General features: G+C 66.9%; 92 protein-coding genes and 1 pseudogene (2 of these 93 only partly in view). 44 read left to right on the top strand and 49 right to left on the bottom strand.

Features of this window, described 5'->3' with window-relative positions; genetic code table 11:
• The 9 genes from ACTOWJ_RS11265 to ACTOWJ_RS11225 form a co-directional block, all read right to left on the bottom strand.
• Position 1: a 1-nt sliver of an aspartate aminotransferase family protein gene (locus ACTOWJ_RS11265; RefSeq protein ID WP_441334699.1), read on the bottom strand. 1373 nt of this gene lie to the left of the window's left edge; only 1 of the gene's 1374 nt is visible here; only part of the start codon is in view: it crosses the left edge, with 1 base visible at position 1; its stop codon lies off the left edge, out of view.
• A gap of 81 nt (positions 2-82) precedes the next feature.
• The gene (lanM, locus tag ACTOWJ_RS11260) at positions 83-2860 is read right to left on the bottom strand and encodes a type 2 lanthipeptide synthetase LanM (RefSeq protein ID WP_441334698.1); all 2778 of its coding nucleotides are present in this window, start codon (positions 2858-2860) and stop codon (positions 83-85) included.
• Between the two features lies 1 nt (position 2861).
• Complete coding sequence (locus tag ACTOWJ_RS11255) at positions 2862-3491, bottom strand: DsbA family protein (RefSeq protein ID WP_441334697.1); 630 nt, start codon at positions 3489-3491, stop codon at positions 2862-2864.
• Positions 3492-3514: 23 nt separating this feature from the next.
• Positions 3515-4819 carry an ABC transporter permease gene (locus tag ACTOWJ_RS11250; RefSeq protein WP_441334696.1) on the bottom strand — a complete coding sequence of 435 codons (1305 nt, stop codon included), beginning with the start codon at positions 4817-4819 and terminating at the stop codon, positions 3515-3517.
• Complete coding sequence (locus ACTOWJ_RS11245; protein WP_441334695.1) at positions 4816-6018, bottom strand: ABC transporter permease; 1203 nt, start codon at positions 6016-6018, stop codon at positions 4816-4818. The genes ACTOWJ_RS11250 and ACTOWJ_RS11245 overlap by 4 nt, the downstream gene beginning before the upstream one ends.
• A 14-nt stretch (positions 6019-6032) precedes the next feature.
• On the bottom strand, positions 6033-6722 hold the full coding sequence (locus tag ACTOWJ_RS11240; RefSeq protein WP_441334694.1) for an ABC transporter ATP-binding protein: 690 nt from the start codon (positions 6720-6722) through the stop codon (positions 6033-6035).
• Positions 6709-7944: an efflux RND transporter periplasmic adaptor subunit gene (locus ACTOWJ_RS11235; protein WP_441334693.1), complete on the bottom strand. Its 1236-nt coding sequence runs from the start codon at positions 7942-7944 to the stop codon at positions 6709-6711. The genes ACTOWJ_RS11240 and ACTOWJ_RS11235 overlap by 14 nt, the downstream gene beginning before the upstream one ends.
• Complete coding sequence (locus ACTOWJ_RS11230; protein ID WP_441334692.1) at positions 7922-10045, bottom strand: peptidase domain-containing ABC transporter; 2124 nt, start codon at positions 10043-10045, stop codon at positions 7922-7924. Before ACTOWJ_RS11230 ends, ACTOWJ_RS11235 begins: the two co-directional genes overlap by 23 nt.
• Positions 10046-10252: 207 nt before the next feature.
• Positions 10253-10444, bottom strand: coding sequence for a hypothetical protein (locus ACTOWJ_RS11225; RefSeq protein WP_441334691.1), 192 nt, complete (start codon positions 10442-10444; stop codon positions 10253-10255).
• A 478-nt stretch (positions 10445-10922) separates the two neighbouring features.
• On the opposite strand from ACTOWJ_RS11225, the gene ACTOWJ_RS11220 reads away from it, so the two are divergent.
• Positions 10923-12221, top strand: a complete 1299-nt coding sequence (locus tag ACTOWJ_RS11220) for an acyltransferase family protein (RefSeq protein WP_441334690.1) — start codon at positions 10923-10925, stop codon at positions 12219-12221.
• A 60-nt stretch (positions 12222-12281) separates the two neighbouring features.
• Here the strand turns inward: ACTOWJ_RS11220 and pabB are convergent, their stop codons facing one another.
• The 4 genes from pabB to ACTOWJ_RS11200 form a co-directional block, all read right to left on the bottom strand.
• Positions 12282-14432 carry an aminodeoxychorismate synthase component I gene (gene pabB / locus ACTOWJ_RS11215; protein ID WP_441334689.1) on the bottom strand — a complete coding sequence of 717 codons (2151 nt, stop codon included), beginning with the start codon at positions 14430-14432 and terminating at the stop codon, positions 12282-12284.
• A gap of 36 nt (positions 14433-14468) precedes the next feature.
• Positions 14469-15203, bottom strand: coding sequence for a 4'-phosphopantetheinyl transferase family protein (locus ACTOWJ_RS11210; RefSeq protein WP_441334688.1), 735 nt, complete (start codon positions 15201-15203; stop codon positions 14469-14471).
• 119 nt (positions 15204-15322) lie between these two features.
• Positions 15323-16312 carry a tetratricopeptide repeat protein gene (locus ACTOWJ_RS11205; RefSeq protein ID WP_441334687.1) on the bottom strand — a complete coding sequence of 330 codons (990 nt, stop codon included), beginning with the start codon at positions 16310-16312 and terminating at the stop codon, positions 15323-15325.
• A gap of 413 nt (positions 16313-16725) precedes the next feature.
• Positions 16726-18369: a M4 family metallopeptidase gene (locus tag ACTOWJ_RS11200; RefSeq protein ID WP_441334686.1), complete on the bottom strand. Its 1644-nt coding sequence runs from the start codon at positions 18367-18369 to the stop codon at positions 16726-16728.
• 337 nt (positions 18370-18706) lie between these two features.
• Between ACTOWJ_RS11200 and ACTOWJ_RS11195 the strand changes: the two genes are divergently transcribed.
• A complete protein-coding gene (locus ACTOWJ_RS11195) occupies positions 18707-19975 on the top strand; it encodes a serine hydrolase domain-containing protein (protein ID WP_441334685.1) in 1269 nt (422 codons plus the stop codon).
• A 175-nt stretch (positions 19976-20150) separates the two neighbouring features.
• On the opposite strand, the gene ACTOWJ_RS11190 is transcribed toward ACTOWJ_RS11195, so the two are convergent.
• From ACTOWJ_RS11190 to ACTOWJ_RS11160, 7 genes are all read right to left on the bottom strand, one after another.
• Complete coding sequence (locus ACTOWJ_RS11190) at positions 20151-21347, bottom strand: glutathionylspermidine synthase family protein (protein WP_441334684.1); 1197 nt, start codon at positions 21345-21347, stop codon at positions 20151-20153.
• A 70-nt stretch (positions 21348-21417) separates the two neighbouring features.
• Positions 21418-22044 (bottom strand): DUF1190 domain-containing protein, encoded by a 627-nt coding sequence (locus ACTOWJ_RS11185; RefSeq protein WP_441334683.1) that lies wholly within the window; start codon positions 22042-22044, stop codon positions 21418-21420.
• An 8-nt stretch (positions 22045-22052) separates the two neighbouring features.
• Positions 22053-22460 (bottom strand): DUF350 domain-containing protein, encoded by a 408-nt coding sequence (locus ACTOWJ_RS11180; RefSeq protein WP_441334682.1) that lies wholly within the window; start codon positions 22458-22460, stop codon positions 22053-22055.
• 160 nt (positions 22461-22620) lie between these two features.
• Positions 22621-23289, bottom strand: a complete 669-nt coding sequence (locus ACTOWJ_RS11175) for a DUF2491 family protein (RefSeq protein ID WP_441334681.1) — start codon at positions 23287-23289, stop codon at positions 22621-22623.
• Positions 23290-23333: 44 nt separating this feature from the next.
• A complete protein-coding gene (locus ACTOWJ_RS11170; RefSeq protein ID WP_441334680.1) occupies positions 23334-24383 on the bottom strand; it encodes a potassium channel family protein in 1050 nt (349 codons plus the stop codon).
• Positions 24384-24813: 430 nt separating this feature from the next.
• The gene (locus ACTOWJ_RS11165) at positions 24814-25578 is read right to left on the bottom strand and encodes a PspA/IM30 family protein (protein ID WP_441334679.1); all 765 of its coding nucleotides are present in this window, start codon (positions 25576-25578) and stop codon (positions 24814-24816) included.
• Positions 25575-25991, bottom strand: a complete 417-nt coding sequence (locus tag ACTOWJ_RS11160) for a YjfI family protein (protein ID WP_441334678.1) — start codon at positions 25989-25991, stop codon at positions 25575-25577. Before ACTOWJ_RS11160 ends, ACTOWJ_RS11165 begins: the two co-directional genes overlap by 4 nt.
• A 468-nt stretch (positions 25992-26459) precedes the next feature.
• Here ACTOWJ_RS11160 and ACTOWJ_RS11155 point away from each other — a divergent pair, with 468 nt between their 5' ends.
• The 8 genes from ACTOWJ_RS11155 to ACTOWJ_RS11120 all read left to right on the top strand — a co-directional run bounded on the left by ACTOWJ_RS11155 (position 26460) and on the right by ACTOWJ_RS11120 (position 34926).
• The gene (locus ACTOWJ_RS11155; RefSeq protein ID WP_441334677.1) at positions 26460-26975 is read left to right on the top strand and encodes a c-type cytochrome; all 516 of its coding nucleotides are present in this window, start codon (positions 26460-26462) and stop codon (positions 26973-26975) included.
• A gap of 267 nt (positions 26976-27242) precedes the next feature.
• The gene (locus ACTOWJ_RS11150) at positions 27243-29051 is read left to right on the top strand and encodes an ExeM/NucH family extracellular endonuclease (RefSeq protein WP_441334676.1); all 1809 of its coding nucleotides are present in this window, start codon (positions 27243-27245) and stop codon (positions 29049-29051) included.
• Between the two features lie 496 nt (positions 29052-29547).
• Complete coding sequence (locus ACTOWJ_RS11145; protein WP_441334675.1) at positions 29548-30222, top strand: alpha/beta hydrolase; 675 nt, start codon at positions 29548-29550, stop codon at positions 30220-30222.
• A gap of 15 nt (positions 30223-30237) precedes the next feature.
• Complete coding sequence (locus ACTOWJ_RS11140) at positions 30238-31302, top strand: lysozyme inhibitor LprI family protein (protein WP_441334674.1); 1065 nt, start codon at positions 30238-30240, stop codon at positions 31300-31302.
• A complete protein-coding gene (zapE, locus tag ACTOWJ_RS11135; RefSeq protein WP_441334673.1) occupies positions 31299-32411 on the top strand; it encodes a cell division protein ZapE in 1113 nt (370 codons plus the stop codon). Before ACTOWJ_RS11140 ends, zapE begins: the two co-directional genes overlap by 4 nt.
• 579 nt (positions 32412-32990) lie before the next feature.
• The gene (locus ACTOWJ_RS11130; RefSeq protein WP_441334672.1) at positions 32991-33374 is read left to right on the top strand and encodes an HU family DNA-binding protein; all 384 of its coding nucleotides are present in this window, start codon (positions 32991-32993) and stop codon (positions 33372-33374) included.
• Positions 33375-33614: 240 nt separating this feature from the next.
• Positions 33615-33896 carry a hypothetical protein gene (locus ACTOWJ_RS11125; RefSeq protein WP_441334671.1) on the top strand — a complete coding sequence of 94 codons (282 nt, stop codon included), beginning with the start codon at positions 33615-33617 and terminating at the stop codon, positions 33894-33896.
• 220 nt (positions 33897-34116) lie between these two features.
• A complete protein-coding gene (locus tag ACTOWJ_RS11120; RefSeq protein ID WP_441334670.1) occupies positions 34117-34926 on the top strand; it encodes an aminoglycoside phosphotransferase family protein in 810 nt (269 codons plus the stop codon).
• Between the two features lie 157 nt (positions 34927-35083).
• Here ACTOWJ_RS11120 and ACTOWJ_RS11115 read toward each other — a convergent pair whose 3' ends face one another.
• The 5 genes from ACTOWJ_RS11115 to ACTOWJ_RS11095 form a co-directional block, all read right to left on the bottom strand.
• Entirely contained in the window at positions 35084-36478 is a 1395-nt protein-coding gene (locus ACTOWJ_RS11115; RefSeq protein ID WP_441334669.1) for an efflux transporter outer membrane subunit, read from the bottom strand.
• A complete protein-coding gene (locus ACTOWJ_RS11110) occupies positions 36475-37665 on the bottom strand; it encodes an HlyD family secretion protein (RefSeq protein WP_441334668.1) in 1191 nt (396 codons plus the stop codon). The genes ACTOWJ_RS11115 and ACTOWJ_RS11110 overlap by 4 nt, the downstream gene beginning before the upstream one ends.
• A gap of 46 nt (positions 37666-37711) precedes the next feature.
• Complete coding sequence (locus tag ACTOWJ_RS11105; RefSeq protein WP_441334667.1) at positions 37712-39529, bottom strand: MFS transporter; 1818 nt, start codon at positions 39527-39529, stop codon at positions 37712-37714.
• Positions 39530-40055: 526 nt separating this feature from the next.
• On the bottom strand, positions 40056-41387 hold the full coding sequence (locus ACTOWJ_RS11100) for an APC family permease (protein WP_441334666.1): 1332 nt from the start codon (positions 41385-41387) through the stop codon (positions 40056-40058).
• A 157-nt stretch (positions 41388-41544) separates the two neighbouring features.
• On the bottom strand, positions 41545-42444 hold the full coding sequence (locus tag ACTOWJ_RS11095; RefSeq protein ID WP_441334665.1) for a LysR family transcriptional regulator: 900 nt from the start codon (positions 42442-42444) through the stop codon (positions 41545-41547).
• 184 nt (positions 42445-42628) lie between these two features.
• On the opposite strand from ACTOWJ_RS11095, the gene ACTOWJ_RS11090 reads away from it, so the two are divergent.
• A complete protein-coding gene (locus tag ACTOWJ_RS11090) occupies positions 42629-43642 on the top strand; it encodes an aldo/keto reductase (protein ID WP_441334664.1) in 1014 nt (337 codons plus the stop codon).
• A 255-nt stretch (positions 43643-43897) separates the two neighbouring features.
• On the opposite strand, the gene ACTOWJ_RS11085 is transcribed toward ACTOWJ_RS11090, so the two are convergent.
• Positions 43898-46024 carry a TonB-dependent siderophore receptor gene (locus tag ACTOWJ_RS11085; RefSeq protein WP_441334663.1) on the bottom strand — a complete coding sequence of 709 codons (2127 nt, stop codon included), beginning with the start codon at positions 46022-46024 and terminating at the stop codon, positions 43898-43900.
• Positions 46025-46369: 345 nt separating this feature from the next.
• Between ACTOWJ_RS11085 and ACTOWJ_RS11080 the strand changes: the two genes are divergently transcribed.
• From ACTOWJ_RS11080 to ACTOWJ_RS11055, 6 genes are all read left to right on the top strand, one after another.
• Positions 46370-47692 (top strand): amidohydrolase, encoded by a 1323-nt coding sequence (locus tag ACTOWJ_RS11080; protein WP_441334662.1) that lies wholly within the window; start codon positions 46370-46372, stop codon positions 47690-47692.
• A gap of 3 nt (positions 47693-47695) precedes the next feature.
• The gene (locus tag ACTOWJ_RS11075) at positions 47696-48436 is read left to right on the top strand and encodes a hypothetical protein (RefSeq protein ID WP_441334661.1); all 741 of its coding nucleotides are present in this window, start codon (positions 47696-47698) and stop codon (positions 48434-48436) included.
• A gap of 153 nt (positions 48437-48589) precedes the next feature.
• Entirely contained in the window at positions 48590-49906 is a 1317-nt protein-coding gene (locus tag ACTOWJ_RS11070; RefSeq protein WP_441334660.1) for an amidohydrolase, read from the top strand.
• Between the two features lie 210 nt (positions 49907-50116).
• Positions 50117-50929, top strand: coding sequence for an NADPH-dependent 7-cyano-7-deazaguanine reductase QueF (gene queF, locus ACTOWJ_RS11065; protein WP_441334659.1), 813 nt, complete (start codon positions 50117-50119; stop codon positions 50927-50929).
• 156 nt (positions 50930-51085) lie between these two features.
• Positions 51086-51388, top strand: a complete 303-nt coding sequence (locus ACTOWJ_RS11060; RefSeq protein WP_441334658.1) for a LysM peptidoglycan-binding domain-containing protein — start codon at positions 51086-51088, stop codon at positions 51386-51388.
• Between the two features lie 53 nt (positions 51389-51441).
• A complete protein-coding gene (locus ACTOWJ_RS11055; protein ID WP_441334657.1) occupies positions 51442-51930 on the top strand; it encodes a hypothetical protein in 489 nt (162 codons plus the stop codon).
• Positions 51931-52367: 437 nt separating this feature from the next.
• Here the strand turns inward: ACTOWJ_RS11055 and ACTOWJ_RS11050 are convergent, their stop codons facing one another.
• Positions 52368-52766 carry a YchJ family protein gene (locus ACTOWJ_RS11050; protein WP_441334656.1) on the bottom strand — a complete coding sequence of 133 codons (399 nt, stop codon included), beginning with the start codon at positions 52764-52766 and terminating at the stop codon, positions 52368-52370.
• Between the two features lie 71 nt (positions 52767-52837).
• Here ACTOWJ_RS11050 and ACTOWJ_RS11045 point away from each other — a divergent pair, with 71 nt between their 5' ends.
• Both ACTOWJ_RS11045 and ACTOWJ_RS11040 read left to right on the top strand, forming a co-directional pair.
• Positions 52838-53545 carry a UPF0149 family protein gene (locus ACTOWJ_RS11045; protein ID WP_441334655.1) on the top strand — a complete coding sequence of 236 codons (708 nt, stop codon included), beginning with the start codon at positions 52838-52840 and terminating at the stop codon, positions 53543-53545.
• Between the two features lie 268 nt (positions 53546-53813).
• Complete coding sequence (locus ACTOWJ_RS11040; RefSeq protein ID WP_441334654.1) at positions 53814-54164, top strand: YkgJ family cysteine cluster protein; 351 nt, start codon at positions 53814-53816, stop codon at positions 54162-54164.
• Between the two features lie 51 nt (positions 54165-54215).
• On the opposite strand, the gene ACTOWJ_RS11035 is transcribed toward ACTOWJ_RS11040, so the two are convergent.
• From ACTOWJ_RS11035 to ACTOWJ_RS11025, 3 genes are all read right to left on the bottom strand, one after another.
• Positions 54216-54602 (bottom strand): hypothetical protein, encoded by a 387-nt coding sequence (locus ACTOWJ_RS11035; protein WP_441334653.1) that lies wholly within the window; start codon positions 54600-54602, stop codon positions 54216-54218.
• A gap of 191 nt (positions 54603-54793) precedes the next feature.
• Entirely contained in the window at positions 54794-55144 is a 351-nt protein-coding gene (locus ACTOWJ_RS11030; protein WP_441334652.1) for a hypothetical protein, read from the bottom strand.
• 79 nt (positions 55145-55223) lie between these two features.
• Positions 55224-55541: a hypothetical protein gene (locus ACTOWJ_RS11025; protein WP_441334651.1), complete on the bottom strand. Its 318-nt coding sequence runs from the start codon at positions 55539-55541 to the stop codon at positions 55224-55226.
• Positions 55542-55835: 294 nt separating this feature from the next.
• Here ACTOWJ_RS11025 and icd point away from each other — a divergent pair, with 294 nt between their 5' ends.
• On the top strand, positions 55836-57164 hold the full coding sequence (gene icd, locus ACTOWJ_RS11020) for an isocitrate dehydrogenase (NADP(+)) (RefSeq protein ID WP_441334650.1): 1329 nt from the start codon (positions 55836-55838) through the stop codon (positions 57162-57164).
• A 238-nt stretch (positions 57165-57402) separates the two neighbouring features.
• On the opposite strand, the gene ACTOWJ_RS11015 is transcribed toward icd, so the two are convergent.
• Positions 57403-58434, bottom strand: coding sequence for a DUF4344 domain-containing metallopeptidase (locus ACTOWJ_RS11015; RefSeq protein ID WP_441334649.1), 1032 nt, complete (start codon positions 58432-58434; stop codon positions 57403-57405).
• A gap of 189 nt (positions 58435-58623) precedes the next feature.
• On the opposite strand from ACTOWJ_RS11015, the gene ACTOWJ_RS11010 reads away from it, so the two are divergent.
• Complete coding sequence (locus ACTOWJ_RS11010) at positions 58624-58818, top strand: hypothetical protein (RefSeq protein ID WP_441334648.1); 195 nt, start codon at positions 58624-58626, stop codon at positions 58816-58818.
• 18 nt (positions 58819-58836) lie between these two features.
• Here ACTOWJ_RS11010 and ACTOWJ_RS11005 read toward each other — a convergent pair whose 3' ends face one another.
• Positions 58837-59340: a hypothetical protein gene (locus ACTOWJ_RS11005; RefSeq protein WP_441334647.1), complete on the bottom strand. Its 504-nt coding sequence runs from the start codon at positions 59338-59340 to the stop codon at positions 58837-58839.
• 82 nt (positions 59341-59422) lie between these two features.
• On the opposite strand from ACTOWJ_RS11005, the gene aceK reads away from it, so the two are divergent.
• A complete protein-coding gene (aceK, locus tag ACTOWJ_RS11000) occupies positions 59423-61162 on the top strand; it encodes a bifunctional isocitrate dehydrogenase kinase/phosphatase (protein WP_441334646.1) in 1740 nt (579 codons plus the stop codon).
• Between the two features lie 299 nt (positions 61163-61461).
• On the opposite strand, the gene ACTOWJ_RS10995 is transcribed toward aceK, so the two are convergent.
• The gene (locus tag ACTOWJ_RS10995) at positions 61462-61692 is read right to left on the bottom strand and encodes a hypothetical protein (protein ID WP_441334645.1); all 231 of its coding nucleotides are present in this window, start codon (positions 61690-61692) and stop codon (positions 61462-61464) included.
• Positions 61693-61880: 188 nt separating this feature from the next.
• Here ACTOWJ_RS10995 and ACTOWJ_RS10990 point away from each other — a divergent pair, with 188 nt between their 5' ends.
• From ACTOWJ_RS10990 to ACTOWJ_RS10980, 3 genes and pseudogenes are all read left to right on the top strand, one after another.
• Complete coding sequence (locus tag ACTOWJ_RS10990; protein WP_441334644.1) at positions 61881-62864, top strand: LysR substrate-binding domain-containing protein; 984 nt, start codon at positions 61881-61883, stop codon at positions 62862-62864.
• 483 nt (positions 62865-63347) lie between these two features.
• Positions 63348-64148: pseudogene (locus ACTOWJ_RS10985) on the top strand (class I SAM-dependent methyltransferase); the annotation flags it as partial.
• A 111-nt stretch (positions 64149-64259) separates the two neighbouring features.
• Positions 64260-64793, top strand: coding sequence for a pseudouridine synthase (locus tag ACTOWJ_RS10980; RefSeq protein ID WP_441334643.1), 534 nt, complete (start codon positions 64260-64262; stop codon positions 64791-64793).
• Between the two features lie 57 nt (positions 64794-64850).
• Here the strand turns inward: ACTOWJ_RS10980 and ACTOWJ_RS10975 are convergent, their stop codons facing one another.
• Positions 64851-65255, bottom strand: a complete 405-nt coding sequence (locus ACTOWJ_RS10975) for a hypothetical protein (protein WP_441334642.1) — start codon at positions 65253-65255, stop codon at positions 64851-64853.
• 355 nt (positions 65256-65610) lie between these two features.
• Here ACTOWJ_RS10975 and ACTOWJ_RS10970 point away from each other — a divergent pair, with 355 nt between their 5' ends.
• Complete coding sequence (locus ACTOWJ_RS10970) at positions 65611-67398, top strand: hypothetical protein (protein WP_441334641.1); 1788 nt, start codon at positions 65611-65613, stop codon at positions 67396-67398.
• A gap of 81 nt (positions 67399-67479) precedes the next feature.
• Here ACTOWJ_RS10970 and ACTOWJ_RS10965 read toward each other — a convergent pair whose 3' ends face one another.
• The 3 genes from ACTOWJ_RS10965 to ACTOWJ_RS10955 form a co-directional block, all read right to left on the bottom strand.
• Positions 67480-67872 carry a GFA family protein gene (locus ACTOWJ_RS10965; RefSeq protein ID WP_441334640.1) on the bottom strand — a complete coding sequence of 131 codons (393 nt, stop codon included), beginning with the start codon at positions 67870-67872 and terminating at the stop codon, positions 67480-67482.
• 127 nt (positions 67873-67999) lie between these two features.
• Complete coding sequence (locus ACTOWJ_RS10960; protein WP_441334639.1) at positions 68000-68974, bottom strand: DMT family transporter; 975 nt, start codon at positions 68972-68974, stop codon at positions 68000-68002.
• Between the two features lie 102 nt (positions 68975-69076).
• Positions 69077-70030 (bottom strand): aldo/keto reductase, encoded by a 954-nt coding sequence (locus ACTOWJ_RS10955; RefSeq protein WP_441334638.1) that lies wholly within the window; start codon positions 70028-70030, stop codon positions 69077-69079.
• A gap of 254 nt (positions 70031-70284) precedes the next feature.
• Here ACTOWJ_RS10955 and ACTOWJ_RS10950 point away from each other — a divergent pair, with 254 nt between their 5' ends.
• A complete protein-coding gene (locus ACTOWJ_RS10950) occupies positions 70285-71412 on the top strand; it encodes a hybrid sensor histidine kinase/response regulator (protein ID WP_441334637.1) in 1128 nt (375 codons plus the stop codon).
• Between the two features lie 307 nt (positions 71413-71719).
• Here ACTOWJ_RS10950 and ACTOWJ_RS10945 read toward each other — a convergent pair whose 3' ends face one another.
• Positions 71720-72085, bottom strand: a complete 366-nt coding sequence (locus ACTOWJ_RS10945) for a hypothetical protein (protein ID WP_441334636.1) — start codon at positions 72083-72085, stop codon at positions 71720-71722.
• A 369-nt stretch (positions 72086-72454) separates the two neighbouring features.
• Positions 72455-74581, bottom strand: a complete 2127-nt coding sequence (locus ACTOWJ_RS10940; RefSeq protein WP_441334635.1) for a hypothetical protein — start codon at positions 74579-74581, stop codon at positions 72455-72457.
• 360 nt (positions 74582-74941) lie between these two features.
• On the opposite strand from ACTOWJ_RS10940, the gene ACTOWJ_RS10935 reads away from it, so the two are divergent.
• The 6 genes from ACTOWJ_RS10935 (at position 74942) to ACTOWJ_RS10910 (ending at position 82798) form a co-directional block, all read left to right on the top strand.
• A complete protein-coding gene (locus tag ACTOWJ_RS10935) occupies positions 74942-76861 on the top strand; it encodes an N-acetylmuramoyl-L-alanine amidase (protein WP_441334634.1) in 1920 nt (639 codons plus the stop codon).
• A 386-nt stretch (positions 76862-77247) separates the two neighbouring features.
• Entirely contained in the window at positions 77248-79407 is a 2160-nt protein-coding gene (locus ACTOWJ_RS10930) for a SpoIID/LytB domain-containing protein (protein ID WP_441334633.1), read from the top strand.
• A 117-nt stretch (positions 79408-79524) separates the two neighbouring features.
• Positions 79525-80310, top strand: a complete 786-nt coding sequence (locus tag ACTOWJ_RS10925) for a peptidoglycan DD-metalloendopeptidase family protein (protein WP_441334632.1) — start codon at positions 79525-79527, stop codon at positions 80308-80310.
• Between the two features lie 129 nt (positions 80311-80439).
• Positions 80440-81366, top strand: coding sequence for a HEAT repeat domain-containing protein (locus ACTOWJ_RS10920; protein ID WP_441334631.1), 927 nt, complete (start codon positions 80440-80442; stop codon positions 81364-81366).
• A 478-nt stretch (positions 81367-81844) separates the two neighbouring features.
• The gene (locus ACTOWJ_RS10915; protein WP_336091230.1) at positions 81845-82054 is read left to right on the top strand and encodes a cold-shock protein; all 210 of its coding nucleotides are present in this window, start codon (positions 81845-81847) and stop codon (positions 82052-82054) included.
• A 192-nt stretch (positions 82055-82246) separates the two neighbouring features.
• Positions 82247-82798, top strand: a complete 552-nt coding sequence (locus tag ACTOWJ_RS10910; RefSeq protein ID WP_441334630.1) for a DUF6630 family protein — start codon at positions 82247-82249, stop codon at positions 82796-82798.
• Positions 82799-83180: 382 nt separating this feature from the next.
• Here the strand turns inward: ACTOWJ_RS10910 and ACTOWJ_RS10905 are convergent, their stop codons facing one another.
• The 5 genes from ACTOWJ_RS10905 to ACTOWJ_RS10885 all read right to left on the bottom strand — a co-directional run bounded on the left by ACTOWJ_RS10905 (position 83181) and on the right by ACTOWJ_RS10885 (position 93314).
• Entirely contained in the window at positions 83181-84212 is a 1032-nt protein-coding gene (locus tag ACTOWJ_RS10905) for a glycosyltransferase (protein ID WP_441334629.1), read from the bottom strand.
• Positions 84209-85540: a condensation domain-containing protein gene (locus tag ACTOWJ_RS10900; RefSeq protein ID WP_441334628.1), complete on the bottom strand. Its 1332-nt coding sequence runs from the start codon at positions 85538-85540 to the stop codon at positions 84209-84211. Before ACTOWJ_RS10900 ends, ACTOWJ_RS10905 begins: the two co-directional genes overlap by 4 nt.
• A gap of 188 nt (positions 85541-85728) precedes the next feature.
• Positions 85729-87342: an N-acetylmuramoyl-L-alanine amidase gene (locus ACTOWJ_RS10895; RefSeq protein ID WP_441334627.1), complete on the bottom strand. Its 1614-nt coding sequence runs from the start codon at positions 87340-87342 to the stop codon at positions 85729-85731.
• Positions 87343-87864: 522 nt separating this feature from the next.
• Entirely contained in the window at positions 87865-89145 is a 1281-nt protein-coding gene (locus ACTOWJ_RS10890) for an MFS transporter (protein ID WP_441334626.1), read from the bottom strand.
• Positions 89146-89408: 263 nt separating this feature from the next.
• Positions 89409-93314, bottom strand: a complete 3906-nt coding sequence (locus ACTOWJ_RS10885) for a M48 family metallopeptidase (protein ID WP_441334625.1) — start codon at positions 93312-93314, stop codon at positions 89409-89411.
• Between the two features lie 338 nt (positions 93315-93652).
• Here ACTOWJ_RS10885 and ACTOWJ_RS10880 point away from each other — a divergent pair, with 338 nt between their 5' ends.
• The 4 genes from ACTOWJ_RS10880 to ACTOWJ_RS10865 all read left to right on the top strand — a co-directional run bounded on the left by ACTOWJ_RS10880 (position 93653) and on the right by ACTOWJ_RS10865 (position 101741).
• Positions 93653-94321 (top strand): DsbA family oxidoreductase, encoded by a 669-nt coding sequence (locus tag ACTOWJ_RS10880; RefSeq protein ID WP_441334624.1) that lies wholly within the window; start codon positions 93653-93655, stop codon positions 94319-94321.
• Positions 94322-94996: 675 nt separating this feature from the next.
• Positions 94997-96007, top strand: coding sequence for a hypothetical protein (locus ACTOWJ_RS10875; protein WP_441334623.1), 1011 nt, complete (start codon positions 94997-94999; stop codon positions 96005-96007).
• 300 nt (positions 96008-96307) lie between these two features.
• Positions 96308-101194 carry an RHS repeat-associated core domain-containing protein gene (locus tag ACTOWJ_RS10870; protein ID WP_441334622.1) on the top strand — a complete coding sequence of 1629 codons (4887 nt, stop codon included), beginning with the start codon at positions 96308-96310 and terminating at the stop codon, positions 101192-101194.
• A 91-nt stretch (positions 101195-101285) separates the two neighbouring features.
• Positions 101286-101741: a hypothetical protein gene (locus tag ACTOWJ_RS10865; RefSeq protein ID WP_441334621.1), complete on the top strand. Its 456-nt coding sequence runs from the start codon at positions 101286-101288 to the stop codon at positions 101739-101741.
• Positions 101742-101974: 233 nt separating this feature from the next.
• Here the strand turns inward: ACTOWJ_RS10865 and ACTOWJ_RS10860 are convergent, their stop codons facing one another.
• A complete protein-coding gene (locus ACTOWJ_RS10860) occupies positions 101975-102217 on the bottom strand; it encodes an XAC0095 family protein (protein WP_441334620.1) in 243 nt (80 codons plus the stop codon).
• 415 nt (positions 102218-102632) lie between these two features.
• Between ACTOWJ_RS10860 and ACTOWJ_RS10855 the strand changes: the two genes are divergently transcribed.
• The 5 genes from ACTOWJ_RS10855 (at position 102633) to ACTOWJ_RS10835 (ending at position 109743) form a co-directional block, all read left to right on the top strand.
• On the top strand, positions 102633-103004 hold the full coding sequence (locus ACTOWJ_RS10855) for a tetratricopeptide repeat protein (protein WP_441334619.1): 372 nt from the start codon (positions 102633-102635) through the stop codon (positions 103002-103004).
• Between the two features lie 274 nt (positions 103005-103278).
• Positions 103279-104475, top strand: coding sequence for an efflux RND transporter periplasmic adaptor subunit (locus tag ACTOWJ_RS10850; protein ID WP_441334618.1), 1197 nt, complete (start codon positions 103279-103281; stop codon positions 104473-104475).
• Between the two features lie 12 nt (positions 104476-104487).
• Positions 104488-107682, top strand: a complete 3195-nt coding sequence (locus ACTOWJ_RS10845) for an efflux RND transporter permease subunit (protein ID WP_441334617.1) — start codon at positions 104488-104490, stop codon at positions 107680-107682.
• A complete protein-coding gene (locus ACTOWJ_RS10840; RefSeq protein WP_441334616.1) occupies positions 107675-109132 on the top strand; it encodes an efflux transporter outer membrane subunit in 1458 nt (485 codons plus the stop codon). The genes ACTOWJ_RS10845 and ACTOWJ_RS10840 overlap by 8 nt, the downstream gene beginning before the upstream one ends.
• The gene (locus ACTOWJ_RS10835) at positions 109129-109743 is read left to right on the top strand and encodes a TetR/AcrR family transcriptional regulator (RefSeq protein ID WP_441334615.1); all 615 of its coding nucleotides are present in this window, start codon (positions 109129-109131) and stop codon (positions 109741-109743) included. Before ACTOWJ_RS10840 ends, ACTOWJ_RS10835 begins: the two co-directional genes overlap by 4 nt.
• 144 nt (positions 109744-109887) lie before the next feature.
• Here ACTOWJ_RS10835 and ACTOWJ_RS10830 read toward each other — a convergent pair whose 3' ends face one another.
• Positions 109888-111309: an aminotransferase-like domain-containing protein gene (locus tag ACTOWJ_RS10830; RefSeq protein ID WP_441334614.1), complete on the bottom strand. Its 1422-nt coding sequence runs from the start codon at positions 111307-111309 to the stop codon at positions 109888-109890.
• 23 nt (positions 111310-111332) lie between these two features.
• Between ACTOWJ_RS10830 and ACTOWJ_RS10825 the strand changes: the two genes are divergently transcribed.
• Together ACTOWJ_RS10825 and ACTOWJ_RS10820 are read left to right on the top strand one after the other, a co-directional pair.
• Complete coding sequence (locus ACTOWJ_RS10825; protein ID WP_441334613.1) at positions 111333-111491, top strand: DUF6053 domain-containing protein; 159 nt, start codon at positions 111333-111335, stop codon at positions 111489-111491.
• Between the two features lie 83 nt (positions 111492-111574).
• A complete protein-coding gene (locus ACTOWJ_RS10820) occupies positions 111575-112483 on the top strand; it encodes a DMT family transporter (RefSeq protein WP_441334612.1) in 909 nt (302 codons plus the stop codon).
• 153 nt (positions 112484-112636) lie between these two features.
• Here the strand turns inward: ACTOWJ_RS10820 and ACTOWJ_RS10815 are convergent, their stop codons facing one another.
• The 3 genes from ACTOWJ_RS10815 to ACTOWJ_RS10805 form a co-directional block, all read right to left on the bottom strand.
• Positions 112637-112906 carry a hypothetical protein gene (locus ACTOWJ_RS10815; RefSeq protein WP_441334611.1) on the bottom strand — a complete coding sequence of 90 codons (270 nt, stop codon included), beginning with the start codon at positions 112904-112906 and terminating at the stop codon, positions 112637-112639.
• A gap of 421 nt (positions 112907-113327) precedes the next feature.
• A complete protein-coding gene (locus tag ACTOWJ_RS10810) occupies positions 113328-114548 on the bottom strand; it encodes an RtcB family protein (protein ID WP_441334610.1) in 1221 nt (406 codons plus the stop codon).
• A 1-nt stretch (position 114549) separates the two neighbouring features.
• A protein-coding gene (locus tag ACTOWJ_RS10805; RefSeq protein ID WP_441334609.1) for a hypothetical protein crosses the window boundary here: on the bottom strand, positions 114550-115343 show its 3' portion. The gene runs 85 nt beyond the window's last position; 794 of the gene's 879 nt are visible here — the last part of the coding sequence; the start codon falls outside the window, past its right edge; the stop codon is at positions 114550-114552.

Genomic DNA, 115343 nt, shown 5'->3' with positions numbered 1-115343 from the left:
TGCGATCGCTCCGGATGGTAGTCGCGGGAAGTTCGATCGAATCCTACTCGACCCTCGCCCCCACGCCGAACGGCCGCCGACCTCAGCTCAAGGTCAGCGGGCAGAATCCCTGCCCTGCTGCGTGCTCGCCGCAGGCATGCAAATGCGCCAGTCCCGCGCCGGACAGGCCGACCATCAAGCCCAGGTTGCCGCCGTCGTGGGTCCATCCGGCGCGATACGGATGTCCGGCGAGTTCCGGCGCGGGCAGATCGAACGCGAGCCCGCAGCGCCGCGCGGTCTTGGCCAAGGCCAGATGTACGCCGGTGGTGCCGTGACAGAGCGAATCGTCCTTGAGCCGGCCGAACCATTCCACGCTGCGCGCGAAGGCGGTCGCCACCAGGCTGCGTTGCCACGGCTGCAGATCGTCCCAGGCTTCGGCGCGCGCGAGCAGGAAACCGGCGGCGCCGTTGCACCAGCCCAGCGAATATTGGGCGACGTCTTCGCGCGTGTCCGGCCACAGGCCGACCTCAGCGTCGAACAGCCGGTCTTCGGCCTGCAAGGCGAGCAAGGCGGTCTCGCACATGCGCGGCGCATCGAGCGCCTGGGCCAGCCCGAGCAGCGCGAATGCGATACCGCTGCCGCCATGGGCGAAGCCGGTGACGCAGCGATCGACGCCATGCAAGCGCCATTGCGGGCCGTGTTCGCTCGATTGCGCCGAGGCAAGCAGCCGCTCGCCCAAACGCTGCGCCACCGGCAACACGCGCGCATCCCCGCTGCGGCGATGCAAGGCCAGCGCGACCAGGGCGATACCGGCCGCGCCGTCGACGATGTCCAGGCGCTCGCCGTCCCACTGCGGTTCGCGTGCGATGAAGGCGTCCACCATCGAGGTCAGCAACGCGGCGTCCCCGCGCGCCGCCGCGGCGTCGGCCAAGACCAGAATCAAACCTTCCATGCCCGAGTAGGCGCCGCTGCCGAGCATCGCGCCGCGTTCGTCGACGATGCGCCGGCCGGTGCCGATCAAGCGCTCGGTCAACGCGCGCAGGTGCTCATCGGCGGCCGCATCGGGCCGGCGCAACAGGAACGCGAGGATTCCGCCCAGACCGGTGTACAAGTCGGGCCCCATCGGCATGATCGCGAACTCCGCGCCCGGCGTGCCGGCCGGCGGGCTGTAGGTCCACAGCACGCTGTCGTCGCCGTCGCCGGGTACCGAATCGTCGAGCAGGGCCGCGGCCGCGGCGCGCGCGACATCGCGATCGTCCAGCACCGGCGCGCGCGGGCAGCCCAGCGACAGCGCGACGTAGTTCAGTTGCCGCTCGATCCATGCGCTCTGGTCGAAACGGCGCAGGCGCTCGCAGGCCAGCTCCAGCGCCGAACGCTCGAAGAACCCTTCGATCGTGCCGAACGGGCTGTGCAGATCGCGACCGTCCAGGCTCGCTTCGAAGTAAGGAATATCGAATTGCAGCAGTTGCTCGCGCTCGCTGGCGTACAGATGGCGCAGGAACGGCTTGCCCGCTTCCTCGCGGCGCAGCTTGAGCAGCAAGGCATCGGTCGCCGCCGGCGCGGCCAAGGCCGGATGCGTGGTTTCGGCCAGGAACAGGCCATACAGATAAGTGTGGCGCAGGATCTGGCGCGAGCGCAGACCGGCCGCGGCGTGCAGCCAGACTTCGATCTGCTCGGCCTGCGCGGCCAACGCCGCGGCCGCGCCGCGGTAGCCGTCGCTGAATCCCTGGAAATGTTCGGCGAACGCGGCCGGTTCGCCGTCCACCCGCGGCACCGGGCTGTCGATGGCGATCGCTTCTTGCACCCGCGACAGCCGCATGCTCGCGGTCTTGGCGTCCACCGCGACTTCGCGCGACACCGGCGCGGCGACGCGGTCGCCCTGGGCCGCGCCGGAGAACACGCCTTCGCGGGTGCGCCGCAATGAGACCACGCCGACGCTCAACACCGATTCGCCCAGGCGCCGGTCGAGCTCGCGTTCGGCGGCCATGATCGCGATCGGCGACGGCGCCTGTCGTTCGATCCGCGCGGTGTTGGTGAACAAGGCTTCCACGTCGACGAAGAACGGCCGGCCGTGGGCGTCGGTGACGATGTTCTCGAAGTGGATGTCCGAGCCGCACAGCAGGTGCGCCACCGCCGTGCATACGCCCAGATCGCGATAGAAGCGCGCCGCCGCCTCGACGCCCGCGGCGCCGCCGCCGCGCACGCCGAGTTGCCAGCCGTAATCGCCGCGGTCGATCGAGCGCAACACCGCGATCGCCGGATCGGCCAGATGCTGCAGATGCGCGAACAGCAGGTCCAATCCCAGGCCGCGCGGCTTGTAGTACAGATCGATGTGTTCGAAGCGGTAGCGGATCGTCGCGCACGCTCCGCGATGCGGGTCGCCCTGGCCGAACTCGACCCGCAGCGGCGCATCGTCGTCGCGCAGGTCCAGCGCGGTCAGTGCCGCCGCATCGGCGGCCAGATGCGCCAGATGTTCGCCCAGGAAGCCGACGAAGCCCGAACAAAAAAGCTCCGCGCGCGCGTACAGCGGGGCGTAGCGCTCGCGCAGATCGCGCGCGCGTTCGCCCGCGCCGACTTCCGCGATGAACGCCACGAACACCGGATCGCCGACCGCGGTCGCCGCGTGCGGGCCCGCGCCGGGCTCGGCGCCGGCGGTCTGGATCGCGGCGGCATAACGGTTGAGTTCGAACACGAACACCTTCTGGAACATCCAGCACAGGCGTTGCATCAGATACTCGCCGGCGCCGTCGGCGATCGCCGCGCGGTACGCCGGCGGCGCCGCGCTCGCGTCGATGGCGGCGGCGATCCGGCCGCGCAAGGCCTCGGCTTCGGCGCGGCAGATCGCGGCGATGTAGTAACGGTCGAAATCCAGATTGCTCATGTCAGCGGGTTTCCGTTGCGGCGGCGCGCAGCGCGGTTTGGTAGTGGCCCAGCACCCAGGGGTCGTTCAGCAGCGCGCGGTCGATGACCACGGTGGGAACCGAGGAAATGCCGTGGACGATGGCGCGGTAGCGCTGGCGTTCGACTTGCTGCGCGGTCTCGGGGCGTTCCATGCACGCGCTCAATTCCTCCGCGCCGGCGGCGTCGACCAAGCGGCGCGCCAGTTCGGGACCGGCGAGGCCGACCAGATCCTGGGCGTAGACGCGGTCGTACAAGGCGCGCACGTCGGTGCCCGGCCGCTGCTGCAGACACGTCACCGCATGCGCCAGTTCGGTGGAACCTTCGCGGATCGGAAACGCCAACACCCGGATCCGCGCGTCGCCCTTGTCGACATAGCGCGCCATCAACTCGGGCAGCATCTCGGCGTGGAAGCGCTTGCAGGCCGGGCAGCCGTAATCGGTCACCAACACGATTTCGTGCGGCGCCCGCGCCGGTCCCAGCATCGGCAGATCGTCGACCTGCATCGTCGCCAACGGCTCCGAGCGCCCGGCCGCCATCAGCACGAAGCCCAGCGACACCGCCAGCACCGCGACCATCGCCGCCCCGCCTATCCAGATCCACGGTCCTTTCATGTCCAGCCCTCGAAGTGATGCAATCAGTGATGGTGCAAACCGGCCACCGGGTCCAAGCGCGCCGCGCGCGCCGCCGGCAGCACGCCGGTCAGCAGCCCGACCAACAGCGCGGTCGCCAGCCCGTACAGACAACCGGCCAACGAAACGGTGGGTTCGCCGAAATAACGCGAGCTCGCGGTGATGCTCAGCGCGGCGATCGCGCCCAGCCCCGCGCCGAGCGCGCCGCCCAGGCCGGTGAGGATCGCCGCCTCCATCAGGAACTCAAGAAAGATGCCGGCGCGGGTAGCGCCGAGCGCGCGCTTGATCGCGATCTCGCGGCGGCGCGCGTTGACCCCCGACAACAGCACATTGCCGATACCGAGCGCGGCCACCGCGAACACCACCGCCATCAGCGCGAACAGGCCGATGCGCACGCTCGCCAGGGTGCCGTCGAGGTAGCTGCGCAAACGTTGCGCGGTGACCACGATGAAATCGTCCTCGCCGCGCGCGCCGCGCCGCTGTTTGCGCAATTCGGCGGTGAGCCGGCGCGCGACCGCGTCGATGTCGTCGCCGCCGCCGAAACCGGCGTGAATCTCCAGATCGCTGCGGCTGCCGTCGGCGTCCATCGCGCGGACCAGGCCGAGCGGTGCGATCACCAACCGTTCGAAGTCGAACCCCAACGCGCTGCCCGCGCCCTTGACCACGCCGACCACCCGGCAACTGCGGCCAGGCAAACTCAGATCTCGGCCGAGCACCGCGGCTTCGCCGCCCAATTCGCGGGCGAGACTGCGTCCGGCCAGGCATTGGCGCCCGCCGCCGCCGCGCCAATCCTGCACCGACGGCCATACACCGGCGACCAAGGCCACCTCGCCGAGCTTGAAGTAGTCCGAGGTGGTGCCGTAGATCGCCGCGGCGCCGTTGCGCGCGCCCAGCGCCACCGCGTTGTTGAATGCGCCATAGCGCAGCAGCGGCGCCACCGGGCGCTGGGCGAACGCGCGGCTCACCGCGCGCAGATCCTGCTCGGACAAGCGATTGGCGGTGCCGAGCACCAACGCCTCGTAGGACGGATCGGCGCGCACGATCACCACCTGCCGGCCCATCGACTCGAACGAACGCACCAAAGTGCGCGACAGGCCTTCGGACAGGGACATCACCGCGACGATGCCGGCCACGCCCAGCGCCACGCTGAGCATCGCCACGCCGGTACGCACCGGGAAGCTGCGCAACTGGCGCAGCGCGGCCTGCAGGGCTTCGCCAAAGGCGAAACCCCATGTCGGCGCGGTCGGCGCGGCCTGCGTCGAGGCCGCCGCAGCCGGATCGATGCGCTCGCCGGGCACGGTCGCGCTCATTGGCTGCGCAGCACTTGCTTGGGATCCTTGCGCGCGGCCTGCCAGGCCGGCGCCAGCGAGAACGCCAACACCAGGGCGGTGGTCGCCAAGGTCACCAGCACGCAGGCTTGCGCGCTCAAGGTCGGCGCCGAATCCAGGCGCAACGCGCCCTGCAGCACCGCCGCGGCGCCGCGTCCGAGCAGCAGGCCCAGCGGAATCGACGCCAGGCACAGCCACAAGGCCTCGCCGACGAACAACCACGCGATGTCGGCCTGGGTCGCGCCGACCGCGCGGCGCAGACCGATTTCGCCCGAGCGCTCGTCGGCGGCCAGGAACATCATGTTCATCACCCCCAGCGCCGCGACCAGCGAGGCCAGCAGCGAGATCCACGCCACGGTGCGGCCCTGGCTCTGGGTCGCCGCGCGCGCGCTGTCGAGCAAGGCCTGTTTGGCCTCGATGCGGAAATCGTCGGCGTCGAAACGGCCGCCGTACTTGCGCAGCAACCAGGCTCGCAGCGAGGTCTGCAGACGGTCGATATCGACCCCGGGCGCGGCCTTGACCACCAGCCGGCCGCCGTCGTCGCCGGGCCGGACCAGCGCGGCAGCGCCGGCCAGCGGCAGGAACACCGCATCGTCGTTGGAGACGAACTTGCCCGGTTCGTCGGTCGCCGCCAGCACTCCGCCGACCGCGAACCATTGCCCGCCCACGCGCACGAAGCGCCCCAGCGGCGAGTGGTTCGGGAACAGCCGCTGCGCGATGCGCGCGCCGAGCAAGCATTGCTTCGCCGAACCGGCGCGCGCGCCGAACAGGCGGCCCTGCGCCAGCGCGACCCGGTCGATGGAAAAATAGTCCTCACTGACCGCCAGCACCTGCGCCACCTGACGCGTGCCCGGCCCTTCCAGCAACGTCGCCGCGCCCGACAACTCCTGCACCAGTGCGGCGCGCGCGATCCACTGCGGCCGCCGCTGCAGATCGCTCAAGTCGCCCAGGCCGGGCACGAAACCGCCAGCGACGCTGGATTGGCCGCGGATCACCAGGGTGTCCTGGCCCAAGGTTTCGAAACGCCGGCCGAGCACCTGCGCCATGCCCTCGGCGATGCTGGCGACGGTGGAATAGGCCATCACCGCCAGTACGATCGCGCTGGCGCACAGCAGGCTCGCGCGCGGACTGCGCGCCAGCGAGCGCGCGGCGTCGGACAGACTGACCAGCCAACGGCGCATGCGCGTGGTTCCGCTCAAGCCGCCGCGTGCGCGGCCGATTCGACCACCCGGCCGTCGGACATGCGGATGGTGCGCTGGCAACGTTCGGCGACGTGCGGCGCGTGGGTCACCACGATCAGGGTGCGGCCGTGGGCGTGGATGCGCGCGAACACGTCGAGCACTTCATCGGAGGTCTTCGAATCCAGATTGCCGGTCGGCTCGTCGGCCAGGACGATGTCGGGCTCGCCGACGATGGCGCGCGCGATCGCCACGCGCTGGCGCTCACCGCCGGACATCTCGTCGGGCCGGTGCGCGGCGCGATGGCTCATGCCGACCTCGGCCAGCGCGTCCTGCGCGCGCGTACGCGCAGCGGCGCGCGGCTGGCCGCGGTAGCGCAGCGGCAGCATCACGTTCTCCAGCGCCGAGCAATTGCCCAGCAGATGGAAACTCTGGAACACGAAGCCGATGGTGCGGTTGCGAAAGCCCGACAACGCGGCATCGTCCTGGCGTTGCACCGGCTGGCCGTGGATGCGGATTTCGCCGGCATCGGGCGTGTCGAGAAAGCCGATCAGATTGAGCAAGGTCGATTTGCCCGAACCCGATGCGCCCATCACCGCCACGCATTCGTGCCGCGCCACATGCAGGTCCACCCCGCGCAACACCGCCACTTCGGTCGCGCCGAGCCGGTAACTCTTGTGGACGCCGCTCAGCTCAACCGCGTTCATACGACACCACCCGCACCCGCGTGCCCGGTTCCGGCGCCGGCTGGCCCGGCGCGGGCACCACGATCAGATCCTGCGTACTCAAGCCTTTGCGGATTTCCTGATGGGTGTCGTTGGCGTCGCCCAACTGCACTTCGCGCAGACTGGCGATGCCGTCGCTCACCACCAACACCGCGCCGCGGGCGCCGCCGGCCGCGGCGCCGGCGTCTTCGCGCAACGCGGCGATCGGCACGGTCAGCACCGGCGCGGCCTTGCGGCTGGGGAATTCGACCCGGCAGGTCATGCCGGTACGCAGACTGGCGCGGCGGGTGTTGCGGATTTCGATCAGCACCTCGTAATTGGCCGCGCCCGCCGCCGGCGCGCCGGTGCCGCTGGCCGGACGCGTGGGCGCCATCGACACCGAACGCACCGTGCCTGGCAACGGCGTCTCGTCGAACGCCGGCACCACCACGTTGGCGGGCGCGCCGGGACGGATCTTCCACACGTCGTACTCGCCCAGCTTGGCGGTCGCCACCAACACGCCGGTGTCGGCGATGCGCGCCACGGTCGAACCGCTGAAACTGAGCGCACTGGGCACCGCGGTTTCGCCGGGCGATACGTCGACCGACAGCACGGTGCCGTCGATCGGCGAGCGCAGCAGCGACTTGTGCAGACTGTCCTGCACCTCGTCCACCAGTGCGCGCTGGTTCTGGATGCGCGCGGTGCCTTCGCGGTATTCCGCATCGGCTTGGCGATACGCGGCCTGGGCTTCGTCCAGACCTTCCTGGCTGACCAGTTGTTGCTTGCGCAGTTCGGTGAAGCGGCGCAGCTTGGACGCGGCGAGTTCGCGGCTGGCGCGCCGGACCTCCAAAGAGGCGATCTCGCCGTCGCGCCCGGCGATGCGCTGGGCCATCTGCGCTTCGTACTGCTGCGAACGCAGCTTCATCAGCGGCTGCCCGCGCTTGACCTCATCGCCCTGGCGCACGTAGATCTCTTCGACCGCGCCGAGCACTTCGGAGGTCATCGCCAATTCGTTGCGATAGGACAAGGTGCCGTCGGCGAAGATCGTCGTGGTCAGCGGATCCAGGCGCGGATTGACCACCGCCACCGGCGCCACCGAGGCCACGGTGTTGCGCGCCATCAGCAGGCCCAGCACCAGCACGACGGCCGATACCGCGCCGGCGGCCCACACCCAGCGGCGCGGCCGCGCAGGCGGGCGCGAATCAAGCGTAGACGGGGTGTTCATGGCGCTGCTCTCCTTCCACCGTCCGGCCCAGCTCGTGCACGCGATCGCCCGGCTGGATCCATTGGGTGCGGTGAGTGACGATGATCTTCATGCCCGGCCACACCCGCAGATGGCGCAGGATCGCGCCCTCGGTGGCCGTATCGATGTCGCTGGTGAACTCGTCGAGCAGCATGATCGGCGCATGGCTGTACAACAGCCGCGCCAGGGCGATGCGCTGGCATTGGCCCGACGACAGGCTCTGGCCGACCGCGACCACCTGGGTCTCGTACGCCAGCGGCCAGTCGACGATCTCCTCGTGGATGCAGGCCGCGCGCGCGCAGCGTTCGATCCGCTCCACATCCGGTTGCGGGTCGAACATGGCGATGTTCTGCGCGACGCTGCCGGCGAACAACGCCGGATGCTGATTGAGATACGCCACCGCGGCGGCGCCGGGCGCGGCCGCGCGTTCGCCGTGGATCCGCACCTGCACGCTGCCGCTGTCGGGCAGCAACAGGCCGCCGATCAGTTTCAACAAGGTGCTCTTGCCGCAGCCCGACGGACCGACGATCACGTTCAAGGCGCGATCGTCGAAGGCCACGCTCACCTGGTCCAGCACCGGCTTGCCGGTGCCCAGGTAGGAGAAGCCCAGGCCGCGCACGGCGACCTGGGTGGGCTCGGTCCACACCGGCGCCTGCGCGTCCTCGGCCGGCGTCGCCTCGTCCAGGCTCATCAGGCCCTGGATCGATTCGATCCGGTCGGCGTTGATGCGCACCACCACCAACTGCATGAAGAACATCTGGATCGCGCGCACCGACGGGCCGGTCCAGCCGAGCAGGAAGTAGCAATAGAACGCGGTCTGATCCGACAGGTCGATCGACGGGAACGCCACGAACAACAGCAGCAGCGCGGCGATCGGCACCACTTTGTCCTGGTACGCGTACAAGGCCTCGAACACCGCGTTGAGCTTGCCGCGCGCCTCCAGCCAATGCTGGTGTTCGCCGAAGCGCTGCATCAGCCGGTCGGCGAATACGCCTTCCTTGCGGTTGACCTTGACGTCCACCGCCATGGTCAGGGTTTCGGCCAGCGTGCTGTAGTAGCCCGAATAGGCCAGCACCTCGCCGCCGGTCAGGCGCAGCAGGCGCTTCCAGCAGGCCACCAGCACTGCGGTCGACAGCGTGGTCAGCGCCAGGAACAGCAAGGCCACCGGCGCGCTCTGGAACGCCAGCACCGCCAGGGTGGCGATCAACACGCCCGAATCCAGGATCAGGCCGGTGATGCGCGCGGACAGGAAGTCGCGCACGCCCGAGACCGAGTTGACCCGCGCGATCAGATCGCCGGCCGGCAGCAACGAGAAGATCCGCAGCGGCAAACGCAGCAAGCGGTCGACGAAACGGGTGATGAGCGATCGATCCAGCTTCAACTGGATCATCAGCGAGACCCGCGCGCGCATCCAGTGCGCGACCACGAACGCCAACGACAGCACCAACAGGCCCACGCCCAGACCGGTCGCGCTGCCCTGCCCGCCGTAGGCCAGAAACGTCACCGCGCGGCTCAGCAGCCACGGGAAAGAGATGGTGGTGGCCACCGTCAGCGCGATCACGCTGAGCAGGAACAGCCACAGCGGCCAGTGTTCGCCGAGAAATTCCTTGAACAGTTGCCCCAGCGGCGAAGCCGGCGTGCCGGCCGGCTTGGCCGGATCGCGTTCGGCGCCGATGAACACGCCGCTCCACAGTTCCTGGAACTGCGCGTGCGGCACCCGGCTCTCGCCCGCGGCCGGATCCAGCACCGTGACGCCAGCGTCGTCGATGCCGCTGATCACCACGAAGTGCTCGCGGCGCAGGTGCACGATCACCGGCAACGCCACATGCCGCAGCGCTTCGACGCTGCCGTCGCTGGCGCGCAAGGCGCGCGGCTTGACCCCGCACATGCGCAGCACGTCGAGCATTTCCTTGGCCGACATGCCGCGCTGGCTGACCGGGTAGCGCGCGGCCAACGCCAGCATCGGCATGCGCAACCCCAATCCCGACAACAACATCGAGATGCAGGCGTGACCGCAGTCGGCGGCCGAGGTCTGACTGACGAACTTGGTTTTCGCAGGCTTGCGCCGCGATGGATTGTTCACGCGCTGTGTCCAGACAAGGCGCCCGCGAGGGCGCGCCGACTCGGCTCAGCCGCGATCGGCCAGCGACGCCGGCGCCCAGACCCGCGCTCGCGCCCGATCGGGCGCGCACGGTCTTAGGCGCGATGCAGACAGCGTCGCGATGGCGATGGGCGCAGGGCCGCGTCGTGGAAGAGCCGCCCGATCAGGACCGGGCGGCTCCGATTGGGATCAGCAGTGGCCCACGCAGACCGAGTGGCCGTTGGAACAGCCGCACTCGCCGGTGAAGGAACAAAGCCAACCGCAACCGCACACTACCGGTTTGCCGCCGAACAAGGCTTCGAGGTTTTCGTCCGAGAGTTCCTCGGCGAAGGGAACTGCGCTGGCGCTGGGATCTTTGACAAGATCGTGTTGCTGCAACATGGGGAAGTCCTCAGTTTTGACCACGAGCCGATGCGCTGCGTGGGTCGATGCCCCCCTGACTTTCGACGTTGCACTTGTTACCACGGCGCATCGGGAAGTTCCGAGGCTCACGTCAAGAATCGTTTCGCATCGAATGTCCAGCGCCTGATTCCGCTTACGTGATCGCGTAGAAAATAATTATTCGTTTCGTGCATATGACAATCGCATCGGGACGATCGGTCGCGGCGCGAACGCGCATGGCGCCGATTCAGCGTCCGCGCGCATCGGCCCGCGCGGCGCGGCGCGTGAATACGCGTCGGCGCGTGCGCGAACGCCTCCGTACTGCGTCGCGCGCGCAACATCGACCCGTTCACATTTCCGTATCGACGCGCGTCGGCGAGCACGCCCGCCCCGCGCACCGCAACCGTGCAGCCTCGGGGAAGCGTGATTCAGACATCAGAAGCCCGCGACCGACATCGTTAGTCTCGCCGGACCTCCAATGCGTTCGTGGGAATACGGCATGGTCGATATCCACCAGGTATGGCCGTACGCCGTCATGATGCTGCTGGCGTTCGCGTTCGCCTCGCTGCCGTGGTTCCGCAGCGCCGATCTCAGCGGCCCGCAAGCGGGCAAGCGCACCGACACGCTCGACGGCCTGCGCGGCTTTCTGGCGCTCAGCGTGTTCGCCGTCCATGCCATCGTGCATTACGACTACTTGCTGACCGGCGTGTGGAAACCGTCGACGGCGCAGTTCTACAACGTCGCCGGCGTGGTGTCGGTCTGCCTGTTCTTCATGCTCACCGGCTTTTTGTTCTGGAACAAACTGCTCAAGGCCGACGGCCGGCCGGGCTGGAAGGCGTTGTATATCGGTCGGGTGTTCCGTCTGGGACCGATGTATGTGGTCGCGGTGCTGGCGATGATCTGCATCGTCGCCTATCGCACCGGATTCCAATGGCGGGTGCCGCCGGCGCAGGCGATCGCCTCGGCGCTGGCCTGGCTGGCGCTGGGCATCGTGCCGCCGCCGCCGACCATCAACGGTTACACCGACACCGGCACGATCCTGGCCGGGGTGACCTGGACCTTGTTCTTCGAATGGCTGTTCTATTTCTCGCTGCCGCTGTTGGCGGTGTTCGTACGGCGGCGCAAGCATCTGGCCTTCACCGGCGCGGTGGTGGCGCTGTGCCTGCTGACGATAGTCGCCGCGACCTGGAACGGCGGCTTCCAACCCGGGGTCAAGCCGCGACCGGTGTTGCTGCTGGCGGTGCTGGCCGAACTGATCCTGATGCTGTTCTCGGGCATGTTCGTCGCCTCGCTGATCCATGCCGGCGTGGGCGCCAAGCTCAAGCTCGAACGGCCGCTGTGGGCGGCGCTGGCGCTGCTGGCGCTGCTGCTGGTGTTCGCCGCGATGCTGAGTACGCGCAACATCGGCATGCTGCAGCTGCTGGCGCTGTGTCCGCTGACCGGCGTGTTCTTCTTCATCCTGTGCTCGGGCAATCGCCTGTTCGGCCTGCTCGCGCTGCCGGCCTCGCGGCGGTTGAGCAGCATGAGTTACAGCATCTATCTGTCGCAGGGGTTGGCGATGGTCGCGGTGTTCGCGATCCCGGGCGTCAAGGCCTATGCGCTCAGCGGCACGCTGCCGTTCTGGATCGTCAACATCGCCTGTGCGCTGTTGCTGATCGTCAGTTCGTTCGTGACCTACCGTTGGGTCGAGGAACCCGGCATCCGCATGGGCCAGCGCCTGTCGCGGCGGCGCGAAACCGCGCCGGCCGCGCTGGATCCGGTGGCCTCGCCGACGTAGTGAAGCGCGCTCGATCGGATAGAGCGTCGGGGCGCAAGCCCCGCCGACAACAGCAAACCCTTACGGCGGCGCCGCTGGCTCAGCCGCGCCGGCCTGAGCCTGCACCCGCAAGCGATCGCCGTGCACGCGATACGCGAACGGCGCGCCCGCGCCCAGATGGCGCCACAACGGCCGCAACACCGCTTCGGCCTTGAGCAGCACTTCCTCGAATTCGGCGTCGGCTTCCGACAGCCAGGTGATCGCGCCGCCGGCGCCGAAGGCGACGCTGTCGCCGTCGTAGGACAAGGTGCGGATGCCGATGTTGAGATCGGCCACGCGGTTGTAGCCCAGGTAGCCGATCGAGCCGCAGTAAACCCCGCGCGCGCTGCGCTCCAGGCGATCGATGATCTGCATGGTGCGCTGCTTGGGCGCGCCGCTGATCGATCCGCCGGGGAAGGTCGCGCGCAACAGATCGATCAGGCTGCGGTCGGGCCGCAGCTGCGCTTCCACGGTGCTGACCAGTTGGTGCACGGTGCGATAGCTTTCGATCTCGCGCAGCTTGGGCACCTCGACCGAACCGCGCACGGCGACCCGATTGAGGTCGTTGCGCATCAGATCGACGATCATCAGGTTCTCGGCGCGGTCCTTGTCCGAAACGGCCAGGCGTTGCGCGTACTGGGCGTCGCGCTGCGGATCGCGCGAGCGGCGGATCGTGCCCTTGATCGGCTTGGTCTGGATGCGGCCGTCGCGGTTCACACGCAAAAAGCGCTCGGGCGAGGTGCTCAGCACATGGCAGCGGCCGCTGCGCAGGTAGGCGCCGAACGGAGCCGCGTTGCCGCGCCGCATCTGCCGGTACAGCGCCAGCGCGTCGAGCTGGGCGCGGAAACGGAAATGATTGGTCAGGCAGACCTGATACGACTCGCCATCGACGATGGCACGACGGCACGCGCCGATCGCGGCCAGATAATCCTGGCGCCCCAGGTCCATCTCCACCTCGAGGGACTGCAACGCAGGCGCATGCGCCTGCGCGGCTTGCCCGCTCAGCTGCGCCACCTGTTCGCAGCTCGCATCGATCCAGCGCTGCGCCGCGGCGATTTCATCGGCGGCGCCGTCGCCGTCGGCCCGGGCGATCGCGATCGCCCAGCCGCGCCCGCTGGCGTGATCGAAGGCCAGGAACCGGCGTACCCGCATCCACAGCGCATCGGGCAGGGTCGTGCCGGCGCCGCGCTCGCCGTCGAACACCGCCTTCATCTCGTAGCCCAGATAGCCCACGTAGCCGCCGCGGAAGTCGAACGGCAACCCGTCCGCGGCCTCTACCTCGCAGCCTTCCAGTTCGGCTTCCAGTTCGGCCAACAGCGCCTGACCCGCCGACAGCGCGGCATCGTCGTCGGCGATGCGGTAACCGCGCAGATCCGCGTCCTCGACTGCGCCCATGAACGAACACGCCGCAGCGTCTTCGGCGATCTGGCTGTCGAGCCAGAAGCTGTGGGCCTGCGATGCATAGACCGCGGCGAATACGGTTTCCGCGTCGACCGGGCCTGCACCCGCGGCCTGCAGCGGCCGCTGCAGCGCGCGCAGGCGCACGACGCGCGGCGCGCGGACGGGTGCGTGAGCGACAGGCGCGCTCACGCTGACGAACGCGCGCCCGCGATGGCGACGGGCCAGGTCGCGGAAGTTGGCGATCAGGTCGATGCCGTGTTCGGTCAGGATCGACTCGGGATGGAACTGCACGCCCCATTGCGGCCGCTGCCGATGACGCAGGGCCATGATCAGCCCGTCCTGGCTGTGCGCGGTGGCCTGCAGCGCCGCCGGCAGCGGCGCGGCGGCGATCAGCGAGTGATAGCGCACCACCTGCAGCGGCGCCGGCACGCCGGCGAACAAGTCGCTGCCGTCGTGCGAGACCTCGGCGATGCGGCCGTGCACCGGTTCGGGCGCGTGCACGATGCGGCCGCCGTAGGCATGGGCGATGCCCTGGAATCCCAGGCACACGCCCAGCAGCGGCAAGGCCGAGCGTTCGATCGCCTGGCGCGACACGTGGAAATCGGCCTCGCGGGTCACGCTGCCCGGACCGGGCGAGATCACGATGCAGTCGTAGCGATCGTCGGCCTGCAACTCGTCCCAACCGTAGTCGTCGTTGTGCACGACCCGCGGCGCATCGCCGAACGCCCGGCCGATCTGGTCGGCGAGGTTCCAGGTGAAGGAGTCGTAGTTGTCGATCAACAGGCAACGCATGATCCGCCTATTGTCGTACAAACCCGCGCCCTGGAATCACTCGATGGCTGGGCGCAGTACACAAGCGATGCTGCGCACCCCGCCGTCCTCGCCGTGGCAGTCGACCGCGAAACGCTGGCCGGCGCGCACGCCGGGCGCCAGGGTCTGCGCGGCGGCGAACACCAGCCGCTGCGGTTCGACCTGGGCCAGGCGCATGGCCTCGAAGCCGAAGAAGCGCCGTACTTGCGGGAACAGTGCTTTGTACAGGCTTTCCTTGGCCGAGAACGCCGCCGCCAGGCCGAACGGGAAATCGTCGAAACCCGCGCGTATCAGGGTTTCCTCGGCGGCGTCGACGACCACGCCGCGGATCTGCTCGGCCAGCTCGGCGCCGATCCCGCGTTCGATGTCGATGCCCAGGCCGATCACCCGCGGGTCGTCGCTGGCGATGCACACCGCGCGGTCGCCGGCGTGGGAGATCGAAGCGATCGCCCCGGCCGGCCACAGCGGTTCGCGATCCGGACCGATCCCGATCTGCCCGGCCGGTACGCCCAGCCGGCGCAAGGCACGCTGCGCGCAGATCCGCCCGGCGAGGTATTCGCCGCGACGCTTGGCGACGGCGCGGGCGAACTGAGGCGGGAAGTCCAGGCCGTGCAGCGGGTAGAGCTCGTCGCGGTAGAGGCCCAAATCGAAGCGGCAACGGTAACCGACCAGCGATTTGCCCTGTACTTGAACGTCGAAGTCGCCAGCGGAGTTCAGAAAGCTGTCGGTGCACAGAGGATCAAGGTCGGCCATGGTCGATTCCTGGTGCACGCTGGAGAGCGGCATGTTGCGGTGCCCGAAGTGAAGGGACCGGTTCTACAAGCTGCGTCCGGGCCAGATCCAGGCGCTGGGTGGTGCAGACAGCCACGCTCTCAGTCGCCCCGAACCTGCCCGGGCGGCAGCGGGCAGACCCGATCGATGTCGAGGAGTTTCTCAGCCTTGCCTTCGCTGCGATCTCGCCACAGGCGTTCATAGCAGGCAGCGCGGAACTTGTCTTTGTCCACGCCATCTCCCTCTTTGAAGGCTGTCCACAGATCGAAAAGACTTTGATCGTGCCCAAGCCGAGCAGCGGCCTGATAGGGCATCAGCGCTTCACGCGGTTTTTTCTCATAGCCTATGTACTGTCTTGCCAGAGCATAGCCGGCGTCCGCCGATCCTTGTTCGAGAGCGCACTCAAACATTGCCCGTGCAATGGAGAAACCGCGGTCCCTCTCGCCGGGCGCGGACTGAGCGACGGCCTTACGCAGGTTATCTCCTGTCACAAGCTGCGATTGTGCATTGCCGAGATCGGCGCCTTTTCTGAAGTATGTCAGCGCCATGTTGCGATCTTCCTGCACTCCGATGCCGCGCTGCAGGAAGGTTCCCATGTGGTAGTAACCCAGGCCGACATTCCGCTTGATGAGCTTTTCCGCCCACTCGACACCCTTGGCCTCATCGATCTCGACGCCGTCGCCATCGATGTAGGCCCGCACGAGGTTGTTCATCGCTTTGACATGGCCGCGCTCGGCGGCCTTGAGGGTCAGCGCGAACGACTGCTCGCTGTAATCTTGGTTGCCGCTTTTGTGGCCGGCCTGCCGCAGGTCGTTGGCCTGCCGATACCACTCTTCGGCCTGTGCGTCGGGCTTGGGCAGCAACTCGGCCTGATGCGAGCATTTGAATTCGAGCGATTGCCAGTCGATGGTCGCCGGGTTAGTGGTGTCTCGCTGCGCTTGTGCGTCACAGCCGATAAGCGAAGCGATGCCAGTCAGAGCAAATAAAAGCGCGATAAGCCTCAGCGTAGTCCAGCCCAGCCGCGCAGCCAACAATGCATCCTTGTCCGAGTCGGCTCCATCGTTCTTCGTCGGGGCTTGTTGCCTGGGCATGAACTCCATCTCCGTGCGTCCCGTACCGTTCTACAGGTATGTAGCTTCTACAAGTGTCGTCGCCCTTCCCAGATGACCTTAGGAACCGATAGCCCCATATCAGTTCCCCACCTGTCCTAGCGCTGCGTGTCTCCACGTCGGTCGAGCCAACGATAAAAATCGTCGTCTATAAGCATCCATCCATAGTTTACGGGATGAGATGACCGATTAACGGAGTGGGTAGTGGGTATAAGACGCTGCGCTGCCCAAAGAATGCCGTCGTCGGTATCGCCGCGCAGACGTCCGTGAGAGCAACCTCAGAGCACGATCGCGCGGCAGGCGGATTCTTGAGACGACGGGCTGTGCCGACAGGCCACAAATGCGAACGGCCCGCCAGGCGGACCGTTCGCTTCGTAGCTATGGCAGGTGTCGGATCAGTTGACGCTGGCCGCGCTCCAGGCCCGCGCCACTGCCGCGTGTTCGGCCGAGCCGGCGCCGTACAGCTCCGCGGCCGCTTGTAAGGTCAGGGTGCGCGCCTGCGGGTAGGTGGTGTTGCTGGTGAACTTGGTGGTCAGCGCGCGATAGAAGATCTTGCCGGCCTTGTCGCGACCGATGCCGGCGATGGCGGTGTCGCCGTTGCAGACCAACTGGGCCTGCGTCAGGCCCGATCCGGCCGGCACCGCGGCGCCTTCGGCCAGCAGGTAGAACGCGCGGTTGCCCACGCCGGAGGTGTAGTGCGGATCGTGGATGCCGCCGCTGGCCAGGGCCGGATCGAAGCCGCCGGCCGGATAACAGTTGAACGACTTGCCGTCGGCGGCCTGGTTGTACATGTCGCGCAAGGCCTTGCCCGCCTCGGTGCGCACCATCTCGCCGATGCGGTAATCGCCCGGATCGTTGGCGTTGTTGGCATGGAACTCGACCAGAGCGCCGAAGATGTCCGAGACCGATTCGTTGAGCCCGCCCGCATCGCCCGAATACGCCAACGCCGCGGTCTTGGCGGTCACGCCGTGGGTCATCTCGTGACCGGCCACGTCGACGCCCACCACCGGCTTGAAGCCGCGCGTCGCGTCGCCGTCGCCATAGAACATGGTATTGGTCAGCGCGACGTAGGCGGCGTTGGCGCCGGTGATGGCACCGCTCTGGGTCTTGAAGGTGGTGTGGGCGTAGCTCTTGATGCCCTTGCCATCGCCGGCCAGGCCGCTGCGGCCGTGCACGTTCTTGTAGTAGTCCCAGGTCACGCCGACGCCGTAGTGGATATCGACGCCGACCGTGTTGCGGTCGCTGGTGCTGTTGTTGCCCCAGGCGTTGTCGGTGTCGGTGAGCACCGGCCCGTTGAGAAACAGGATGCTGAACAGATCCGAGACGGTCTTGTCCTGCGCGTCGTGGACCGCGCCGTTGCCGCGCGTGGTGTCGATCAGGTCGAACTTGGTCGCGCTCTTGCGATCGGTGGCGATGCTCAGATCGCCGTAATACAGCGACTTGCCGGTGCCGACCGCGGCGGCGGTCTGGACCAGGTCCTGCACGTCGAGCACCTTGCCGCTGGCGGCATCGACGTAGTACTTGACCAGGCCCGAATGGCGGCCGGTTTCGGCGCCCTGCAGGATCACCTCATGGGCCAATACCGGCTGGGTGCCGCGGGCGTAGACGACCTGCTCGTTCGAGTACACCTTGTCGACCCGGCCGCCGAAGCGCGCGCCGGCTTCGACCGCGGCGTCCTGCGCGCTCAATCGAGCCTTGCCTTTCGGACGCAGCGCGCTGCGCAGGGTCAGCGAAGCCGAACGCAACGCGCCGCGCTGGCTGCGCGTCACCACGTCGCCGCCGATCACGCGCAGGCCGCGCCAGCGGCGATCGAAACGGACGTGCTCGGTGCCGTCGGCGTCGACGATGGCGTCGCGCGCTTCGAAGTTGTCGTCGCCGTCGGCCTTGAGCGCGCTCAGATGGTTGCCGATCAATCCCTGAGCCTGAGTGACCGCCAGCGCGGCCTTGCCTTGCACTTGTCCCGCCATGGCCGTCGGCGCCAACAGCAACGTCACCGCCGCGGCCAGGCACGACAGTTCGAACTTAAAATGCGTCTTCATGAGTGTGGTTCCCCTTGTGTGTACAAGCACCGTAGGTACGGGCAAATGTCCGGCGGCGGGTGCCGCTGGCCATTGCATACTCGCGATGGATGCGTGCGGTAAATCCTCTGTCGCCCGCACAAACACCCGGAAAAATGTGCTGAACTTCAGAGTTCGAGGAAGCCAAAAGAACTTTGCGTACGCGATGCGCAGCTATTGCGCATAGTGTGGGCAGTCGCTTTTCCTATAGGTTTTATAGACTTACCGTGCGTGCTGCGATATCGCGATCGGTCCCCGCGCGCGGCAGCTCCCTCGCCCCGTACTCTGCGAACTATCCGCATCCCTGGTGCCTACACGCATGAAAATACTGTCCGCCGTTCTCGCGTTGTCCACCGTCCTGGCCGCACCCGCGTCGATCACGCGCGAAACCTCGCCGCACCCGGCATACGTCACCGCGACGCCGACGCTCGCGCCGGAACGTCTGGCGCGGCTGGACACGGCGCTGCAACGTTATGTCGACGACGGCCGCATCGCCGGCGCGGTCGCGCTGGTGCTCAAGGACGGCCAGCCGGTCTACGAGCGAGCGCTGGGTTGGAGCGACAAGGAAGCCGGCCGGCGCATGAGCGCCGACACCGTGTTCCGGATCGCCTCGCAGACCAAGGCGATCACCAGCGCGGCGATCCTGATCCTCGCCGAGGAAGGCAAGCTGACCTTGACCGAGCCGGTGAGCCGCACGATTCCCGCGTTCGCCAAGACCACGGTCGCATCGACCGACGGCGCCGCGGTCGCGGCCAAGCGCCCGATCACCGTGCACGATCTGCTGACCCACACCGCCGGCATTTCCTACGGCACCGATGACGCGGTCAAGGCCGCCTACCGCGAACAGGGCCTGGGGCCGGCCGCCGGTTTCGGCTGGTACACCGCCGACAAGGACGAGCCGGTCTGCACGACGATGGAACGGCTGGCCTCGCTGCCGTTAGTGGCGCAACCGGGCGAACGCTACGTCTACGGCTACAACACCGACATTCTCGGCTGCGTGGTCGAACGCGCCGCCGGGATGCCGCTGGATGCGTTCATCCGCAGCCGCATCACCGGCCCGCTGGGGATGAAGGACACGGTGTTCTTCCTGCCGCCGGCGCAGCGCGAGCGGCTGGCGGCGGTGTACGGCAGCGGCAAGGACGGTCGGATCGAACGCGCGCCCGAGGGCAGCCGCGGACAAGGCCATTACATCGAAGGCCCGCGGCGCAATTTCGCCGGCGGCGCCGGTCTGCTGTCGACCGCGCGCGATTACGCGCGGTTTCTGGAAATGATCCGTCGCGGCGGCGCCCTCGACGGCGTGCGCATCCTTTCGCCGCGCAGCGTGCGGCTGATGCGCACCAACCAGTCCGGTGCGCTGTATCGCGAAGGCGCCGGCCTGGGCTTCGGTTACGGCTTCGAGGTCACCGAGCGTTTCGGCGCCAACGGCCTCGACGGCGAAGGCGCGTTCGGCTGGGGCGGCGCCTACGGCACGATGTACCGCGTGGATCCGGAGTCAGGCCTGGTGCTGGTGTTGATGCTGCAGCTGTTGCCGAACCGCACCGATATCCATTCGGTGTTTTCTACGGTTACGTATCAGGCGCTTGATTGACGGGCTGACAGCAAAAGCAAATCCCCCCTAGCCCCCCTTTTTCAAAGGGGGGAACTGTTCTGCTGGAGCTGGTGGGAACGCAGGCGAACGATTGCCCCCTTTGACAAAGGGGGCACGCGCCTTGCGTCGACCGTGAACCCGCGTCGCATCGGCGCGGGGGATTTGCTCTTAGCGATCAGTCCGCAACGATCGCGTGCGGCACGAATCGCGAGGTGTCCTGGGTGATGATCCCCGCATCCTCGCGAATCCCCATCCCCGCCGCCTGATCGGCCACCACCCAACTGCCGATCAGCGGATAGTTGGGCGCGCCGTCGGCGCCGTCGAAACGCGGCAACGGGTGCAGCGCCTGGCGGATGGTCGGGCCGCCCGCGTAGGGGCCGTCGCTGCTCAGGCGTTGTCCGTTCGCGTCGACCAGCTCGATGTTGGCGCCCTCGCGCGAGAACAGCGGCTTGCGCACCCAACCCGCGCCGAGTTCGGCCGGCACGGCCTCGTCGAAATACGCTTCGAGCAAATTGGGGTGGCCGCGATGGCGTTCCCATAACAACGGCAGTACGCCCTTGTTGCTGAGGATCGCCTTCCACGCCGGCTCGATCAGCTGCACTTGCGAGGCCGCGAGCTTGGCGCCGTACTCCTCCACGAACATCCATTCCAGCGGATACAACTTGAACAAGGTGCGGATCACCCGGTCATCGCCGTCGGTGAACCAGCCTTCCGCGCTCAGGCCGATGCCTTCGATGCTCAGCTCCAGCGTGTCCACGCCGGCCTGCTCGGCGCAGTCGCGCAGATAGCGCACCGTGCCCTGGTCTTCGACGGAATCCTCGACCGCGGCGAAATGCACCGGCGTGGCGATGCGCTTGTCGCGGGCCAGCGTGCCGAAGGTTTCGATCAGCAGTTCCTGGATACGGTTGTACTGATCGCCGCCCTCGCCGATCGCGCCGATCGCGCCGCGCTGGATGTTCTGCTCCAGCCACAGCCACTGGAAATACGCCGCTTCGTACAACGAGGTCGGCGTGTCGTAGTTGAGCTCGTACAGCTTGGCCGGACCGTTGCCGTCGTAGGCCAGGTCCATGCGCCCGTACAGATGCGGCTCGCCGCGGTGCCAGGAATCGGCGATCCAGTCCCAGTGGGTGTTCGGAATCGCCAGCCGGGTCATCAGTTCTTCCGAGCCGACGACTTCATCGACCAGGGCCATCGACATGTCGTGCAGCTCCTGGGTGGGCTGCTCGATGTCGTCCTCGATCTGGCGCAGGCTGAAGGCGTAGTAGGCGCGTTCGTCCCAATACGGCGCGCCGTCGATGGTGTGGAAATGGAAGCCCAGCGACTGGGCCTGTTCGCGCCAGTCGGGGCGTTCGTTCGCGACGATGCGTTTCATGCGATTCCGATGAAGTCGGCCGCGCCGGGCGCGGCCGTGGAGGGAACGGGCGTAGGCGATGCGCGGGCGATCAACCGCCCCAGCCGCCGCCGCCGGAACTGCTCTTGCCGCCGAAGCCGCCGCGCGCCGCGGCGCTGGAACCGAAGCCCGAACGCGAGACGGTCATCGCCCGCGCCGGCAGTGCGGTGTTGGCGGCCGAACGGCCGTACACAGTGCCGCTGGATTTGCTGACCTGATCGCCGTTCGGGCGCAGGTAACCGCCGCTGCGGTAATCGCGGTAGAGCGGCGACACGCCGCCGACGTGGTAGTAGTTGCGGCCGCCGCTCATCGCCTGCGACAGCGCGTAGCCGACCAGGAAGCCGGTCATCGGCGGCATGAACGTGCTCTGGTTGCCGTTGGCGTGCTGCGCCGGTACCGGCTGGCAGGCGCCGAACTGCTCGTTGCACTGCTGTTCGCTCTCGAAACGCGGGGCGATCTTCTCGTGATCGACCAGCGCCTGGGAATACGCCTTCTCGCACTCTTCGCGCGAGATCTCGGTCTGCACCGCGCATTCTTCGCGCGAGGTCAGGATCTTGCCGCTGGGATCGTCGTCGCAGCCGACCAGCGCGGCCGGCACGGCGACCGCCATCAGCACCAGTTTGAGGTTGCGCGAGCGCTTGCCGCGCGCGCCGTTCTTGGAAAGGGAGGTCGTGGTCATGGCATCGCTCACGGCGTCATCGCGGCGGCGTTGATCAGGCCGACGCTGATCGACACGCCGGCGTAGAAGATGCCGGCGGCCACTTGGTTGTTGGTGATCTGCTGCGACAGCTTGGGCGCGCCCAGGCGCGCGATCAGGAACGCGAACAACTGCACCACCACCGACACCGCGCCCCAGATCGCCGCGTCGACCAGGCTGACCGAGTTGGAGATCGCCGAATGCAGCGGCAGGGCCAGACCGATCAGGGTGCCGGCGAACGCGGTCGCCGCGGCGCTGTTGCCTTCGCGGATCAGGCTCAGCTCGCGATGCGGAGTGATCATCAGCACCGCCAGCGCGGCCAGGATCAGCACGCCGATGCCGGTACCGGCGTAGGCGAGGAAGTTGAGGAAGCTGTGGGCGGTGATCGGGGCGTCCATGGAAGATCCTTGCGTGGTGATGCGGTGACGGGGCTTGAAGATTGCGCCGAAAAGTCGAAAGTTCGGCGTCTTCGGCCCCTTAAATTAAGGGTTCGATGGCGTTGTGGAGGATGAGCGAATGCAGCGCAAGCCGGGGTCGTGAATAGCTGCGAATTCTCACCTAGGTAATGTCGAGATCGGCGGTGTTGAGGTCCAGGCCGATCGCATAGGTGACCGCGAACTCGCTGGGGCCGTAATCCTCCGCGGTGACCAGCAGGAACTCCTCGCGATCCAGCTCGGGCACTTCGCGCCGGTACAGCATGGCGTAATGGGTCAGATCGTCGTCGCGGCGCGGCGGGTCGTGGCGGTACAGCACCTCGTCGTAGATCACCGGCGGCACCTTGGCCGACGCGCTCTGGTCGCCGAACTCGCGGTGCCAGGTGCGTCCGGCGTATTGGATGCTGTCGGCGCCCAGATGCGGGTGTTCCTGGATGAAGCGCTTGAACTCGGCCTGATTGGCCGGGTTGACGGTTTCGTGGAACACGAAGGCCTTGATGCCCTCGACCTGGCCGCTGGCGGTGCTGATCTGCAGGTAGGCGTCATCGTCCAGATAGAAACGGTGCAGCGCGTGGCCGCCGCGCAGATCGATGTAACCGTAGCAGGGAATGCCCTGGTGGCCTTCGGGCAGCTGCACGGTCCAGGCCTGCGGATGGGCGCGGAACACCATCGTGTCGAAGGCGACGCGGCCTTGGATGCGCAAACCCAGCGGCAGCTCGTGGGCGAACGGCAGCGCCGGTTTCTCGGGCTGTTTTTTCTCGCCGCCGCCTAACAATCCCTTCAACCAACTCATCGCTCATGCCTCAAAGCGGGCGCGCGGCCCGGTCGTCGCCGTGATCACCGCGCCGCGAGCGAAGCCCACGGCACGCGCGCGCTGTCGATGCGCGCGTCGGCAAGGTAATACAACAACGTGCCCGGCGCGATCTCGACATGATCGGGCGGATTGAGTACCGGCGCGGCGCTGCGTCCGTCGCGGTAGCCGATCCACAGCGCCTGCTGCGCGCGGAATGCGCCGGCCAGCTTGCCGGCCTGCACCGCCACGGCGTTGGCCGGAATCTGCAGGCTGAACTGGGTCGGCCCACCCGCGCCGAGCCATTCGCCGGCCACCAGCGAGCTGCCCGCGTCCTGCGCGGCGCGCGCCATCACGTCCACGTGCAACGGCCGCGTGCATTCCACATGCGGATAGTGGCCGCGCACCAGTTGCGCGACCGCGGCCGATTCGAAATGGGCCACGACGTGCGCCTCGGGCTGATGCGCCATCACCGCGAACACCGCCGCCAGGGTGCGGTCGTCGTGATCGGTGTGGACGATGACCCGGGCGGCGCGCTTGAGACCGGCGCGTTCGTATTCGTTGCAGTCGGCATAGGACGTCGCGGCGACGAAACGGATCTGATCGGGCAGCGGATTCTCGGCCACGCCTTCGGCGACCAGCACGATGCCCTCGTCGTCGGTGTGGCTGTCGGCGAGCAGCAACTGCACCAGCCGTTCCGATTCGCGACCGTGCCAGCCGATCAGCACGGTGTGGCCGTGCATGTCTTCGTAGCTCATCTTGCCCATCTGATGGCGTCTCCAGAAATTGAGCAGGCCCGAGCTGGTCTTGGCCAGGATCGAGGCGAACAGCGCGATCGCGCCGGGCATGACGAACAAAGCCGCGACCCAGCGCCCGGCGGCGCCGCCTGGCGAGAGATCGCCGTAGCCGATCGTGCTGGCGGTAGTGACGTAGTAATAAACGAACCCATCCCAGCCCAGCAGCTTGTGTTCGCCGGCCGCGGCCAGCAACAGCCAGGTGCCGGCCATGTGCACCGCCAGCGCGGCGGCGACCACGCCCCAGCTGACTCGGCGCAAGTGCCCGCGCAGGGTGCGGAAGAGTTTGCCGATTACGATCATGTCAAAGGGTCATGTCGGCGGGTGGGTTTACGTCCGTGTGCGCGATTTTGCGCCGTGCTGTTTGTTGCTGCTGCGGGGCACTTGCTGCAGGTTTTCGAATGCGTCGTAACGTTCCGGCCGTCATCCCCGCGAAGCGGGCAGTCAGGGCTTTATCGCGACATGGCTCTGAAGTCTCTGGATCCCCGCCTGCGCGGGGATGACGAGCAAAGAAGTCGCCGCGAATGTTCGGCCACTCGATGCTTGAATGCCCGGACATTGAACAATCTCTCAAGACCGTCATTCCCGCGAATGCGGGAATCCAGCGACTTTGGTACAGGTTGCGACAAAGGCACCGGGTTCGCGGGAATGACGAGTCGCGACAAAGTCGGCCGACGCACGGCGATCAGCGTTCACGCCGATCGCCCGCTCATCACGACTCAATCCTTCCGCTTCACTCCTTCCGCTCGACCTTGTCGGTTTCCTTAACTTCCACCGCCGGCAGCGACAGCGGCTCGTGGCTGAGCTGCTGCACCGGCTTCTCGCGGAAGCGCTCGAGGATGTTGTCCACGCTGGTCGATTCCGGCAGCAGGCCGGCATTGGCCAGCTTGGCGTTGAGATCTCCGTCGCCGGTTTCCGATTCCAACTGCGCCGCCGCCTGCAGGCGCGCGCCGCGCTCGGCCTGACGCTGCTGGATGCGCTCGAGCGAATCCAGCGCAGTGGTGACCTTGCCGGTGGCGCCGGAATGACGCGCGGCGACCGCGGTCTGGGCGCGCTGCACCGCCTCGGTGGCCTTGACCGTGTCGACCTGCTGCTTGACCCGGGCCAGCTTGCGCTCGGTGGCGGTGATCGCGGTCTTGAGCTGGACGATGCTGGCGTCGTAGCTGTTGATCGCCTGCTCGTCGTTCTTCAGATCGGTCTCGACCGTGGCCAGGCGCTCGGCGACTTCGCGCGCCAAGGCCTCGTCGCCCTTGCGCAACGCGCCGGCGATGTAGGTCTCGTACTCGGCCTTCTTGGCGAAGCGGTCCTTGCTGCGGTTGGCCTGCAGCTGACGCTGGGCCATGACCTTGGTCAGTTCTTCCTTCGACCGCACCAGCTCGGTGCCGGCGTCGCGGATTTCCTGGTCGAGGATCTTCAGCGCGTTGGCGTCCACGACGGCCTGGCCGGCCTCGTGGGCGGTGCCGCGGAACAGGGTCAGGATCTTTTGCAGAATGCTCATGCGCTCACCAGATAGGACTTGAGGGCTTCCACCGCATCGATCGCGTTGTCGGCCAGGGTGCGGATTTCCAGTTCGATCTGCTCGGCGCTGGAGTCGGGCGCCATCTCGCCGAAGACGATATACACATCGCGCTCGTTGATGGTGGTCAGGCCCAGATTCGACAGCGGGTTGATCGGGTTCAGGCGCAGGCAGGCTTCGTTGAAGCCGGCCGCGTCGCGGACCTGGGCGGCCTCGACCAGCGGAGTGGAGACGAAGATCTCGCGGTCGGTCAGGGCGATGGTGATGCCCAGGTCGCCGCTGTCGGGCAGGCTCACCTGGATCGCGCCGTCGGCGGTCGGCACTTCTTCGACGTTGTCGGCGCCGAAGGAGGCGGCGAGGCGGGTCAGCAGTTCTTGCGTGGTCCAGCGGGACATAGGGCGGTCCTTGAGGGTGAAGGCGGCAGGCGCGGGGGCGCGAGGATCGCGAAAGGCGCTCGGCGCGGGCACGGGCCCGTCCTTGGCGCTGCGATCATCGTCCGTGACCGTGCTCATGGAACGCAACGTTTATAGGGGCGCCCGGTGACCGGCGCAAGGCGCATAGGTCGGAAGTCAGGGGTGGGCGAGCGGGCGCAAAGCCAAGCCTGACACGCTTTTTCGCCGTCGCGGCGGCTGCCGCGGCCGCGCGGGCGCCCCGTTCGCGGCCCAGCCCGCGCGGCGCGCGCTTGAGCTAAACTGTTTGGCGGAACTACCCGACCGGCATTCCCGGCCCGCATCGTCTGCCATGGCGCAGACCGACGTGGGTCCGTTATTCGGCGGGTCCGTGCAGCGGTCGCGCCGATCCCCGGTGGCGGCCACGTCGATGGCTCTATGCGTCCCGGTCGGGACGCACGCAATAGGTGGATCGTGCGCAATTACGACCTCGAATTCCTGAAGAAATTCTCGATGGTGATCGGCTTTCTGATGCTGGTGACCCTCGGCCTGATGATCGCGGCCTACTTCGTCCACCACCAGTTGCCGCAGGAAATCGATCCGCGCGCGGCCCAACGCACCGAGAACCGCATCGGTCCGGTCGGCGCGGTCTACGCCGGCGCCACCGGCGCGGCCTCGCAGCAGGCCGCGGTCGCCGCAGCGGCGGCCAAGGCCGCATCCCAGGTCGCCTACGGCGGCACGCTGGACGGCAAGGTCATCTTCGACAGCCTGTGTGCGGGTTGCCACAAGTCCGGTGCCGGCGGCGCGCCGACCCTGGATGCCTCGCATTGGTCCGCGCGCCTGCCCAAGGGCAAGGACACCCTGCACAAGCACGCCGTGGAAGGCTTCACCGGCACCACCGGCATCATGCCGCCCAAGGGCGGCAACCCGGCGCTGACCAACGATCAGGTCGCCGCGACCGTCGACTGGATGCTCGAGAACATCAAGTAAGCGCTGTCGCAAAGCGCTCGCCAGAACGCCGCCTTCGGGCGGCGTTTTTGTTGGTGGATACCGACTCGGTGCGAAAGCCGACGGTTATTGCTGTCGCTTCTTTGCCGTTCCCCCGTTGAAAAAAGGGGGAAACAGCAAGACAGCCTCGTCCTATCCGCTTGCCTCATCCCACCCACCCACCCACCCCATCTAGCCAGACGGCACACGACGCGCCGCAACGCGGCTGCGGATAATGGCCGCTCTTCGCCATCCTTCTCCGAGCCCGCCATGACGCGACTCCGCCCCGCCCTCGCCTTCGCGCCCTGCCTGCTGCTGGCCGCCTGCGCGACCGCGCCGCACGGCGAGCGCGCGGGCGCCCCGCGCGGCGCGGCCGTCGTCGCCATCGGCACGGTGCAAGGCCGCGACGATGCAAGGCCGCTCTCGGGCCAGAACGTCAGCGTGGCTGGCCTGGTCACCGCCGCCCTGCCCGACAAGGACCAATCCCCCGGCTGGCTGATCCAGGATGCGGGCGACGGCGATCCGACGACCTCCGACGCGATCTGGATCACCGGTCGCGGCGCCGCGGGATTGGCGCTGGGCCAGACCGTGCGAGTCAGCGGCCGGGTCCATCGGGCCGAACTCGATCCCGGCGGCAAAACCCCCGCGCGCGCGCTGACCGCGATCGACGCCGAGCAGGTCGCACCGCTGAACTCGCGCGCACAACGCAAATCGCTGGCCGCGATCGGTCCGGTCGCGATCGACCGCGCGCCCGACTGGCGCGCGCTGCAAGGCATGCGCGTGCGCATCGACGCGCCGCTGACCCTGGGCCGACGCGACGACAAGCAAGGCACGCTCAGCGTGTCCTTCGACGGGCCGCTGTGGCAGCCCTTGGAACTCGCCGCGCCCGGCAGCGAACGCGCCCGCGCGATCGTCGCCGACAACCGCCGTCGCCGGCTGGTGCTCGGTGGCGACCCGGCGCTGTTGGGCGCCGGTGCCTTCGCCGCGCGCAGCGGCAGCCGCCTGCAATCGGTGGAGGGCGTGGCGTGGCCGATCGCCGGCCGCGACGGCGTGCGCCTGACCGCGGCACCGCAATGGCAGCCCGCGCCGCGCCCATCGGCGCCGCGGGTCGGCGGCGATCTGCGCATCGCCGCGTTCAATCTGGAGAACCTGTTCAACGGCGACGGCCGCGGCGGCGGCTTCCCGACCCCGCGCGGCGCGCGCACTCAGGCCGAGTACCAGGCCCAGTTGGCCAAGCTGGTGGACACCATCCACACGCTCAATCCCGATGTCGCCGCGTTGATGGAGTTGGAGAACGACGGCTATGGCCCCGAATCGACCCTGGCCGAGCTGGTCGCCGCGCTCGACCGCGCCGATGCGGCCAGCGGCGGAACCCAGGATTGGCGCTATGCCGCGCCTTGCAAACAACCCTGCTCCGCGCGGACGCGGGGACCGGGCGACGATGAGATCCGCGTCGGACTGATCTATCGCGGCCAGCGCGTGGCCGCGCAGGGCCTGGCGGCGACCTTGCAACAAGGCCCGTTCGGCCCGCTGGCGCGCGTGCCGATGGCGCAGGCGTTCACCGCGATCGGCGCCGAACGCAAAGCCGGTCCGGCGTTCGTGGTGGTGGCCAATCACTTCAAGTCCAAGGGCTGCAGGGACGCGACCGGCGCCGATCGGGATCAGGGCGACGGCGCGTCGTGCTGGAACGCCACGCGCAGCGATTCCGCGCGCCGCCTCGATGCTTGGCTCAAGACCGATCCCACCGGCAGCGGCGGCGATCTGACGATGATCGTCGGCGACCTCAACGCCCATGCGCAGGAGCAACCGCTGCGCGAGCTGTACGCAGCCGGCTGGCAGGACGCCTTCGCCGTGGCCAAGGTCGAAGCGCCGTACAGCTACGTCTACGACGGCGAACTCGGCCGCCTCGATCACGCCCTGCTGTCACCGGCGCTGGCCGTACGGCTGCGCGGCGCGGCGGAGTGGCACACCAACGCCGACGAACCGGAAAGCGCCGGTTACCGCGACGGCGGCGCGGGTCCGTGGCGCAGTTCCGATCACGATCCGGTGCTGCTGGGGTTCGATCTGACGACGCGTTGAGCGGCGACGACGGCCACTGACCGCCAGCCCAGACCTCCGTCGGGGCTGAAGCCCCTCCCACAACAAACCTCGATGCCTCTACCCTCAATGCCTCTACCGCCGGCATGCCCGATGTCTTTTGTGGGAGGGCCTTTCAGGCCCGACCGCGAATCCACAACGACGACGCTGGCCGCCAGCCAAGACCCTCCATCGGGGCTGAAGCCTCTCTCACAGCAAACCTCAATGCCTCTACCCTCAATGCCTCTACCGCCGGCATGCCCGATGTCTTTTGTGGAAGGGCCTTTCAGGCCCGACCGCGAATCCACAACGACGACGCTAGGGACCGCCAGCCCATACCTCGGTCGGGGCTGAAGCCTCTCCCACAACAAACCTCGATGCCTCTGCCGCCCGCATGCCCTGGGTGTGTTGTGGGTTTGCTCTGGCCGTCCGTCATCGAGGCCACCACGCAACACACCATCGTAACACCGCCTCCACCCCGCCAAGTATCATGCCGGGCATGAGCACTCCCGCCTTCCCCAGCGACGCGTCCACCGCGCTGACGCTGCCCGGTCCGGTCGGCGCGATCGAAATGATCGTCGAGGCCGCCGAAGCGCCGGCGCGCCCGATCGTCGCCATCGTCTGTCATCCGCTGCCGACCGAGGGCGGGACCATGCACAACAAGGTCGTGACCATGGCCGCGCGCGCACTGCGCGAATCCGGCGCGGCCACGGTGCGCTTCAATTTCCGCGGCACTGGCGCTTCGCAAGGCGAGTTCGACCAGGGCGAAGGCGAATGCGACGACCTGCGCGCGGTCGCCGCCTGGGTCCGCGCCACCCGTCCGGATGCGCAACTGTGGCTGGCCGGTTTCAGTTTCGGCGCCTATGTCTCGCTGCGCATGGCCGATGAGCTGCGGCCCAAGCTGCTGATCTCGATCGCGCCGCCGGCCGGGCGCTGGGATTTCGACCGCATCGCTCCGCCCAGCGGTTATCCGTGGATCGTGATCCAGGGCGGGGCCGACGAAATCGTAGATCCCGACGCGGTGTATGCCTGGATCGACGGCCTGCGCCAGCCGCCGGAACTGGTGCGCATGCCCGACACGTCGCACTTCTTCCATCGCCGCCTGATCGACCTGCGCGGCGCGATCAAGAATTCCGTGCGTCCCCATCTCCCGCCGGAAACCGCTCCGGCCTGACAGGATTTCCCCACGATGCGCCCCGCCCCGAGCTTTGCGCTGCTGTACGCCTGCGCCTGCCTGATCGCCGCGGCCTGGTCGGCGAAGGCCGACGCGGCCGGTATCGACTGCGCCAAGGCCAAGAACAAGAACGAACAGGCCATCTGCGCCGATCCGGTGCTGACCGTCCGCGACGGCGAACTGAGCCAGGCCTATCGCGCCGCGCTCAAGGCCAGCCAGTACGGCGGCGCGTTGAAGAAGGACCAGTTGGCCTGGATCAAGGAACGCGACCGCTGCGACGGCCAGGTGCCGTGCCTGCGCCGGGCCTACGTCGAGCGCCTGACCGAACTGGCGCCCGGCGCGATCGGCGGCAAGTTCGACTGGAACGGTGACTGGACCCGCAGCGACGGCACCTCATCGCTGAGTCTCAAGGCGTTGGGCGAAGGCAAGTACGAGATGGAATTGCAGGCCAGCTCCGGCGCCAACACCGGCCTGTTGTCGGGCCGCACGCGCGCGGTCGGCGACAACGAGATGCTCTACAAGGGCAACGATCCCGCCGCCAAGTGCGAACTGACCTTTCACCGCTTCCACCGCCAGATCCAGATCGAGCAACAACACACCGGCAGCGATTGCGGCGCCGGCGTGGGCGTGCATTTCAGCGGCCGCTACCTGCCCGGCCTCGGCGAGGCGGTCGCCACCACCCACTGGAACCTGCTCGATCTGGGCGTGGTGCTGACGCCGGCCAACGACGCCAAGTTGCGCAAACTGCTCGGCGACGACTACGACGCGCTGGTCGACCGGATGGACGTGATCGACACCCGCGCCGACCAGGAAGGCCTGGGCGCCAGCGTCACCAACGGCTACGTGCGCGGCCTGGCCAGCCTCATGCGCGCGCTGTTGATGCAGACCGCCGACGGCCGCTTCTGGGTGGCCATCCGCGCCGACAACAAGCAGGACAAACCCGAGCTGCGCTACTACAGCAACGACCCGGCCTGGACCGCGAAACTGCCCGCGACCATCGACGCCTGGTCCGACGGTTATCAAGAAGCGGTGCCGGTGCGGCTGATGTCGGCCGGCGGCCGGACGCTGCGCACGCCATGAGCGCGCAACCGCAATCCGGCGCCGCGCTCACGCCCTCGCAGGCCTACGCGGCCGGTGTCGCGCGCCGCGACTGGACACCGGATCCGGCCCAGCAGCCGGCGCTGCGCGAACTCGACCGGATCCACGCCGGCCTGCTCGATCCGCCCGCCCAGGGCCTGTTCGACCGCCTGCGCGGCAAGCCGCGCGAAGGCGTGCGCGGCCTGTACCTGTGGGGCGGGGTCGGCCGCGGCAAGACGTTTCTGATCGACCTGTTCTACGAACACCTGCCGCTGGCCGAGAAGCGCCGCACCCACTTCCACCGCTTCATGCGCGAAGTCCACACCCAGCTGCGCGCCCACGCCGGCGAGAGCGATCCGCTGGCCAAGATCGCCCGCCAATGGCGCGAACAATTGCGCGTACTGGTGCTCGACGAGTTCTTCGTCATCGACATCGGCGATGCGATGTTGCTCGGGCGCCTGCTCGATCGCCTGTTCGCCGAGGGCGTGACCCTGGTGACCACCTCCAACACCGCGCCGCCCGATCTGTACGCCGACGGCCTGCAACGCGACCGCTTCAAGCCCGCGATCGAGCTGATCCAGCGCAACTGCGAAGTGCTGTTGCTCGACAGCGCGCAGGACTATCGCCTGCGCGCGCTGACCCGCTCGCCGGTGTATCGCGCGCCGTTGGACGCCGAATCCGACGCCTGGCTGACCGGACGCTGGAAGGAACTGGCGGCCGGTTGCGCGCCGGAGACCGGGCCGTTGCGTATCGACGGCCGCGACATCCCAGTGCGGGCGCTGGCCGACGGCCATGCCTGGTTCGACTTCGCCGCGCTGTGCGAAGGTCCGCGTGCGGCAGGCGACTACATCGAGATCGCCACCGAGTACCACACCGTGCTGGTCGGCGGTATTCCGCTGTTTCCCGGCGGCATCCACGACGATGCCGCGCGGCGTTTCATCAATCTGATCGACGAGTTCTACGACCGCCACGTCAACCTGGTATGCACCGCCGCCGACGCGCCGACCGGTCTGTACCGGGGCCACCGGCTCGACGGCGCGTTCGAGCGCACCGCTTCGCGCCTGATCGAGATGCAATCGGCCGAGTACCTGGCGCTGGAACACCGCGGCTGAGCGCATCGGGCCGGGGCGATTCGTCGCGTCCGGCCCGTGCCATTGGACCCTTCGGCGCCGGCGCGCGAGACCGCGAATCGCCCACGCAAACCCTCACGCAACCCCCACGCGTATGCGCGGCGTGACGACGCGAGCGGCCCGCGCAACCGCGCATATCCGCGCATGGGCACATTCGTGTCGCGCATCGCGGCCGTAAACGGCCGCCGCTCGCAAATACGCGCGGCCGACAGCCGCACCGCGACTGAACCGCCGGCGGACCGCCTCCGCCATGCGCGTCCAGCCGCTCCCGGGCGGGCGCAAACTTGCGCTGCGCCGCCGCACGAATCGCGAGAACCCTTATTTTTCAGTGGTTTTCTGCGCACCCGCGGCGACCGCGGCGGCGCCGTCGTCGCGCGCGAAATCCCTGTCGCGACAGGGATTTCCCCGGCGCCGCACCGACCGACGGGCATGTGCGACTGAAAAACACGCATTTTTTTGCGTCAAAACTCTTGGCGGCGCGTCACGCTTGCCCTACATTCCGCCTTGCCGAGGGGTTATCCAGGCAACCCATCCATCCAACGAGTACTACCGGAAAAAACTATGGCTACGAAAAAAACCGCTGCAAAGAAGAAGGCCGCGCCGAAGGCCGCCGCCAAGCCGGCCGCTACGAAGCCGATCAAGGAAGTGCTGAGCAAGTCGGGTCTGGTAGCGCACCTGGCCGAGGCGACCGGCGTGGTCGCTAAGGACATCCGCTCGGTACTCGCCGCGCTGGAAGGCGCCGTGCACGCGTCGATCAACAAGAAGGGCGCGGGCGCTTTCACCCTGCCGGGCCTGCTGAAGATCACCGCCGCCAGCGTTCCGGCCAAGCCCAAGCGCAAGGGCATCAACCCGTTCACCAAGGAAGAGCAGTGGTTCGCCGCCAAGCCGGCCACGGTGAAGGTCAAGGTCCGTCCGCTCAAGAAGTTGAAGGACGCCGCGGCCTGATGACCGCCGATGCGGCGCGCCCTGGCCCGCCGCATCACCGCTTCGCCGGACGCCGCCCTCGGGCGGCGTTCTGTTTTCAGCGGCCGCAATAGCGGCCGGCGATCCGGTCGCGCGTCGATGGCGCGCGTCCCGCGCGCTTGGGACCGGCGCAGTCTGAACACGTCGGCCGCTCGCCGCGCTCCCCCTTTCCACCGCCACCGCGCATGGCATAGTGCGCGCAACCGTAGTGGAGCGCGCGCCGTGGATCCGATCAGCCTGGAAGACTTGGCCCTGCTGGATGTTTTGCAACGCATCGACCAGGGGCATCCGCCGGGCCGGCATTCGCAGGCCTTGCGCGAACGCCTGGTCGAGGCGGCGCTGGCCCAGACCGACGATGAGGGCGAGCACCTGTCGCTGACCGACGCTGGCGTGGAGCGCTGCAAGTCGCTGCGCCATCGCGTCGCCGCCGATGCCGAAGCCGCGTTGGTGCTCAAGGAACGCGAAGAAGCCGCGACCCAGGAACCGGAAGCCGCAACCGACTGATCGCGCGCACATCGCATCGCGCGATCGCCGATCGGTTCAGCCGATTCATCCGGCGACGCGCATCTAACCGTGCCGTGTGTGTCGATTCGTCGCGCCGGCCACGCGCGCGCGATGCCGTCGTCGCGCAAGCTACACAAAGACACAGATGCGGCGCGCGCATCGGCTTGCCCCGCGTGCGCCTGCCCCGATATCGGCAGGCATCGCCCTTACGCCGCCGCCCATGACGCCTTTCGATCGCCACCTCTCCCTGTGGAATCTGACCGCCGACGGCGCGCCGATCCACACCCACAGCAGCGACTTGTTGCCGGTGCGCCACGGCGCGCGTCCGGCCATGCTCAAGATCCCGCGCGATGCCGAAGAGAAGTACGGCAGCGCGATGATGCGCTGGTGGAACGGCGAGGGCGCCGCGCGCGTGTATGCCTTCGATGACGACGCGTTGCTGCTCGAACGCGCCTGCGGCGCTCGCTCGCTCGCGCATATGGCGCGCAACGGCCAGGACGCGCAGGCCACCGGCATCCTGTGCGAAACCATCGAGCGCCTGCACGCGCCGCGCAGCGCGCCGGTGCCGGCCGATCTGGTGCCGCTGCGGCAGTGGTTCGCCGATCTGGAAACGTATGCGCGCAGCCAGGGCGGAATCTTGGCGCGCAGTTGGGACATCGCCCAGGAATTGCTGGCGCAGCCGCGCGAGGTGATGCCGCTGCACGCCGACATCCACCATGAGAACGTGCTCGATGCCGGCGACGCGCGCGGCTGGATCGCGATCGATCCCAAGCGCGTGATCGGCGAACGCGGCTTCGACTTCGCCAATCTGTTCACCGATCCCGACCAGGACACGGCGTTGAAACCGGGCTATTTCGAACGCCGGTTGGACGATGTGGTCGAGCACGGCCGGATCGAACGCCGCCGACTGCTGCAGTGGATCGCCGCGTTCCAGGGCCTGTCGGCGGCGTGGTTCCTGATCGACGACGAGGAACCGGAGAAAGAATTCGAAATCATCGGCCGGGCGTTGGCGGAGTTGGAGCGCTGTTGAGCCGGCCAGCGGCCGAGTTGCGAGACATCCCCGTTTCAAGGGGCAGGAGCGGCGCAAGCCGCGACCGTGAAACACGGCATACATCGTCGATGCGAGGTCGTGGTCGCGGCTTGCGCCGCTCCTACAGTCGGGCCTCGTGCGAAGCGGCGAACTGGTGTTACGGGTTCGCCACGGGCTCCCAACCGCCACCCAGCGCTTTGTACAAATTCACTTCTGCCGTCAACGCATCGCCCTGCAACTGCAACACGGTGAGTTCGGCGTTGAACAGATTGCGCTGCGCGTCAAGTTCGTCCAGGTATGCGGCATAACCTTCGTTGTAACGGTTGTGCGCGATCCGCAACGCGTCGGTCAGCGCCTGTTGCTGGAGCAGGGCCTGTTCGCGCTGTTCGCGCAGACGCTCGATCGCGGCGAGCGCGTCCTCGACTTCGGCGAAGGCGGTCAGCACGGTCTTCTGGTAACCCAGCACGGCCTGATCGCGCCGCGCCGCGCTGGCCCGGGCCTGCGCGCGCAAACGGCCGCCGTTGAACAGCGGCGCCAGCACGCTGCCGCCGACGCTCCACACCCGGATCGGATCGCCATGAAGCACGCTCGACTCCAGGCTGCCCAAGGTGCCGGTCAGCCGCAGCGACGGCAGCAGTTGCGCGCGCGCCGCGGCGAGGCTGGCGTCGCTGGCGGCGATCTGCGCCTCGGCTTGGGCGATGTCGGGACGGCGGCGCAGCAACTGCGAAGGCACGCCGGCCGCGGGCAACGCCGGCGCGGCGATATCGACCAGGGCCTTGCCGCGCGGCAACGCCGCCGGCGCGCGGCCCAGCAGCACCGACAGTGCGTCTTCCTGGCGACGGATCGCCAGTTGCAGCTGCGGCACCACCTGCGCGGTGGCGCGGTATTCGGCCTGGGCCTGGGCCAGCTCCAGACGCGAGGTGTAACCGGTGTCGAAACGGCGCTGCGCCAGCTTGAGCGCGTTTTCGCGCGAGAGCAGGGTGCGCTGGGCGACTTCGAGCCGTGCGTCGCTCGCGCGCAGCCCCAGATACGCCGAAGCCACGCCGGCGGCGACGCTGAGCCGCGCGCTGTCGGCGCCGGTCTGGCTGGCGAGCAGGTTGGCGCGCGCCGCATCGGTCAGGGCGCTCAGCCGGCCCCACAGATCGATTTCGTACGCGGCCTGGAACTGCGGCTGGCTGACGTCGGAGATGGCCGCCCGGCCGGTCGCGGCACTGACGCTGCGCGAACGCGTGGCGGCCCCCGACAGGTCCAGCGTCGGCGCCTGCGCCGCGCCCTGCGCGTCGAGCAGCGCGCGCGCCTCGGCCACGCGCGCGGCGGCCAGGCGCAAGTCGGTGTTGTGCGACAGCGCGGTCTCGACCAGCTCGGCCAGCACCGGATCGTTGTAGCCGCGCCACCAATCGCGCTGCACCGCCACGCCGGCGCCGGGCGCATCGCGCCAGGCCGGCGGCGGTTCGGCCAGTTGCGGCGGCGGCGCGATGCTGACGCAGCCGGCCAACAGGCCCGCCGCGATGGCCAACGCGACGATGGCGGAACGAGCGCGCACCAGGCTCATCGGCGCGGATTCCCGTCGCCCGCAGGCGCGTCGGCTTTGCTTGGCTGCGCCGACGCTGCCGGTGCGGCGACCGGCACTGCCGCATCGCGCGCGGCCGCGGCCGCGGCCGCCTGTTCGTCGCGGCGCACCGCGTCCTCGTCGATCTTGCTCGCGGTGTCGACCGTGGCCTCCACCGACATGCCCGGACGCAGGCGCGCGGCCTGGTCCTGATCGGGATCGATCGAGATGCGCACCGGCAGGCGTTGGGCGACTTTGGTGAAATTGCCGGTGGCGTTGTCGGTCTTGATCACGCTGAACTCCGAACCGGTCGCCGGCGACAGCCGTTCGACCCGGCCGCGCAACACCGCGCCGTCGAGCGCATCGACACGGAACGACGCGGACTGGCCGGCGCGAATCCGCGCGGTCTGCGATTCCTTGAAGTTCGCCACCACCCACACCCGCTGCGGCACCAGTTGCATCAGCTGGGTGCCCGGGGTGACGTACTGGCCCAGGCGCACGCCGATCTCGCCGAGCTGGCCGTCCTGCGGCGCGTGGATGCGGGTATTGGCCAGATCGATCTGGGCCAGATGCAGCGCGGCCTGCGCGTTGGCGACCGCGGCGCCGAGCGCGTCGCGGTTGACGATCACCGATCGCACGTCCTCATCGGCCGAGCGCCGCCCGGCCTGAGCCTGACCCAGGCCGGCTTCGGCCTGGCGCAACGCGGCCAGGGTCTGATCGCGCTCGCGCTGCGACAGCGAGCCGTCGCCGACCAGCGCGTTGGCGCGGCGCATGTCGGCCTGAGCGCGGGCCAGATTGGCCTGCGCGGCCTTGAGCTGCGCGTCGACGTTGGCCACCGCCGCTTCGCGCACGCGCTGGGCCTGGGTTGAATTGGACAGGTTGGCCTGCTGCGCGGCCAGATTGGCGAGGGCCTGATCCACCCGTTGCCGGTAGTTGCGATCGTCCAGTTCGACCAGCACCTGGCCGGCCTTGACGTGCATGTAGTCCTGCACCCGCACCTGGGCGACATAGCCGTCGACCTTCGGCGCGATCACGGTGACGCTGCCGCGCACGTAGGCGTTTTCGGTGGCCTGGCGCGCGCTGGAGAACGGCCACAGCCGCCAGGCGTAGAGAATCAGCAGCACGCCGACGATGGCGATGACGATCACCGGAATGGTGGCTTTGGATTGGAAGGGCGTCTTCAAGGGCATGGGGCGTCCTTCGGATCGGAACGGGCGGGATTCAGAGCGGGCTGGATCAGGAACCGGCGGGAGCCGGTGGCGGGGATTGGATCGCAGCGTCCGTCGTCGGCGCGTCGCGAGCGGGCGTCGAAGCCGGTGGCGCGGCGGGCGGACCGAACGGGCCGGGCACCTGCGAGGCGAAGCTCACCACGGTGTGGCCGCGTCGCCACAGATGCCATTTCAGCAACAGCACCCAGGCCAGCACCACCGCGGCTAGCCACGCCACCATCAGGAACACGTCGTTGTAGGCCAGTACCCAGGATTCGCGGGTGACCTGCTGGCTCAGCGAGGTCAACGCCTGATTGCCGCGCGCCGCGCCGTCGCCGACCACCCGCGCGACCGCGCCGCCGAGCTGCTGGGTGCGCAGCACCACCTGCGGATCGCCCAGGGTGAGTTGCTGCATCAGGTGCTGGTAATGCGCGGTCTGGCGCTGGGCCAGATAGGTGCCCAGCACCGCCGAGCCGAGCAGGCCGCCGAGCGCGTTGGTGGTGCTGAACAACACGATGAAGGTCACCAGGTTGCGCACGCCGTCGGCGACCACCCGCACCAGCGCGAGCAGGATCGAGCTGGCCAGGAACATCGACGCGGCCATCGCGATCAGGGTCTGGGTGAGGTAGAAGTTCGCCGGCCGGGTCAGGTTGGTGGAATGCGAATCAACGTAGGCGCACACCCCGACGATCGCCACCGCGATCAGCCCGAGCATGTCGAAACGCTGGCTGCGCAGGAACGGCAGGGTGACCACGAACCCGGCGACGGTGCCAATCAACACCAGCCAGAACATGGTGTGCATCTGATCGTTGAGCAGGCCCAGCACGTTGAGCAGGCCGACCGCGCCGACCGACTGCTCCGACAGCACCATGCGCGACAGCACGATCGCCAGGCCCAACCGCACCATGTAGCCGCCGTGCAGCAGCCAGCGCAGGTTGACCATCGGCTTGGCGCGATTCATCTCGATCACCACGAACGCGCCCGCGCACAACACAGCCGCCACCAGGCATTCGCCCAGCCACGCCGTGTCGAACCACCAGCGCAGGCGGCCCTGGGTCAGCACCACGCAGACCAGGGCGATCGCCGCGGCGTACAGCGGGAAACTGGCGATGTCCCAGCGATCGAACATGTTCTGGCGCGGCACCGGCGTGACCCGCAGCAGATTGATCGCCGCCAGGCAGGCCAGCGCCAGCCCCAGCTCGAACATCACGATGCCGTGCCACTGCGCGTTGAGCAGCAGGCTCTCGGCGACGATCCGCGAGATCGGCGCGCCGGTCTGCAGGGCCGCGAAGCCGAACATCAGGCCGACGACTTTCTTCGGCCCGGCGAATACCTCGGCCATGTACAGCACGGTCAGCGAACTCAGCGGCGCGGCGGCGATGCCGAGCGCGGCGCGCGCGGCGATCGCCGAGTCCAGATCGTTGGCGAGCAGATGCACGACCGCGGCGACCACGAACAGGCCGATGCCCAGATCGGCGAACAGGCGCAAGCCGTAGTGCAGACGGAACTTGGTCAGCAACAGACTGGCCGGGATGTTGGTGGCGAAATAGGCGGTCAGCAGCCAGGTCGCCTCGGCGCTGGTGGCGCTCAGCGCGCCCTGCACCTGCTGCAGATTCGACGCGACCAGATTCATGCCCAGGCTTTGGGTCAACCCCAGTAGCAGCGAGATCGAGACGAAACCGGCGATGCGCCAGCGCGACATCGGCGCGGGCGCGGCCGGCGGGCCGGGCGGCGCGGTGTCGGCTGGCGGCGAGCCGCCTGCGTCGGGCGCGGCGGCGGGTGGCGTGGGCGCGGTGGCGCCCGTGGCGGCGGGATCGGACATGGCGTTGGCGGCGGTGCTGGCCATGCGAGGCGCGCGGGTCCCGCGTTCGGTTAGCGTTGCGATCGGTTAGTAGGCTACAGCGGGCGGTCAACGATCAAGCGCGCATAAGGCGACTGACCCGTCCGTTTACGTCCGCTTCCCCTGCACGCCATGGTGCGCGATGCGCGTCGTCGGGATGTGACGGCGCGTGCGATGCCGTCATCGTGCGCGTTCGCGCCGAGTAAAGACGATGCGCGATGAAGATTCGCGGCTCCGCGAGCCGTCGCACGTGGTGCGAGCCGTTGCGGCGTGGCCGGCAGCCGATGCAGCGTCGCTGTTGTTTCGCGGGCTGGACGACGCGGCGTCCCGTGCCTGATTCGCTTCGCCCCGGCGCGCTGTCGCGACCTGTGCGTGGCGACGTGACTGTCGTTTCGCGGTCGCGGCTTGCGCCGCTCCTACAGGCGGGCACTGCGTCTGCGCGGTTCGTTTCAAGGGGTAGCAGCGGCGCGAGCCGCGACCGTGAATCCGCGACTACGCCGCAGTTGCAGGCTCACGCCGCGAACCACCGCGCCTACACCCGGCGCCGCCGCGCGCTCAACACCCCGTACAACCCCACCAGCACGATCAACGACACCACGATCGCCGCCCATTGCGCCGCCGTCATCGTCGCCAGAACCGCGGCCATGATCGCCACCGCCAGCAGCGGCATCGGCCAGCTGCCGCCGGGCATGCGGAACGGCTCGCCCGCGCCGCGCAGGTCCAGCGCCTGCGCACGCCAGGCCGCGATCGACACCGCGGCGAACAACAGGCAGATCGCGCCGCCGGAAATCAGCGCCAGGGTTTCGAAATTGCCGATCAACGCCAATGCCAAGGCGATGCCGGCATGCGCGGCCAACGCCACCCGCGGCACGTGGTAACGCGCATCGACACGGCCGAAGGACCGCGGCAGATAACCGTCGCGGCCCAGCGCGAACAGCAGGCGCGAGGACGAGAACAGATTGCCCATCAAAAATCCGGTCATCGACACGCCGGCGGTGATCAGCAACAAGCCGTGCGCGGGCGGCCAGATCGCGCCGGCCGCGTCGGCTACCGGCACGGTGCTGCCGTCCAGGCGCGGACCCAGCAGGCCCTGACAGGCGATCTGGATGCCGATGTAAAGCAGCACCACGACCACGATCGCCGACAAGGTCGCGCGCGGGACGTGGCGCGAGGGGTCGCGTACCTCGCCGGTCGGCACCAGCGCGGTTTCCATGCCCGAGTAGGCGAACACCACCAGCACCATCGACGAGCCCAGCGCGCTCCACGACGGCAACTGGGCGAAGCCCACGTAGTGCCAGTCGACGAAGAACAGGCCGACGCTGGCGAGCAGGAACAACGGCGTGAGCTTCAAGGTCGCCAGCAGCACGATCATGCGCGCGCCGAGTTTGACCCCGAAGGCGTTGAGCGCGAACAGCAACGCATAGGTCGCGGCGATGAACAGTCCGCGCGGTATCGGTTCGCGCAGCGCGTTCCAGGCATTGCCGGCCTGTTCGGCCAGCGCCGCGGCGACGCCGGCGCTCGATGAGGTATTGCAGATCCACATCAACGCGCCGGCCAGGAACCCCGCGAACGGGCCGAATGCGGCGCCGACGAAGGTGTACGGCCCGCCGGTGGCCGAGGCGCGGCTGCCGACGGCCGAGAAGCACAAGGCGATCGGCACGATCGCGATCGCTCCGGCCACGAACACCAGCGGCGCGCTCGCGCCCATGCGTCCCATCAACAACGCCGGCAGCATGAAGATGCCGGCGCCGACGATGATGTTGATGATCGAAGCGCCGAGCTGGAACGGCCCGAGCGCGCGAACCAGGGCGGCCTCGCCTTGCAGGGCCGAAGGCGATGAAGACGGAACGGGCGATGCGGTCATGGCGACTTCCCGGCGGATCGGCCGCAGCCTCGCATGGCCGCTGGGGAAAGGCGAGGTGAGGTGCAGCAAAGGCGACGGGAGTCGCAGTCGCTATTGCTGTCGCCGCTGCTGTTCTCCCGCCGCTGCTGTTCCCCCTTTGAAAAAGAAGGGAACAGCCCTACCGCTTCTCGTCCTCGCGCATGAACTCCACGAACACCCGCAGCTTGGTCGGCAACTGCTTGCGCGCCGGGTAGTACACGTAGAAGCCCGGAAACGGCGGCTGGTACTCCGCCAGCACCTCGACCAGCCGGCCCGCGCGGATGTCCTCGCGCGCGACCGGTTCGAACAACTGGCCCATGCCCAGCCCCGCGCGCGCGGCGTTCAAGATCATCGCGCCATCGTTGACGATCAGCCGGCCCTGGACGTCGACTTCGAAATCGCGGCCGTCCTCGCCGAATTCCCACGGATGCAGGCGCCGGCTGCCCGGCAGTCGCAGGCGGATGCAGTCGTGGCCGACCAGATCGCGCGGCGTGCGCGGCTTGGAATGGCGATCGAAATACGCCGGCGTGGCCACGATCACCTGCCGCTGCGGCCCGCCGATCGGCAGCGCGATCATGTCGCGCGCCAGGCATTCGCCCAGACGGATGCCGGCATCGAAACCGCCCGCAACCAGATCGGCCAAGGTGTCGTCGGCGAACAGCTCGACCTCCAGCTCCGGATAGCGCGCCAGGAACTCGGGCAAGCGCGGTTCGATCAGGATCTTCGCCGCAGTGCGCCCCACGTTGATGCGCAAGCGCCCGGTCGGCCGATGCCGGACCGCGTCGAGATCGTCGAACGCGGCCTCGATCTGGGCCAGGCCCGGACCGATCTGCTCGAGGAAGCGTGCGCCGTGTTCGGTCAGCCCGACCTGCCGGGTGGTGCGGTTGAGCAGCCGCACGCCGAGCTTCCCCTCCAGAGCGCGGACGGTCTGCGACAGCGCCGAGGGCGAGACCTCCAGTTCGGCCGCGGCGCGGGTGAAGCTGCCGAAATGGGCGACGCGGGCGAAGGCCAAAACAGCAGGCAGAGGATGAGCGGCCATGAAGCCTCCGAAGCCAGGACAATCGGTCCGATTATGAAGCAAGTCTTCATAAGTCATTCGAACAACCCCTATTTTTCGATCAATCAAGCCGGCCTAGAGTGCACCCCACGCCCTCACCGGCCGCCGCGGCCCCTCCCCCACCGCCGCGAGCCCGCTCTCCCCCTTCCGATCAGGAGACCCACCCATGAGCCTGTCCCACACCCCGCTTCCGACCCGCCGCCTCGGCCGCAACGGCCCCACCGTCTCGGCCCTGGGCCTGGGTTGCATGGGCATGAGCTTCGCCTACGGCGCCGCCGACGAAACCGAATCGCTGGCCACCCTCGACCGCGCCCTGGAGCTGGGGGTGAACTTCCTCGACACCGCCGACATCTACGGCCCGCACACCAACGAGGACTTGCTCGGCCGCGCTCTGGCCGGCCGCCGCGAGCAGGTGTTCCTGGCGAGCAAGTTCGGCATCGTGTTCGACCCGGCCAACCCGCGCGCGCGCGGCGTCAACGGCCGCCCCGAGTACGTGCGCAGCTCGATCGAAGGCAGCCTGAAGCGCTTGAACACCGATCATCTCGACCTGTACTACCAGCACCGCATCGATGCCGCGGTGCCGATCGAGGAGACCGTCGGCGCGATGGCCGAGCTGGTGCGCGAAGGCAAGGTGCGTTACCTCGGTCTGTCCGAGCCTTCGGCCGAAACGCTCGAGCGCGCGCACGCCGTGCATCCGATCACCGCGGTGCAGAGCGAATACTCGTTGTGGACGCGCGACCCGGAGCACAACGGCGTGTTCGAAACCTGCGAACGCCTGGGCATCGGCTTTGTGCCGTACAGCCCGCTGGGCCGCGGTTTTCTGACCGGCAGCATCACCAGCGCCAGCGAATTGCAGAGCGACGACTTCCGCCTGACCACGCCGCGCTTTCAGGGCGAGAACTTCGCTCACAACCTGGAACTGGCCCAGCACGTCAAGCGCATCGCCGCCGACAAGGGCTGCACGCCGGCGCAGTTGGCTTTGAGCTGGGTGTTGGCGCAGGGCGAACACTTGGTTCCGATCCCCGGCACCAAGCGGCGCAAATACCTGGAAGACAACCTCGGCGCCTTGCAGGTGACCTTGTCGCCCAACGAGCTGACGCAGCTGGACACGCTGTTCCGTCCGGAAGCGGTGGCCGGCGATCGTTACACCGCAGTGGGCATGGCGTTGATCGGACGCTGATGGCCGCTCGACGGGCCGGGGCGCTTGCACCCCGGCCCGTTGTTTTTTGGTTCCGCGGTGCTTGATTCGTTGCCCTCTTTGAAAAAAAGGGACAAGCGCCTTGCGGCGTTACGAAGTCGATCGATGCAGGCGGCGCGGGGGATTTGCTTTTGCCGGATGCGGTTAACTGAAGGCAAAAGCGAATCCCCCAGCCCCCTTTTTCAAAGGGGAGAACAGCAAAAGCGTTGGTGACGACGCCGGGTTAGATCGACCGCATCACCACTGATACCGCACCGTCGCCGTCACCGTGCGCGGATAGCCGTAATAGCACCAGATCGCGCTGTTGCACGCGGTGACGTATTCCTTGTCGCTGAGGTTGCTGGCGTTGAGCTGGAAACGCCAGCTGTCCAGGTCGTAACGCACCGAGGCGTCGAACAAGGTGTACGAAGGCGTCTTCCACTGGTTGTAGATGTCGCCGTAATGATCGCCGGTATAGCGCACGCCCGCGCCGAAACCCAAACCCGACAACGCACCGTAGCCGATGGTGTAATCCGCGCCCAGCGAGGCGATGTTGCGCGGCTGCAGCGCGATCTGCTTGCCCAGCGCGCCGGCGTCGTTGGTGCGCGTCACTTCCGAATCGGTGTAGGTGTAAGCGCCGTACACGCTCAGGCCGTTGCCGAAGTTCCAGCGGCCTTCCAGTTCGGCGCCGCGCACGCGGGTTTCGCCCTGCTGGACCGAGAACAGCGTGTGATTGGGATCGACCGTCAGCGTGTTCTCTTGCTTGATCTCGTACACCGCCAGCGTCGCCAAGACGCGGCCGCTGGCCGGCTGGAATTTCAACCCGGCCTCGATCTGCTCGCCGGTGGTCGGCTTGAAGGATTGGCCGGCGAAGTTCGCCCCGACGGTCGGCTCGAAGGACTGCGACCACGACACGTACGGCGCCCAACCCGAATCGAACAGATAGTTCACGCCCACACGGCCGGAGAACTTGCTGTCGTTCTGGCGTTCGCGCGTCACCGGCGTGGCCAGCAGCTGATCGGTGCGGGTGCGCACGCGATCCTGGCGCCCGGCCGCGGTGATCACCCAACGGTCGATCTTGATCTGGTCCTGCACGTACACGCCGAGTTGCTGCTGGACCTTGTCCTGGCGCGAGGTGTAGGCGGGCTTGACGATCGGCGCGCCATAGACCGGATTGAAGATGTCCAGCGACGGCGCGCCGAACGCGAACGCCGAGGCGTAGTCGCTTTCCAGCCGGCGGTAATCCACGCCGGCCAACAGCGTGTGCTGCCAGGCGCCGGTGTCGAACTTGAGCTCGACGTTGTTGTCCACGGCGAAGGATTTGGAGGTCTCTTCCAGCGGGAAGTAGTAGCGCGTCAACGTGCGCTGATCGGCCTGCAGGCCGAACGCGCCCACGCCGGCGTCGTGATCGACGTCGACCTTGCCGTAACGCAGGTTCTGCCGGAACGTCACTTGGTTGTCGAAGCGGTGGCTGAACTCGTAGCCCACCGATCGCATCGTCTTTACGTAGTCGTTCCAACCCGGTTCGCCGGTGAAACGCTCACGCGGAATCTTGCCGTTCGGATTCGGCAGCAGCGTGCCGTCCGCCGGCAAGAAACCGCCGCCCTGCGCGGTGTCGGCTTTTTGCCAGCGTGCGAGCAAGGTCAGCGAGGTGTCCTCGCTCGGCTTCCAGCTCACCGCGGGCGCGAAGAAATAGCGGTCGTCCTGGACGTAGTCGACGTAGTTGTCGCTGTTGCGCGCCAGACCGGTGAGCCGATAGAACCATTGCCCGCTGGAGCCGAGCGGGCCGCCGAAATCGAACGCGGCCTGGCGCAGATCGTAATTGCCGACAGTGAATTCGACTTCATGCAGCGGCTCGGTGGTCGGCCGCTTGCTGACCATGTTGACCAGGCCGCCCGGCGGCATCGCGCCGTAGGCCACCGAGGACGGCCCCTTGAGCACGTCCAGCCGCTCCAGACCGTAGGGCTCGATGCGGGTGCCACCGGTCCACACGCCGTCGGTGAGGGTCAACCCGTCCATGTAGCGCGCCGGACTGAAGCCGCGCACCAGCAGCCAATCGCTGCGGGTGTCCTGGCCGTAACCGCCGCCCTGTGCGCCGGCGGTGTACCACACCGCTTCCTCGATGCCCTGGATGCCGCGATCGCGCATCTGCTGCGCGGTGATCACCGACACCGATTGCGGCACTTCGATCAGCGGCGTATCGGTCTTGGTGACGGTCTGGCTGCGCTTGGCGATCGGCGCGCGGACCTGGACATTGTCGAGGGTGGTGGCGTCATCGGCTTCGGCCGCATGGGCGGCCGGGACGGCGATCAGCAGCGGCAGGCCGAGCAGGGCGCGGCGGATCGCGCGGCCGAGCGAGCGCGGGGTCGAAGCGTTGGGCGACATGGAGGAGCCTGGGCTGAAGCGGAGAAAGGGAGCGATCGCGGCCGCGAACGTCGCCAGCAAACGATAACCATTCTCATCCTATGGCCCGAATGGCCCGCCCGCAAATCCGCCGCTGCCGAAGCCCCTGTAGGAGCGGCGCGAGCCGCGACTGCGAAACCGCACATACGATGCAACTGCGGCGTCGCGGTCGCGGCTCGCGCCGCTCCTACAAAGGGCTTCGGCCGGCTCGACGCCGCGCTCAGGCTCGACGCCACGAGCCACGCATGGCCACATACGGACAAGCGATATCGCCACGTACCGATACCGCTTAGCATCGCCTCCTAGCTATCAGCCGTGGAGCACGCGATGTCCGGGTCCGACCGTCTGCCGCTTTCGTTGTCCGCGTGGGCCCTGTGCCTGGCCGCGCTGCCCTCGATCGGCGCCGCACAAACCGCCGATCCGGCCCAGACCGCTCAAGCCGCACAGCGCGTGCAACCGCAGGTCGTGGCCTGGCGCCGCGATATCCACCAGCATCCCGAACTGGGCCAGCACGAAGTGCGCACGGCCAAGCTGATCGCCGACCAGTTGCGCAAACTCGGCCTGCAACCGCGCACCGGCATCGCCCACACCGGCGTGACCGCGGTGCTCAAAGGCGGCAAGCCCGGGCCGAAGATCGCGATCCGCGCCGACATGGACGCGCTGCCGGTGACCGAGCCGGCCGGGCTGCCGTTCGCGTCGAAGGTCACCGCCGATTACCGCGGTCAGCCGGTCGGGGTGATGCACGCCTGCGGCCACGACGCCCACGTGGCGATCCTGCTCGGCGTGGCGACCGCGCTGGCGGCGCAGAAGGATCAATTGCCAGGCGAGGTGATGTTCGTGTTCCAGCCGGCCGAGGAAGGTCCGCCCACGCCGGGCGAATCCTTCGGCGCCAAGCTGATGCTCGAACAGGGTGTATTCAAGGATTTCAAACCCGAGGCCGTGTTCGGCCTGCACGTATGGGCCGGTTTGAATGTCGGCCAGGTCGGCTATCGCAGCGGCCCGATGTTGGCCAGCGCCGACGAGTGGAGCTTGACCGTGCGCGGCAAGCAGACCCACGGTTCGCGGCCCTGGGACGGGGTCGACCCGATCACCGTCGGCGCGCAGATCCTGCTCGCCAGCCAGAGCCTGATCGCGCGACAGATCAACATCGCTGCCACGCCGGTGGTGCTGACCGCCGGCCAGTTCAACAGCGGCGTGCGCTTCAACATCATTCCCGACGAAGCCAAGCTGGTCGGCACCCTTCGCACCTTCGATCCCGCCGTGCGCGAGGACGTGATCGCGCGCCTGCGCCGCACCGCCCAGGACTACGCCCATGCCGCCGGCGCCAGCGCTGAGTTGCAGGTGGTCAACAACGCGCCGGCCACGATCAACGACGCGGCGCTGACCCGCCGCGTCTTGCCCTCGCTGCAGCGCGCGGCCGGCGAGAGCAACGTCGGCGAATCGGGCCTGGTCACCGTGGCCGAGGATTTCTCGCAGTTCGCCAACACCGTGCCGGGGTTTTATTTCTTCGTCGGCTCGACCGCCAAGGGCAGCGACCCGGCCAAGGCGCCGATCAATCATTCGCCGAATTTCGTCCTCGACGAAGGCGCATTGGAAGTGGGCACCCAGACGATGCTGCAGGTCGCGCTGGACTACCTGCACGGGCCCTGAGGCATGGACGAACACACGCCCAAGCGCGCCACCCCGACCGCGAACGGCATCGGCAACGCGGCCGATCCGTCCGCCGCCGCCGCCGCGGCCAGTCCGCAGCGCCTGAGCGGCGAGGTGCGCGAATTGGATCGCAAGATGCAGACCCTCCGGCGATCCGGGCGCCATGGCGGCCCCGTGCAATTCACGGTGTACCGGTTCCGCCTGGACCACCTGCGCCTGGCCTTCTATGAGCCTGTGGACTCGACCGACACCACGCAGCCGCCGTTGAGCGAAGGCGACCGCGTCGAGCTGGTCGCGCAACACTACGCGGGGAAGCGGCCCGACCCGGAAGGGCGCGGCGACGACGGCGCGGTCGCGGCCCTGCATAACCTGGAAAGCGACCGGCGCTACGTCTGCCACAGCATCTTCCGCTGGCTGATCCTGGACCTCGCGCCGGTCGGCTACACCCCACGCATGCTGCGCGAAGCGCTGTACTGGAGCCTGGTGCTGTCGCTGCTGGGCTGCGCGGGAGTGGCCGGACTGAGCCTGGCCGTGTCGCCATCCACACCGTGGCCGCTGGTGCTGGGCGACTGCGCGAAACTGGTCGCGTTCTTCAACGCAGTGATCTGGATACCGGTGGCGGTGCTGCAGCTGCGCTGGCGCCTGGGCCGGCCGACCCGGCGTCAGGTCCATACCGAACGGGTCTATGCCGCGCTCGGATTCGGCTCGCCGCTGCGTCCGGCGCCGGGGCTGATCGAGCTGTAGATCGAGCTGTACATCGGGTGTCCGATCGCGGCGGCCGTGGTGCCTGCCGGATCACTGGTGCTGGAGTAGTCCGATCGTCCAATCGGCCCGAACCGGTCCGATCAGACCCGGCCGCATCGGCTAGCATCGGGACTTTCCCGCCGGAGCCCGCCGATGCGTCCCTTGTTCGCCGCCATGACCTGCGTCCTGTTCGTCGCTTCGCCCGCCGTTCTGGCGCAATCGGGCGAACGTCCCGAGGTGGCCTCCGCCGCTGCCAAGGTCAAGGCCGACGTGGTCGCCTGGCGCCGCGATTTCCATCAGCACCCGGAACTGTCCAACCGCGAGGAACGCACCTCGGCCAAGGTCGCCGAGCACCTGCGCAAACTCGGGCTCAAGCCGCTGACCGGCATCGCCAAACACGGCGTGGTCGCGATCATCGAAGGCGGCAAGCCCGGTCCGAAGATCGCCCTGCGCGCCGACATGGACGCGCTGCCGGTGACCGAACAGGTCGATCTGCCGTTCGCCTCCAAGGTCACCACCAGCTTTCGCGGCGAAACCGTCGGGGTCATGCACGCCTGCGGCCACGATGCGCACACCGGCATCCTGCTCGGCATCGCCGACGCGCTGGTGGCGATGAAGAAGGACCTGCCCGGCCAGGTGATGCTGGTGTTCCAGCCGGCCGAGGAAGGCGCGCCGTCGGGCGAGGAAGGCGGCGCGGCGCTGATGCTCAAGCAAGGCCTGTTCAAGGACTTCAAGCCCGAAGCCATGTTCGGCCTGCATGTGTTCTCGACCCTGCCGGCCGGCCAGCTCGGCGTGCGCCAGGGGCCGCTGATGGCCGCCTCGGACCGCTTCAGCATCAAGATCAAAGGCCGCCAGACCCATGGCTCGTCGCCGTGGGGCGGCATCGACCCGATCGTCGCCGCGGCCGACATGATCGGCACCGCGCAGACCATCGTCAGCCGCCGCACCAACATCGCCAAACTGCCGGCGGTAGTCACCTTCGGCTCGATCAAGGGCGGCATCCGCTACAACATCATTCCCGACGAAGTGGAACTCACCGGCACCATCCGCACCTTCGACGAAGGCATGCGCGCGGCGATCTTCAAGGACCTCAAGAACGTCGCCGAGCACGTCAGCGCCGCGCACGGCGCGCGCGCCGAATCGCAGGTGCCCGAACCCGACAGCAATCCGGTCACCTACAACGACCCGGCGCTGACCGCGCGGATGCTGCCCAGCCTGAAAGCGGTGGCCGGCGAGAACAACGTGATCGAAATGCCGCTGGTGATGGGCGCGGAGGATTTCTCGTTCTACGCCAAGGAAGTCCCGGCGATGTTCTTCTTCGTCGGCGCGACCGAACCGGGCGTGGAGATCTCCAGCGCGCCCAGCAACCACTCGCCCAAGTTCAAGCTCGACGAAAGTTCGCTCGATATCGGTCTGCGCGCGATGTTGCAGGTCACGTTGGATTATTTGAACGGGAATAAGGCGGGTTGAGCCACGGGTTGGCGGCGGCGCGGTGCAGGCGACGGCGCGACCTCGGCGCGACAGCGTAATCGCGGAGTCGTGGTCGCGGCTTGCGCCGCTCCTACAGGGCTGGTCGTGACATCAATGCAAACGGCAGGAGCAGCGCAAGCCGCGACCGCGCCACCTCACCCACCGCGCCAGCCGCACATCCGCCGCAACCCAACGCGCTAAAATCCCCGCATGACCACGCATGACCTCCCCCTCGGCCGCCACGTCGACTACCCGCGCGAGTACGACGCCTCGCTGCTGTTCCCCATCGCCCGCGCGCTCGGCCGCGCCCACATCGGCCTGCACGACGACGCCCTGCCGTTCGTCGGTTTCGACCGCTGGCACGCCTACGAACTGAGCTGGCTCGACGGCCGCGGCAAGCCGCGCGTGGCCACCGCGACGCTGACCGTGCCGGCCACCTCGCCGCAGCTGATCGAATCCAAGTCGCTCAAGCTCTACCTCAACTCCTTCAACTCGACCCGCTTCGACGACGCCGAAACCGTGCGCACTACCATCGCCGGCGACCTCTCGGCCGCCGCCGGGGCCCCGGTCGAGGTCGCGTTCGGGCTGCCGTCCATCGGAAACCACGATGGCGCCGAATCGATCGACGAGCTGGACGTGGCCATCGACGACTACGGCCCGCCCAACGCCGACCACCTGGCCGCCGACGCCGGGGACATCGTCGAGGAAGCCCTCGGCAGCGCCTTGCTCAAGTCCAATTGCCCGGTCACCGGACAGCCCGACTGGGCGCGGGTGATCGTCGCCTATCGCGGTCCGCGCCTGGACCGCGCGGCGCTGCTGCGCTATCTCATCTCGTTCCGCGATCACGCTGAATTTCACGAACAATGCGTCGAACGCATCCATTCGGACCTGCAGCAACGCGCCCAGCCGCACTGGCTGTCGGTGGAAGCGCGCTACACCCGCCGCGGCGGGCTGGACATCAATCCCTGGCGCGGCAGCCGCGGGCTGCAACGGCCGGCGGCCGGTCGCGACGAACGGCAGTAATCGCTTCGGCACGGCGCCTACACACGGCCTGTGCCAAGCGGATCAGCGGGAATTCGCTCATTCAGTTTCGTCATGAAAGTTCACGCGGACGCTATGTCTTTTTAACAAGCGCCATGTCATGTTGCGTTCCGCCACTTCGGCAGGAGCCCTCAACCCATGACTACCCCGGATAAGAAAGCCGATTTTTCCGATGTGAACGTCAACGTCGACACCACCGCGCAAAAGGTCGAGAAAGCCGATTTCTCCGACGTCACGGTCAACGTCGATACCACGGCCGAGAAGGTCGGCGAGCAGACCTATACGGTTGAGAAGGGCGACACGCTCTCGCACATCGCCAAGCAGTTCTACGGCAAGTCGAGCCAGTGGAACGCGATTTTCGAAGCCAATCGCGACCAGCTCGACGATCCCGACAAGATTCAACCCGGCCAGGTCCTCAAGATTCCGGCCATCAACGACTAATCCGTCGACTGCGTTTCAACATCATCACTAGTCTTTGCCAGGAGAGATCCACCATGCTGATCCGCAATCGCACCCATTACGCCGTTGCCGCCGCTCTGGTCGCCGCGCTGGCCCTGGCCGGCTGCAAAAAGAAAGAAGAGCCGGCTCCGACGCCGCCTCCGGCCGCCGAAACCCCGGCTCCCGCTCCGGCACCCGAACCCGCTCCGGCTCCGGCCGCGCTGAGCGTGACCTCGGTGACCCTGGGCACCGCCGCCGGCGCCGACAAGAAGATCGCCGCGCCGACCACCGCGTTCAAGCCGGGCGACAAGATCATCGCCTCGGTCGCCACCGATGGCGCCGCGACCAACCAGGAAGTCTCGGCCAAGCTCGTCTACCAGGACGGCCAGACCGCCGGTGAGTCCAAGCAGACCCTCAACACCACCGGTGCGGAGACCACCAACTTCGAATTCGCCAAGGCCTCGCCGTGGCCGGCCGGTAAGTACAAGGTCGAAGTCACCGCCAACGGCGCGGTGGCCAACACCACCGAACTCGAAGTGAAGTAACCGACTCTCTCCGCCTCTATGGGCGGGCAAGCCCGGGGCGCGGCTCACTGCCGCGCCCCTTTTTTTTTGCGCCGCGGTCGGCGCTTGTAGATCACCGCGAACGGTTCCCTTCGAAGAGGGTAAGAGCATGCGGTTGCGAACCGCAGGTTCGCGCACGATCGAAGCCCGCAGGCTATGCGTGGTGGCCGGACGGGCCAGCAGATTCGCTTGTGCTCCCGCCGCTGCCGGCAAGGCAAATCCCGCCGCGCCACGATCGCCGGCGCGAAACGCACCTGCCTCGGGCGCCTGCCACTTTTGCAAATGGGGCGACGACTGACGCTTCCGCCGTCAACCCTCAGATCGCCGCGACCTGTTCCCCCCTTTGAAAAAGGGGGGCTAGGGGGGATTTGCTCCTGCTCCGCTCCCACCAGCAGCGATCAGCATCACCGCACCGCGCCTCAACCGCCCGGAAATTCCCCATCCACATACAACCAGCGCCCGTCGACCCGCACGAACCGGCTGACCTCGTGCAGGCGCACCGCGGACCCGCCACCCACCCGGTAGCGGGCGACGAATTCGACCACTGCGGTCTCGCCGCCGGACCGATGCCGCTTCACCTCCAACCCCAGCCAGCGCATCGACGGGTCGAAGCCGAGTTCCGCCGGGCAGGTTTCGGGGTGCCAGCTGGCCCGCAGATACTCCAGATCGCCCAGCGCATAGGCGCTGTAGCGCGAGCGCATCAAGGCCTGCGCGGTGTCCGCGGTCGCGGCCCCGGCATGCAGGCGTTCGCAGCAATCGGCGTAGCGGCGCGAGGGGTCGCAGGGGCAGGTGTCGGGCAGGGCGATGCGGGCGGTCATCGGCGTATTTTCAGCGCAGACACGCCGCTGCGACTACCATGCGCGTCCCCACCCGTTGCCAGAGCCCCGCCATGAAAGCGCCCGCCTACCTCGACGACGACCAGATCGAACGCCTGGCCGACCTGCTCGACCAGCGTGCCGTGCCCTACAAAGGCTTCAACCTGGAGGCGCTGGACGGCTTCCTCTCGGCCCTGGTGGTCGGCCCCGAGCAGCCCGCGCCGGAGCTGTGGCAGCCGGCCGTCTGGGGCGGCAAGGAGCCGCGCTGGAACGACGACGCCGAGACCGCGCAGGTCCAAGCCCTGCTGACCGGCCACTGGAACATGGTCAGCGCGCGCGTGCGCTACGGCGACGACGACCTGCCCGACCACCTGGCGCCGCTGCTGTGGCTGCCGGAGGAACCCGAGACCGAACAACCCGACGAACTCGATGTCGGCCGCGACTGGGCCTTCGGCTTCTTCCGCGGCGTCGAGCTCAACGAAGCGACCTGGGACAAGTGGCTGGACGAGAACGACTGGATCGACGATATCTTCGGCCTGTTCGACCGCCTCGCCAGCGGCGAAGTGCTCGCCGAAGACCCGACCGCGCCGGCGACCCCGATCAGCTACCGCGAACGCCTGGAGATCGTCGCCGGCCTGCCCGGCATGCTGGCCGACCTGCACCACCACCGCATCGAAGCGCTGACCCCGCGCGAACCGCTGCGCCGCGTCGAGACGCCCGACCGCAACGATCCATGCACCTGCGGCAGCGGCAAGAAGTACAAGAAGTGCTGCGGGGCCTAAACGTCCTACGCCCCACCTACCGAATTTCCCCCCTTTGAAAAGGGGGGCCAAGGGGGATTTGCTGTTGCCGTTGCTCCTGAAAAACAAATCCCCCGCACTCGCTTCGCGAGCGCAGTCCCCTTTTTCAAAGAGGGCAATGTCAAAGGCCGCAGCTCCTTCCGCCTGACGTCGAGCCGCGGTTTCTTCCGCCCAACACCAAAGACACGCCCTTCCTTCCCGCTGCCGCGCCGCGGACAATACGCCTCCCGTCCCCGCTGCCGCCCGGCGCATGTCTACCCATCCCTGCCTGAGCTGCGGCGCCTGCTGCGCCCACTTCCGCGTCGCCTTCCACTGGAGCGAAACCGACGCCTTCGACGGCGGGACGACCCCGAGCGCGCTGACCGAAACCCTCAACCCGCACCGCGTGGCGATGCGCGGCACCTACGGCGGCCAAGCGGTGCGCTGCGAACAATTGCGCGGCGACATCGGCGCGGACGCGCACTGCGGCATCTATGCACTGCGGCCTTCACCGTGTCATGCGCTCAAGCCTGCGTGGGAAGACGGGGCGCCGAGTCCGCAGTGCGACAAGGCGCGGGTGGCCTACGGATTGCCGGCGCTGACTCCCGAGCAGTGGAAGTGATTCAACCATCTACGGACGCCTGAGCCGACACTGGCCCATGCGTCGCATCGCTCAAGCCGACACCGTACCCACCGATTTTTCGATACGTCGGCCGTCGCGGGTTTCGATGCTGACCATACAACCATCGGCAGTCCTGCATTGGCCGCGAAACACGAAGACAATGCGCGCCCATGCCAGCGACGATGGATCGATGGCTTCTTTCATGAGCAGCTCGACAAACTTCACTCGCAGATGCGGTCTGTCCTCGTACGGCTCATCGTCTTTACTGCGGTCACCGATCAGAACGACACCGATCCGCGCCGCTCCCGTGCGCCGCTGTTCCAGTTCGCGCTCGGGCGCGTCGCCGCAGAGTCCGCTCAACGCATGTTGGGCAAAACTATGGGCGACGCTACGAAGTCGTTTTACACCAGACATGAGCGGAGCCTCGTCGGAGCGCATCGCGTATAGGCCGTGCGAAACACGATACAAATCATCGCGTGCTGTGAGCGGCGGGTAACCCGCGGAGATCGCCGGCTGATGAGATACAACGCTTTATCGGACTCGACTCATTCATCGGCGTCGCAATCCGCCTTGACGGTAGCGATCAGATGCGCGCCGAACCGCGGCACAGAGATCAGACGCAGAGCTGGCTACCACACCAAGGCAAACCCCCTGGCGTTGGCCAATACGGCACGATGGCCCTGGGCAATACCGCCACGCTGCAGCGACCGGTAATCGGATCCGAAGCAGCCACGAATCAAATCGTTCAGCGATTGTCGTGACGACGTCTTGCTCAGATCGCCGAATATTCCGTGAAAGTCGAGAGTATAAGAATCGTCCACTCCGCACGCGCGTATGCCGATGCCACGTTGAAACGGCGTCAATCGTGGATACCCGTCCACGTCCTCGGCCCAGATGCGAATATCGCTCAGGGGTCTGCGCAAGGTGAATATCCAGATGCCGTATCGACGCAACACATCACCCCCCTTGGCGAAACTCATTTCGCTTCGCCGTATGCAAATGTACCGGTGCGCTCATCCAGGCACTCGACACGAAGCCGTTTCATCTGGCGTGCGCCCCTCACTCGCCCCGCGGCAGCCCACAATGCAGGCACTTACCCGACAACGGCCACCAGATCAGATAAAACAGCAGCGAGAACGGTTTGCGACAACGCGGGCAAGCGAACCACAGCAGCCGCACCATCACAACGCAGAAGGCCAGCGCCCACGCCACGCCGATAAGCACGGTGATCCACACGCCCGCATCGCCCAACAGCGACGGCAGGATCATCATCAGCATCGATAACAGCGCGAAGCCGCCGGCCCAGACGCTCAGGAACCAGATCCAGCGTGCGCGGTAGTCGCGCCATGATTCGGCGTGCGTGGTGGGTTCGGTCAAGTCGGCGTCCTCTGCTATGGCCGGGGCGCGATGGCGACCACCGGGCTCCTGTCGGAACGATAATCAGCGCGCCATGCCGGCGCAATCGCCGCAATCGCCGCAATCGCCGCGACCGGCCGCTCCGCACAGCGTGCGCGTTCACGGCCCGCTGGAACACAGCCGCCCCAAACCCGCACTTTGCCTCGCCCCGCCCGAACCGCGACAATGGCGGGCCGGGTCGCAGCGCCATCGCGTCCCGCAAGCACCCTGCTCCGCCCCGTGCGCCCGCGCACGGTGGCCCCACTGGAGATCGTAATGACCGAGTTCGTAGCGACGCCGCCCGCAGGCGGCGCCAAGATCACCAAGACCCCGACCGGCCTGAATGTGCCGGATCGCCCGATCATCCCGTTCATCGAAGGCGACGGCACCGGCCCGGACATCTGGCGCGCTTCGGTGCGCGTGCTCGACGCCGCAGTCGCCAAGGCCTACGGCGGCAAGAAGAAGATCGAGTGGCTCGAGGTCTATGCCGGCGAGAAGGCCAACAACACCTACGGCACCTGGCTGCCCGACGGCACTGTGCAGGCTTGCCGCGACTACCTCGTCAGCATCAAGGGTCCGCTGACCACGCCGGTCGGCGGCGGCATCCGCTCGCTCAACGTGGCCCTGCGCCAGATGCTGGACCTGTACGTGTGCCTGCGCCCGGTGCGCTGGTTCGAGGGCGTGCCCTCGCCGGTCAAGAAGCCCGGCGACGTGGACATGGTGATCTTCCGCGAGAACACCGAGGACATCTACGCCGGTATCGAATGGGCCGGCGGCAGCGCCGACTCGCAGAAGGTCCTGGACTTCCTGCAAAAGGAATTCCCGCAAGCGTTCGACAAGATCCGTTTCGGCACCGCGCAGAAGAACGCGGCGTGGCTGAAGGAAATGGAAGCCGTCGGCGCGCCGGCGCGCGAGCTGCCGGTCGAAGTCGGCATCGGCATCAAGCCGGTCAGCCGTCTGGGCACCGAGCGTCTGGTCCACAGCGCGATTTCCTACGCGGTCGAGAACAAGCGCAAGTCGGTGACCCTGGTCCACAAGGGCAACATCATGAAGTACACCGAAGGTGGCTTCCGTGATTGGGGCTACCAGGTGGCGCGCGACTACTTCGGCGCGGTCGAACTCGACGGCGGTCCGTGGCACGTGATTCCGGAAGGCAAACCGGGCGCCGGCCTGATCATCAAGGACGCGATCGCCGACGCCTTCCTGCAGCAGATCCTGCTGCGTCCGAAGGAATACGACGTCTCGGCGACCTTGAACCTCAACGGCGACTACCTGTCCGACGCGCTCGCCGCGCAGGTCGGCGGCATCGGCATCGCGCCGGGCGCCAACATCAACTACGTGACCGGCCACGCCGTGTTCGAGGCGACCCACGGCACCGCGCCGAAGTACGCCGACCTGGACAAGGTCAACCCGGGCTCGGTGATCCTGTCGGGCGAGATGATGCTGCGTTACCTGGGCTGGACCGAAGCGGCCGATGCGATCATCGCCGCGATGGACAAGGCGATCGCCAGCAAGCGCGTGACCTACGATTTCGCCCGTCTGATGGACGGCGCGACCGAGGTCAAGTGCTCGGAGTTCGCCGACGAGATCATCAAGCACCTGTAATCGGGCGCTGCGATCGGGTTCGTGCAAAGGGGCGCTTCGGCGCCCCTTTGTTTTTTACGCAACCGCATCCGGGCCCCGTAGGAGCGGCGCAAGCCGCGACCGCGACATCGCGCTTGCGTCGTAACTGTGATGTCGCGGTCGCGGCTTGCGCCGCTCCTACAGGGTGCGCGGGATCGCGCACCAACAAAAAGGCCCGACGAATGCCGGGCCTTTCGCATGCGACCGTCGCCGTCGGCGCTCAGCGCATATACGGCGCTTGCTCGTTCTCGACCTGCTTGCGCTGGATTTCCTCGACCTTGGCCCGCTCTTCCTCGGCGGTCATGCGGTGCTTGGGCGCGATGTTCGGCTCGATCAGGCGCATCCAGCTGCGGGTGATCTGCTTGCTCTCCTCCTGGCAACGCAGCGCGCGCGCTTCGGGCAGGCGGCCGCTGGTCACGATGCGCAGGTACTTGCCCGGATTGTTGCCGTAGACCATGCACTGCAGGTTGAAGAAGCGCTGCGCGCCGACCGAATGCTCATCGGCGTAGGTCGCCATGTCGTGCTGGCCGTTGTCGGTCATCAGGAAGAAGTTGGAGGCCAGCTGCAGCTTCTGCGCGATGTCGCCCTGCGATTCGTCGGCGCTGACGAAGGACAGCATCAAGGTGGTCGCCAGCTGGTCGACCGCGTCTTCCTCGCGGCCGGTCGAGGGCAGGTCGAGCATGTCGACCAGGGCGTGGCCGGTTTCGTGCAGCATCAGGAAACGCAGGTTGGCCATCAGATAGTCGAGCTGATCGCGGGTGGTGCCGCCGTTGGCTTCGGCGATCGCCGCGCCCTGGCGCACCAGCAGTTCGAGCATCTCGTAGCACAGCACGATGTCGCCCTTGTCCTTGGCGTAGAAGGCGTTGACCGTGCCGCATTCGGCGGCGATGAAATTGATCGGCCGCGGCAGGGTCAGCCAACCGTCGAGCTGGTTGACCTCGGGCAGGTGCTTGAGCACATCGATCTCGCGCGCCATGTTGTACATGGCCAGCAGGTCGGGATTGCGCGGGGATACGTACTGATAGGTGAAGTGGGTGCCGTCGGCCTTTTCTTCCGGCGTCTGCGCGGCGACCGGCGCGATTTCGGCCTCCGGCTTGGGCGCTTCGACCGGCTTGGCCGGCAGCGCGGCGGCGGCCTGCGCCAATGCGGCGGGCGCGGCGACCTGCTGTTTTTGCCAAGTGGTGTAGCCCCAGATCGAACAGACCGCGATCAGGGCCGCCGCCAGAATGCCGATGATGATCTTCTGTACCATGTGAGTGGCTCTTGTCAGGAATGACGCGGGATACGGATCCCGATTGCGAGCGCACAAGACACGGACGACGACGGATGCCTGCGATGCCATCCGAACAGGAATATCCTGCCGGAGGCGCGCTGCCGGGCCTATCCATCGGCGCTTGCTGCGTCCCTGCACCGTCGGAGCGGATGGTACCCCGATATTTCCGTGCATTGCATCGGTTTTCTGCCGGCGGCGACGCACAACGGCATGTACGGCGAAGTCTGCCGCAGGCGGCTTGGATCCTGGTCTGTGGGCGCGGCGGTGGTCGCGCTGGAGTGCCGCCTGGCCGGGCGGGCGGGCGCGCCGGACGGTCAGCGCATCGGTATCGGGATGATCACCACGACGGCGTTTTCGCCGTAGAGAATCGACCGGTTCGACTCAGCAATCGTTGTTGTCGTACTGGGTCTTCTCCAACGCGTCTTCCATCTGCTCGCGTTTTTTCTCCGGCAGCGCGGCCTTGCGCAGTTCCACCGGCAGCAACCGCTCGCCGTCAGGGCTGATCCATCGGCCGCGCAAGCGGCCGTCTTTCTCGCTCAGCATCATCGCGCCGCTGATGCCGGTGCCCAGGCCGGACTCGACCAGGGCCAGATGGCCTTTGCGGTCGGCACTGGCCTGCAACTGCAACCATTTCGACGCGCCGTCGTAACGGTAGATCGCGCTGAGCAGGCGGCGGTCGGCGCCGCACGGCAGGGGCTCGCTCTTCAGGTACAAGGTCACCGCACGCGCGCCGACGCGGCCGGTGTACAACGTGCCGGTGGGGCCGTCACGGCCCTCGACGTTCCACGACGGCGTGGCGGCCAGCGCCGGCAGCGCGGCGCAAGCCAGCGCGAACGACAACATCGGGTTCGGGCGTTTGCCGGGCGCGCGGGTCTGAGCGGTCATGATGGTTTCATCGGTAATGAAGCGGAGCCCTGCTGGCCGCGAGCATGCCATAGCCGTCGCGCACTGGTCTTACACTGCGGCCATGTCCGCCTCTCTCGCCGATCCGGCCCGTCTGGCCGAAGCCGCCGCCATCGCGAACCAGATCCGCGATGCCTTCGCCGATTACCACGCGCGCTTCGCCGCGATCACCCGGCGCGCGCAAGGCCGCTTCGAGCGCTGCGACTGGAACGGCGCGCGCGAGGACGCGGTCGAGCGCATCGAGTTGTACGACCGCTGCATCGCCGAGGCCAGCGACGCGCTTCAGGCGCGCCTGGGCGAGCATGCGCGCGAACGCGAGCTGTGGGCCGACGTGCACGCCGCGTATGCGCAGGCGGTGGCGCCGCTGCTCGACGGCGAGCTGTACAAGACCTTCTTCAACACCCTGACCCGGCGCTTCTTCAAGACCCGCGGCGTCGACCCGGCGATGGAGTTCGTCGCGCTCGACATCGAGCCCACCGACTCGATCACCCATCCGGTGGCGCGCCACAGCTACGCGGTGTCCGAAGACCGGTTGGTCGAGACCTTCATGCGCGTGCTCGACGACTATCCCTTCGCCGTGCCCTACGCGCACCGCACCCGTTGCGCGGCAGGAATCGCGGTGCGCCTGCAGGACGACCTGCAGCACTGGGGCCCGCATCCGGTGCGCGCGGTCGAGCTGCTGAATACGGTGTTCTACCGCGAACGCCGCGCGTATCTGATCGGCCGGGTGTTCGGCGAGCGTTCGTTCTCGCCGTGCGTGATCGCGCTGGTCAACGATGACGGAGCGCTCAAGGTCGATGCGGTGCTGACCTTGCGCAGCGAGGTCGTGCAGTTGTTCAGCTATTCGCGCAGCTACTTCCACGCCGACCTGGGCACGGTCGGCGATGCGGTGGTGTTCCTGCGCACGCTGCTGCCGGGCAAGCCGATCGACGAGCTCTACACCGTGCTCGGCCGCGCCAAGCAGGGCAAGACCGAACGCTACCGCACCTTCTTCCGTCAGTTCGCCGCGCAGCCCGGCGAGCGCTTGATCCACGCCGAGGGCGAGCGCGGCATGGTCATGGCGGTGTTCACCCTGCCGAGCTATGCGCTGGTGTTCAAGATCATCCGCGATCGCTTCGCCTACCCCAAGGACGTGGCGCGCGAGGAAGTGGAAGCCAAGTACTCCCTGGTCTTCCATCACGACCGGGTCGGCCGGCTGGTCGATGCGCAGCCGTTCCGTTTCCTGCGTTTTCCGCGCGCGCGCTTCGCGCCGGAGCTGCTGGAGGAATTGCTGGACACCTGCGCCGGCAGCATCAGCCAGGACGGCGAGGATCTGGTGCTGCACCTGTGCTACGTCGAACGCCGGCTGCGACCGCTGAACCTGTACGTGCGCGAGCAGACCGCCGAGGCCGCGCGCGCGGCGGTGATCGACTACGGTCAGGCGATCCGCGATCTGGCGCTGAGCAATATCTTCCCGGGCGATCTGTTGCTGAAGAACTTCGGCATGTCGCGGCACGGGCGCGCGATCTTCTACGACTATGACGAACTGTGCCTGGTCACCGACTGCCGCTTCCGCCCGGTGCCGGCGCCGCGCAATCACGAAGAAGAGATGGAATCGGGCGCGTGGTTCTACGCCCACGGCAACGACGTGTTCCCCGAACAGTTCCCGCGCTTTCTGGGCCTGTCGCCGCCGCTGCTGGGCGCGCTGATGCACGCCCACGGCGAGATCTTCCGGGTGGAGTGGTGGCAGCAGGTGCAGGCCGGGCTGGTCAGCGGGCAGCGCAACGACGTGGCGCCGTATCCCTCGCAGAGGCGGTTGCCTTGAGGGCGGGGATTGGGAAGTCGGAAGTCGGAAGTCGGAAGTCGGAAAGGGCGTACTTACCTGCCGTCATTCCCGCGAACGCGGGAATGACGATCTGGAAAGATGTCGCTGAAGGCTCCGGATATTCGGCTGCGCCGAAGTAAAGCGGAGCGCGCCTTCGCGGGAATGACGACCTGGAAAGATGACGCTGAAGTCGCTGGATGTTCGGCTCCGCCGAAGTAAAGCGGAACCCGCCTTCGCGGGAATGACGATCTGGAGAGATGACGCTGAAGGCTCTGCACACATCGCTCCCGGCTCACCGATCAAGCACACCCACGCGCATCGCAATCGACCTCAACCTTCGCCGTCTCGCTTGGCCACAGGCGCAGCCAGGTGCGCCAGATGGCGCCACTCGAGGCCTGAGGCCGGCGTGAGGCGGCGGCCGGGGCAGGTTCGGTGCGGGCCGCAGCTGGCGCCGGAGCGGCCTCATCGTCCGCATCGCGCGGATCGACGAAATGGCCGTGCAGGAACATCAGGTTCTTGTAGATATTCATGGCCGAGTCTCCTGGCGGTTCGAGCCGCCCCTCCGGCTTGAGCGAAGGGGCTGGCCTATTGAGTGATTCGCAAGTTACGCTCGCCCGAATCGGCAAAAAAGCGACACGTTTGCAAGCCAGTCTTGAATCAGGTTGTAGGCTGGACCCGATCCGATGCCGTTCCCGGTAGCCGCCATGGACCCACCGCGATGAACCGACCGCCGCTGCACGCCCTGCTGGGTTTCGCCACCGCCGCGCGTACCCAGAATCTGACCCGCGCGGCCGAGCAGATGCACCTCACCGTCAGCGCGCTCAGCCACCAGATCCGCACCCTGGAAGAACGCCTGGGCCGGCGCTTGTTCGAACGCGGTCCGCGCGGGGTCAGCCTGACCGCCGACGGCGATCGTCTGTTGTCGGTGGTCGCGCCGCACCTGGACGCGCTGGACCACGCGCTGCGTCCCTACAGTCCGCGCCGCGACGACGTGCTGACCCTGAGCCTGATGGCCTCGATGGCCTCGTCCTGGCTGGTGCCGCGGCTGGGCGGTTTCGTCGCGCTGTATCCGCAGTTGGAATTGAATCTGTTCTCGTCCGCGGCGCTGGTCGACTTCGACCGCGAACCGGGCATCGACGCGGCCATGCGCGGCGGCTACGGCCGTTGGCCGGGCCTGGTGATCGAGCATCTGTTCGACGAAACCCTGGTGCCGGTCGCCAGCCCGGCCCTGGTCGAGCGCATGGGCGGCATGCCGGCGCAGGAAGATTTGCATCGCTGGCCGCTGCTCGGCGATCTGTCCACTTATTGGCAGGACTGGTTCGACCGCTACGGCGGCAAACGCCCGGCCCGTTTCGTCGCTCACTTCGACGATTCCGAAACCATGCACCGTGCCGCGGTCGAGGGCCTGGGCGTGGCGCTGGGGCGGATGGCGCGCACCCGGCTGCTGATCCGCAACGGCCAGTTGCTGCCGCTGAGCCAGGGCCGGCTCAAGATCGATTGGGGCCATTACCTGGTGTACCCGCAGCGCTCGGTCGATCACGCCGGCCTGGAATCGTTCCGCACCTGGCTGCACGAACAGGCGCGCGCTTACGTCGATCAGATGGAGTCGGATCTGGCCACTCGCGTCGTCGCCAGCCTGGACGAGGGCGATTGCGGAAAACCCGCATCCGCGACGGCCAAGGCGCAGCGTAAGAAACGCTGAACACGCCGCACCCGGCACGGTGACCTTGTCCCGAAAGCTGAACGCTTGCGGTAGGCTGGCGCCCTCCCCGAACGACACGGAGTCCGTTGCATGGAACGACAACGCCTTGCCCGATTGCTGCTCGCCACGTTGCTGCCTAGCCTGGCGGTAGCCGCGCACGCCCAGGAAACCGCTGAGCAAACCAAACCCGCCGCACAAGCCTCTGCCGAGGCTGCCGCGAAGGCGGACGCGGCCAAAACCGCAGCCGGCACGAACACCGCGGTCGAAGCCGCGCCGGAAGCGAAAGCCGAGGTCCAGGCCGAAGCCAAGCCGGAAGTGAAGGCCGACGCTCAAGCCGAAGCCAAACCGGAAGTGAAGGCCGACGCTCAAGCCGAAACCAAGCCAGAAGTGAAGGCCGAAACCAAGGTCGAGGCCAAACCTGAGCCGAAGCCCGAAGCGAAGGTCGAGACCAAGCCCGAGCCGAAGCCCGAAGCCAAACCCGCCGCGCAAGCCGCGCCCAAGGCCAAGCCCGCGCCGGCCGCGCGCGAAACCGCCGCCGCCGGCTCGCTCAAGAGCGCGGTTGCCGGCAGCTGGCGCGATCCGGACAACGTCGCCCGCGACGGCTATCGCCATCCCGTGGAAACGCTGACCTTCTTCGGCCTCAAGCCCGAGCAGACCGTGGTCGAAATCACCCCGGGCGGCGGCTGGTACTCGGAAATCCTCGCGCCGTATCTGGCTCAGAAGGGCCGGTACATCGCCGCGGTGGTCGACCCGGACACCCAGACCCAGACCAGCTCGCGTGTGTACTACACCAAGGGCAAGACCTCGCTGGAGCAGAAGTTCGCCGCCTCGCCGGCGCAGTACGGCAAGGTGGTCGTAGCGCCTTACGACTCCTACAAGCCGGCCTTCGGCGCGAACGCCTCCGCCGATCTGGTGCTGACCTTCCGCAACGTGCACAACTGGCGTTCGGCCGGCCAGGCCGAGGTGATGTTCAAGGGCTTCTTCGATGTGCTCAAGCCCGGCGGCGTGCTCGGCGTGGTCGAGCATCGCGCCAAGACCGACGTGCCGGCCGACGACAAGTCCGGATACGTGGGCCAGGCCCAGGTGATCGCGCTGGCCGAGGCGGCCGGCTTCAAGCTGGAAGGCAAGAGCGAGATCAACGCCAACCCGCGCGACACCAAGGACTATCCCAACGGTGTGTGGACCCTGCCGCCGGTCAACAAGCACGACGCGGCCGACGACGCCAAGTACAAAGCGATCGGCGAAAGCGATCGCATGACCTTGAAGTTCCGCAAGCCGCGTTGATCGCGGCGACCGTCGCGATGCATCGGCCCTGACCGATGCATCGCGGTGGCCGGTGCGCGCGCCGCATCCGGCCCGGCTTTACCGCCGCACGATCGAGCCCCCGACCGCGCCATGCTGATCGCCTTGAACAAGCCCTACGGCGTGCTGTCGCAATTCACCGATCGCAGCATCCCGCCCAAGCCGACCCTGGCCGACTTCGGTCTGCCCAAGGACGTCTATGCCGCCGGCCGCCTGGACCACGACAGCGAAGGCCTGTTGTTGCTGACCGACGACGGCGGTCTCGCCCACCGGCTCACCGATCCCAGGCACAAGCAGCCCAAGACCTACTGGGTGCAGGTCGAAGGCGAACCGGGCGAGGAGCTGCTGCAGGCGCTGCGTCGCGGCGTGCGACTCAACGACGGCCCGACCCTGCCGGCCCAGGCCGAACGCATCGACGCGCCGGCGCTGTGGCCGCGATATCCGCCGGTGCGCTTTCGCAAGACCGTGCCCGACGCGTGGCTCGCCATCACCATCAGCGAAGGCCGCAACCGGCAAGTGCGGCGGATGACCGCGGCGGTGGGACTGCCGACGCTGCGCTTGGTGCGGGTGGCGATCGGGCCGCACCGGCTCGGCGATCTGCCGACCGGACAGTGGCGCGCGCTTTAACCTCGCCCGACCGAGCCTCTCTCCCGCAGACGGGAGAGGGGTTGGGGTGAAGGCCGCTCAGGGCGGACAGTGCCGCCGGGCTTCTTCGAAAGTGCGCACTTCCACGCCGTTGCAATGCGGCATCGGCACTACGCAGTCGAGGTACGGACGCGCCAGCCGGCGCGACTCGGCCTTGCTCGCGATCTGCACCGGCGCGGTGGTGCCGGCGCTGGCCACGCAGCGATCGTGCTTGGCCAGCACATAGTCCCGGCACGGCGCCGGCGCGAGTTCGGTCCGGCCTTGTTCGCGGGTGTCGCACGTGTTCAATGCGGCCTCGCGCCAGAGCTCGTAGAACTCGCGCTTGGGAATGGGCCGCTGGTCGACGGTCGCCAGGCTGTACTCGGACGCCTTGGATCCGAACCAATGCAGGTAGGCGAACCCGGCAGCCGCGGCCAGGGCAAGCAGAATCAGGAATCGTTGCATGCGGGTCCGGCGGCGCTCGGCGCTGAGAGGGCAGACATTCTCGCGTCTGGATGCGATTTGCGCGAGCCCGGCTGTTTCCGCATCGACACCACACCGGCAGGCCGATGTTGCAGCCGCGCCGAAGCCGCCTCACCCGGTCGCCAGCCCCCCGCGCCGCCGCTATTCGGCTCGCGCGCACACCGATTCTGCGACTTCCGTCGCAGGAATGGCGCCAATCGCCAAGCGTCCTGAGAAATCGACCCGATTTGATCCCGGACCAAGGCTGGCGGCCACCCCGCCCCGGCCCTAGCGTCACCGATTAGCTACGCGCCTGGCGCTACGCCACCGCGGTCTGCTCATCGGAGGAGCCCGACCCATGTACACCCTGCGTTCGCTGTCCCTCGGCATCGGTCTGGCGGTCAGCGCCGGCACCGTCTACCTGCTGTCTCCGCCCACCCCGGCCGACGCCGCCAGCCGCGTCACCGCCGCCGCCGACACGTCCAGCTTCGAACAAGTCCCGCCGGCGCTGGACGGCATCACCATCACCTCCACGCCGCAGTCGTCCGAAGGCAACGCCCTGCTGCAGTTGCAGTACGCCAAGGGCCAGGACCTGCCGGCCGAGATTCCGTTCAACGTCGACGGCAAACCGGTGCTGCTCAAGCGCGACGACAAGGACCCGCAGCTGTACCGCGCCGGCATCGCCTTCGATTTCGAATCCTTCGTCAAGGAACAGGAAGAACGCCAGCGCGAAGCCGGCGAGAAGGACACCGCGCTCGAGTTCGACGGCCGCCTGATGATCGCCGAGGAGCCGGTGCGCTTCCTCGATCCGGAACAGCTGCGCAAGCAGATCTCCGCCGGCGCAGCGATCCAGATTCCGCGCCCCATCATCTTCGGACCGCTGCGCCGGGTGCGTCCGGAACGCTCGCTGATGGTGGTCTCCCCGGACGTGGTCGAAGACCCGATCCGTACCTTCGACGCCTGCACCAACGCCGGCAATCCCAACGGCGCATGGACCTTCAACCGGCTGATGACCAACATGGCCAATCAGCCGCTGACCGGGGTCGACCCCTCGGACTTCGTCGAGAACTGGCTGCGCACCTGGGGCACTTCGACCAGCGTCAACACCTTCCCGGTGCCGGCGCGCACGCAGGTGATCAATCAAGTGCTCAATACCTGGCCGCGCCTGACCAGCGGCAAGCTGGACCTGGCGCGCTCGCCGATGCGCTTGCTGGCCATCGTCAACCGCGTCGACCTGCGCACCAATTCGGCCTACGGCGGCGGCAGCGCCGGCGAAGGGCGGTTCGTGTTCGGCGTGATCCGCCGCAACACCAACGGCTCGTGCACCCAGCACCGCTTCACCGTGATCCTGGAGTACGGCGTGCCGATCAACGGCTGCCCGGCGGTACGCAGCTACGCGCAGCAGTGGGGCAACCTGGGCACGATGGTGCTGGGCTCGCCGAGCTACAACTCGGCCCTGCAGGCGCTGACCGACCAGTTCACCTCGGCCAACGCCGCGCCGCGCAAACCCAACGCCAGCGCGATCAACCAGATCCGCACCAACGAGTTCCTGCAGAACCCGTGGGAGCTGCGCGAGTTCAACATCGTGCGCGGCAGCAACCAGCTGTCGATCGTGCCGGCCAAGCAGACCCCGCATCACAGCTTCAACAACTCCACCACCACCAGCTTGCTGGCGACCTTCATCAACAACAACCAGGCCGCGGTGCTGGCCGAGCAACACGTGGTGCCGCTGAGCTACCTGGGCACGCCGTTCCTGACCGGTTCCTCGCTCAATCCTTCGCCGCAGCAGGCCTGGCGCCATCCGGCCATCGCCAACAACGACGCGCGCAACAAGTTCTCGCTCAACACCTGCGATGCCTGCCACGGACGCGAAACCCAGACCGGCAGCTTCCTGCACGTCGCGCCGCGTTCCTCCGGCGCGCAGGCGGCGCTGTCGCAGTTCCTGATCGGCAACCAGCCTGGCGCGAGCCTGGCCACGCCGACCCAGTACACGATCCCCGATGCGATGGTGTCGTCGACGTCGCGCAACTACGGCGGCGATCTGCGCCGTCGCCAGACCGATCTGGCGGCCTTGCAGAACAGCCTGTGCCGGGCCGGCGGCGTTTTCCACGAGGCGCATTTCCTGCCGCTGTCGGCGACGCACTGAAGTCGCCAGTTCGCCACGCAAGGAATCGGGCGCCCTCGGGCGCCCGATTCGCATGCGCCGCCCGAGCCGCGTTCGTGCGACCTAGTCCTCGAAGCGGCTGACGGCGTCGCGATCGTGCTCGTACGGCTTGACCTGCGGAAACGGCGGCAGCCAGGACTCGCGGCGGACCGTCCACAGTTCGTAGGTCGGTTTCAATTGGTCGGGGGCATCCAGCGCGCCCAGGTTCACTTCGACTTCGTCCGCGCTGCGGCCGAACACCGACGAACCGCAGCGGGGGCAGAAAAACCGCCCGCCGTAGTGGCCGGTTTCGCCCTCGATCGTCACCGCTTCTTGCGGGAACACCGCGGACGCGTGGAACAGCGCGCCATGATGTTTGCGGCAGTCCAGGCAGTGGCACATCCCGACCCGGTACGGGCGCCCGGACGCCACGATTCGAACGTTGCCGCACAGGCAACCGCCGGTGAATCGGTCCATGTTGGGTCTCCTGTGAAATCGAGCGGCGACCGGCGCTGAAACCTGCAACGCGGTCGCCGCCGTTATCGGGCCACCATTATCGAGATTGCCGCGGCCCGGCAATGGCGCCGCGTCGCGGTCCGCGGCCTCAAGCGCCGGCGGCGGGTTTGTCCGGCGGCGCCACCGGCACCGAATTGGCGCCGGGCCGGCTCAACAGCAACACGCCGCCGAGCACGACCGCGGTGCCGACCAGCTGGATCAAGGTGATCGACTCGCCGAGCACCCAGGCGCCGAGGAACACCAGCGACACCGGCCCGATCACCGAGAACTGCGCGGCGGTGCCCGCGCCCAACCGCGCGACCGCGGCCATGGTGAAGGTCACCGGCAGGAAGGTGCAGAACAAGGCATTGGCGGCGGCCAGGGCGTACACCTGCCACGGCAGGCCGAACAGCGCGGCCGGATCGCGCGCGATCAGGTAATGGATCAACACCGCCGCGGTCGACACCAGCATCGCGTAGGCCACCAGCTGCAGCGACCCCAGGCGCTTGACCAGCTCGCCCGACATCGCCAGATACAGCGCATAGCTCACCGCCGCGCCGAGCACCAGCGCGCTGCCCAGCAACACATGCTCGCCCTGCACGCGCAGGTTCTCGACCATCACCAGCACCACTCCGGCATAGCTCACCGCCAGGGCGATCCATTCCTTGGCCGCGACCTTGCGCTTGAACGCGAACAGGCCGATCAGCAGCACGATGGTCGGATTGAGGAACAGGATCAGCCGTTCCAGCGACACCGGAACGTATTCCAGCCCCCAGAAATCCAGCAGGCTCGACAGGTAGTAGCCGAGCACGCCCAACACCACGATCAGGCCCCAATCGCGCCGCGACGGCAGCGCCCGGCGCGCGCGTGCGCGGCGGGTCTCGCGCACGCCCAGCAGCGCGAACAACGGCAGCGAGAAGGCCATGCGCAAGCTCAGCACCTGCAGCGAGTCCACGCCGTAGCGGTACTGCAGCTTGGCCAGGATGGCCTTGGCCGAAAACAGGATCGCGCCGGCCGCGGCCATGGCGATACCCAGGCGGCGGGCGTGGTGGACGGTGGTGGCGGGAGCGATGGCGGCGTTCATGGGCGATCGGTGGTTCGGATCGGGCAGCCTAGAGCGGAATGCGCCGGCGCGGCAGAGGCAGTCGCCGTGTCGATGCGCCGGTACAGATGGGCGGCGCGCGGCTCAGCCGCCGGCGCTGGCGCGGTCGAGCGCGGCGATCTCGTCGGCCGCCAGACCCAGCCGCGTCGCGCCCAACAGCTCGCGCAACTGCGCCACGCTGGTGGCGCTGGCGATCGGCGCGGTCACCGACGGCCGCGCGATCAGCCAGGCCAGCGCGACCTGGGCCGGTGTCGCGCCGTGCGAGGCTGCGACCTCGTCGAGCGCGGCGAGGATGCGCAGGCCGCGCGCGTCCAGGTACTTCTCCACCGAACCGCCACGTGCGCGGCTCTTGTCCAGGTCGGCACGGCCGCGGTACTTGCCGGTCAGAAAACCGCTGGCGAGCGAGTAATAGCCGATCACGCCGAGCCCGCGTTCGCGCGCCAACGGTTCCAGTTCGGCCTCGAAGCCGGCGCGGTCGTAGAGGTTGTACTGCGGTTGCAGGGTTTCATAGCGCGGCAGGCCGAAGCGTTCCGACACGTCCAGCGCCTGGGCCAGGCGCCCGGCCGAATAGTTGGACGCGCCGATGGCCCGCACCTTGCCCTGCTCGATCAGCCGCGCGAACGCGCCCAGGGTGTCTTCCAGCGGCACCGCCGGATCGTCTTCGTGCGCCTGGTACAGGTCGATGACCTCGGTGCCGAGCCGGCGCAGCGAGTCCTCGACCGCTGCCTGGATGTTGGCCGGCGCCAGCCCGCGTCGCGGCGCCCATTTGGCCACCTTGGTCGCGATCACCACCCGCTCGCGGCGCCCGCCGCCCTGGGCCAGCCAGCGGCCGATCAGGGTTTCCGATTCGCCGCCGACATTGCCCGGCGCCCACACCGAATACACATCGGCGGTATCGACCAGGGCGAAGCCGGCCTCGGTGAAGGCGTCGAGCAAGGCGAAGGTGGCGGCCTGATCGGCGCTCCAACCGAAGACATTGCCGCCGAAGGCCAGCGGGGCGACGGACAGCGACGAACGGCCGAGCGGACGCAGGTTCATTGCAGTTTCCTTAATGCGCAGGTGTTCATGATGCGCCGCCGCAAAAGCTTCAGTCATGCCGAATTTGCAACATCGACTGGCTGATTGCGGCCCGTCGTCGCACTGGCGTGAATGATTCAGTTTTTCCGTCGACCGTCCCGCCTTTGCGTGAAGGTTTCTGTTAACTTTCCACACGATTTCCACGCGGTTCACGTATGCGAATTTGACGTGAAATTCGTAGCGATCCAGCGCCTCTACGGGGATTTACAGGACGTATGAGCACACCCGCGACATCCACCGGCCGCATTCTCGTCGTCGACGACCAGGCCGCGAACCTGCGCGTGGTGACCGCCCTATTGTCCCGCCAGGGCTATGAAGTGGTGTCGGCCTCGACCGGCGACGAAGCCCTGAGCCTGTATGCCGCCTCGCCCCCGGACCTGATCCTGCTCGACGTGATGATGCCGGGCATGGACGGCTTCGAAGTCATGGAAGCTTTGCGCGCCGGCTCGCCGTTGCGCGTGCCGGTGGTGTTCGTCACCGCCGCCCACGACCGCGATCTGTTGTTGCGCGCCTTCGACGCCGGCGTGGTCGATTACGTCACCAAGCCGTTCCTGCCCGAAGAACTGTTGGCGCGAGTCAACGCCCATGTGGGATTGAAGCTGACCCGAGACCGCCTGGAACGCGTCGCGCGCGAGCGCGAGGAACTGGTCAACCTGGTCGCGCACGATCTGAAGAACCCGCTGACCAGCGTGCTGTTCGCCAGCGACCTGTTGATCAACAACGGCTGCAAACCCGAGCGCGTGCCGCGCTATTTGCAGATGATCCACGAGAGCGCCGACGATGCGCTGGGCTATATCCGCCATTACCTGGAAAGCCAGGCCGGCACCCGCGAACGCGCCGAACAGACCGGCCGCGCCGATCTGGCCGAGACCCTGGACTGGCTGGTGCGCCGCTACGAGATGCAACTCGACGCGCGCGGCATCCGCGTGGAAGTGCTGCCGCCGGCCAACGGCATCGCCCGGGTCGCGATGGATCCGCGCGTGCTGCGCCAGGTCAGCGAGAACCTGGTGACCAACGCGATGAAGTACGCGCCGGGCAGCGACCTGACCCTGGCCGCGCGCAACAGCGCGCCGGGCTTTTGGCAACTGATCGTCGCCGACCGCGGCCCGGGCATTCCGGTCGCGCGTCAACGCGAATTGTTCAAGCCGTTCGTGCGCCTGCACGACGAGGAAATCGACGACGGCCTGTCGAGCGGCCTGGGCTTGTCGCTGGCCAAGCAGATCGTGGTCAATGCCGGCGGCCAGCTGTGGTACGAGGAGCGCAAGCACGGCGGCTCGCGTTTCATCATCGAACTGCCCGAGGCGGTGGGACACGACCATTCGGACACCGCCCCGGCGGAGTAGCGCCGCACGACGCCGCTCCCCTGCTCCCGCTTGCGGGAGCAGGTGGCTCGAAGCGCCGGATGAGGGTGCGAGCCGCGATTGGCCCCGCGATGCCTATCCCCTCGCGCGTTCGGTGCCGCGCCAGCCAGCGGCATAGGCGCGGTCTCTTGCCCGAAAGCGGGAGAGAGCCCAGCCGATGAAAGCATCGCGCAACCCCGAAAAAAGCGAAGGCCGGCATCGCTGCCGGCCTCGCGCTCATCGTATCGCCGCTGATGGTCGCCAGCGCGAGCGAAACGGCATCAACGCCGATCCGCCTGCGCGTTCGCGATCACTCCGTCGTCTCATCGCCGCCGTTGCGGCTGCTGCGACGGCGTCGCGGCTCGGCGCGTTCGGCGCGGCGCGCATCGATGCGGCGCGCGCTGCCTTCGATCGCCTCGCCGCCTTCGGCTTGTTTGCGGGCCTTGCGGCGCGCTGCGGCGTACCACAGCAGACCGGCACCAGCGACGGCGGCCACCGCGACCACCGGATTGCGGCGGATGAAGCCGCCGGCAGTGCGCGCACCGGACTTGACCACGCCGAGCTTGGCGCCGGTTTCCAGCCAACGGCCGGCCTTGGGCGCGGCCTCCTTGAGATTGGCGCTGATCGCGTGCACCAGTTCCAGCGCGCGGTCGGGCAGGGATTCGAACTTGCTCATCGTGTCGGTCCTGGACAGGAGAAACGGGCTTCAGTGTCGGCGCGCCACCGTTGAAATTCTGTGAGCGCAGGCGCAACGGACTGGCTGGGGGCTGAATGTAAGCATGGACGAGGGTACGTTCGCCAGCGCACGGAGGTGGCGCGTCAGGGGCGATGCATCGCGATCGCGAGCAGCGACGTTGTTTGTTTGTCGCGGTCGCGGCTTGCGCCGCTCCTACCGTCGCCCATGTAGGAGCGGCGCAAGCCGCGACCGCACCAATCCAACTGCGTCGGAACTTTCAATCAAGCGCACTTGATTTCCAGCTCACGTTGGTAAAAAAACGCCCGGCCAAGCCGGGCGTTTTCGCGAACAGAGCAACCGCTGCGACCGTCAGCCCGCATCCTTGATCTGGAAATTGCCCGGCAGCGCGGTATTGCGGTCGTCGCCCCACATCATCATCGACACGAAGTCCTCGCAGCCGGCCTGGCCGCTGCGCGAGATCGCAGCGAACACGTCGTCCGGGGTCTTGGCGATGGCGATCTTCTGGGCCAATTCGGTCGGGTTCGGCGTCACCTGGCCGGAGTCCAGATCGCGCAGACGCTGGCCGCCGTGCTCCTCGCCGCCGAGGTTGCCCACGCTCTCACGGGCGCGATCGCGCAGCGACATCAGGTCCGAGTCGGTGAACTTGAACTGCAGGTGCTGGTTGCCGTCGAACTGCTTGTTGAGCTCGCTGGGGTGATAGGACGAGTTGAAGTACGAGGCGGCGGCATCGCTGGTGTTGGGCAGCACCAGGGTCCACTGGGTGGAATTCTCGACCGGCTTGCCGTCGGCGCCGACCTGGAACTGGATGTCGGTGGTCTGGCCCATCGACTGGTAGCTGTTGGTCTGATCGACCGTGCCGTCCTGCCAGACATTGCGGGTGATGGTGAGCTGGCTGCTGTTGCCCACGCCCACCGACAGCGGACCCAGGTCGATGCCCAGGCGCGCGGCGTGTTCGGCGTTGAACACCTCGGTGGTGCCCGAGCGCTGCACGCCCGGCGGGTTCCAGTCCGGCACCTTGCCGCCGCTCATGAACGCCTGGTAGGCGTCGCGGCCTTCCTGCGTGGACAGATCGATGCGCGCGGTCTGCAACTGGCGGGTTTCGCTGCTGGTCTCCACGCTCAGGCCGATCGAGTAGGAGCCGACCTTGCCCAGGCCGAACATGGTCGCGTTCTCCACGGTCTGCATCGGGCCGGCGTAGACCTCCACCACGTTGGGCTCCACCTTGCGCACGCCGAAGCCTGCGCCGTCGAGTTCGGTGTGGGTGCCGCCGATGCCGACGATGGACTTGTAGTTCAACGCGAAATCCGAACCGGTGAGGTTCTGCCCGCGCATCAGCACCGAAGTGCCCTCGGGCATGGCCACCGGATCGAGCGGGTTCGGCATGGCGGTCGCATCGCCGTCGGCGAGCCGCGCGCCCTGCTGCGGCGTCACCGTGGCCTCATAGCTCAGCCGGCTGCCCTCGAATCCGGTGATGTGGCCGGAGACCGGCAGCCCCTTGACCACGTTCTTGAGCAGCTTGGAGCTGTCGACCAGTTCTTTGACGTTCGGCGGCACCCGGCCGAGCATGTCGGCGATGCCGTAGAGCTTCTGCAACGGCGTCTTGCCGACGTCGGCGCCGGCTTCGGCCTGCACCTGCACCGAGGCCTTGAACTGCTGGGTCCGCTGGAAATCCACGCCGGTCTGGACGTCCGAGAGCTCGACCTTGCCCTCGACGGTGACGCCGGCGTTGACCCGCGCGGGAATGAACGAAGGCGTGCCGACGCCGGCCACCGGCATCTGGTAGCTCACCGCGGTGCCGGGATTGATCGCATAGGACAGCACGTCCGGCGGCATCAGCTTGAGCAGCTCGTAACCGGAGGCGATCTGTTCCGGCGTCGCATTCACCGGCAGCTGCACGCCGAGAGTATCCAGCGCAGTGCGCATGGTCTGCGGCGGCAGCGCGGACACTTCGGCCGGGTCGGCGGCGGTCTTCTGGGCGGTCAGGTACGCCGGCACTTGCGTCGGCTTGTCGGTGGCTTCGCCGACGATGCGCTGCAGTTCCTTGACGTAAGGGTTGCTGTTGAACGAGTCGCTCGACTGTTGGTATTCGTAGCTGGCGGTGGCGCCGTTGAGGCCGCTGTCGCGGAAGTCCTGCCACTTCGGCTCCATCCGGTCCAGCGCCGCCTGCGCCTCGGTGCGGCGGGTGTTGTTGAACTCGGTGACGCGCGGCCCGTAGATCGACTGGTACACGGTCGAGGGCATGCTCGAGGACAGGTCGTCGTTCTTCGGCAGCGGCAGGTTGTGGATCGAGTTCACCGCCTCTTCCGGCGTCTTGGCATCGGCGGGCTTGGCCGGCGCGGGCGTGGGCGGCGGTGCCGGCGCGGCCTCGGGCGTGGGCGCGGCCTGCGGCTTGGCGGCCGCGTCGAGTATCGCCTGCCGGTCTTCCGGCGGCAGGTTCCTCAGCATCTGCCAGTTGACGCCGCTCACTCCGCTCATCGCAATTCCCTCGTCGTGGATAGGAGGACGCCACGCTGCGTCCAGGACGCCACGATAGAAGCGCGCGTTCAGGCGCGAAACTGGGGCCAACCCTAGACCTGTATGTCCAGGCGACGAACGCGTCGCGCCGCCCCGTCGGGCCCGGCCCGCCGCCGCCCGCCAGCGGGCCGGCCATGACGCGGCGCACCGCGATGCGCGCCGCCGCAGCGCCCGGATTCGCCGCAGCGCGCACTCCCCGGGTGACTGTCGTCGCGGAACCGAACACTGCCCCCGCAAACCGCGGCGGTCAGCACTTGCGCGACAAGCAAATGCAGTACAAGAGCGGCGCGGGAATTTTTAATTCTCATGGGGATGACGAACATGAATGAATATTCCGTCCGTCGGTCGGATCGCAATCAGCCGTGGTGGTCGCCGCTGTCGTTCGCCGTAGTCGCCGCACTCAGCCTGGCCGCCTCGGCCGCCCAGGCCCAGGCCGCGCCCGAAGACCGGGCCCTGGCTCAACGCCTGCAGATCCAGGAGTCGCTGGAGCGGGTCGATCGTCAGCTGTATGTCGCTTACTTCCGCCAGGCCTATGCGCGTTACCCGTCGATCCCGGCCGGGACCCTGGAATCGGTGGCCTATGTGATGAGCCGCTGGCAGCACCTGCGTCCGCGCAGCGACAGCTACGGCGAGCAGCACCAGCACATGCCGCAGGCCTACGGCGTCATGGGCCTGTACCACGGCGAGGGCTTCGCCGATCAGGTCGGCGAGGGCGCGCGTCTGCTCGGCGTGCCGGCCGCGCGCGTGCAGCGCGATCCGCTCAGCAACATCCTCGCCGCCGCGGCCTTGCTCGATCGCGAGCTGCGTGCCGACCGCGTCGATGCGGCCTCGCCGGTGGAAGGCACCCGCGCAGCCTTGGAACGCTATGCGGGGTTCGCCCCGGGCCAGGCCAAGGGCGCGGTGCAGTCGCATGCGCGCGCCAGCTTCGCCTTCGACGTGCTGTCCGCGCAGGACAAGGGGGTCAACGACCGCGGCATCGTCGTGCCCGAGCGCGCGGTGGCCTGGGAGCGCGCCTTCGATGCGCGCGCGCTGGTGCGCTTGCGCGCGCCGTTCGTGCGTTTGGACGTGACTCGCGACCAAGTCGAAACCGGCCGCCTGAATCCCGCCCAAGGCGAGGCGTTCGCGATCGATCCGGTCAGCGAAACCTTGCAGGCGCCGGTATCGAGCGCGGCCGACGAAAAAAGCACCGACTATCCGCCGGCGCTGTGGGTGGCCTCGCCCTACCACTCCACCCGCACGTCTTACGACTCGGTGACCATCCACACGATGCAGGGCTATTACGCCGGCAGCATCTCCTGGTTCCAGAACAATCCCAACAGCGTCAGCGCGCATTACCTGATCCGCAGCTCCGACGGCCAGATCACCCAGATGGTGCGCGAGAACCGCGCGGCCCATCACGTCGGCGTGCACAACAAGACCACTTTGGGCATCGAGCACGAAGGCTTCGTCAACAACGCCAGCTGGTACACCGCGGCGATGTACAACGCCTCGGCCGCATTGACCCGACACTTCTGCGCGACCTACAGCGCGATCAGCTGCGCCAGCGCCTACAAGGGCCCGGCCGGCAGCGGCATCAACGTGTTGCCGGCCAGCGTCAAGGTCAAAGGCCACCAGCACTACAGCAGCCAGACCCATACCGATCCGGGCATCAACTGGGATTGGGCGCGCTATTACAACCTGCTCAACCCCGGCAATCCGCCCGGCGGCGGCAGCGTGATCGACAACTTCGAGAGCACGGTCGGGCATTTCGACACCTCGCCCGCGTATTCGGGCAGCACCACCGGCATCGCCGCGGCCTCGTTGTCCGAGCGCAACTGCACCACGCGCAAGAACGGCGAATGCTCGCTGCGCGTGCTGCTCAAGGACGACACCGCCAGCGCCGACGCCTGGGCGGTGCGGTTGTTGTCGGGCAGCGGCAATCCGGGTAGCAACGCCGCGGTGACCCGCGCCAACGGTAAGGTCGGCGTGTGGGTGTACACCGGCGCCACCGGCATGAGCGCGGCGATCGGCATCGACGACAGCGACGGCACCGAGCGTTCGGTGAGCCGCGCGATTCCGGCCAATGCCTGGACCTACCTGGAGTGGAGCCTGACCGACGACGCGCAGTGGGACGCCTGGGTCGGCGGCGCCGACGGCGCGATCACCGCCGCGTCGGTGAAGCTCGATGCGGTGTGGTTCTACCGCGACCAGACCTCGTTCGACGTCAACGTGTACCTCGACGATGTGCAAGTGAAGAACTGAGGGGCGAGCGCGCAGGCCGCAATCCCGCAGCGGCCTGCGCGCTTTTTATCGAGGCTGTGAGGTGAGCGAGGGTTCTTGTCGGAGGTCTGTTGTGGGAGGGCCTTCAGGCACGACGCCTTTCGATCCGCGACGACGCAACTGCGATGCGACCGGCCGCGACGAGTCGGGCCTGAAGGTCCTCCTACAAAGACTTCGTGCAACGGTCTTGCGGCAACGGCCCGGACATAGGGGCTGGGCAATATCGTCGAAGGCGAGATCCGATTCGGTTAGACACGATCCAAGCAAGCAGATCCAAGCCCAGCAGATTCAGCAGGCGAGATCCAAAAGACCGCATCCAGACAAGTCGGATCCAGCCGCACCGGATCCGACAGAACCAGGGGGACACCATGTCGGAACCCAACGACCCACCGCGGCCTCCGACCCGTCGGCCGCGACGCGCACCTACGTGGTTGGCGATCCTCGCGCTGTTGATCGCCGGCGCGGTATTCGCCCAGTGGTTGCGCAGCAACGGCGAGCGCGCCGGCGCGGGAGCCGCCTCCGCGGCGCATGTCGCCCGCGTTGCGATCGCGGACAGCGGCGCGCGCAATCTGCCGATCCGGGTGCGCGACAGCGTCACCGGCCGCGCGCTGGATTCCAATCTGGTGCTGCATGCGCGCAGCGACGGTGCGTTCGTGCGGGATCTTCGCATCGACGACAACGGCGAGCGCATCGCCACCTTGGCGCCGGGCGATTACCGGTTGCAGATCGGCGCCGGCGCGCATCAGTCGTTGAACACCGATGTGCATATCGATGCGGCGCAACCCCTGCCGCTGACCGTGTGGCTGGCGCCATCGGCGCCGTCGGAAGCGCTCGATCTGCTCGCGCTCAAGGCCGCCGCCTGCGCGCGTTGCGCGATCTTCAGCGGTAACGTCTACGACCGCGCCAGCGGCCGCCCGCTCGCGGGCGCGCAGGTGCGCAGCAGTCAAGGCACGCGCGCGAGCACCGATGCGAACGGCTATTTCGAGCTCTCCGCGACGCTGCCGCGTTCGCTGGCCGGCGACAGCGAGGCGTTGCCGGCGACGCTGGATCTGGTGATCGGGCATATCGGCCACCGCATCCAGCGCCTGAGCGCGCTGCCGCTGATCAACGACAGTCGCCACCTCATCGTCGACCTCGATCCTGGCACCGGCACGGTCCGAACCGACCGCAGCCACGTGCAGCAACGCGCGCGCCAACGCGAAGATCAGCAACGCCCGCTGCCGGCCGAGGAGGCGATGCGCGCTCAAACCGACGCGGCCGCGGCCGACGACGAACCCGCGTGGGATCCCGCGCGGCCCGACACGGTCGCGCTGGCGCGGCGCCTGGCCGCGTTGGCCGCGAACGTGCCGATGCCGTCGAGCATCCGCGTCGGCACCAATTGCTCCGGACGTTCGTGCACCGGCGTATCGGTCTACGGCTTCGAAGACTACGTCGGCCGCGGCCTGGACGAAGAATGGATTCCGTCGTGGAATGCGCAATCGCTGGCCGCCGGTGCGGTGGCGTATCGCAGCTACGCCGCGTACTACGTCGCCCATCCGGTCAACAGCCGTTACGACATCTGCTCCAGCACTTCGTGTCAGGCCTTCAACGCCGACAGCGTCGCCGCGACAGTGGCCGCGGCCGCCACCACTCGCGGCGTGCTGCTGACCCGCGACGGCGTCGGCGCGGCGTTCAGCGAGTACTCCTCGGAGAACAACGCCTGGGACGATCCCGGCGACGGCCTGTCCTGCGTCAACAACGATCTGAGCTGCGGCAACGGCCGCAACGGTTCGCCGCGCAACGGTTGGCCGTGCCTGTCCGATGAGGTCGGCCGCGGCCGCGGTTGTTTCGGTCACGGCCGCGGCATGAGCCAATGGGGCACCCAGCGTTGGGCCGCGAACAACGGCCGCGACTGGCGCTGGATCGCCAATCATTACTTCAACGCCAACAACAGCCCCGGTGGTCAACGCAACGCCTTCCTCGCCAACGACGGCGGTGGCGGGCCGGGCGGCGGCGCGGTGGTGTTCGACGACTTCGAAGCCGGCGTCGGCCGTTTCGCCAGCGCGCCGACCTTGTCGGGCAGCACCGTCGGCATCTCGACCGCGTCGTTGGCGCAGCACGACTGCACCACGCGCAAGAACGGTACCTGTTCGCTGCGCGTGCTGCTCAAGGACGACCCCGACGTCGCCACCGCCTGGGCGGTGCGCCTGCTGTCCGGCGGCGGCACGCCGGCCAACAACCTGGAACTGATCCGCGCCGGCGGCAAGGTCGGCTTCTGGGTCTACACCGGCGCCAGCGGCCTGCGCGCCTCGCTGAGCATCGACGACAGCGACGGTACCGAACGCGCGGTCGAACGCGCGATTCCGACCGGCCAATGGACGTATCTGGAATGGGCCTTGGACGATCCGGCGCAGTGGAACGCCTGGGCCGGCGCCAGCAACGGCCAGATCGATGCGGCCAGCGTGCGCCTGGATGCGGTGTGGATGCTGCGCGAACAGACCAGCTTCGATGTGAATCTTTATTTCGACGATGTGCAGATCGTGCACTGAGCACGTCCGGCCCGTCGCTGCGAGCACCGTGTTGAAACCTTCGTTGCGGACCATTCCGCATCGTCCCAACCGCCGCGTCGTTTGCTGATCGCGGCCCTATCGATGGAGTGATCCGCCATGCACAAGCTACACCGTTTCAGCGGCGCCGCCGCGCTGTTCGCCGTCGCGTCCCTGTTCGCCGGCGCCGCCCAGGCCCAGTCCGTGCGGACCTTCCAGATGCCGTTCCCGTGCGGTCAAGTCTGGGCCGGGCAGACCCGCACCAACCACAATCCGCAGAACTCGGTCGATTTCAACCGCGCCAACGACGAAGGCGACATCGTCGTCGCCGCCGCGGCCGGTACGGTCAGCGTGGTGCGCAACCTGGGCGACACCAGCTACGGCAAGTACGTGGTGATCGACCATGGCGGCGGCTGGACCACGCTGTATGCGCACCTCAATTCGTACTCGGTCTCGGTCGGGCAGAGCGTGGCGATGGGCCGCTCGATCGGCACGGTCGGCAACACCGGCGGTTCGAGCGGCGCTCACCTGCATTTCGAGGAGCGCTTGAACGGCAGTGCGCAGCGGATCAAGTTCAACGGTTCGACCATCCATTATTTCGACGGCAGCGGCAACAGCACCAACTACACCAGCCGCAATTCCTGCGGCAGCAGCGGCGGCGCGTCCGGTACGGTCAACACCAACGGCACGCCGCTCAACGTGCGTTCGGGCCCGGGCACCACGCACTCGATCGTCGGCAGCCTGAACGACGGCGCCGCGGTGTCGATCCAGTGCCAGACCACCGGCACCTCGGTCACCGGTACTTACGGCACCAGCAATATCTGGAATCGGATCGGCAGCGGACGGTTCATCCCCGATGCCTATACCTACACCGGCTCGGATGGGCGGGTTGCGCCTAATTGCTGAGGCGCGCGCCCTTACCTCAACCTCTCTCCCGCTCGCGGGAGAGGGGAATGAGAGCTGCATCCGTCCATGCGCGGCGGACGGGGGCGCTATGCTGAGTCCTTCTTCAAGACCTGGCGCCGACAACCACCGATGACCGTACCGCGCACCCTCCTGGTCGCTCTGATCAGCGCAGCCGTCGGCGCCTTCGCCGGAAGCGCGTACGAAACCCATCGCTACCGCGCCGCGCTCGAAGAGGCCGAGCGCAACCTGCCCAATCAAGGCGTGGCGATCGCTCCGCCGCGGTCGCGCGCGCCGAACGGGCATTCGCCCTACCCGGATTATTTGTCGCTCGACGGCGGCGCTCCGGTCAGCTTCGAATCGCTGCGTCAGCGCGCCAGCCGCGATCCCGCGTTCCTGCGCACGTTGCTGCAGCGCTACCGCGACGAAACCGACGCGGTCGCGCGCGGTGAACTGCTGTCGTTGCTCAACGCGGTTTCAGGCGAGGAGGTGCTGCGGTTCGCCTTGTCGCTGACCGCCAGCACTCGCGCCCAGGACGAACGCGACGGGCTGGAACTGTTGCGCGCCTATTCGATGGACCGCGCCGAGGTGCGCGAGGCGGTGCTGGCCAAGCTGCAGTCGGGCGGCGATCCGCAGCGCACCGCCGAACTGGTCGGCATGCTCACGCCGACCACGATGCCGGCCGAGGACGCCGCGCCGGTGCTGGCCGAACTGGGCCAACTCACCCGCCACCCCGATCCTGCCGTGCGCAGCGAAGCGGTGCTGCAACTGGCGCAATGGGACGACGGCGCTCAGGCCGAAGAGCTGTTGCATCGCGCCTTGCTCGACGCCTCGCCGCAGGTGCGCGGCAAGGCCATCGCCGGGGTGCAGAGCTCGCATGCGCGCAGCGACCGGCTCAAGGAGGCCTTGCTCGACATCGCCGACGACCCGGCCAGCAGCGCGGCCGACCGCGGCGCGGCCGCCTTCGCCCTGCAAGACTTCCGCCTCAATCGCGCCGAGTACGCGATCTGGCGCCGGGCCCAGACCCGGGCCGACGCCGACAGCGGGGAGGGCGGCTGAGGCGCCGGGTTCGGCGCATCCGGTGCCTCCATGACCCCTGAGGAGGGTTCGCAGGCACCGTCGAAGTGAGGTTCCGCGGCTTCGGCCCCCCCGGTTCAGGGCGACGCGGCCGGGACCGGGGTGAATCGCGTGAATTCGCCTTTACGCGGCGATAAAGTCTATGTAAATCAGCTGGGTATGGTTCATCGACGGCCCGCCCGCGGTCCCGCCCCCGGGTTTTACGCGCTCCGCCAATAGGTGAATTCGAGCCCGATTTGGCAAATCCGCTGAACATCAAACGTTCAAGCCAATTGATTTTCGTCCCGGACGCCACTACGGTGTGCGAGCTGAGTTAGTCAAGGGTCACCGTAGGTCGTGACCCGATGCCGTAGATCATCGATCCAACAGATCCACTCCATCGTTCCACGCTTCCTCCTTGCAACCAGCCCCACCGCCGCGCAAGTGGCATTCCAATACTACGTTTCAAGGAGTTAGCAACATGGCAGATCGTGAAACCGGAACCGTCAAGTGGTTCAACGATGCTAAGGGCTTTGGCTTCATCTCCCGCGAAGGCGGCGATGACGTGTTCGTGCATTTCCGCGCGATCCAGGGCCAGGGCTTCAAGAGCCTGCAGGAAGGCCAGAAGGTCACCTTCGTGGTGACGCAGGGCCAGAAGGGCCTGCAGGCCGACCAGGTTCAGGCGGTCTAATCGCCCGTACCCGCTGACCTGCGGCGCAAGCCGCGAGTCGCTCGAAAAGCCCGGCGCAAGCCGGGCTTTTTCGTTTGCCCGGTCGAGCGGGAACGCTGCCGCCCGTCCGGAGCGCGCGATTGCCCCGATCGCCTCATTCCCGGCCCGCGCTTTTTCGATCACCATGAGCCGCCCAATCCGCGATCGACCGCCATGAGCGCACCCGACAACGAATCCGATTACGAAGACGAAGGCTTCGACTTCTCCGGCGACGAGGATGAGGAGCTCGACGAGGAAACCCTGATCTGGCAGTTGCTGCTGCTGATCAATCCGGGCGACGAAGACACCGCGCTGCAGCAGTTCGCGCGCTTCCGCGAGGCGCGCGAGGAAGCCGGCGAAGACGGCACCGAGGCGGTCGACATCGTGCAGGACGTGATCGACTGGACCTCGGGCTACCACGTCGACTGGAAGGACACCGAGTCCTTCATCGACTCGATCGCGCAACTGGCCTCGCGCTGGAACCTGCGCGTGGACTGGGGCGTGGAAGATCCGACCGACGACGAGTTCCTCGATCGCACCGACGTGCCCGAGCTGATGTCGATCGCCCACGACCGCCTGCGCGAACACGGTTACACGGTGTGGAACCGCGATACCGGCGGCGACGCGTACGCGGGCTGGATCGCGCTACGTCGCGACGACGAGAACATGCAGGCGGTCGCGGCCGCGCTCGGCATCGACATCCGGCCGGGCAGCGACGCGTTCTGAGCGGCGCGGGTTGCCGGCCCCGTCGTTGCCGAACCGAAAGCGTCGGGCCTGAAGGCCCTCCCACAAAAGACTTCGTGGTCTCGCGATCCGGTGCTGGGTCCTATCAGGCCTTCCGCACCGATCGCAGGGCCGGTGCAACGGCTCAGCAACTCTCAATGCCGGCAGAACGCCCCCGGCTTCGAATACCGCGAAGTCTTTTGTGGGAGGGCCTTTCAGGCCCGACGCTTTCCGCTCCGATCGCGGAATTACCGCAACGACTCAGCAACTCTCAATGCCGACAGAACGCCACCAGCGTCGAGTGCCGCGAAGTCTTTTGTGGGAGGCCTTCAGGCCCGACGCTTTCCGCACCGATCGCAGCGCCGTCGCAACGGCGCAACAACTCTCAATGCCGGCAGAACGCCGCGACCTTCGGATGCCGCTGCTCGAACGTCCCCAACTTGCCGAACAAGCCATCGAAGTAACCGACCGCGATTGCGACCACCTTGCGAAACTTGTGCTGTTCGCACACCAGCACGCAGGCCACCTGGTGCAGGGTCAGCAATTCGATCAGCCAGTGGATCGACCAGCGCGAGGCGTTCGAGCGCAGCGCGTGCACTGCGTTGCGCGAGGCGTAGTAGCGGCGCCAGGCCACATGGTTGCTGGTGGAGAAGATGCCGCGCTTGACGTATTGGCCGACCTGCTGACGGATCTCCACGCCGGCGTTGACGAACACCGGCACGCCTTCGCGGGTGGCGCGCAGGCCGTACTCGATGTCCACGTACTCGATGAAATAGTCCTCGCGGAACTCGCCGAGCTTGCGAAACGCCGCGGCCGACACCGCCGAGCCCGAGGAGATCACGAACAAGGTCGGCACCAGGCCTTCGCTGCGCTCGTCGATACGCTCGGGCTTGGGCATGCGCAATTCCGGTGAGAACACCGGCAGATAGCGATTCAGATTCACCTCGAACACCTTCGGCCCGACGATGAAGGCATCGCCGCCGGTGCGCGCGCAGGCGCGCATCATGCCGTCGAAGAAATCGGCGCCGAGCCGCGAGTCCTGATCGAGCAGGAACATCACCTGGCAGCCGCGCCCGAACAGCACCTGCGCGCCGCGGTTGTAAGCGCCGGAGATGCCGCCGCGGTTGGCGTTGTGCACCACCTCGATGCCCGCCGCACGCAGACGCTCATGCAACTGCGTGTCGGCCTGCGGCGAGTTGTCGACCGCGACCATGTGCCGGCAGGCCGCGCGGGTCTGTTCCAGGTGGACCAGATGCGAAGCCTCGGGATTCCACAGCACGGCGACGACACCGAACGCATCCAGGTCGATTGGCGTGGTGTTTGGCTCGGCCTGCGGCGCGCCGACGGCGCGCTCCACGTCGAGGCCCTGCGCCGTTGCCGCTTCCGCGCCGCCCGGGTCGGTCCGCAACTCGCTCATGCCGCCTCCCGCAGCGACGGAGCTTGCGTCGCCGGCGCATGCGCGCGTTCGCGCAGCAAAGCGGTGGCCAGATCGCGCACGCGCTCGGTCTGCGCGCGCGACATCGATCCGGTATCGCAGGTCAGGGCGAAGTCGAGTTCGCCGTCATAACCCGACATCAGCACCGCGGTGGTGCTGCGCCAGGGCAGGCGCGCGGTCGGACTGAACACGGTTTCCACGCGGAACTCGCGATAGTCCTGCGGGATGTCGATGCGACCGATGTTGGACAAGGTGGTGTCGAACTGATCCAGGTCCGAGCGGCGTTCGGCGACGAACTGGGCGAACACCGATTGCATCATCTCCAGGCCGATGAAGTACTCGTACACGCTGCGCGACATGCGCTCCACGCGCTGATTCAGACGGGTCTTGAACTGACGGGCCTGTTCCCAGAACGCCGCGTCGTCGACCTGGTCGGGCGCCAGTTTGGTGTCCAGCGCGACGATCGATCCGGGCGAAGCCGAAAACAGTTGATCGGCGCCGATCAGCGGCAGGAACTTGCGGATATCCACCGGCGCGAACACCTTGCCTTTCGCGCTGGCGCCCTTGACCGTGCGGAACGCCAGCGAGAACGCCACCGCCATCGCGGCGAACATGGTCACGCCCTCGGCGCGCGCGCGCGCGGCCAACGCGCTGGTCGCCTCGCGCGAGAGTTTCCAGTGCAGCACATAGAACTCGCCTTGCGGCACCGGCTTGCGCCTGCGGCGCAGGGCGAAGAACAGGCGGAACGCCAGCGCCTTCCACGCCGCGCTGCGGCGGATGCGCCGATCGGCCAGGACCTGCGCCGGCAGAATGTCCTCCAGCGCGTTGATGTTGGTATGGCGGCCGATATCGAGCTGAGGTTGATCGCACAGCGCCAGGGTTTCGCGCAGCAAGGTCATCATCGACATGCCGTCGCAGATCACGTGATGGCAGACCACCAGCAGTTCGCCGACCGGCTCGCCGTTATCGTCGCGGCCGTGCACCCAGACCATGCGCATCAACGGCGCTCGCGCGCTGTCGAACCGGGTCTCGCGCTCGATGTCGGATTGGCGCTGCCATTCCTCGTCGTCGCGGCGTTCGGCCAGGCGCAGCGGAATCGGCGCCGGATCGTTCTCCAGCACCACGCTCGGCGGATCGCCGTCCTCGATCGAGCAACGCAGCATCGGATGCTTGAGCTGGACCTTGTCCAGGGCATGACGCAGTTGCGCCGGATCGATGTGCCCGCGCACGCGCGCGGCCTGGACGATGGTGAAGGTGGAATCGCGATCGACATACATGATTCGCTCGCACAACATCATCTTTCGCTTCATCGGTGACTCGGTAGTGGGGGATAGGAATCGTCTTGCGCAGTGGAACGGGGTCGAGCGTGGCCTTGTAGCCCTCGCCCCGACTCCGCCCCGGCCCGAACGCATAGCGTTCGGGCGTTCGGCGCCGCGCGAGCCGGTGGCTCGCAAGCGCGGCCCCTCACCCCGCAAGCGGGAGAGGGGGCTGGTGCTTATCAGCAGTCGGGAATCACCGCGCCGTTGTTGTCGCGCGCTTCATCGTTGCCCCAACGGCTGAGGTAGTAGGCCGAGACCCAGGCGCCGGCCGGGCCGACGTCGAGATCGGTCTTGAGCCAGTAGTGGTTGTAGCTGCTGCCCGAACGCACTTCCTCGCCCCAGGCCTTGCAGTAGACGTAGTTGGTGCCCTGGTAGAGCGTGCCGACCGGCGTCAGCGTCGACGGCCACTTGTAACCGGTGGCGTTGGAGAAGGTGTCGACCCAGTACTTGCCGGGCGGATTGGGATTGCCGCCGCCGTTGATCAGGCCGTAGAAGTTCGACCACGGGAAATACTTGCCGGGGTCGTAGCGGTTCTGATTGCCCGAGAGCATGCCGTGGCCCTTGACCCGAACGTTGTCGGGCACCAGATGCCAAGTGTCGTAGCCCGGGCCGCTCCAGGCGCTGGCGCAGTTGACGCCGCGACGCGCGCAGATGCTCTTGGTCAGGCGCGCGGACGCGTTGACCATCGCCGACGACCAGTTGCCCGCGTCGGCGGCGCGGCCGTCGTGCTCGATGCCGATGGTGTAGTAGTTATGGTTCTTGGCGTGCCAGGCCTGATGGTACTCGCGCACCATCTGGGTGATCTGGCCGTCGGACTTGCGGATCAGATAGTGCGCCGAGACCTGCGCGCTCGGGTTCTGGAACCACGAGATCGAGCCGGCGTAGGAGCCTTCCATCGTGTGCATGATGACCGCGCTCATCGCATTGGACGCGGTGCTGTAGTTGCTGGAGCTGGCGGGATTCCAGATCGCTTCGCCGAAATCCACCGCCTTGAGGCCGACATCGGTGGCGGGGGCGGCTTTCGGTACGGTGATCTCGGTGATGAGCGCCGGGTTGAGGCGCACGCTGTCGTCGTCGGCGTTCATCAGCAGCGCCGGAGCGCGCAGCTTCTGCAATTGCTTGGCGTCGAAGGCGCGTTCGAGCTTGAGCGGCTGCGGCTTGATCTGGATGCCTTGCGCATCGACGCCTTGCTGCAAGGTCTGCAGCACGCCGTAGGCGAAGTTCTGCCGCGCGTAATCGGCGATGCCGCCGTTGCTGGCGCCGTAGCCGGCATACCGGGCGAGCACCGGCGCCAGATCCTCGGGTTGAGCGAGCGCGCGGCTGCGCTTGTCGGACTGGCCGGCGGCGAGCGCGCGGTCGAGCAGCGCGGCCGCGGCGAGGATGTTGCTTTCCGGATCGTCGATGACTTGTTGCGCGCTGCGCCCGGTCAGGCGCGCGCCGTCGCCGACCTGGTCGGCGAAGCCGCCGCCGTGGTACAGGCCCATGACGCCGTAGGACCGCGGCATGTGCAGGTCCTGCGGGTTCTGCGCGGGATCCGGACGCACGTGCACCCAGTTGGTTTCGGCGTAAGCGATGGCTTCCAGCGCGCCGGCCGGCAGGTTGGGATAGCGCGCGTAGGCGCGGCGGAAGTATTCGGGGTAGGCGGCGCGCTGGGCTTGGGCGAGCACCATGGCGTGGGTCTTGTCCAGATCCAGACGCAGGGTATCGAGGCTGGGGCGGTCGGCGGCGCCGGCCAGGGCCGAGCTCAGCAACAGCGAGCAGCCCACGGCGGTGGCGAGAGTGTGCGGATGCATCGAGCGTTCTCCTTCGGGCACGGCTTCGATGAAGCCGCGTGGTTTCGAGGCAAGCATGGATCCCGTAGGTTCATTGTCGTGAGCGAAGTGTCGCGTTACGTGATCCGTTACCGAAAACCGCGGCGAGATGACACGGCGATCTGTGCCCGCGTTTCCACATCGGAGCTTTGACCGTCGTCACCGGTGTGCGATTCATGCCGATGAACGCGTAAGCTGCGCCGGCAACGTGGTTTCTCGAACGATTGCAACAAATACGGGGCTGGGGAGCCGCGGCAAGGGAATGCGGGGGGCGATGGCGATGCGCAGCATCGCGATACGCCGATGCAAAAAAGAAGGGCGGCCCAGGCCGCCCTTCTTCATACCTAGGGTCACCCCCAGGTAGCAGATAAAACCATCAGCGCCCTTGTAGGAGCGGCGCAAGCCGCGACCGCGCCACTACACCGGCGGCGACACCAGCAAACAACCAGGCAAGTCCCCACGTCATCGCGTCAGAAGCACCGCAGCCTCAGCTCCCGTCGCCAGCTACCAACTGTCCTCAAGAAACCGCGGCTTGCACGCCAACCGCCCGCCCACGACCAACACCAGCAGACACGCGCCGAGCATCGCGAACGGCCACACCCAGCCGTGGCTGAGCTCATGCAGCCAACCGAACGCCAGCGGTCCCAGGCAGCTGATGGTGTAACCCAGTCCTTGCATGAAGCCCGACAACGCCGCCGAACCGGCCGGCGTGCGCGTGCGCAGATTGATCAGCGTCAACGCCAGCGGAAACGTGCTCGGGCCCAGGCCGATCAGTCCGACCCACACGAAGGTGCCGTGCATAGGCGCCAGCAGCAGCCCGGCGAAACCGCCCAGGTAGGCCAGCACGCAGGCCAGCACGATCGGAAACGGATTGGCGATGCGCACCGCGAGCATCGGCATGCACAGTGCGCTGATCATACCCAGGGTGGAGAACAGCGCGACCATGCTGCCGCCGAGCGCGGCGCTGCCGCCGGCTTCCACCAGCAGCTTGGGCAACCAGGTGAACATCGAATAGGTGATCAGCGAGGTCATGCCGAACATCAGCGCCATGCCCCAGGCCACCGGCGATCGCCACACCTTGCCGCGCGCGCTGGGCGCGGCCGGCGCCGACAGTTCCGGCGCTTCGTCGCCGTCGGCGACCGCGCGATCGTGCGTTCGCGCCAACTCGCGCGCCTGCGCCGAACGGCCGCGCGCTTCCATCCACAACACCGCCAGCCACGGCAAGGCCGCAGCCACCGCGACCAACGCCCACGATGCCAGCGACACGCGCCAGCCCGAAGCCTGCGCCAGCGGCACCGCGGCCAGCGCCGGCAGAATCGTGCCCAACTGCAGCACGGTGATGTAAGCGGTGCTGACCGCGCCGACGCGATCGGCGAAATAGCGCTTCACCAGCGGCGGCAATACCACATTGCCGATGCCCATGCCGGCCAGCGCGACCGCGTTGGCCGCGAGCAACTGCCCGGTGTCGCCCACGAAACCGCGCGCGAACAAGCCCAATGCGGCGACGGCCATCGCCAGCAGCGCCGCGCGTTCCAGGCCGATGCGATGGGCGATCGCCGGCGTGGCCACGCCGAACAAAGCGAACGCAGCGGTCGGCACCATGCCGAACACGCCGGTCATGGTCGAACCGAATCCGAACTCGCGGCCCAGCGCATCCAGCAGCGGGGTCAGCGAGGTCACCGCAGTGCGCAGCGTGAACGCCGACAGCACGATGCCGATGAGCACCCAGGCGCGGCCCTGCCAAAGCGAGCGTGCGTGTGGAACCGATGCGGTGGTGGCGCTCATGAAGGTCGGGGTGGCGGACTGCGAAAACGGGGGAGAGGCCGCGAACGGGCGCACGCGGGCGCGGACAGCGCGGACGCGAAAGGCATCGGCGGTGCCGCGCGCCGCGCGGCGGCGGCGGGCGAACAAGGTGACCGACAGTGTGGCCACTGCGAGACGGCCGCGCCAGCACCGGCGCGGCAACGGTCAGTTGCGGCAAAGTCGCCGCCACGGCGCCGGAAAAGCGCCGTGACGGGGACGGTTCACGCCGTTACGGTTCACGCCGTTCAGGCGAAGTAGGGCCGCTCGATCGCGAACAACAGGCGCTTGGCGCCATCGCGCCAGGCGCGCGGGCAGTCGCGGCCCAACAGCACCACCGCGGTGGCGTAAGCGATGCCGCGCGAGCGCGGCGCGAGTTTGCCCAACGCACGCTCGGTGGCTTCCGAGGAGGCTGCGCCATCGCGGCGCACCGCGTCGAAGAACGCGGCGATCTTGGGCGCGTCCTCCGGATCGGCGCCCATGGCTTGCTCGCGCAGGCGCGTCGCCGCCGCGTTCTTCTCGCGCGCGGCCAACGCCGCCAACGCCCAGGCCGCGGCCGGATCGTTCTCCACCCGCACGGTCTGCGCCAGCGCGCGCGCCACCGTCTCGGCCGGCGCGCCGTCGGACGCGGCGACCAGGCCCAGCAGCCGCGCTTCCATTTCAGCGGAGGTCTGCTTGGTCGCCAGCGCATCGGCGAGGCGGCCGCTCTTGAGCGCGGCATAGGCCCAGTACGGCGACTCGCGCGGCACCGTGTTTTGTTCGATCGCCAGCAAACGCTTGAGCGATTCCGAATCCGGCGCGGTCATCTGCGCCGATTCGCCTTCGATCGCGCGCTGCGCGCGCGCCAGTTCCGGCCCCAGCCAATCGGCGGCCTGCGGCATCTTCGCCGCCTGCCGCAGCAGCGGCAGCGCTTGCGTCCACTGCGCGCGCTCGCTGGCGCCGTAGCCGGTCGCCAATGCGAACCAACCGTGCTCGGGCCAACGCGCGTGGCCGTCGGCGAAGGCACGGTCCTGGGCCTCGTCCTCGGGCGTGCAACGCACGGCGACGTAGCGCAAGTCGGCCGAGTCGGGCGTGCGTTCGGACAGCGCGCGATGGCGCTTACACACTTGCGCATACGCCGGCTTGCCCTTGGCCGCGTCCTGCTCGGCGCGCAGAGTCACCACTTCGGCCGGCGTCCGGCGCAGGCGTTCGCCGATCAGCCGGGCGAACTCCGGCGTCTGCGAAGCCAATGCCAGCCATTGGCCGATGTGGCGCGAATCGGCCGTGTCCCAGCGCGCGTGCGCGGCGATCAGCGAGTTTTTCTCTTGCTCGCTGGCGGCCAGTTCCAGTTGATCGGACGGTTCGAATTCGGCGAATCCCTGCAGCACCTGGCGGGTGCCGCCTTCGCCCTTGGTGTTGATCTGCTTCGGCGGTTGTTCGAACACGTAGTCGGCCGACGAGCTGCTCCAGCGCGGCGTGCCGAGTTTGCGTTCGGGAACCTCGCCGAGACTTCCGTAGACCGCGGTCCACTCCACCAGCGGCGTCGCCGAGGCGATGTTGTAGACGAAGTGCGAAGCGTGATTGGAGCCGTCGCTGTCGAACTCCTCCACCGTCGCGCCGTCGGCGGTGCGTGCGATCACGTGATGGCGGCCGCTGCCGGACAGGTCCAGGGTGCGGTGCTGCAGCGGCGGCAACTCGACGAGGAGGCCGTCGATGTCCACCCGCATCGCCTGGGCCAAGCCGTTGACCACGGTGATCTTGGCCACGCCGATCGACGTGCCGACGAACAGCACGGTGCCGACGATGCCGCCGGCCACGGCCACGCGCGACAACGACGGCATCAGGCCGTCGGCGGTCTGGAAGCGGTCCCACCAGCCGAGCTTGGTCTGGCGCTTGCGTGCGCAGCCGGGCTTGAGCAGGGCGTACTCTTGCGGCGCGGTCGCCGGGGAGTCGGGCGTGATCGCCGCGAATCGCGCATCGTTGGACGTCGCGTCGTCGGTTGCGGTTTCGCCGTCGCCGTCGTTCGCGGCGATCGCGGCCTGTGCGTCATCGGGCGCGAACGCGGCGATCGCATCCGCGCCGGCGGTGGCGCGCGCATGCACGAGCGCGGCGACTTCATCCTCGGTCGAGAGCAGCGCCCCAAGGGCGGCCTTGCGCAACGCCGCCAGCGGCCCGAGCGTGCCGCGCACCCAGTTGTCGATCACGCCCAGCCACTGCTGGATGTTGTCGCGATCGGCCAGCGGCAGGCGGAATTCGCCCATCGCTTCGGTCCAATCGCTGATGTCCAGGCGTTCGGCGATGCGCCGATCCAGGCGCACTTGCCCCGCGTGATCGTGCAGCGCGTGCAGCGTGCGCTGCAATTGATTGGCCGCCGCCACCAGGCGATTGAGCTCGCTGGAAGACACCCGGCGGTCGGCGGTGACCACCTCGTAGGTGTTGACCAACAGTCCGTTGATGTCCTGCACGTCGGCATGGCTGTGATCGGCGTAATGCAGCACCGCCAACTGTCCGCGCAACAACGCTTCCCACGGACCGCCGAGCGCGCGCGCCGCGGCCAGGTGCACGCTGCGGCAGCGGCGGTCGTGCTCGCGCACGTCCTTGCGCAGCGGCGCGAGCTCCTCGTCGAGCTGAGCGATCACCTTGGGCAGTTCCTTGGCCGGCAGTTCGCCGCCACGCCAGCGCACCACGCCGCCGGGCGCGCGCAGATGGCCTTCGCGCATGGCGTCCAGCGTGGCGTGCTCGGCTTCCAGCTCGCGCAGGCGTTCGAGCGCGTCGCCATGCGCGGCCGGGTACAGGCCGCTCAGGTGTTCGCCCAGGTCGATGCCGGCGGGCATGGCGTAATACAGTTCGTCGCAGCGGTCGTAGTCGCGCACGATCGAACGGCCCAGGTAGGTGCCGCGGAAGCGACGGTCCAGGGCCAGATCGGCGTAGTCGCGCTCCAGGTGGCGCAACGATTCCTCGACCGGCACCGCCGGCAAGGCTTCGGGCGCGTCGATCATTTCGCGCGACATGCGTTCCTTCAGCGCCTGCGCGTCGCGCAACAGGCTCATCGCCGGGCGGGGATCGATATCGCAGGCGATGTAGCTGCGCTTGATGTTGTGTTCGCGATCGCCGTTGGCCGGATGGGTGGACCACATCTGCGGCGGTTGCGCCAGCTCGCTCTTGAACACGCGATGGCGGTCGCGGTCGCTGCCCGGCAATTGCGGCGGCTCGCCGTATTCGGCGTCGGCGAAGACCCGGCGCAGGTGCTCGATGATGCGGGTCTGCACCACGAACAGGTCGGCGACCGGGCGCTGATTGGCGTACTCGCGATTGGCGAAGTTCAGCGCGCGATCCCAGGCGTCATCGGCGGCGCCCAGGCGATGCAGGGCGTGCACCAGCGCATCGCTGCCGGTCAGCGACGCGGCCACCAGGTCGGCCTGATATTCCATTTCGCGCGACAGCGCGCGCTGGGCCAGCACCACCACCCGGAACACCATCTCCACCACCGAGCGGATCGACCACACCACCAGCGACAGCAGCCAGCCGACCCAGGCCACGCGCAGGTCGAAACGCGACAGCGCGCGCAGGAAGTCGTCGAACGCGTCGCGCTTGGCGATGATGTGCGCGGCCACCTGCTGGGCGATATAGACCCAGCGCCCGACCGCCATGGTGCGTTGGGCGAAATGGCCGAACTCGTGCGCCAACACCGCCTTGAGTTCGCCCAGGTTGAGCACGTTGACCAGGGCCAGGCCGATTTCCAGGTTCTTCTTCGACGGCAGAACCAGATTGAGCAGCGACAGGTCGTAGAACACCCCGGCGTTGACTCGCGGCGACAGGAACACCCGATGCGGCCGCGGCGCGCCGGCTTCGTCGGCCAGCCGATGCAGGAAGGCGAACAACTCGGGCTGGTCGGCCGGCTTGAGTTCCATGTCCTGGTCGGCCGCGCCGTGGCGCTTGAACACCAGGGCCTTGGCCATGAACAAGAACAAGAAGGCGGCGCAGGCACCGGTGATGCCGTTGCCGATCAGATTGTCGCCGTTGCTGTCGACCAGGCTGGCGAACAACCGCCAGGCGGTCCGGCCGAACCAGACCAGCAAGGCGAAATAGATCGCGACGAAGGCGAGCAGGCCGGTCATGGCCAGCCAGGCGTGACGACGGTAAGCGGTGCTGGGCGCAGTCAGTTGCGCGGGCACGGACGCAGGTCCGGCCGGATATATCGAGTCCATGTTGTCCCCATTGAGCGTTGGCGCGGCGCGCGGGCCGCAGCGGTAGATGCGCCGGCCCGCCGGGCGCAGCGCGTCGGCAGGCGCCCTGGCCGGACGCCCGCCTATTCTGCGCACATCCATGTGACCCAGTCATCAGTTTGTGTCGGCTCATTGGCAGGGCCCACCCGGTGCCGCCGGCCGTCCCGCGCCCGCCGGGACGGTGGAACGCACCGATCCGCCGGTGCGCCCGTCGCCGGCTTGATGACGGCCGGCGCCGGCCGCATCGTCGTTGGACCTATTCGATGCGCCCCGCGCGGAGTTTCGCCATGAGTTCGTCCATTCCCAACCCGACCCCGCGGGTCAAGATCGATTTCGTCTCCGACGTGGTCTGCCCCTGGTGCGCGGTCGGCCTGAACGCGCTGGAGCAGGCGATCGCCCGGATCGGCGACGAGGTCGAGATCGAGCTGCATTTCCAGCCGTTCGAACTCAATCCGCAGATGGCGCCGGAAGGCGAGAACATCGACGAGCATCTGGCGCACAAATACGGCCTGGGCGCGCAGCAACTGGCGCAGAACCGCGAAGCCCTGCGCCAGCGCGGCGCCGCGGTCGGTTTCCAGTTCAACACGCGCGACCGCATCTACAACACCTTCGACGCGCACCGCCTGTTGCATTGGGCGGGCGTGCAAGGGCCGGAGCAGGAGCGCGCGCTCAAGCACGCCTTGCTGAAGGCCTACTTCACCGACGGCCGCGACATCTCCTCGCGCGAAGCGCTGGCCGCGGTCGCGGTTGAGGCGGGGCTGGACGGCGGGCGGGCGAAGGCGCTGCTGGCCTCGGACGAATACGCCGACGCGGTGCGCGCGCAGGAACGGTTCTACCAAGGCCAGGGCATCCGCGCGGTCCCCTCGGTCATCATCAACGACCGTCATCTGATCCAGGGAGGGCAGCCAGTCGAGCAGTTCGAAGCGGCGTTGCGGCAGATCGCTGGCGTGGCTTGATCGATGATTCGATTGCGTGGCGTTGCGGCCTGCCGATGCTCGGGTCGCGGCGCGTGCGGATGCGTTCCACCGCGTAATCGGAATTGTCGCGAGGTCCGACTGTAGGAGCGGCGCGAGCCGCGACCGCGACCTCGCGACAACGACGCAAGCGCGGTTTCGCGGTCGCGGCTCGCGCCGCTCCTACAGGGGTTGGTCGTGACCTCACCTCGCCATGCCACCTTCTGCATTTCGGCCTGCGACGCTCGATGGTTCGCCCTGAGTCCCTTCGCACCTGACGCGCTGCGGCCCTTGTTCTAGCCAAGCCCGATCCGTAGCATGCGCGCCGCGACCCAAGCCGATCGCGACCCTCTTTGCCAGCCCGGCGATTCGCCTGCCAGCTTTCTTTTTCGGCATCCGGCGCAAGCGCTTCTTCGCGCACTGCGCTGTGAGGCGATGGGTGCAACGGAATGCTGCGCCGCGCCGTTCCCGCCGCCACGCCTCGCGCCGCCGCCCGGCCCACCATTTTCGCCGAACGCCATCGCGTCCCGTCGGTCCGGCGGTTTGTGCGATCCGACCACTTCGCTCTCCCCAATTCGTCAATCTGTGCGCGACTGCGCCTTTACCGCTCCATCCTTGCAACATCGCTGCCATCGAACGGCTCCCATGCTTCGGACTTTCGTCCGCATGAGGTGTCCGATGATCCGCCCCAACGCTATCGCCCGCGCGCTGCGCGTCAGTCTCGCCACCGGCTGCCTCGCGGCCGGCGTTTTCGCCTCCACCGCCACCGCCGCCGGCCTGTCCGCGCAATCGGCCGCCGACCGCGCCGCGCTCGCCCTGCGCTGGGCGCCGGTGCATTACCAGGACGTCGACCAGACCGGCAGCCACGCCCTCGGCGGCGCCGCCGACTACATCGCCCGCTACGACTTCGACGGCGATCTCGACGCGCGCAACAACTGGGACCGCGCCGGCCAATCCGCGTATCCGCTCGCCGCGCACGGCTACTACTCGGTGGTTGAGACCAGTACCCACTGGTTCATCACCTACCTGTTCTTCCACCCGCGCGACTGGACCGACTCGTTCTTCGACACCGAACACGAGAACGACGCCGAAGGCGTGCTGTTCGCGATCGCACGCGACGGCTCCACCTACGGCACCCTCAAGGCCGCCGTGACCGTCGCCCACACCGACTTCTTCTCCTACGTCCCCGCTGGCAGCAACTGGACCGCGAACGCGGAGAACATCGACGGCTCGCTGTCGTTCCTGACCCACGACGGCGCCCCGCACCCGGTCACCGCCCAGGAAGCCAAAGGCCACGGCCTCAAAGCCTGGCCCGCCTACAACATCAACGGCGACGGCGTGATCTATTACCCCTCGCTCACCACCGCCGAAGTCCCGTCGAACCCCGACGACCGCGACGTCAAATACAAACTCGTAGACATCTTCGAAACCGGCGGCATGTGGGACCAGCGCAACAACAGCTGGCTGTTCGCCGGCTGGGGCAGCTTCGCCGGCGACAACAGCGGCGGTTGCGGCAGTGGAGCGATTGGATGCAACACCAACTCGGCGAATGCGCCTTGGGGTTGGGATGACAGCAACGATGGTCCCGGGCGGGGGATGCTGGCGACCGATCCGGTCGGGCTGGTGACGAATTACTTCCGGGTGCCTGAGGCGGTTAGTGGGGCGTATACGTACAACCCGTATCGCTGATCTCCACCTCCCAACGGCACCGTCCCGGGGCAATACGCCGAGGAATGGGCCCTCGGCGTGCTCTACGGCTGGACTTTGGCCGTCTTGTTGAGCCCGCTGACACGCGTTAGTGTCGCCGTGACCAGGTTAAGCATTACGATGCTTGGCTTGGTCGATGACCATGGCTTTGTCGGTGATGCAACGATGGCCGTGGTGGGGCGGCAGAGTTGCGGTGAATGAGACGCCGCGCGATCAGAATCAATACGGTAGATGACGCATGCCACGACGCATGCAACTTCCTACTCAATCAAGGAAAGAATGATGAAGCTGCGCGTCGTTTCAACGGTACTGCTGGCTGTTTTGGCCTGTTTTTCTTCCAGCGTCGCGCTCGCCGCGGGCGAGTACTGTGCTGAGCGGCCAGCCGGCCTTGAACCGCGGTACCAATGCTTCGATAAGCTGGGCGACGCGGAGGACTTCATCCGTACCGAGCATTCGCCGGCGATCGGCGCGCCGTTATTGCGGCGAGCTAAGAAGATAAGGCAAACGTCTCCTGGGTATGCATTTTTCGACTATGTAGTCGATAACGCGGCGATCGACCGTTTCCGCGGCAGTTCGTTCAAAGGGTTCAATATTTCGCCGGGCGGTTCTCCCCAGGTCGCTTGCGACTCGGCTTCACTCAACCCGTCGGGGCATGTGTGCGAGGACGAGCAGGGCTTCGCCGATCTATTGCTGGCTACGTGGCCCTATGGCCCAGGCTACCAAGCGAAGTTCACGGGGCGTTATCAAACCGATCCACCGACTCGCTGGTGGTCTGGCAATGAATGGGTCACTGCCGACGCCAATGGGCTGTCGTTGGATGAGAAACGTACGCTGACGGCGATTTCTCCTTCGGGCGTGCCCTCCGGAAATTCCTACGATCGCTTCGATCATTTTACCTGCCCTGCCACTTTCCATGCCACGGGATACGACGGCGCGACCCCGCTTATATATCCATGGCCGAAAGTTTGTCTTAATTCAACTAAGGCAATGATTCAGCACCGGAGCAATCAATACAAATCTTGCGGAGACGGTAATCCCTGCATCGCGGCCACGGGAAACAAAGAGTACAAGGAAGTCGATTTCAGCTGGGAAGGTCTGAATTTCGCCAGATCCTACAACTCCATTCGCGATATGCCGCTCGTATCGGGAATGGGCGATAACTGGGCGCACTCGTTCTCGGATCGACTGCTTTCCCGCTCGCCTTTCGACCTTGACCTCTATTGGCTCCGAAGCGACGGCTACTTCGAAGTATTCGAGAAGGTATCCGAGACCGTTTACCGTTCTCGCAATCTTGTAGGCATTACGGTTTATCGGGAAGCCGAGGGCACCACGCTACCCGCCAGATGGCGGCTGGTGGATGGTGACAAAACGCTGTGGTTCGACGAGTCCAGCCGCCTCACGCGGCTGGAAGCGGGGGCACGCTACTTCGACTTGAAGTACTGCTCGATGGCGGATCACGTAGCCAAGCGCTGCGTGACCCCGGACAGTCTTATCGCGGTGGTCAGCCATACGGGAAGGCAGCTGAAGTTCGGTCGCGTCGAAAAACCGGTGAATGTCGATCCCGCCGGCGTCAACAAGGTGCCCGAGTCATTGATCACCTCCATCGAGAGCGATGGCGTCGTGCTGGCGTCGTACGACTACGATGAGATGGGCCGCCTTGTGAAAGCGAATGGAGGCAGCGCGTCAGGCCAGGGCAAGGATTATCTCTACGCCGAACCAGGCAACCTCTGTCGTGACGCGCAGGGTGCGGTATCAGCGGGCTGCAATGCATCGGAGTTTCCCTTTCATCTCACGGGCGTGATGAATGAGGCGGGCACTCGTTCGGCGAACTATCGATACGATCAAGCCGGACGAGCAACTCTGAGCGAGTATGCCGGCGGCAACGGTCGGGTGACGTTGTCGTACTTGGCCAATGGCGATACGCAGGTCACGTTGCCGAATGGTGCTCTGAAAACTTACAAGTTCACCAGCGATCCCTTCCGTAAGCCGACATCGGTGGAAATGTCGGCGACCGACGGAGCGATTGGTTCGACGACCTCGTTCGTCAACGAGAACATGCGCAGGACAAGGATCACATCGCCCAACGGCGTCACGACCCAATACGCCTACTCTCCTACGCACGAAATCGAACGAAAAGAAGGTTTGAGTTCGTCCGGCGCGGCTACTCCTTTCACGCGTACCCGTCAAACCGACTGGCACTCCACGCTCGGCCGGCCGACGGAATACAGGACTTACGACGCCGCCAACGCGCTGGTCCGTAAACAGAGCTTGACTTACAACGATCGCGGCCAAGCCCTCGGGATGAACTCCATTGAACCGCAGACAGGCCAGGCAAGGTCCGTCGCCACGACGTACTGCGAGCAGAGCGATGTCGTGGTACCGGGCGGCACGTGCCCTGTCATTGGCTTGGTGAAATCGGTCGACGGTCCCCGTTCCGACATCAACGACGTCACCACCTACAAGTATTACGCGGCCGACGAGGCCTCGTGCGCGAGCTCGCTGTCGACCTGCCTGTATCGCAAGGGCGATCCTTGGACGATCACCAACGCAGCAGGCCAGATCGTCGCCGAGTACTTGCGCTACGACCGCGGCGGCCGTGTGCTGAGCGCACTGGACGCCAACGGCGTCGTTACCGATTACGAGTACGACGTGCGCGGCCGCACGACCGCGACCAAGATCCGTGGTGCCAACGACGCGGTCGAGACGGACGATCGCGTTACCAAGATGGAGTACTGGCCGACCGGACAGGTAAAGAAGGTGACTCTCCCCGATGGGGCTTTCACCACCTATACCTACGACGCCGCCAATCGCCTCACCGATATCGGCGACAACGCCGGCAACACGATTCACTACACCTTGGATGCCGACGGCAACCGCGAAAGAGAAGAAACCAAGACCGCCACTGGCACGCTCAAGCGCACCTTGTCGCGCGTCTACAACCAACTGAGCCAACTGCACATCGCCAAGGACGCCTCGAACAATCCGACGACGTTCGGCTACGACGCCGACGGCAACCCCGACCGCACCACCGACGCGCTGGGCCGCATCACCGATCAGGACCACGACCCGCTCGGCCGCCTCAGCCGCACCTTGCAGGACGTGGGCGGGCTCAACGTCGAAACCAATTACGAGTACAACGCGCTCGACCAGATCACCAAGGTTACCGACCCGAAGCGGCTGAGCACGCACTACCGTTACAACGGCTTCGGCGATCAGGTGCAGCTGGAAAGCCCGGACACAGGCATCACCGACTACACGTACAACGCAGCGGGTTTGGTCGCGACCAAGAAAGACGCCAACGACGCGGTGCCGCACAGCTACACCTACGACGCGTTGAACCGCCCGAAGACCGTGTCCTACACGGCCGCGGGCGCGCCGGACGTGGAGTACGACTACGACACCGTCAACAGCGTCTGCACGGCCGGCGAAACCTTCGCCATTGGCCGCGTCACCGCGATGCGCACCGACGGCACCGAGCTGAAGTATTGCTACGACCGTTTCGGCCAAGTGACGCGCAAAGTGCAGACGGTCGACGGCAAGAGCCTGACGCTGCGTTATGCGTACACCTTGAGCGGACAGCTCCGCGCGATTGCGTATCCCGATGGCGCCGTCGCCGATTACGTTCGCGATAGCCAGGGGCGGGTCAAGGAAGTGGGGGTGACGCCGGCGGGTGGTGTGCGTGCGGTGTTGTTGACGGGGGCGACTTACGAGCCGTTTGGGCCGGTGGCTGGGTGGGCTTATGGCAATGGCCGCACTCTAACCCGTACTTACGATCAGGACTATCGGGCTAAGAGTATTTATGACCCGTCGCCCGGCGGTTTATCGCTGCATTACGGCTACAACGAAGTCAGTGAGCTGACTTCGCTCAAGGATGGTTTGGAAACTACGCTGCAAGCTAGCTACGACCACGATCCACTGGGTCGGCTTGTGGTGACCCGGGACGGCGCAAGCGGCGAGCCGTTGGAGACTTATGGTTACGACAAAACCGGAAATCGCATAAGCCTGTTGCGCGGCGGAGTCACAGAGACCTACAGCTACTCGGATGGCAGCCATCAACTCGACAGCGTCGGTGCTATCAGTCGTGGATATGACGTAGTAGGCAACACAATTAGCATAGGTAATGTGGCTAAGGAATTTATATATAACGCCAATAACCGGATGAAGCAGGTCAAGTTAGCTGGCGTGGTGAAAATGGGGTATCGCTATAACGCTATTGGCGAACGTGTCGCTGCGACCAATGATGACGCTGTTCCGGTCACGAGATATACCCTCTATGACGAAAGTGGTCATTGGGTTGGGGATTATGATGGCGCCGGCGCTGTGGTGCAGCAGGCTGTATGGAAGGGCGACGAGCCGGTTGGCTTGATAGTGAGTGCTGGGGGCGGCCAGTCTCTGAAGTACGTGCAGTCTGATTATTTGGGCACACCTCGCACAGTAATCGACCCTGCTCGTAACGTTGCAATTTGGAAGTGGGATGTGAAGGGGGAGGCCTTTGGAAATACGCCTCCTCATGAGGATCCCGATCAAGACGGGGTTCAGTTCAGGTTTGACTTGCGGTTTCCGGGGCAGCGCTACGACTCTGTAAGTGGGCTTTATCACAACTATTTTCGCGACTACGACGCTGTAGCGGGGCGTTACGCGCAGAGCGATCCGATTGGTTTGAAAGGTGGGGTGTCAACTTATTCGTATGTCGGTGGGGCACCGCTGTCTTATATAGATCCTTTAGGGCTGGCTCGATTCCCGAGATCTCATCCCCATTGTGTCGCTATCAAGAGGAAGATTGATAATCTTCGCGCCGATCTCGATAAAAGATACATAGAATACGAACTCGATGTGCAAAATCAACCGGAGCGATTGCTTCCTAAAGGCCAGAGAGAAATGCTCGGGGATACTCGAAGAGGGCACCGAGTGTTGATTAATCAGACAGATACGAATCTCAAGTATTGGGAGAATCGATATCAAAAGGAGTGCGGCGACGATGGTGATGGTGAGTGCAAGGTTCTCAATAGCAGTCCCAGTTTTGGCTTTGATCTCGGCCCTGATACCGATCCGCCTGAACGTAATGCGTTGCCAGAAATGACGCCTGGGGCGAAGGCGGCGGCTATTGGTGCGTTTATTGGTCTTGGTGCGCTCATGGTGCTTAGCGTTTTAACGGGCGCGGGTTCATAACGATAGTTGGCTCACATTTTTTATTAATTGTCATGGCTTCTGAATCAATAGGTATCTGCTCTATCTTAAGTTTGTTGACTGTTAGGTGATTATGAATAGTGCTGTTGATTTTAAGGGATGCCTGTTAACTGCGCTGAATTCAGCGCGGCCAGAACGAGAGGTTAAGAAATTGCTTCGCGATTTCGAGAGTTCTCTCCTTGGCTATGAATTTATGCCCGATGGAGATTTTTCTTTTGTCATTTTTTTTATACAGACTGCGCCCGCGTTACAGTTGAAGTGTGCCGCTAATCTATTTTTGATGCTGCATATTGAATTCTATCTGCTTTCTGCAACGCAAATATGTTTATTAATCGAGGTTGTTCGCGCCAGTAATTTTATATCCGGCGGTTCTGAGGAGGCGGTACTTGCTTGCGCGGATATGTTTGCTAGAAACCTTGGCCCAGTGGATGCAAGGTCTATGTTCGAAGAGGCCAGTGAGGCAGGTGCTCAGGCATTCTCAAGCTTCGGGCAGGACGTCATGCGTATTCGCTCTCTTCGCTCTATTTGAGTGGAGAGTGACTTTCGGATGTCTCATTGGTTGGGCAGCGAACTTATTTAGGTTAGTTGCGTGTAAGCGAGAGCCTGTTCAAGCATAGTGCTGAGTAAAGACAGAGCTAATCCGGCTGAGCGCCGGAACGGATTGGAGGATAGGTTTTAGGTTCATTTTCATTGGGCCGGAAACTGAAACTGAAGCCTTTCGACTTCCAGGCCGCCGTCTGTGCGACGGCGGCCGATGGAACGTCAAGGCTGTTGTATGGAAGTAATCGTGCGTTCGATCTGCCCAGCCCATAACCGGAATACCTTGGCTAAGGCGCGGCGGCGTGATTGTTCATTCTTGCGCACGGGCGAGGCGAGTGGGTCGGCTGGGTCGATGGTGTGGGCGATGCCCATCAATTCTTCATGGAATGCTCGCAGATCAAGATATGCATCGACAGGTAGCAGAACGTTGTTTGCGAACGCGGCAGATCGGGTTTTGCGGGGCATAGCGGCACTCCTCTCCATGGATTGTCGGCCCGCGCTGCGCGATGGCGCAGGCGGGATGTCGGGAGGTTAAGAACCGCGCATAGACGGCGGGCGTATTCCCCTTGCGGGTGTTGTATTAGCCGCCCTCCCGACGCTGAGAAGCGCCGAACTTGCACCCAACTGCAGGCGCAAAAAAACCACCGGGTTTTCGGAGGTGGTACCGCTATGCGAGGAGTTCTTACGCTCCGTGGTCAAGATTGACGCTACGATATTGACGTGTCAACAGGCTCAAGAACGGAAATACGAACTAAACGTCGAGTGCTGTATTTAAGGCATGTAGATTGCGTAAGGCCTTCGGTCAGGCGATCTGCTGGTCGCAACTCAGGCATCACGGCACGATCCGTTTCCGTCGATCCTTATTGAGTGGTGCTCATACATGGACATCCCAGAAATTAAGAGCCTGCTCGAAGCCGGCGCCATCGACACCGCTCGCGCCCGTCTTCTGGAGTTGGTTGAATTCGATCCCCAGGAAGTTCGCGCTTGGCTGCTGCTCTCCGGCTTAGCTTTCCGCACTGACGATTGGCCTCTAGCCGAGAAGGCGGCAGCGGCATTGGTGGAACTGCGGCCTTCCGATGGCTTGGCGTCATCGGCGCTGGTGTCGTGCTTGGTCAATGCAGGGCGCTATCCGCACGCGGAGAAGGAAATCGTGCGCTTCAATGCGATCGCGGACGGTTCGGGTCCGAATCATCAGGTGGTGCTGCAAGAGCATCGTGCGACGCTCGAAAGAATTCGGTCGCTCGGCCAGTAACTACCGTTGCGGCGGCGCAGCCCTGGCCAGCACTTGCTGTATGGCAATTAAGGCAAGCGGCGATAGTAGGGCTGAAACATTGCCAAGCCCGCGCGCCGCCACCGGCCGCCAAGGCTTAACGCCAGCTACATGACCCCACGGAAAACCCACCAAAAGACCGCCTAACCACTCCTGAGGCCGCTTGACTCCGCCCACCCAAAAAAAGAGAATGATCGTTCATTCTACGATACGCCCGCGGTCCACCCCGGCCGCAACAACGACCTGAGGCTCCCCCATGCCGTCGCGCAAGTCACTGTCCTATAAGGCAATTCTCACTATTTCCGTGCTCTGTCTGGCCCTGGCGGCCTGCGGTAAAGGCGGAGACGAACAAGGCGGTCCCGGTGGTCCTGGCGGCCAGAAGGGCCAGGTCACGGTGGTGACCCTCAAGCCGCAGACCGTCACGCTGACCCGCGAGTTGCCGGGGCGCACCAGCGCTTCGCTGATTGCCGAGGTGCGGCCGCAGGTCAACGGCATCGTCGAAAAGCGGTTGTTTACCGAAGGCGGTCTGGTCAAGGCCGGGCAGCCGCTGTATCAGCTCGACGACAAGACCTATGCCGCCGATCTGGAAACCGCCAAGGCCACGCTCGCGCGCGGCGAAGCGGCGCTGAACTCGGCGCGGCTCAACGCCAAGCGCTCGTCGGATCTGGTCAAGATCGACGCGGTCAGCAAGCAGGACGACGAGACTGCGGTCGCCACGCTCAAGCAGAGCCAGGCCGATGTGTCGTCGGGCCGCGCGGCGGTGCAGAGCGCCGGGGTGATCCTCGGCCGCGCGCGCATCGTTTCGCCGATCAGCGGCCGCATCGGCAAGTCGGCGGTCACCGCCGGTGCGCTGGTCACCGCCAATCAGGCCGATGCGCTGGCCGTGGTGCAACAGCTCGATCCGGTGCACGTCGACATCAGTCAGTCCAGCGCCGAACTGCTCGCGCTGCGCAAGCAGATCGCCGCGGGCACGCTGACCGAAGCGGTCACGCCGGTGACGATCCTGCTGGAAGACGGCAGCAAGTACCCGCTGGAAGGCAAGCTCGCGTTCTCTGAGGTCACAGTCGACGAAGGCACCGGCAGCTACCTGCTGCGCGTGGTGGTGCCCAACCCCGACAACATCCTGATGCCCGGCATGTACGTGCGCGCGCTGGTCGGCACCGGTGTGCGTGAGAACGCGCTGCTGGTTCCGCAGCAGGGCATCTCGCGCGATCCCAAGGGCAACGCCACTGCGATGGTGGTCGGCGCCAAGGGCACGGTCGAGCCGCGCGAACTGCAGGTCAGTCAGGCCATCGGCGACAAGTGGCTGGTCGAAAGCGGCCTGAAGGCCGGCGACAAGGTCATCGTCGAAGGCTTGCAGAAGATCGGCCCGGGCATGCCGGTGGACGCGACCGAGAAGGGCGCAGCGCCGGCCAAGCCGGCCGCCGCGCCTGCCGGCGCGCCGAAGCAGTAATCGGAGAAATTCATGGCACGGTTCTTTATCGATCGCCCCATCTTTGCCTGGGTGCTGGCGATCATCATCATGTTGGGCGGCGCGATCGCGATCACTCAGCTGCCGATCTCGCAGTACCCCACCATCGCGCCGCCGACCGTATCGGTGAACGCGTCCTACCCCGGCGCCTCGGCCAAGGCCGTGGAAAACTCGGTGACCCAGATCATCGAGCAGAACATGAAGGGCATCGACGGCCTGTTGTACATGTCGGCGACCAGTTCGTCCGACGGTCAGGCCGGCGTCACCCTGACGTTCGAAAGCGGTACCGACCCCGACATCGCCCAGGTGCAGGTGCAGAACAAGCTGCAGCTGGCCACGCCGTTGTTGCCGCAGATCGTGCAGCAGCAGGGCGTGAGCGTGTCGAAGGCCAACTCGGCGTTCCTGCAGGTCATCGGCTTCGTCTCCGAAGACGGCAGCATGAGCGGCGCGGATATCGCCGACTATGTGGCCGCCAACCTGGTCGACCCGCTCGCGCGCGTCAACGGCGTCGGCAGCACCCAGTTGTTCGGCACCAAGTATGCGATGCGGATCTGGCTGGACCCGGACAAGCTCAACACCTACAAGCTCACCCCGACCGACGTGATCAACGCGCTGCGCGCGCAGAACGCCCAGGTCGCGGTCGGTCAGCTCGGCGGCACGCCGTCGGTGAAGGGGCAGCAGCTCAACGCGACCGTCACCGCGCAGGACCGTCTGCAGACCGCGGATCAGTTCAAGAACATCGTGGTGCGCGCCAACAGCAGCGGTGCGGTGCTGAAACTGTCGGACGTGGCCCGCGTCGAGCTGGGTCAGGAGGACTACACCACCATCGCCCGCTTCAACGGCAAGCCCGCCAGCGGCATGGCGATCTCGCTGGCGACCGGCGCCAACGCGCTGGCCACCGCGCAGGCGGTGCAGGCTGAACTCGAGCAGCTCAAGCCCGCGTTCCCGAAGGGCCTGAAGGCGGTGGTGCCGTTCGACACCACGCCGTTCGTGCGCGTGGCGATCGAGGAAGTGATCAAGACCCTGCTCGAAGCGATCGTGCTGGTGTTCCTGGTGATGTACCTGTTCCTGCAGAACTTCCGCGCGACCCTGATCCCGACGATCGCGGTGCCGGTGGTGTTGCTGGGTACGTTCGGCCTGCTGGCGTTGTTCGGCTATTCGGTCAACATGTTGACCATGTTCGCGGTGGTGCTCGCGATCGGCCTGCTGGTCGACGACGCCATCGTCGTGGTCGAAAACGTCGAGCGCGTGATGAGCGAGGAAGGTCTCTCGCCCGTGGAAGCCACGCGCAAGTCGATGGATCAGATCACCGGCGCGCTGGTCGGCATCGGCCTGGTGCTGTCGGCGGTGTTCGTGCCGATGGCCTTCCTGGGCGGCGCGACCGGCGTGATCTATCGCCAGTTCTCGGTGACCATCGTTTCGGCGATGGGTCTGTCGGTGCTGGTGGCGATCGTGCTGACGCCGGCGCTGTGCGCGACCATGCTCAAGCCGATCGAGAAGGGCCATCACGCGTCCGACAAGGGTTTCTTCGGCTGGTTCAACGACAAGTTCGATCGCGGCAACAGCAAGTACCAGGGCGTGGTGCGCGGGATCGTCACCCGTACCGGCCGCTTCATGATCGTGTTCGCGGCGATGGCGGCGTTGATGGTGGTGCTGTTCCTGCGCTTGCCGTCCTCGTTCCTGCCGCAGGAAGATCAGGGCTTCTTGTTCACCATCGTGCAGGCTCCGGTCGGCGCGACGCAGGAACGCACCGGCGAAGTGCTCACGAAGGTCGAGGACCAGTTCCTCAACGACCCGGCGGTGGATTCGCTGTTCACGGTGCAGGGCTTCAGCTTCGCCGGTAACGGCCAGAACGCGGGTATGGCGTTCTCGCAGCTCAAGCCGTGGGAAGAACGTGCCACGACCTGGGGCGATCGCTGGCGTTGGCTGACCAGCTTCGGCAAGACGCCGATGCCGGACAACAGCGTCAATGGCGTGGTCGGCCGCGCCATGGGCAGCTTCATGCAGATCAAGGACGCGTTCGTGTTCGCGCTGGCGCCGCCGGCGGTGTTCGAACTGGGCAACTCCAACGGCTTCGTGTTCTACATGAAGGACAACGGTTCGCTCGGTCACGATGCATTGGTCGCCGCGCGCAACCAGTTCCTCGGCATGGCCGCGCAAAGCGAGCTGTTGCAGAACGTGCGTCCCAACGGCATGGAAGACACGCCGCAGTTCCGCGTCGACGTCGACAACCAGAAGGCGTCCGCGCTGGGCTTGAACATTGCTGACATCAACTCGACTCTGCAGGCGGCGTGGGGCGGTCAGTACATCGACGACTTCGTCGACCGCGGCCGGGTCAAGCGCGTCTACGTCCAGGCCGATGCGCCGTTCCGCATGGCGCCGACCGACTTCAACCGTTGGTACGTGCGCAACGACAAGGGCGAGATGGTGCCGTTCTCGGCGTTCGCCTCCACCCGTTGGGAATTCGGTTCGCCGCGTCTGGAGCGTTACAACGGCGTCTCGGCGCTGGAAATCAACGGCGAAGCCAAGCCCGGCGTGAGCTCGGGCGAGGCGATGGCCGAGGTCGAGAAGCTGGTGGCGAAACTGCCGCCGGGCATCGGTCTGGAATGGACCGGCCTGTCGTATCAGGAACGCCAGGCCGGCGCGCAGACGCCGCTGCTGTACACGCTGTCGTTGCTGATCGTGTTCCTGTGCCTGGCAGCGATGTACGAAAGCTGGGCGATCCCGACCTCGGTGCTGCTGATCGCGCCGATGGGCATCCTCGGCACGGTATTGGCGACGTGGCTGCGCGGCATGGAGCGCGACGTCTACTTCCAGGTGGCGATGCTCACGACCGTGGGTCTATCGAGCAAGAACGCGATTCTGATCGTCGAGTTCGCCAAGGAGAACCTGGAGAAGGGCATGAACCTGATCGACGGCACGCTGGCCGCGGTACGCGACCGCCTGCGTCCGATCATCATGACCTCGCTGGCCTTCGGTCTGGGCGTGCTGCCGCTGGCTCTGGCGAGCGGCGCGGGTTCCGGCGCGCAGCGCGCGATCGGTACCGGCGTGCTCGGCGGCATGGTGGTGGGTACGTTCCTGGGCATCTTCTTCGTCCCGCTGTTCTTCGTGGTGGTCGAGAAGCTGTTCGTCCGAAAGAAACACGCGCCCGCTGAGCACAGCGCCCAAGGAGCGCAGAGCCATGAGTAAGTTTTCGATTCACGCGCTGGCCCTGGCGATCGCGGTGGCGACCACCGGTTGCCTCAGCCTGGCGCCGAGGTTGCCCGAGCAGAACGCGGCCATTCCAGGCGAATGGCCGCTGCCGCCGACCACCCAGTCCTTCGTCGGCGCGCAACCGCTGACCTCGGATCCGGCGGCTTCGGGCACCACTGCGACGGCTTCGTCCGCCGCGGTGACCGACATCGGTTGGCGCGATTTCTTCGCCGACCAGAATCTGGAAGATCTGATCGGCCGCGCGCTGGAGAACAATCGCGATCTGCGCGTGGCCGTGCTCAACGTCGAGAAGGCGCGCGCGCAGTACCGCATCCAGCGCGCCGACCGGGTGCCGGCACTCGGCGCCACCGCGCAGCTCGATCGCAGCGGCGGCGACAACGTGCCGGTGACCGATCAGTACCGCGCCGGCGCCGCCATCACCAGCTTCGAGCTCGACCTGTTCGGCCGCGTACGCAACCTCAGCCAGTCGGCGCTGCAGCGTTACTTCGCCGAAGAGGAAGGCCGCCGCAGTGCGCAGCTGAGCCTGATCGCCGAAGTCGCCAACGCCTACCTGACCTTGGCTGCCGATCGCGAATTGCTGTCGGTGTCGGAAGCGACCTTGAAGAACCAGCAGGCCGCTTACGATCTGACCGAGAAGCGGCGCGAACTGGGCGCGGTGTCCGGGCTCGAACTGAGCCAGGCGCGCACCCAGGTCGAGCAGTCGCGCGCCGACGCGGCGCGTTATGCCGGGCAGGTGGCGCAGGACATCAATGCGTTGAACCTGCTGGTCGGCGAAACCGTCGATCCCTCGCTGCTGCCGCAGAAGCTGACCGACGGCGTCACCGGCCTGGCCGCGCTGCCGTCGGGCATGCCTTCGGAAGTGTTGCTGCGCCGTCCGGACGTGCTGCAGGCCGAGCACACCCTGCGCGCGCAGAACGCCAACATCGGCGCCGCGCGCGCCGCGTTCTTTCCGTCGATCAATCTGACCGGTTTCCTCGGCAGCGCCAGCACCGAGCTGTCGGGTTTGTTCGATTCGAACACGCGCGCCTGGACGGTGAATCCGGTCGTCAACCTGCCGATCTTCCAGGGCGGCAAGCTGCGCGCCAATCTGGCCTCGGCCAAGGCCGATCAACAGATCGCGCTGGCCCAGTACGAGAAGGCGATCCAGTCCGGTTTCCGCGACGTCGCCGACGCGCTGGCGCTGACCAAGACCCTGGCCGAACAACGCCAGGCGCAGGAAGCGCTGGTCGAAGCCGCCGGCCGCGCCGATCAACTCTCGACCGCGCGTTACAGAGCCGGCCGCGACAGCTACCTCAACCAGCTCGATGCGCAGCGCACGCTGTACGGTGCGCAGCAAGGCCTGGTGACCACGCGTCTGGCCGAGCAGAGCAACCGGGTCGCGCTCTATAAAGTCCTTGGAGGTGGCTGGAACGAGCGCAGCCAATGAGCACTCCGGGCAAGCCCACCGCCAAGGCCGCCGCGCGCGCGCAAGCGCAGCGCGAGCGGATCCTCGTGGCGGCGCAGAAATGCTTCGTCGTGCATGGCTTCCATGCCGCGAGCATGGCCAACATCGCCGATACGGCTGGCATGAGCGCGGGCCTGATCTACCGCTACTTCAAGGGTAAGAACGACATCATCCTGGCCATCATCGAGCGCCAGCTCGAAGAGGCCCGGGCCGATGTGGCCAAGCTGCACGCGACCAGCGATCTGGTCGCGGGCATCGCCGAAGTGTTCCAGCAGTGGCAGGCCAACGATCCCAACATCACCAGTGCGGCGCTGTTTCTGGAACTCACCGCCGAGGCTACGCGCGATGAGGAGATCGCCGCGGCCACGCACGCCTCCGATCGGGTGTTCCGCTCCGATCTGGCGGCGTGGTTCGCGCGCAGCAGCGCCGATGGCGGGCTGGGTATCGCCCAGGATCAGGTCGCCACGCGCGTGCTGATCCTGCAGTGCCTGATCGAGGGCTTGGCGATGCGCGCGATCTCGCAGCCGGATTTGAGCGTGGATCAGGTGAAGTCGGCGTTGGATCAGTTCTTGCCGAGTCTGCTGACGGCTTGAAGGTATGGCCTGGAGTTGATGCGTCGAAATGCAAAAACTCCCGGTAAAGGCCGCCCTGTGCGGCCTTTATTTTTGTCGAATCCTTGAGGTCTTTTGTGGCAGGGGCTGAAGCTCCCTCCCACAAAAGACCTCGCGACATCGCGCTTAGCCTTGCAGATGTTTGGCCAGCTCGCCCACGGTTTGCAGTGCGCTTTCGATCTTGCGATCCCAAGGCTGCCCGCAACTCAACCGCACGTGGTGGGTGTAATCGCCGCGATTCGAGAACAAATGCCCCGGCAGGATGCCGATGCCGCGGGCCAGCGCGGCTTCGAACAAGGCCTGTCCGTCGACCGCCGGCGGTAGTTCCACCCACAACGTCATGCCACCGGCCGGTTCGGCCACGCAGGTGCCGTCGGGCCAATGGTCCAGCACCGCTTGCCGGTACACCTGCGCATTGCCGGCCAGGGTGCGGCGCAATCGACGCAGACCGCGTTCCATGTCGTGGCGGGCGAAGAACTCGATCAGCGCCATCTGCGGCAAGGTCGCGGTGGCGACCGTGGAGAAACTCTTGGTCCGCAGCAGTTCCGAACGGCGCCGTCCTCCGATCATCCAGCCCACCCGCAGCCCCGGCGCGAGCATCTTCGAGTACGAGCCGCAGGTCACCACGTGCTCGCCGTCGTCGAAACGGCGCAGCGGCGAGGGCCGTTCGCCGGAGTACGCGAGCTCGCCGTACAGATCGTCCTCGATCACCACCGTGCCGTGCACGGCGCAGGCGGCGACGATCTCGCGCTTGCTCGCCTCGCTGGTCAAACTGCCGAGCGGGTTGTTGAAGTTGGGCACCAACAACGCAGCGCGAACCGAATGGCGTTCCAAGAGTTCGCGCAGTTGCGCCGGGTCGATACCGCGACCGGGATGATTGGGAATTTCCAGCACCCGCAGGCCGTGCGCGGACACCGCCTGCAGCAGGCCGTGATAGGTCGGCGATTCCAGGATCACGATGTCGCCGGGTCGGGTGATCGTGCGCAAGGTCAGGCTGATGGCTTCCATCGCGCCGGCGGTGACGATGACTTCGTCGGGGTCGATCTCCACGCCGCATTGCGCATAGCGCTGGGCGATGCGTTCGCGCAGCTGCGGCAGGCCTTGCGGCACGGTGTAGCTGAGCGCGGTGTGCGGATCGCGCCGCATCGCCCGCGCCACTGCCGCGGCCAGCGCCGCGCTCGGCAGCATCGAGGCGTCGGGCGTGGCGGCGTGCATCGGGATCAGGTCGCGACGCGATTGCACGTCTAGTACGCCGAGCAGGGCGGGATTGCGCACCGGCATCGGCGCGCGCGACAGATGTCGGGCGCGGCTGCTGCGCGGCGCCGCGCCGGCCGCGGCGCGCACGTAATAGCCCGAACGCGGCCGCGCTTCGATCAGGCCTTCGCGTTCGAGCTGCTGATACGCCTCCACCGCGGTCGCCAGGCTGATGCGCTGATCGCGGCCGAGCCGGCGCAGCGAGGGCAGGCGTTCGCCGACACGCAGCACGCCGCGCTGGATCTGTCGGCGCATGCGGTCGGCGAGGCGTTCGTACAGCAGGTCTTGGGGCATGGCAAGGCGATCCAGGTGGCGCGGTGTGGCGGGACTGTTGTGGGAGGGGCTTCAGCCCCGACGTTTTTCGGTCTGATTGCGAGTTGGCCGAAGCGACCTGCGCGAAAAGCGTCGGGGCTGAAGCCCCTCCCACAAAAGGCCGTTTCAGCCGTGATAACTGTATCGGTCAAGATTCATCCTAACTGAATCTGTATCGGTCCGCAGCCTGGTCCTAATCTGGGTCTCCCGAACTCCGCCTCCCCCCGCGCGAGCACCGCGCCGCCCCATGAGCCCCGTCGCCACCCCCGCAGAATCGCGCACCGCCCTGATCCAACTGTTGATCGCCGAACTGTTGATCGGCTCGGTCGGCGTGTTCGTGCACGAGAGCGGCCAGAACGCGATCACCGCGGTGCTGTTCCGCTGCATCTTCGGCTGCGTGTTCCTGCTGGCCTGGGGCTCGGCGCGCGGACTGTTCCGCGGCCTGCTCGGCGAGCGCGCGCTAATCCGCTCGGCGATCTTCAGCGGCGTGCTGCTGGTGCTGAACTGGGTGGCGCTGTTCGCCGGCATGGCGCGCTCGTCGATCGGCGTGGCGACGATGGTCTATCACTTCTTCCCGTTCGTGATCCTGGGGATGGCGGCGATGTTCTACGGCGAGCGCACCCGCGCGGCCGATATCGGCTGGACCGCGATCGCCTTCGTCGGCGTGCTGTGTTCGGCCGATCCGTTCAAGCTGTGGACCAGCGCCGGCAGCGGTTATCTGATCGGCGTGGGTCTGACCTTCGTCGCGGCGATTCTGTGCGGCGCCTCGCTGTTGCTGTCGCGGCGGATCAGCCGCGAGCGCCCGTTCGCGGTGGTGCTGATCCAGTGTCTGGTCGGCGTGGTCATGCTGGCGCCGTTCGCCGACTACGCGGCGGTGTGGGTGCCCGGCTCGCACTGGTTCTGGCTCGCCGGCCTGGGCCTGATCCACAGCGGCGTGTGCTATGTGCTGTTCTATTCGTCGTATCCGCGCCTGCAGGTGGCGACGATCGCGGTGCTGGCCTTCATCTATCCGGTGATCGCGCTGCTGCTCGACTACCTGGTGTACGGCCGCACCTTGGCGCCGGTGCAAAGCCTCGGCGTGGCGTTGATCGTGCTGGGCACCTTAGGGGTGAATCTGAAATGGCAGTGGCGGCGGGCGTTGCCGGCGCGCGCCTGAGCGCGATCGATCGGTCCGCATCGCGACGGGTTTCTCGACCCGGTCCGTCTCTCGGCGGATCAGCAGGCGGTTGCGTCTGCTCGGCCGGCACAGGGAGGCGCCGGCGGGGTATTTCATCGGGGCGGTTCGGCTACGCCGACGCAGGGCCGGGTTTCAGTCGGTCAGCACCAGTCGCCAAGCGCCTTCGACATCGTCCTCGATGACCGACCACGGCACCTGTTCGGCGCCGCGCAGCCGTTCCCAGCCGCGCGCGAGTTCTTCGCGGATGTCTTCCCAATGGCGCTCGCCATGATGCAGCCGCGCGCCGATCCCGTAGGTGATCGCCAGCTCGCGGGTGCGGTGCGACACCGAGGTCGCCGATGCCGCCGATCCCGGATCGTGGCTGGGCGAGGAGGAAAGCCAGTCAATGTTGCGAGGAGGCATAGACGGGTCCGTTGGCATTCCTTTTGCATTAGGACGATATCGGTTTTATGTTCTGTTGGGGTTACCGAAGCCGGCTAGCTCACACCTGAAACGCGAGCTGTGTCGCAAACATGCATTCGGGTTTTCGCGTACTCGCTCGTCCTCCGCCGAAAGGCGGGGAAACCGCGCGGGCAAACTGAACCCAAAGTGCGGCGCGCCCTGAACGAGGACGGTCGGGATCGGCCATCGATAAAGTATTCGAAGCAGGCGAGCCTGTCGGCGGCGAAGGCGACGACGATGCCGTCCTCGGAGTTTTCTTGCGACCGCCAACTCATGCATAGGCCGGGTGCGGAACACCACGATTTATCGCAGGCCGCTCCGATGATCCGCGCCTAAAAAAACGCCGCTCACGTAGGGCGGCGCCGCGAGCGCATCCTTGCGCTCAACCCTTGATGCAGACCACCTGGCGCAAGGTGTGGACCACCTCGACCAGATCGGCCTGTGCCGCCATCACCGCTTCGATCGGCTTGTACGCCGCCGGCGATTCGTCGATGACCGCCGCGTCCTTGCGGCATTCCACGTGGGCCGTGGCCGCACGATGGTCTTTCAGCGTGATGTTCTGCCGCGCCTGGGTGCGGCTCATGACCCGGCCGGCGCCGTGGCTGCAGCTGTGGAAGCTGTCCGCGTTGCCTTTGCCACGCACGATGTAGCTGCGCGCGCCCATGCTGCCGGGAATGATGCCGAGCTCGCCTTCGCGGGCGCTGACCGCGCCCTTGCGGGTGACCCACAACGATTCGCCGAAATGTTCCTCGCGCTGCACGTAGTTGTGGTGGCAGTTGACCGCGGTCTTCTCCAACTGGAATTTCGGCAGTTGGATCCGCATCGCGTGCAGCACCCGCTCCATCATCGCCTCGCGGTTATGACGGGCGTAGTCCTGTGCCCAGCCGACCGCTTCGATGTAGTCGTCGAACAAGGGCTCGCCCTCCAGCAGGAAGGCCAGATCCTTGTCCGGCAAGTGGAAGCCGAGCACGCGCCGTTCCAGTTTCAGCCGCGCCAGTTCGATGAAGTAGCTGCCGATGATGTTGCCGGTACCGCGCGAGCCCGAATGCAGCATCACCCACACCGCGCCGGCCTCATCGAGACAGACTTCGATGAAGTGGTTGCCGCCGCCGAGCGTGCCGATCTGCTTGTCGAGCTTGTCGGTGCGCAGCTTGCGATGCTTGGCGTGGATGGCGTCCAGCCGCGCCGCCAGACCCGACTTGGCCAGCCGCGTGGCATGGCTGTCGGGCAGGCGCCGGTGTTCGCCGCCGCGGCCGTTGCCGACCGGCACGCAGTGCTCGATCGCCGAACGCAGCTTGGCCAGACTGTCGGGCAGATCCTTCGCCCGCAGCGTAGTGCGCACCGCGGCCATGCCGCAGCCCAGGTCGACGCCGACCGCGGCCGGGATGATCGCGCCGCGGGTGGGCACCACCGAACCGACGGTGGCGCCCTTGCCCAGATGCACGTCGGGCATCACCGCGACCCAGGGCCCGACGTGGGGCAGGGCGGCGATGTTGCGCAATTGCCGCCGCGCGCCTTCGTCGACCGGCACGCCGCGGATCCAGCCTTTGACCGGCACCGCGCCTTCTTCGGCGTGGAGCAGTTCGTAGCTTGAGGTACTCATATCAATGTTCCTTATGAAGCGCGCCGCTTCGGATCGGCGCGCGGAATCGGAAGGCATTGCGCACCCGCGGCCGCGAGCGCAGGCTCGCGGCGTACGTATCGGGTTCGGTGCCGTTGCGAAGCCCGTGATCGAGCAGTTCGGCGCGGCTGAGTTGCCGCTTGTGATGCGCATACAGCGAGCACTTGCCGTACATCCGGCAGCGCTCGCCGTTGTAACGGTCGACGCGCTTGTGGGTGACCGCATCGAAAGCGAACAGCCGCTCCAGGCTGCGCTTGCGCTGCCCGGGCTTGTGCGCCTCGTCGCGCGGCGGCACCGGCGCGAGTTCGACCTCGTACCAGATGCCGTCGATGCGCCGCAACTGCGTGCGCTCGCCCAGCTTGCGCACCTCGGCCTGCCACCCCGCCTGACGCGCCTGCACCGCCAGACAATGCTCGCGATGGCGTTGCAGGCGCAGAGCGATCGCCGCCTCGTTGCGCATCACACACCCGTTGCGCGGGTCCACATACAGCCGTTGACGGACTTCGGTAAGCGGTATCATGCCGCCCCAGTTCTGCATTACATGAAGTTCTCCATCGATATCGGTGACCTGCACGGCCACGAAATCGTCGATGTGTTGGTGGATATGCTGCTGCACGGTGTTGCGCCGGTCGACGCGAGCGCACAGCTGCGAGTAGACGAAATCCCAGCGCCGGCCGACTTGGCGTTCCAGGTAGCGTTCCAGCGGACGCAGGTTTTCGTTGAGCCATTTGGGATCGTGACGATGGCGGAACGCGAGGCTCTCGCGTTGCCGCTCGT

This window comes from Lysobacter sp. CA199 (genome assembly GCF_052078715.1).
Classification (GTDB): Bacteria; Pseudomonadota; Gammaproteobacteria; order Xanthomonadales; family Xanthomonadaceae; genus Lysobacter.
This window is presented reverse-complemented; position numbering and strand designations above follow the sequence as displayed.

Coding starts and splice junctions, on each gene's coding strand:
- lanM (WP_441334698.1), bottom strand. CDS start 2,860: ATGAGCAATCTGGATTTCGACCGTTACTACATCGCCGCGATCTGCCGC.
- ACTOWJ_RS11255 (WP_441334697.1), bottom strand. CDS start 3,491: ATGAAAGGACCGTGGATCTGGATAGGCGGGGCGGCGATGGTCGCGGTG.
- ACTOWJ_RS11250 (WP_441334696.1), bottom strand. CDS start 4,819: ATGAGCGCGACCGTGCCCGGCGAGCGCATCGATCCGGCTGCGGCGGCC.
- ACTOWJ_RS11245 (WP_441334695.1), bottom strand. CDS start 6,018: ATGCGCCGTTGGCTGGTCAGTCTGTCCGACGCCGCGCGCTCGCTGGCG.
- ACTOWJ_RS11240 (WP_441334694.1), bottom strand. CDS start 6,722: ATGAACGCGGTTGAGCTGAGCGGCGTCCACAAGAGTTACCGGCTCGGC.
- ACTOWJ_RS11235 (WP_441334693.1), bottom strand. CDS start 7,944: ATGAACACCCCGTCTACGCTTGATTCGCGCCCGCCTGCGCGGCCGCGC.
- ACTOWJ_RS11225 (WP_441334691.1), bottom strand. CDS start 10,444: ATGTTGCAGCAACACGATCTTGTCAAAGATCCCAGCGCCAGCGCAGTT.
- ACTOWJ_RS11220 (WP_441334690.1), top strand. CDS start 10,923: ATGCGTTCGTGGGAATACGGCATGGTCGATATCCACCAGGTATGGCCG.
- pabB (WP_441334689.1), bottom strand. CDS start 14,432: ATGCGTTGCCTGTTGATCGACAACTACGACTCCTTCACCTGGAACCTC.
- ACTOWJ_RS11210 (WP_441334688.1), bottom strand. CDS start 15,203: ATGGCCGACCTTGATCCTCTGTGCACCGACAGCTTTCTGAACTCCGCT.
- ACTOWJ_RS11205 (WP_441334687.1), bottom strand. CDS start 16,312: ATGCCCAGGCAACAAGCCCCGACGAAGAACGATGGAGCCGACTCGGAC.
- ACTOWJ_RS11200 (WP_441334686.1), bottom strand. CDS start 18,369: ATGAAGACGCATTTTAAGTTCGAACTGTCGTGCCTGGCCGCGGCGGTG.
- ACTOWJ_RS11195 (WP_441334685.1), top strand. CDS start 18,707: ATGAAAATACTGTCCGCCGTTCTCGCGTTGTCCACCGTCCTGGCCGCA.
- ACTOWJ_RS11190 (WP_441334684.1), bottom strand. CDS start 21,347: ATGAAACGCATCGTCGCGAACGAACGCCCCGACTGGCGCGAACAGGCC.
- ACTOWJ_RS11185 (WP_441334683.1), bottom strand. CDS start 22,044: ATGACCACGACCTCCCTTTCCAAGAACGGCGCGCGCGGCAAGCGCTCG.
- ACTOWJ_RS11180 (WP_441334682.1), bottom strand. CDS start 22,460: ATGGACGCCCCGATCACCGCCCACAGCTTCCTCAACTTCCTCGCCTAC.
- ACTOWJ_RS11175 (WP_441334681.1), bottom strand. CDS start 23,289: ATGAGTTGGTTGAAGGGATTGTTAGGCGGCGGCGAGAAAAAACAGCCC.
- ACTOWJ_RS11170 (WP_441334680.1), bottom strand. CDS start 24,383: ATGATCGTAATCGGCAAACTCTTCCGCACCCTGCGCGGGCACTTGCGC.
- ACTOWJ_RS11165 (WP_441334679.1), bottom strand. CDS start 25,578: ATGAGCATTCTGCAAAAGATCCTGACCCTGTTCCGCGGCACCGCCCAC.
- ACTOWJ_RS11160 (WP_441334678.1), bottom strand. CDS start 25,991: ATGTCCCGCTGGACCACGCAAGAACTGCTGACCCGCCTCGCCGCCTCC.
- ACTOWJ_RS11150 (WP_441334676.1), top strand. CDS start 27,243: ATGACGCGACTCCGCCCCGCCCTCGCCTTCGCGCCCTGCCTGCTGCTG.
- ACTOWJ_RS11145 (WP_441334675.1), top strand. CDS start 29,548: ATGAGCACTCCCGCCTTCCCCAGCGACGCGTCCACCGCGCTGACGCTG.
- ACTOWJ_RS11140 (WP_441334674.1), top strand. CDS start 30,238: ATGCGCCCCGCCCCGAGCTTTGCGCTGCTGTACGCCTGCGCCTGCCTG.
- zapE (WP_441334673.1), top strand. CDS start 31,299: ATGAGCGCGCAACCGCAATCCGGCGCCGCGCTCACGCCCTCGCAGGCC.
- ACTOWJ_RS11130 (WP_441334672.1), top strand. CDS start 32,991: ATGGCTACGAAAAAAACCGCTGCAAAGAAGAAGGCCGCGCCGAAGGCC.
- ACTOWJ_RS11120 (WP_441334670.1), top strand. CDS start 34,117: ATGACGCCTTTCGATCGCCACCTCTCCCTGTGGAATCTGACCGCCGAC.
- ACTOWJ_RS11115 (WP_441334669.1), bottom strand. CDS start 36,478: ATGAGCCTGGTGCGCGCTCGTTCCGCCATCGTCGCGTTGGCCATCGCG.
- ACTOWJ_RS11110 (WP_441334668.1), bottom strand. CDS start 37,665: ATGCCCTTGAAGACGCCCTTCCAATCCAAAGCCACCATTCCGGTGATC.
- ACTOWJ_RS11105 (WP_441334667.1), bottom strand. CDS start 39,529: ATGGCCAGCACCGCCGCCAACGCCATGTCCGATCCCGCCGCCACGGGC.
- ACTOWJ_RS11100 (WP_441334666.1), bottom strand. CDS start 41,387: ATGACCGCATCGCCCGTTCCGTCTTCATCGCCTTCGGCCCTGCAAGGC.
- ACTOWJ_RS11095 (WP_441334665.1), bottom strand. CDS start 42,444: ATGGCCGCTCATCCTCTGCCTGCTGTTTTGGCCTTCGCCCGCGTCGCC.
- ACTOWJ_RS11090 (WP_441334664.1), top strand. CDS start 42,629: ATGAGCCTGTCCCACACCCCGCTTCCGACCCGCCGCCTCGGCCGCAAC.
- ACTOWJ_RS11085 (WP_441334663.1), bottom strand. CDS start 46,024: ATGTCGCCCAACGCTTCGACCCCGCGCTCGCTCGGCCGCGCGATCCGC.
- ACTOWJ_RS11080 (WP_441334662.1), top strand. CDS start 46,370: ATGTCCGGGTCCGACCGTCTGCCGCTTTCGTTGTCCGCGTGGGCCCTG.
- ACTOWJ_RS11075 (WP_441334661.1), top strand. CDS start 47,696: ATGGACGAACACACGCCCAAGCGCGCCACCCCGACCGCGAACGGCATC.
- ACTOWJ_RS11070 (WP_441334660.1), top strand. CDS start 48,590: ATGCGTCCCTTGTTCGCCGCCATGACCTGCGTCCTGTTCGTCGCTTCG.
- queF (WP_441334659.1), top strand. CDS start 50,117: ATGACCACGCATGACCTCCCCCTCGGCCGCCACGTCGACTACCCGCGC.
- ACTOWJ_RS11060 (WP_441334658.1), top strand. CDS start 51,086: ATGACTACCCCGGATAAGAAAGCCGATTTTTCCGATGTGAACGTCAAC.
- ACTOWJ_RS11055 (WP_441334657.1), top strand. CDS start 51,442: ATGCTGATCCGCAATCGCACCCATTACGCCGTTGCCGCCGCTCTGGTC.
- ACTOWJ_RS11050 (WP_441334656.1), bottom strand. CDS start 52,766: ATGACCGCCCGCATCGCCCTGCCCGACACCTGCCCCTGCGACCCCTCG.
- ACTOWJ_RS11045 (WP_441334655.1), top strand. CDS start 52,838: ATGAAAGCGCCCGCCTACCTCGACGACGACCAGATCGAACGCCTGGCC.
- ACTOWJ_RS11040 (WP_441334654.1), top strand. CDS start 53,814: ATGTCTACCCATCCCTGCCTGAGCTGCGGCGCCTGCTGCGCCCACTTC.
- ACTOWJ_RS11035 (WP_441334653.1), bottom strand. CDS start 54,602: ATGCGCTCCGACGAGGCTCCGCTCATGTCTGGTGTAAAACGACTTCGT.
- ACTOWJ_RS11030 (WP_441334652.1), bottom strand. CDS start 55,144: ATGAGTTTCGCCAAGGGGGGTGATGTGTTGCGTCGATACGGCATCTGG.
- icd (WP_441334650.1), top strand. CDS start 55,836: ATGACCGAGTTCGTAGCGACGCCGCCCGCAGGCGGCGCCAAGATCACC.
- ACTOWJ_RS11015 (WP_441334649.1), bottom strand. CDS start 58,434: ATGGTACAGAAGATCATCATCGGCATTCTGGCGGCGGCCCTGATCGCG.
- ACTOWJ_RS11005 (WP_441334647.1), bottom strand. CDS start 59,340: ATGACCGCTCAGACCCGCGCGCCCGGCAAACGCCCGAACCCGATGTTG.
- aceK (WP_441334646.1), top strand. CDS start 59,423: ATGTCCGCCTCTCTCGCCGATCCGGCCCGTCTGGCCGAAGCCGCCGCC.
- ACTOWJ_RS10995 (WP_441334645.1), bottom strand. CDS start 61,692: ATGAATATCTACAAGAACCTGATGTTCCTGCACGGCCATTTCGTCGAT.
- ACTOWJ_RS10990 (WP_441334644.1), top strand. CDS start 61,881: ATGAACCGACCGCCGCTGCACGCCCTGCTGGGTTTCGCCACCGCCGCG.
- ACTOWJ_RS10980 (WP_441334643.1), top strand. CDS start 64,260: ATGCTGATCGCCTTGAACAAGCCCTACGGCGTGCTGTCGCAATTCACC.
- ACTOWJ_RS10975 (WP_441334642.1), bottom strand. CDS start 65,255: ATGCAACGATTCCTGATTCTGCTTGCCCTGGCCGCGGCTGCCGGGTTC.
- ACTOWJ_RS10970 (WP_441334641.1), top strand. CDS start 65,611: ATGTACACCCTGCGTTCGCTGTCCCTCGGCATCGGTCTGGCGGTCAGC.
- ACTOWJ_RS10965 (WP_441334640.1), bottom strand. CDS start 67,872: ATGGACCGATTCACCGGCGGTTGCCTGTGCGGCAACGTTCGAATCGTG.
- ACTOWJ_RS10960 (WP_441334639.1), bottom strand. CDS start 68,974: ATGAACGCCGCCATCGCTCCCGCCACCACCGTCCACCACGCCCGCCGC.
- ACTOWJ_RS10955 (WP_441334638.1), bottom strand. CDS start 70,030: ATGAACCTGCGTCCGCTCGGCCGTTCGTCGCTGTCCGTCGCCCCGCTG.
- ACTOWJ_RS10950 (WP_441334637.1), top strand. CDS start 70,285: ATGAGCACACCCGCGACATCCACCGGCCGCATTCTCGTCGTCGACGAC.
- ACTOWJ_RS10945 (WP_441334636.1), bottom strand. CDS start 72,085: ATGAGCAAGTTCGAATCCCTGCCCGACCGCGCGCTGGAACTGGTGCAC.
- ACTOWJ_RS10940 (WP_441334635.1), bottom strand. CDS start 74,581: ATGAGCGGAGTGAGCGGCGTCAACTGGCAGATGCTGAGGAACCTGCCG.
- ACTOWJ_RS10935 (WP_441334634.1), top strand. CDS start 74,942: ATGAATGAATATTCCGTCCGTCGGTCGGATCGCAATCAGCCGTGGTGG.
- ACTOWJ_RS10930 (WP_441334633.1), top strand. CDS start 77,248: ATGTCGGAACCCAACGACCCACCGCGGCCTCCGACCCGTCGGCCGCGA.
- ACTOWJ_RS10925 (WP_441334632.1), top strand. CDS start 79,525: ATGCACAAGCTACACCGTTTCAGCGGCGCCGCCGCGCTGTTCGCCGTC.
- ACTOWJ_RS10920 (WP_441334631.1), top strand. CDS start 80,440: ATGACCGTACCGCGCACCCTCCTGGTCGCTCTGATCAGCGCAGCCGTC.
- ACTOWJ_RS10915 (WP_336091230.1), top strand. CDS start 81,845: ATGGCAGATCGTGAAACCGGAACCGTCAAGTGGTTCAACGATGCTAAG.
- ACTOWJ_RS10910 (WP_441334630.1), top strand. CDS start 82,247: ATGAGCGCACCCGACAACGAATCCGATTACGAAGACGAAGGCTTCGAC.
- ACTOWJ_RS10905 (WP_441334629.1), bottom strand. CDS start 84,212: ATGAGCGAGTTGCGGACCGACCCGGGCGGCGCGGAAGCGGCAACGGCG.
- ACTOWJ_RS10900 (WP_441334628.1), bottom strand. CDS start 85,540: ATGAAGCGAAAGATGATGTTGTGCGAGCGAATCATGTATGTCGATCGC.
- ACTOWJ_RS10895 (WP_441334627.1), bottom strand. CDS start 87,342: ATGCATCCGCACACTCTCGCCACCGCCGTGGGCTGCTCGCTGTTGCTG.
- ACTOWJ_RS10890 (WP_441334626.1), bottom strand. CDS start 89,145: ATGAGCGCCACCACCGCATCGGTTCCACACGCACGCTCGCTTTGGCAG.
- ACTOWJ_RS10880 (WP_441334624.1), top strand. CDS start 93,653: ATGAGTTCGTCCATTCCCAACCCGACCCCGCGGGTCAAGATCGATTTC.
- ACTOWJ_RS10875 (WP_441334623.1), top strand. CDS start 94,997: ATGATCCGCCCCAACGCTATCGCCCGCGCGCTGCGCGTCAGTCTCGCC.
- ACTOWJ_RS10870 (WP_441334622.1), top strand. CDS start 96,308: ATGAAGCTGCGCGTCGTTTCAACGGTACTGCTGGCTGTTTTGGCCTGT.
- ACTOWJ_RS10865 (WP_441334621.1), top strand. CDS start 101,286: ATGAATAGTGCTGTTGATTTTAAGGGATGCCTGTTAACTGCGCTGAAT.
- ACTOWJ_RS10860 (WP_441334620.1), bottom strand. CDS start 102,217: ATGCCCCGCAAAACCCGATCTGCCGCGTTCGCAAACAACGTTCTGCTA.
- ACTOWJ_RS10855 (WP_441334619.1), top strand. CDS start 102,633: ATGGACATCCCAGAAATTAAGAGCCTGCTCGAAGCCGGCGCCATCGAC.
- ACTOWJ_RS10850 (WP_441334618.1), top strand. CDS start 103,279: ATGCCGTCGCGCAAGTCACTGTCCTATAAGGCAATTCTCACTATTTCC.
- ACTOWJ_RS10845 (WP_441334617.1), top strand. CDS start 104,488: ATGGCACGGTTCTTTATCGATCGCCCCATCTTTGCCTGGGTGCTGGCG.
- ACTOWJ_RS10840 (WP_441334616.1), top strand. CDS start 107,675: ATGAGTAAGTTTTCGATTCACGCGCTGGCCCTGGCGATCGCGGTGGCG.
- ACTOWJ_RS10835 (WP_441334615.1), top strand. CDS start 109,129: ATGAGCACTCCGGGCAAGCCCACCGCCAAGGCCGCCGCGCGCGCGCAA.
- ACTOWJ_RS10830 (WP_441334614.1), bottom strand. CDS start 111,309: ATGCCCCAAGACCTGCTGTACGAACGCCTCGCCGACCGCATGCGCCGA.
- ACTOWJ_RS10820 (WP_441334612.1), top strand. CDS start 111,575: ATGAGCCCCGTCGCCACCCCCGCAGAATCGCGCACCGCCCTGATCCAA.
- ACTOWJ_RS10815 (WP_441334611.1), bottom strand. CDS start 112,906: ATGCCTCCTCGCAACATTGACTGGCTTTCCTCCTCGCCCAGCCACGAT.
- ACTOWJ_RS10810 (WP_441334610.1), bottom strand. CDS start 114,548: ATGAGTACCTCAAGCTACGAACTGCTCCACGCCGAAGAAGGCGCGGTG.